Source organism: Mycobacterium shinjukuense (genome assembly GCF_010730055.1).
GTDB lineage: Bacteria > Actinomycetota > Actinomycetes > Mycobacteriales > Mycobacteriaceae > Mycobacterium > Mycobacterium shinjukuense.
Genome location: NZ_AP022575.1, coordinates 2,471,911 through 2,584,987, shown reverse-complemented (window position 1 = coordinate 2,584,987; position 113,077 = coordinate 2,471,911). Strand labels below are relative to the sequence as shown.

General features: G+C 67.1%; 102 protein-coding genes, 2 tRNA genes, 1 other RNA gene and 7 pseudogenes (2 of these 112 running past the window's edge). 64 read left to right on the top strand and 48 right to left on the bottom strand.

Annotated elements, in window-relative coordinates; genetic code table 11:
- Nucleotides 1-1,324, top strand: the 3' portion of a protein-coding gene (locus tag G6N20_RS11670) for a PPE family protein (protein ID WP_083048789.1). The gene continues 1,910 nt to the left of window position 1, outside the view; the window shows 1,324 of its 3,234 coding nt (coding positions 1,911-3,234); the start codon falls outside the window, past its left edge; it ends in the stop codon at nucleotides 1,322-1,324.
- A gap of 58 nt (nucleotides 1,325-1,382) precedes the next feature.
- Here the strand turns inward: G6N20_RS11670 and G6N20_RS20660 are convergent, their stop codons facing one another.
- Genes G6N20_RS20660 through G6N20_RS11650 form a run of 5 tightly spaced genes read right to left on the bottom strand, consistent with a single transcriptional unit; the run spans nucleotide 1,383 to nucleotide 6,042 of the window.
- Complete coding sequence (locus G6N20_RS20660) at nucleotides 1,383-1,721, bottom strand: DUF6285 domain-containing protein (RefSeq protein WP_179961468.1); 339 nt, start codon at nucleotides 1,719-1,721, stop codon at nucleotides 1,383-1,385.
- Complete coding sequence (locus G6N20_RS11665; protein ID WP_232065333.1) at nucleotides 1,718-2,686, bottom strand: phosphotransferase family protein; 969 nt, start codon at nucleotides 2,684-2,686, stop codon at nucleotides 1,718-1,720. The genes G6N20_RS20660 and G6N20_RS11665 overlap by 4 nt, the downstream gene beginning before the upstream one ends.
- A complete protein-coding gene (locus tag G6N20_RS11660) occupies nucleotides 2,683-3,933 on the bottom strand; it encodes an acyl-CoA dehydrogenase family protein (RefSeq protein ID WP_083048792.1) in 1,251 nt (416 codons plus the stop codon). The genes G6N20_RS11665 and G6N20_RS11660 overlap by 4 nt, the downstream gene beginning before the upstream one ends.
- A 1-nt stretch (nucleotide 3,934) precedes the next feature.
- A complete protein-coding gene (locus G6N20_RS11655; protein WP_083048795.1) occupies nucleotides 3,935-4,840 on the bottom strand; it encodes a hydroxymethylglutaryl-CoA lyase in 906 nt (301 codons plus the stop codon).
- Complete coding sequence (locus G6N20_RS11650) at nucleotides 4,837-6,042, bottom strand: CaiB/BaiF CoA transferase family protein (protein WP_083048798.1); 1,206 nt, start codon at nucleotides 6,040-6,042, stop codon at nucleotides 4,837-4,839. The genes G6N20_RS11655 and G6N20_RS11650 overlap by 4 nt, the downstream gene beginning before the upstream one ends.
- Nucleotides 6,043-6,264: 222 nt before the next feature.
- On the opposite strand from G6N20_RS11650, the gene G6N20_RS11645 reads away from it, so the two are divergent.
- Both G6N20_RS11645 and G6N20_RS11640 read left to right on the top strand, forming a co-directional pair.
- Nucleotides 6,265-6,885 (top strand): hypothetical protein, encoded by a 621-nt coding sequence (locus G6N20_RS11645; protein WP_083048870.1) that lies wholly within the window; start codon nucleotides 6,265-6,267, stop codon nucleotides 6,883-6,885.
- Between the two features lie 77 nt (nucleotides 6,886-6,962).
- The gene (locus G6N20_RS11640; protein ID WP_083048801.1) at nucleotides 6,963-8,378 is read left to right on the top strand and encodes a selenium-binding protein SBP56-related protein; all 1,416 of its coding nucleotides are present in this window, start codon (nucleotides 6,963-6,965) and stop codon (nucleotides 8,376-8,378) included.
- A gap of 25 nt (nucleotides 8,379-8,403) precedes the next feature.
- On the opposite strand, the gene G6N20_RS11635 is transcribed toward G6N20_RS11640, so the two are convergent.
- Both G6N20_RS11635 and G6N20_RS11630 read right to left on the bottom strand, forming a co-directional pair.
- Nucleotides 8,404-9,375 (bottom strand): NADPH:quinone oxidoreductase family protein, encoded by a 972-nt coding sequence (locus G6N20_RS11635; RefSeq protein WP_083048805.1) that lies wholly within the window; start codon nucleotides 9,373-9,375, stop codon nucleotides 8,404-8,406.
- 48 nt (nucleotides 9,376-9,423) lie between these two features.
- Entirely contained in the window at nucleotides 9,424-10,416 is a 993-nt protein-coding gene (locus G6N20_RS11630; protein ID WP_083048809.1) for an oxidoreductase, read from the bottom strand.
- A 91-nt stretch (nucleotides 10,417-10,507) separates the two neighbouring features.
- Between G6N20_RS11630 and G6N20_RS11625 the strand changes: the two genes are divergently transcribed.
- The 3 genes from G6N20_RS11625 to G6N20_RS11615 all read left to right on the top strand — a co-directional run bounded on the left by G6N20_RS11625 (nucleotide 10,508) and on the right by G6N20_RS11615 (nucleotide 12,490).
- Nucleotides 10,508-10,738 carry a type II toxin-antitoxin system Phd/YefM family antitoxin gene (locus G6N20_RS11625; protein WP_083048812.1) on the top strand — a complete coding sequence of 77 codons (231 nt, stop codon included), beginning with the start codon at nucleotides 10,508-10,510 and terminating at the stop codon, nucleotides 10,736-10,738.
- On the top strand, nucleotides 10,735-11,118 hold the full coding sequence (locus G6N20_RS11620; protein ID WP_083048814.1) for a type II toxin-antitoxin system VapC family toxin: 384 nt from the start codon (nucleotides 10,735-10,737) through the stop codon (nucleotides 11,116-11,118). The genes G6N20_RS11625 and G6N20_RS11620 overlap by 4 nt, the downstream gene beginning before the upstream one ends.
- 136 nt (nucleotides 11,119-11,254) lie before the next feature.
- Complete coding sequence (locus tag G6N20_RS11615; protein WP_083048816.1) at nucleotides 11,255-12,490, top strand: ATP-binding protein; 1,236 nt, start codon at nucleotides 11,255-11,257, stop codon at nucleotides 12,488-12,490.
- 18 nt (nucleotides 12,491-12,508) lie between these two features.
- Here G6N20_RS11615 and G6N20_RS11610 read toward each other — a convergent pair whose 3' ends face one another.
- From G6N20_RS11610 to hisN, 4 genes are all read right to left on the bottom strand, one after another.
- Entirely contained in the window at nucleotides 12,509-13,714 is a 1,206-nt protein-coding gene (locus G6N20_RS11610; RefSeq protein ID WP_083048819.1) for an acyl-CoA dehydrogenase family protein, read from the bottom strand.
- Between the two features lie 20 nt (nucleotides 13,715-13,734).
- Nucleotides 13,735-15,129: an acyl-CoA dehydrogenase family protein gene (locus G6N20_RS11605; protein WP_083048822.1), complete on the bottom strand. Its 1,395-nt coding sequence runs from the start codon at nucleotides 15,127-15,129 to the stop codon at nucleotides 13,735-13,737.
- Nucleotides 15,130-15,210: 81 nt separating this feature from the next.
- Nucleotides 15,211-16,305, bottom strand: coding sequence for an AmmeMemoRadiSam system radical SAM enzyme (gene amrS, locus G6N20_RS11600; protein ID WP_083048825.1), 1,095 nt, complete (start codon nucleotides 16,303-16,305; stop codon nucleotides 15,211-15,213).
- Between the two features lie 19 nt (nucleotides 16,306-16,324).
- Nucleotides 16,325-17,113 carry a histidinol-phosphatase gene (gene hisN / locus G6N20_RS11595; RefSeq protein WP_083048828.1) on the bottom strand — a complete coding sequence of 263 codons (789 nt, stop codon included), beginning with the start codon at nucleotides 17,111-17,113 and terminating at the stop codon, nucleotides 16,325-16,327.
- A 23-nt stretch (nucleotides 17,114-17,136) separates the two neighbouring features.
- Between hisN and G6N20_RS11590 the strand changes: the two genes are divergently transcribed.
- The 4 genes from G6N20_RS11590 (at nucleotide 17,137) to dosS (ending at nucleotide 20,898) form a co-directional block, all read left to right on the top strand.
- The gene (locus tag G6N20_RS11590; RefSeq protein WP_083048831.1) at nucleotides 17,137-17,469 is read left to right on the top strand and encodes a hypothetical protein; all 333 of its coding nucleotides are present in this window, start codon (nucleotides 17,137-17,139) and stop codon (nucleotides 17,467-17,469) included.
- Nucleotides 17,470-17,679: 210 nt separating this feature from the next.
- Complete coding sequence (locus G6N20_RS11585) at nucleotides 17,680-18,486, top strand: universal stress protein (protein WP_083048834.1); 807 nt, start codon at nucleotides 17,680-17,682, stop codon at nucleotides 18,484-18,486.
- Nucleotides 18,487-18,508: 22 nt separating this feature from the next.
- Entirely contained in the window at nucleotides 18,509-19,165 is a 657-nt protein-coding gene (gene dosR / locus G6N20_RS11580; RefSeq protein WP_083048837.1) for a hypoxia response regulator transcription factor DosR/DevR, read from the top strand.
- Complete coding sequence (dosS, locus tag G6N20_RS11575; protein WP_083048840.1) at nucleotides 19,162-20,898, top strand: hypoxia sensor histidine kinase DosS/DevS; 1,737 nt, start codon at nucleotides 19,162-19,164, stop codon at nucleotides 20,896-20,898. The genes dosR and dosS overlap by 4 nt, the downstream gene beginning before the upstream one ends.
- 21 nt (nucleotides 20,899-20,919) lie before the next feature.
- Here the strand turns inward: dosS and G6N20_RS11570 are convergent, their stop codons facing one another.
- A complete protein-coding gene (locus G6N20_RS11570) occupies nucleotides 20,920-21,906 on the bottom strand; it encodes an Acg family FMN-binding oxidoreductase (protein ID WP_083048843.1) in 987 nt (328 codons plus the stop codon).
- 199 nt (nucleotides 21,907-22,105) lie between these two features.
- Here G6N20_RS11570 and G6N20_RS11565 point away from each other — a divergent pair, with 199 nt between their 5' ends.
- The gene (locus tag G6N20_RS11565) at nucleotides 22,106-23,488 is read left to right on the top strand and encodes a WS/DGAT/MGAT family O-acyltransferase (RefSeq protein WP_083048846.1); all 1,383 of its coding nucleotides are present in this window, start codon (nucleotides 22,106-22,108) and stop codon (nucleotides 23,486-23,488) included.
- A gap of 16 nt (nucleotides 23,489-23,504) precedes the next feature.
- On the opposite strand, the gene G6N20_RS11560 is transcribed toward G6N20_RS11565, so the two are convergent.
- Complete coding sequence (locus G6N20_RS11560; protein WP_083048849.1) at nucleotides 23,505-23,933, bottom strand: pyridoxamine 5'-phosphate oxidase family protein; 429 nt, start codon at nucleotides 23,931-23,933, stop codon at nucleotides 23,505-23,507.
- Nucleotides 23,934-23,936: 3 nt separating this feature from the next.
- Nucleotides 23,937-24,911 (bottom strand): Acg family FMN-binding oxidoreductase, encoded by a 975-nt coding sequence (locus G6N20_RS11555; protein ID WP_142272055.1) that lies wholly within the window; start codon nucleotides 24,909-24,911, stop codon nucleotides 23,937-23,939.
- Between the two features lie 483 nt (nucleotides 24,912-25,394).
- On the opposite strand from G6N20_RS11555, the gene G6N20_RS11550 reads away from it, so the two are divergent.
- Both G6N20_RS11550 and G6N20_RS11545 read left to right on the top strand, forming a co-directional pair.
- Nucleotides 25,395-25,598: a hypothetical protein gene (locus G6N20_RS11550; protein ID WP_083048852.1), complete on the top strand. Its 204-nt coding sequence runs from the start codon at nucleotides 25,395-25,397 to the stop codon at nucleotides 25,596-25,598.
- A 6-nt stretch (nucleotides 25,599-25,604) separates the two neighbouring features.
- A complete protein-coding gene (locus G6N20_RS11545; protein ID WP_083048855.1) occupies nucleotides 25,605-27,185 on the top strand; it encodes an FAD-binding oxidoreductase in 1,581 nt (526 codons plus the stop codon).
- Nucleotides 27,186-27,528: 343 nt separating this feature from the next.
- Here the strand turns inward: G6N20_RS11545 and G6N20_RS11540 are convergent, their stop codons facing one another.
- Nucleotides 27,529-28,899 carry an FAD-dependent oxidoreductase gene (locus G6N20_RS11540; protein WP_083046110.1) on the bottom strand — a complete coding sequence of 457 codons (1,371 nt, stop codon included), beginning with the start codon at nucleotides 28,897-28,899 and terminating at the stop codon, nucleotides 27,529-27,531.
- Between the two features lie 102 nt (nucleotides 28,900-29,001).
- Between G6N20_RS11540 and prfB the strand changes: the two genes are divergently transcribed.
- From prfB to smpB, 6 genes are read left to right on the top strand one after another with little or no spacing between them, the layout of a single operon-like run.
- Nucleotides 29,002-30,117 (top strand): peptide chain release factor 2, encoded by a 1,116-nt coding sequence (prfB, locus tag G6N20_RS11535; protein WP_083046111.1) that lies wholly within the window; start codon nucleotides 29,002-29,004, stop codon nucleotides 30,115-30,117.
- Nucleotides 30,107-31,066: a mechanosensitive ion channel family protein gene (locus G6N20_RS11530; protein WP_083046112.1), complete on the top strand. Its 960-nt coding sequence runs from the start codon at nucleotides 30,107-30,109 to the stop codon at nucleotides 31,064-31,066. The genes prfB and G6N20_RS11530 overlap by 11 nt, the downstream gene beginning before the upstream one ends.
- On the top strand, nucleotides 31,063-31,530 hold the full coding sequence (locus G6N20_RS21245) for a hypothetical protein (RefSeq protein ID WP_083046113.1): 468 nt from the start codon (nucleotides 31,063-31,065) through the stop codon (nucleotides 31,528-31,530). The genes G6N20_RS11530 and G6N20_RS21245 overlap by 4 nt, the downstream gene beginning before the upstream one ends.
- A gap of 43 nt (nucleotides 31,531-31,573) precedes the next feature.
- The gene (gene ftsE / locus G6N20_RS11520; RefSeq protein WP_083046229.1) at nucleotides 31,574-32,263 is read left to right on the top strand and encodes a cell division ATP-binding protein FtsE; all 690 of its coding nucleotides are present in this window, start codon (nucleotides 31,574-31,576) and stop codon (nucleotides 32,261-32,263) included.
- A complete protein-coding gene (gene ftsX / locus G6N20_RS11515; RefSeq protein WP_083046114.1) occupies nucleotides 32,264-33,157 on the top strand; it encodes a permease-like cell division protein FtsX in 894 nt (297 codons plus the stop codon).
- Nucleotides 33,158-33,159: 2 nt separating this feature from the next.
- Complete coding sequence (smpB, locus tag G6N20_RS11510; RefSeq protein ID WP_083046115.1) at nucleotides 33,160-33,642, top strand: SsrA-binding protein SmpB; 483 nt, start codon at nucleotides 33,160-33,162, stop codon at nucleotides 33,640-33,642.
- Nucleotides 33,643-33,776: 134 nt separating this feature from the next.
- Here the strand turns inward: smpB and G6N20_RS11505 are convergent.
- Nucleotides 33,777-34,022, bottom strand: a pseudogene (locus G6N20_RS11505) (transposase); the annotation flags it as partial.
- 226 nt (nucleotides 34,023-34,248) lie between these two features.
- Between G6N20_RS11505 and G6N20_RS11500 the strand changes: the two are divergent.
- The 3 genes from G6N20_RS11500 to lipY all read left to right on the top strand — a co-directional run bounded on the left by G6N20_RS11500 (nucleotide 34,249) and on the right by lipY (nucleotide 37,369).
- Nucleotides 34,249-35,094, top strand: coding sequence for a maleylpyruvate isomerase family mycothiol-dependent enzyme (locus tag G6N20_RS11500; protein WP_083046116.1), 846 nt, complete (start codon nucleotides 34,249-34,251; stop codon nucleotides 35,092-35,094).
- A gap of 79 nt (nucleotides 35,095-35,173) precedes the next feature.
- Nucleotides 35,174-35,541, top strand: a transfer-messenger RNA (tmRNA) gene (gene ssrA, locus G6N20_RS11495).
- A gap of 190 nt (nucleotides 35,542-35,731) precedes the next feature.
- Nucleotides 35,732-37,369 carry a triacylglycerol lipase LipY gene (gene lipY / locus G6N20_RS11490; protein ID WP_083046117.1) on the top strand — a complete coding sequence of 546 codons (1,638 nt, stop codon included), beginning with the start codon at nucleotides 35,732-35,734 and terminating at the stop codon, nucleotides 37,367-37,369.
- 45 nt (nucleotides 37,370-37,414) lie between these two features.
- Here lipY and G6N20_RS11485 read toward each other — a convergent pair whose 3' ends face one another.
- The 4 genes from G6N20_RS11485 to G6N20_RS11470 form a co-directional block, all read right to left on the bottom strand.
- Nucleotides 37,415-37,786, bottom strand: a complete 372-nt coding sequence (locus tag G6N20_RS11485) for a thiocyanate hydrolase (RefSeq protein WP_232065332.1) — start codon at nucleotides 37,784-37,786, stop codon at nucleotides 37,415-37,417.
- 20 nt (nucleotides 37,787-37,806) lie between these two features.
- Entirely contained in the window at nucleotides 37,807-38,511 is a 705-nt protein-coding gene (scnC, locus tag G6N20_RS11480; RefSeq protein ID WP_083046118.1) for a thiocyanate hydrolase subunit gamma, read from the bottom strand.
- Between the two features lie 50 nt (nucleotides 38,512-38,561).
- On the bottom strand, nucleotides 38,562-39,401 hold the full coding sequence (locus tag G6N20_RS11475) for an SH3-like domain-containing protein (protein WP_083046119.1): 840 nt from the start codon (nucleotides 39,399-39,401) through the stop codon (nucleotides 38,562-38,564).
- Nucleotides 39,402-39,586: 185 nt separating this feature from the next.
- Nucleotides 39,587-40,723 (bottom strand): glycoside hydrolase 5 family protein, encoded by a 1,137-nt coding sequence (locus G6N20_RS11470; protein ID WP_083046120.1) that lies wholly within the window; start codon nucleotides 40,721-40,723, stop codon nucleotides 39,587-39,589.
- A gap of 329 nt (nucleotides 40,724-41,052) precedes the next feature.
- Between G6N20_RS11470 and G6N20_RS11465 the strand changes: the two genes are divergently transcribed.
- The 3 genes and pseudogenes from G6N20_RS11465 (at nucleotide 41,053) to G6N20_RS11455 (ending at nucleotide 43,770) form a co-directional block, all read left to right on the top strand.
- Complete coding sequence (locus G6N20_RS11465; protein ID WP_083046122.1) at nucleotides 41,053-42,213, top strand: acyl-CoA dehydrogenase family protein; 1,161 nt, start codon at nucleotides 41,053-41,055, stop codon at nucleotides 42,211-42,213.
- Nucleotides 42,210-42,622 (top strand): annotated as a pseudogene (locus G6N20_RS11460) (LLM class flavin-dependent oxidoreductase); the annotation flags it as partial. The gene G6N20_RS11465 and the pseudogene G6N20_RS11460, both read left to right, overlap by 4 nt.
- A 182-nt stretch (nucleotides 42,623-42,804) precedes the next feature.
- Nucleotides 42,805-43,770: a DUF808 domain-containing protein gene (locus G6N20_RS11455; RefSeq protein WP_083046123.1), complete on the top strand. Its 966-nt coding sequence runs from the start codon at nucleotides 42,805-42,807 to the stop codon at nucleotides 43,768-43,770.
- Here the strand turns inward: G6N20_RS11455 and G6N20_RS11450 are convergent.
- The 4 genes from G6N20_RS11450 to G6N20_RS11435 all read right to left on the bottom strand — a co-directional run bounded on the left by G6N20_RS11450 (nucleotide 43,715) and on the right by G6N20_RS11435 (nucleotide 47,864).
- Nucleotides 43,715-44,275, bottom strand: coding sequence for a DUF732 domain-containing protein (locus G6N20_RS11450; protein WP_083046124.1), 561 nt, complete (start codon nucleotides 44,273-44,275; stop codon nucleotides 43,715-43,717). The genes G6N20_RS11455 and G6N20_RS11450 overlap by 56 nt on opposite strands.
- A gap of 42 nt (nucleotides 44,276-44,317) precedes the next feature.
- Nucleotides 44,318-46,030, bottom strand: a complete 1,713-nt coding sequence (locus G6N20_RS11445) for a patatin-like phospholipase family protein (protein WP_083046231.1) — start codon at nucleotides 46,028-46,030, stop codon at nucleotides 44,318-44,320.
- Entirely contained in the window at nucleotides 46,030-46,917 is an 888-nt protein-coding gene (locus G6N20_RS11440; RefSeq protein WP_083046125.1) for an Rv3090 family protease, read from the bottom strand. The genes G6N20_RS11445 and G6N20_RS11440 overlap by 1 nt, the downstream gene beginning before the upstream one ends.
- 359 nt (nucleotides 46,918-47,276) lie before the next feature.
- A complete protein-coding gene (locus tag G6N20_RS11435) occupies nucleotides 47,277-47,864 on the bottom strand; it encodes a TetR/AcrR family transcriptional regulator (protein ID WP_083046126.1) in 588 nt (195 codons plus the stop codon).
- Between the two features lie 93 nt (nucleotides 47,865-47,957).
- Here G6N20_RS11435 and G6N20_RS11430 point away from each other — a divergent pair, with 93 nt between their 5' ends.
- Both G6N20_RS11430 and G6N20_RS11425 read left to right on the top strand, forming a co-directional pair.
- Nucleotides 47,958-48,767 carry an oxidoreductase gene (locus G6N20_RS11430; protein WP_083046127.1) on the top strand — a complete coding sequence of 270 codons (810 nt, stop codon included), beginning with the start codon at nucleotides 47,958-47,960 and terminating at the stop codon, nucleotides 48,765-48,767.
- 152 nt (nucleotides 48,768-48,919) lie between these two features.
- Nucleotides 48,920-49,738 carry an LLM class F420-dependent oxidoreductase gene (locus G6N20_RS11425; protein WP_083046128.1) on the top strand — a complete coding sequence of 273 codons (819 nt, stop codon included), beginning with the start codon at nucleotides 48,920-48,922 and terminating at the stop codon, nucleotides 49,736-49,738.
- On the opposite strand, the pseudogene G6N20_RS11420 reads toward G6N20_RS11425, so the two are convergent.
- The 3 genes and pseudogenes from G6N20_RS11420 to G6N20_RS11410 form a co-directional block, all read right to left on the bottom strand.
- Nucleotides 49,719-50,143, bottom strand: a pseudogene (locus G6N20_RS11420) (hydrogenase). The gene G6N20_RS11425 and the pseudogene G6N20_RS11420 overlap by 20 nt on opposite strands.
- Before the next feature lie 41 nt (nucleotides 50,144-50,184).
- Nucleotides 50,185-51,996 carry a sulfatase-like hydrolase/transferase gene (locus tag G6N20_RS11415; RefSeq protein WP_083046129.1) on the bottom strand — a complete coding sequence of 604 codons (1,812 nt, stop codon included), beginning with the start codon at nucleotides 51,994-51,996 and terminating at the stop codon, nucleotides 50,185-50,187.
- Entirely contained in the window at nucleotides 51,989-52,465 is a 477-nt protein-coding gene (locus G6N20_RS11410; RefSeq protein WP_083046130.1) for an SRPBCC family protein, read from the bottom strand. The genes G6N20_RS11415 and G6N20_RS11410 overlap by 8 nt, the downstream gene beginning before the upstream one ends.
- An 88-nt stretch (nucleotides 52,466-52,553) precedes the next feature.
- On the opposite strand from G6N20_RS11410, the gene G6N20_RS11405 reads away from it, so the two are divergent.
- Both G6N20_RS11405 and G6N20_RS11400 read left to right on the top strand, forming a co-directional pair.
- Entirely contained in the window at nucleotides 52,554-53,474 is a 921-nt protein-coding gene (locus G6N20_RS11405; RefSeq protein WP_083046131.1) for an HpcH/HpaI aldolase/citrate lyase family protein, read from the top strand.
- A 10-nt stretch (nucleotides 53,475-53,484) separates the two neighbouring features.
- Nucleotides 53,485-53,692, top strand: a pseudogene (locus G6N20_RS11400) (DUF488 domain-containing protein); the annotation flags it as partial.
- 42 nt (nucleotides 53,693-53,734) lie between these two features.
- Here G6N20_RS11400 and G6N20_RS11395 read toward each other — a convergent pair.
- The 3 genes from G6N20_RS11395 to crcB (G6N20_RS11385) are packed head-to-tail and all read right to left on the bottom strand — an operon-like array spanning nucleotide 53,735 to nucleotide 55,610.
- Entirely contained in the window at nucleotides 53,735-54,844 is a 1,110-nt protein-coding gene (locus G6N20_RS11395; protein WP_083046132.1) for a DUF190 domain-containing protein, read from the bottom strand.
- Entirely contained in the window at nucleotides 54,841-55,215 is a 375-nt protein-coding gene (crcB, locus tag G6N20_RS11390) for a fluoride efflux transporter CrcB (protein ID WP_083046133.1), read from the bottom strand. Before crcB (G6N20_RS11390) ends, G6N20_RS11395 begins: the two co-directional genes overlap by 4 nt.
- Nucleotides 55,212-55,610 (bottom strand): fluoride efflux transporter CrcB, encoded by a 399-nt coding sequence (gene crcB, locus G6N20_RS11385; RefSeq protein ID WP_083046134.1) that lies wholly within the window; start codon nucleotides 55,608-55,610, stop codon nucleotides 55,212-55,214. The genes crcB (G6N20_RS11390) and crcB (G6N20_RS11385) overlap by 4 nt, the downstream gene beginning before the upstream one ends.
- Nucleotides 55,611-55,724: 114 nt before the next feature.
- Here crcB (G6N20_RS11385) and pgm point away from each other — a divergent pair, with 114 nt between their 5' ends.
- A complete protein-coding gene (pgm, locus tag G6N20_RS11380) occupies nucleotides 55,725-57,380 on the top strand; it encodes a phosphoglucomutase (alpha-D-glucose-1,6-bisphosphate-dependent) (protein ID WP_083046232.1) in 1,656 nt (551 codons plus the stop codon).
- 81 nt (nucleotides 57,381-57,461) lie between these two features.
- Here the strand turns inward: pgm and G6N20_RS21240 are convergent, their stop codons facing one another.
- The 3 genes from G6N20_RS21240 to orn form a co-directional block, all read right to left on the bottom strand.
- Nucleotides 57,462-57,677 (bottom strand): hypothetical protein, encoded by a 216-nt coding sequence (locus tag G6N20_RS21240; RefSeq protein WP_232065331.1) that lies wholly within the window; start codon nucleotides 57,675-57,677, stop codon nucleotides 57,462-57,464.
- Nucleotides 57,678-57,936: 259 nt separating this feature from the next.
- Nucleotides 57,937-58,012, bottom strand: a tRNA-His gene (locus G6N20_RS11370).
- A gap of 44 nt (nucleotides 58,013-58,056) precedes the next feature.
- Nucleotides 58,057-58,704, bottom strand: coding sequence for an oligoribonuclease (orn, locus tag G6N20_RS11365; RefSeq protein ID WP_083046135.1), 648 nt, complete (start codon nucleotides 58,702-58,704; stop codon nucleotides 58,057-58,059).
- 112 nt (nucleotides 58,705-58,816) lie between these two features.
- Between orn and G6N20_RS11360 the strand changes: the two genes are divergently transcribed.
- Entirely contained in the window at nucleotides 58,817-60,436 is a 1,620-nt protein-coding gene (locus tag G6N20_RS11360; protein WP_163662942.1) for a helicase HerA-like domain-containing protein, read from the top strand.
- Between the two features lie 3 nt (nucleotides 60,437-60,439).
- Here the strand turns inward: G6N20_RS11360 and cmrA are convergent, their stop codons facing one another.
- Entirely contained in the window at nucleotides 60,440-61,246 is an 807-nt protein-coding gene (gene cmrA / locus G6N20_RS11355) for a mycolate reductase (protein ID WP_083046136.1), read from the bottom strand.
- A 198-nt stretch (nucleotides 61,247-61,444) separates the two neighbouring features.
- Between cmrA and G6N20_RS11350 the strand changes: the two genes are divergently transcribed.
- Nucleotides 61,445-62,779 (top strand): MFS transporter, encoded by a 1,335-nt coding sequence (locus tag G6N20_RS11350; RefSeq protein WP_083046138.1) that lies wholly within the window; start codon nucleotides 61,445-61,447, stop codon nucleotides 62,777-62,779.
- 4 nt (nucleotides 62,780-62,783) lie between these two features.
- On the opposite strand, the gene G6N20_RS11345 is transcribed toward G6N20_RS11350, so the two are convergent.
- Both G6N20_RS11345 and G6N20_RS11340 read right to left on the bottom strand, forming a co-directional pair.
- Nucleotides 62,784-63,572: an MmpS family transport accessory protein gene (locus tag G6N20_RS11345; RefSeq protein ID WP_083046139.1), complete on the bottom strand. Its 789-nt coding sequence runs from the start codon at nucleotides 63,570-63,572 to the stop codon at nucleotides 62,784-62,786.
- A gap of 267 nt (nucleotides 63,573-63,839) precedes the next feature.
- Entirely contained in the window at nucleotides 63,840-64,481 is a 642-nt protein-coding gene (locus G6N20_RS11340) for an SACE_7040 family transcriptional regulator (protein WP_083046140.1), read from the bottom strand.
- A 148-nt stretch (nucleotides 64,482-64,629) separates the two neighbouring features.
- Here G6N20_RS11340 and G6N20_RS11335 point away from each other — a divergent pair, with 148 nt between their 5' ends.
- The 11 genes from G6N20_RS11335 to G6N20_RS11285 all read left to right on the top strand — a co-directional run bounded on the left by G6N20_RS11335 (nucleotide 64,630) and on the right by G6N20_RS11285 (nucleotide 77,405).
- Nucleotides 64,630-66,198, top strand: coding sequence for an AMP-binding protein (locus tag G6N20_RS11335; protein ID WP_083046234.1), 1,569 nt, complete (start codon nucleotides 64,630-64,632; stop codon nucleotides 66,196-66,198).
- A gap of 108 nt (nucleotides 66,199-66,306) precedes the next feature.
- Nucleotides 66,307-67,053, top strand: a complete 747-nt coding sequence (locus tag G6N20_RS11330) for a CoA transferase subunit A (protein WP_083046141.1) — start codon at nucleotides 66,307-66,309, stop codon at nucleotides 67,051-67,053.
- Entirely contained in the window at nucleotides 67,050-67,706 is a 657-nt protein-coding gene (locus G6N20_RS11325) for a CoA transferase subunit B (RefSeq protein WP_083046142.1), read from the top strand. Before G6N20_RS11330 ends, G6N20_RS11325 begins: the two co-directional genes overlap by 4 nt.
- Complete coding sequence (locus G6N20_RS11320; protein WP_083046143.1) at nucleotides 67,703-69,280, top strand: carboxyl transferase domain-containing protein; 1,578 nt, start codon at nucleotides 67,703-67,705, stop codon at nucleotides 69,278-69,280. The genes G6N20_RS11325 and G6N20_RS11320 overlap by 4 nt, the downstream gene beginning before the upstream one ends.
- 1 nt (nucleotide 69,281) lies before the next feature.
- Entirely contained in the window at nucleotides 69,282-71,267 is a 1,986-nt protein-coding gene (locus G6N20_RS11315) for an acetyl/propionyl/methylcrotonyl-CoA carboxylase subunit alpha (RefSeq protein WP_083046144.1), read from the top strand.
- Nucleotides 71,242-72,426, top strand: a complete 1,185-nt coding sequence (locus G6N20_RS11310; RefSeq protein ID WP_142271844.1) for an acyl-CoA dehydrogenase family protein — start codon at nucleotides 71,242-71,244, stop codon at nucleotides 72,424-72,426. The genes G6N20_RS11315 and G6N20_RS11310 overlap by 26 nt, the downstream gene beginning before the upstream one ends.
- Nucleotides 72,423-73,007, top strand: a complete 585-nt coding sequence (locus G6N20_RS11305; protein ID WP_142271845.1) for a MaoC family dehydratase — start codon at nucleotides 72,423-72,425, stop codon at nucleotides 73,005-73,007. Before G6N20_RS11310 ends, G6N20_RS11305 begins: the two co-directional genes overlap by 4 nt.
- Nucleotides 73,004-73,825, top strand: a complete 822-nt coding sequence (locus G6N20_RS11300; RefSeq protein WP_083046145.1) for an HpcH/HpaI aldolase/citrate lyase family protein — start codon at nucleotides 73,004-73,006, stop codon at nucleotides 73,823-73,825. The genes G6N20_RS11305 and G6N20_RS11300 overlap by 4 nt, the downstream gene beginning before the upstream one ends.
- Nucleotides 73,826-74,082: 257 nt before the next feature.
- Nucleotides 74,083-75,174, top strand: coding sequence for a pyruvate dehydrogenase (acetyl-transferring) E1 component subunit alpha (pdhA, locus tag G6N20_RS11295; RefSeq protein ID WP_083046146.1), 1,092 nt, complete (start codon nucleotides 74,083-74,085; stop codon nucleotides 75,172-75,174).
- Between the two features lie 9 nt (nucleotides 75,175-75,183).
- Nucleotides 75,184-76,218, top strand: a complete 1,035-nt coding sequence (gene bkdB / locus G6N20_RS11290; RefSeq protein ID WP_083046147.1) for a 3-methyl-2-oxobutanoate dehydrogenase subunit beta — start codon at nucleotides 75,184-75,186, stop codon at nucleotides 76,216-76,218.
- A complete protein-coding gene (locus tag G6N20_RS11285) occupies nucleotides 76,215-77,405 on the top strand; it encodes a dihydrolipoamide acetyltransferase family protein (RefSeq protein ID WP_083046148.1) in 1,191 nt (396 codons plus the stop codon). The genes bkdB and G6N20_RS11285 overlap by 4 nt, the downstream gene beginning before the upstream one ends.
- Nucleotides 77,406-77,432: 27 nt before the next feature.
- On the opposite strand, the gene G6N20_RS11280 is transcribed toward G6N20_RS11285, so the two are convergent.
- The 3 genes from G6N20_RS11280 to G6N20_RS11270 all read right to left on the bottom strand — a co-directional run bounded on the left by G6N20_RS11280 (nucleotide 77,433) and on the right by G6N20_RS11270 (nucleotide 78,329).
- Complete coding sequence (locus G6N20_RS11280) at nucleotides 77,433-77,849, bottom strand: TA system VapC family ribonuclease toxin (protein ID WP_083046149.1); 417 nt, start codon at nucleotides 77,847-77,849, stop codon at nucleotides 77,433-77,435.
- Between the two features lie 6 nt (nucleotides 77,850-77,855).
- Nucleotides 77,856-78,077: an antitoxin gene (locus G6N20_RS11275; RefSeq protein ID WP_083046150.1), complete on the bottom strand. Its 222-nt coding sequence runs from the start codon at nucleotides 78,075-78,077 to the stop codon at nucleotides 77,856-77,858.
- 178 nt (nucleotides 78,078-78,255) lie between these two features.
- Nucleotides 78,256-78,329 (bottom strand) — tRNA-Arg (locus G6N20_RS11270).
- 186 nt (nucleotides 78,330-78,515) lie between these two features.
- Between G6N20_RS11270 and lipQ the strand changes: the two genes are divergently transcribed.
- The 4 genes from lipQ (at nucleotide 78,516) to G6N20_RS11250 (ending at nucleotide 85,565) form a co-directional block, all read left to right on the top strand.
- Nucleotides 78,516-79,769: an esterase LipQ gene (gene lipQ / locus G6N20_RS11265; RefSeq protein ID WP_083046151.1), complete on the top strand. Its 1,254-nt coding sequence runs from the start codon at nucleotides 78,516-78,518 to the stop codon at nucleotides 79,767-79,769.
- 185 nt (nucleotides 79,770-79,954) lie between these two features.
- The gene (locus G6N20_RS11260) at nucleotides 79,955-81,427 is read left to right on the top strand and encodes a WS/DGAT/MGAT family O-acyltransferase (protein WP_142271846.1); all 1,473 of its coding nucleotides are present in this window, start codon (nucleotides 79,955-79,957) and stop codon (nucleotides 81,425-81,427) included.
- On the top strand, nucleotides 81,424-83,202 hold the full coding sequence (locus tag G6N20_RS11255; RefSeq protein ID WP_083046153.1) for an HAD-IB family hydrolase/lysophospholipid acyltransferase family protein: 1,779 nt from the start codon (nucleotides 81,424-81,426) through the stop codon (nucleotides 83,200-83,202). Before G6N20_RS11260 ends, G6N20_RS11255 begins: the two co-directional genes overlap by 4 nt.
- Entirely contained in the window at nucleotides 83,199-85,565 is a 2,367-nt protein-coding gene (locus tag G6N20_RS11250) for a glycerol-3-phosphate 1-O-acyltransferase (RefSeq protein ID WP_083046154.1), read from the top strand. The genes G6N20_RS11255 and G6N20_RS11250 overlap by 4 nt, the downstream gene beginning before the upstream one ends.
- Here the strand turns inward: G6N20_RS11250 and G6N20_RS11245 are convergent.
- Together G6N20_RS11245 and G6N20_RS11240 are read right to left on the bottom strand one after the other, a co-directional pair.
- Entirely contained in the window at nucleotides 85,553-86,509 is a 957-nt protein-coding gene (locus G6N20_RS11245) for a sterol desaturase family protein (protein ID WP_083046155.1), read from the bottom strand. The genes G6N20_RS11250 and G6N20_RS11245 overlap by 13 nt on opposite strands.
- A gap of 63 nt (nucleotides 86,510-86,572) precedes the next feature.
- Complete coding sequence (locus tag G6N20_RS11240; protein ID WP_142271847.1) at nucleotides 86,573-86,779, bottom strand: hypothetical protein; 207 nt, start codon at nucleotides 86,777-86,779, stop codon at nucleotides 86,573-86,575.
- Nucleotides 86,780-87,043: 264 nt separating this feature from the next.
- Between G6N20_RS11240 and G6N20_RS11235 the strand changes: the two genes are divergently transcribed.
- The 5 genes from G6N20_RS11235 (at nucleotide 87,044) to G6N20_RS11215 (ending at nucleotide 95,281) form a co-directional block, all read left to right on the top strand.
- Nucleotides 87,044-87,550, top strand: coding sequence for a single-stranded DNA-binding protein (locus G6N20_RS11235; protein ID WP_083046157.1), 507 nt, complete (start codon nucleotides 87,044-87,046; stop codon nucleotides 87,548-87,550).
- A gap of 67 nt (nucleotides 87,551-87,617) precedes the next feature.
- Entirely contained in the window at nucleotides 87,618-89,294 is a 1,677-nt protein-coding gene (gene ettA, locus G6N20_RS11230; RefSeq protein WP_083046158.1) for an energy-dependent translational throttle protein EttA, read from the top strand.
- Nucleotides 89,295-89,394: 100 nt separating this feature from the next.
- Nucleotides 89,395-94,215, top strand: a complete 4,821-nt coding sequence (locus G6N20_RS11225; RefSeq protein ID WP_083046159.1) for an NAD-glutamate dehydrogenase — start codon at nucleotides 89,395-89,397, stop codon at nucleotides 94,213-94,215.
- A complete protein-coding gene (locus G6N20_RS11220; RefSeq protein WP_083046160.1) occupies nucleotides 94,212-94,628 on the top strand; it encodes an acyl-CoA thioesterase in 417 nt (138 codons plus the stop codon). Before G6N20_RS11225 ends, G6N20_RS11220 begins: the two co-directional genes overlap by 4 nt.
- The gene (locus G6N20_RS11215) at nucleotides 94,625-95,281 is read left to right on the top strand and encodes a hypothetical protein (protein WP_083046237.1); all 657 of its coding nucleotides are present in this window, start codon (nucleotides 94,625-94,627) and stop codon (nucleotides 95,279-95,281) included. The genes G6N20_RS11220 and G6N20_RS11215 overlap by 4 nt, the downstream gene beginning before the upstream one ends.
- 17 nt (nucleotides 95,282-95,298) lie before the next feature.
- Here the strand turns inward: G6N20_RS11215 and G6N20_RS11210 are convergent, their stop codons facing one another.
- The 4 genes from G6N20_RS11210 to G6N20_RS11195 are packed head-to-tail and all read right to left on the bottom strand — an operon-like array spanning nucleotide 95,299 to nucleotide 97,899.
- Nucleotides 95,299-95,598, bottom strand: coding sequence for a type II toxin-antitoxin system PemK/MazF family toxin (locus tag G6N20_RS11210; protein WP_083046161.1), 300 nt, complete (start codon nucleotides 95,596-95,598; stop codon nucleotides 95,299-95,301).
- Nucleotides 95,598-95,831 carry an antitoxin gene (locus G6N20_RS11205; protein ID WP_083046162.1) on the bottom strand — a complete coding sequence of 78 codons (234 nt, stop codon included), beginning with the start codon at nucleotides 95,829-95,831 and terminating at the stop codon, nucleotides 95,598-95,600. The genes G6N20_RS11210 and G6N20_RS11205 overlap by 1 nt, the downstream gene beginning before the upstream one ends.
- 50 nt (nucleotides 95,832-95,881) lie before the next feature.
- Nucleotides 95,882-97,507 carry a glycoside hydrolase family 13 protein gene (locus G6N20_RS11200; RefSeq protein WP_142271848.1) on the bottom strand — a complete coding sequence of 542 codons (1,626 nt, stop codon included), beginning with the start codon at nucleotides 97,505-97,507 and terminating at the stop codon, nucleotides 95,882-95,884.
- Nucleotides 97,507-97,899: a globin gene (locus G6N20_RS11195; RefSeq protein WP_083046238.1), complete on the bottom strand. Its 393-nt coding sequence runs from the start codon at nucleotides 97,897-97,899 to the stop codon at nucleotides 97,507-97,509. Before G6N20_RS11195 ends, G6N20_RS11200 begins: the two co-directional genes overlap by 1 nt.
- 131 nt (nucleotides 97,900-98,030) lie before the next feature.
- Here G6N20_RS11195 and G6N20_RS11190 point away from each other — a divergent pair, with 131 nt between their 5' ends.
- From G6N20_RS11190 to G6N20_RS11180, 3 genes are all read left to right on the top strand, one after another.
- Nucleotides 98,031-98,702: an HNH endonuclease gene (locus G6N20_RS11190; RefSeq protein WP_083046164.1), complete on the top strand. Its 672-nt coding sequence runs from the start codon at nucleotides 98,031-98,033 to the stop codon at nucleotides 98,700-98,702.
- 73 nt (nucleotides 98,703-98,775) lie between these two features.
- Entirely contained in the window at nucleotides 98,776-99,009 is a 234-nt protein-coding gene (gene ctaJ / locus G6N20_RS11185) for an aa3-type cytochrome oxidase subunit CtaJ (RefSeq protein WP_083046239.1), read from the top strand.
- The gene (locus G6N20_RS11180; RefSeq protein WP_083046165.1) at nucleotides 98,996-99,463 is read left to right on the top strand and encodes a DUF5130 domain-containing protein; all 468 of its coding nucleotides are present in this window, start codon (nucleotides 98,996-98,998) and stop codon (nucleotides 99,461-99,463) included. Before ctaJ ends, G6N20_RS11180 begins: the two co-directional genes overlap by 14 nt.
- Nucleotides 99,464-99,540: 77 nt before the next feature.
- On the opposite strand, the gene pepN is transcribed toward G6N20_RS11180, so the two are convergent.
- A complete protein-coding gene (gene pepN, locus G6N20_RS11175; RefSeq protein WP_083046240.1) occupies nucleotides 99,541-102,144 on the bottom strand; it encodes an aminopeptidase N in 2,604 nt (867 codons plus the stop codon).
- 155 nt (nucleotides 102,145-102,299) lie between these two features.
- Here pepN and G6N20_RS11170 point away from each other — a divergent pair, with 155 nt between their 5' ends.
- The gene (locus G6N20_RS11170) at nucleotides 102,300-102,923 is read left to right on the top strand and encodes an Rv2466c family mycothiol-dependent reductase (RefSeq protein ID WP_083046166.1); all 624 of its coding nucleotides are present in this window, start codon (nucleotides 102,300-102,302) and stop codon (nucleotides 102,921-102,923) included.
- A 57-nt stretch (nucleotides 102,924-102,980) separates the two neighbouring features.
- Nucleotides 102,981-103,142, top strand: a pseudogene (locus G6N20_RS11165) (DUF222 domain-containing protein); the annotation flags it as partial.
- Between the two features lie 120 nt (nucleotides 103,143-103,262).
- Here G6N20_RS11165 and G6N20_RS22430 read toward each other — a convergent pair.
- A pseudogene (locus G6N20_RS22430) lies at nucleotides 103,263-103,556 on the bottom strand (IS982 family transposase); the annotation flags it as partial.
- 159 nt (nucleotides 103,557-103,715) lie between these two features.
- Between G6N20_RS22430 and ffh the strand changes: the two are divergent.
- The 7 genes and pseudogenes from ffh (at nucleotide 103,716) to G6N20_RS11130 (ending at nucleotide 111,999) form a co-directional block, all read left to right on the top strand.
- Nucleotides 103,716-105,284 carry a signal recognition particle protein gene (ffh, locus tag G6N20_RS11160; protein ID WP_083046167.1) on the top strand — a complete coding sequence of 523 codons (1,569 nt, stop codon included), beginning with the start codon at nucleotides 103,716-103,718 and terminating at the stop codon, nucleotides 105,282-105,284.
- A 27-nt stretch (nucleotides 105,285-105,311) separates the two neighbouring features.
- Nucleotides 105,312-106,424 carry a metal-dependent hydrolase family protein gene (locus G6N20_RS11155; protein WP_142271850.1) on the top strand — a complete coding sequence of 371 codons (1,113 nt, stop codon included), beginning with the start codon at nucleotides 105,312-105,314 and terminating at the stop codon, nucleotides 106,422-106,424.
- Between the two features lie 68 nt (nucleotides 106,425-106,492).
- A complete protein-coding gene (locus G6N20_RS11150; RefSeq protein ID WP_083046168.1) occupies nucleotides 106,493-108,202 on the top strand; it encodes a serine/threonine protein kinase in 1,710 nt (569 codons plus the stop codon).
- 81 nt (nucleotides 108,203-108,283) lie between these two features.
- Nucleotides 108,284-110,080 (top strand): N-acyl-D-amino-acid deacylase family protein, encoded by a 1,797-nt coding sequence (locus G6N20_RS11145; RefSeq protein WP_083046169.1) that lies wholly within the window; start codon nucleotides 108,284-108,286, stop codon nucleotides 110,078-110,080.
- Between the two features lies 1 nt (nucleotide 110,081).
- Nucleotides 110,082-110,657, top strand: a pseudogene (locus G6N20_RS11140) (TetR/AcrR family transcriptional regulator); the annotation flags it as partial.
- Between the two features lie 113 nt (nucleotides 110,658-110,770).
- Nucleotides 110,771-111,064 carry a hypothetical protein gene (locus tag G6N20_RS11135; protein WP_083046171.1) on the top strand — a complete coding sequence of 98 codons (294 nt, stop codon included), beginning with the start codon at nucleotides 110,771-110,773 and terminating at the stop codon, nucleotides 111,062-111,064.
- Nucleotides 111,065-111,072: 8 nt separating this feature from the next.
- Nucleotides 111,073-111,999, top strand: a complete 927-nt coding sequence (locus tag G6N20_RS11130) for a LysR family transcriptional regulator (RefSeq protein WP_083046173.1) — start codon at nucleotides 111,073-111,075, stop codon at nucleotides 111,997-111,999.
- Between the two features lie 253 nt (nucleotides 112,000-112,252).
- Here G6N20_RS11130 and G6N20_RS11125 read toward each other — a convergent pair whose 3' ends face one another.
- Nucleotides 112,253-113,077 carry the 3' portion of a D-alanyl-D-alanine carboxypeptidase family protein gene (locus G6N20_RS11125; protein WP_083046174.1) on the bottom strand. The gene runs 60 nt beyond the window's last position, so the window shows 825 of its 885 coding nt (coding positions 61-885); its start codon lies beyond the right edge, outside the window — the gene reads right to left on this strand; its stop codon occupies nucleotides 112,253-112,255.

Sequence of the window (113,077 nt, the reverse complement as noted above, 5' to 3'; positions counted from 1 at the left end):
CTTCGGAAACGTGGGCCACGCCAACCTCGGCAGCTTCAACTTCGGCAGCGGAAACTTCGGCGATGGAAACGTCGGCTTCGGGAATCTCGGCGGCTACAACGTCGGCATCGGGAACATAGGCGCCGGAAACATCGGCTTCGGAAACGCGGGCCCGGACCTCACCGCGGTCTACAACAACATCGGGTTCGGCAACGCCGGCAGCTTCAACATCGGCCTGGGCAACACGGGCAGCGGAAACATCGGCTTCGGCAACACCGGTGACGGCAACATCGGTATCGGACTGACCGGCAGCAACCAGACCGGGTTCGGCGGCTGGAACTCCGGCAGCGGAAACGTCGGGTTGTTCAACTCGGGCACCGGAAACGTCGGCTTGTTCAACTCGGGCACCGGCAACTGGGGCATCGGCAACTCGGGCAACAACAACACCGGCTTGTTCAACTCCGGCCTGGGCAACACGGGTTTCGGCAACGCCGGAAGCTACAACACCGGCAACGTCAACACCGGACAGACCAACACCGGCTCCTACAACACGGGCAGCTTCAACACCGGCTCGTACAACACCGGCAACCTCAACACCGGCTTCTTCAACTCCGGAGACATGAACACCGGCATCGCCAACAGCGGGGACCTCAACACCGGAGCTTTCATCGCCGGCAATCGAAATAACGGCTTCTTCTGGAGAAGCGACGACCAGGGCCTCATCGGCGGCTCCTACACGTTTACGGTGCCCGAAATTCCGGCGAACATCACCGTGAGCGGCATGCTGAATTTGCCCATCACGGGCTTTGTGTCCGCAATTACGGTCGATGCAGTGACGGTTCCGCCATTCCCCACCGATCTGACGCTGGAATTCAAGGTTCCCCTTCCGGATCCGTTCCCAGATCCCAATGTCTCGATACCCCTCGGCAGCGTGGCCGGTATCGGCCCGATCAAGATTCCCGAAGTCACAATTACGCCAATCAGCGCCATCAACATGAACGTCGGCCCCGGACCGATCAGCGTAAGTATCGGCGCCAGCGTCGGTCCGTTCAATATCCCGGTCATCAACATTCCCTCCGCCACTGGCTTCGGAAACTCCACCGGCCAACCGTCGTCGGGATTCTTCAACAGCGGTACCGGCGGCGGATCGGGCATCGGAAACTCTGGAGGCGCCCTTTCGGGCTTTTTCAACCTCGGGCGATTCGAGTCCGGGCTGGCCAACTTCGGCGACACTATCTCCGGTTTTCAGAACACGGGCGCCGGCTTGATGTCGGGGTTCCTTTCCGGCTTCGGGAACATCGGTAGCGGACTCTCCGGGTTTTTCAACACCGGCACACGGCCGTGACCGCCGCGCCCAGACGGTGTTTGCCGACACCGTCACGTCGCGGGCATGTGGCTGACTCCTATTCGCTGTCGTATCCGGGGTGGGCAACCGCCAACCGATGCCGAACCAGGGTCCGCAGGCAGGCGATGACCTCGTCGCCGCGCGCGTCCAGATCGCCGGCGCGGATCGCGGCGGCCAGTGCGGCCTCGTCGGCGAAGCCCAGGTCGGTCAGCGCCGCCCCGACCTCGGCGTCGCCGGGGCTGAGCAGTTCGCGTTCGACCATGCGCAGTGCGTTGCCGGCGACTCGGGCGTGAAAATTGACCTGACCGGTGGTGGCCGCCCGGATCTCGCCCTCCAGGAACTCGGCGACGGCGGCCACGAGTTCAGCAGCGGTTGGGCGGCCATAAACGCCGGTCATCGGGGCGCCTCGTCCAGTAGCTCAAGCAGATCCCACTCGTTCTCGCACACCCGGCGCCCGATCGTCGCCAACTCCACCGAGCGAACCTGACCGCTCAAGTGGCGCTCCGCCTGGTACCGGCAGATGACTGCCCAACGAAGCGTGGCCAACACCAGCCACCAGCGAAACACCTCGCGGTCGACGGTCGTCCCGCCGGCGTCGGCGTAGGCCTGCAAGAATTGCTCGATACTGCCCAGACCGCCGGCGCCATGGCTGGCCGGCGCGCCGAACCGCCAGGCACGCACGCAGAACCAGGCCAGATCCTCGTATGCCTCACCGACGTGGACCAACTCCCAATCCAATACGGCGGCAAGGTCACAACCATCGACGACGAGATTTCCCATCCGGTAGTCACCGTGCACCAGCAGCCCAGGCGATGGCGGGGGCCGGTTGGCCTCGAGCCAGCGGAAGGTCCACTCGAAGGTGGCGGTGGTGTCGCCCATGGCATCCAATCGCGCCCGCCACTGTCCGATTGGGTCCTCGCGGGCCAGACCGGGGTCGCCCGCGTCGGCGCGGTGAATGGCGGCCAGCGCTCGCGCGCACTGGCGCAGGAGCCGTGCCCGGCCCGCCTCGTCGAGCCGGCGCTGGATGCGCCGGACGATGGTCTCGCCCTTGACCTCGTCGCATATCAGAAACGGATTGCCCAGTGCCACACCCGAATCGTCAGCGATCAGGATGGGTGGCACCGGTGCCCCGGCCGCCGCGGCGGCGGCCTGGACCCGGGCCTCGACCTCCATGCCGGCGTGCATGGCATCGGGTGGCCCGATGCGCAGGATCAGCGACCGACGCCCGGAATCCGTGACGGCGTCGAACGCCCACGTGCTGCGGCTGGCGCCGCCGGTGAGCGCACGCAGGTTCTCGACTGCCACCTCGGCGCGCAGGATCGGGCGCAACACCGCGGCCAGGCCCTGCTGCAGTTGGGTCACTGTGCGCCAAACTTGAACAGCCGCTGCGCGACCCGGCGGATCTGAATCTCTTCGGCGCCCTCGGTGATCCGGTACCGGCGGTGGTGGCGGTAGATGTGCTCGAACGGCTCGTGACGGCTGTAGCCGACGCCGCCGAACACCTGCATGGCGCGGTCGGCGGCCTCGCAGACCAGCCGGTTGGCGCGATAGTTGGCCTGGGAAATGGACATCGACACTTTGTCGGACACTTCCATGTGATGGTTGCCGTCCAGCTGCGAGGCCGCGTAGTACACCAGCAGGCGCACCATCTGCGCCTCGGTGTGCAGTTCCACCAGCGGCCACTGGACGGCCTGATTGACCGCGAGCGGCTTGCCGAACACCGTGCGCTCGTTGGCGTAGACGACGGCCCGGTCGATGCAGTACTGCGCGGCGCCCAGGCTGCTGGCCGCCTGGCGAATCCTGTTCTCGTGCAAGAAGGTCTGGCCAACCTCCAGGCCGCGATCGACCTCGCCGAGCACCGCGTCGGCCGGCACCCGCACGCCGTTGAGCTCGACCTCGCCGTGGTCGGTCGGCATGTTGAACGTCCACCAGTAGTACGGCACGGTGAAGCCGGGGGCATCGGTGGGCACCAGGAACGCGGTGATGCCGAGCGCCCGGCCGGGTTCGCCCGAGGTGCGGGCGAACACCAGGTCGTGGGTGGCACGGTGCACGCCGGTGTTGAACCGCTTGGCGCCGTTGATGACCCAGCCGTCGCCGTCCTTCTCGGCGCGGGTCTGAAGCCAGGTGGCGTCGGATCCGTGGTTGGGCTCGGTCAGCCCGAACGCCATCGACCGCTCGCCGGTGATCAGCGCCTCGATCCATTCCTTCTTCTGCGCCTCGGTGCCGAACCGGTCCATCATGATGACCTGGGGGAAGTTGCCGACGATGGACGACTCGTTCTGCAGGTCGTTGTGCAGCCCGAGTCCTTTGTGCGCCAGGTGTTCCCGGATGACGGCCATATCGAGGTTGGTTCCGTTGCGGCCGCCGAATTGTGACGGCAGGCCGTAGCGCAGCCAGCCGGCCTTGTCGGCGCGCCTGCGCATCTCGGTCAGCAGGTCCTCCCACTCCGGTCGCGGGATGCCGCCGTTGTCCCAGTCGGTGCGGGCATGCTCTCGACGATGGTCGAAGTATTGGATGTGTTTGCGTTCCAGCGGCGTGATCTCGGCCTCGATGAACTCGTCCATCTCGGCGAGCAGGGCCGGAAGATGTTCGGGCAGAGCGAAGTCCACGTTATCTCCTCACCTGGCGGATCCGGTCTCCCGCGCGCAACAAGGCGCTCGGCAGATCGTGGCCGACAACGGATTTCGCGACTTTGGCTGCGACGATGGCGGCCTGCAGGTCGACGTCGACGTCGAATCCGCTGTCGGTCAACAGGTACACCAGATCCTCGGTAGCGATATTGCCGGTCGCACCCGGTGCGAAGGGACAACCCCCCAGCCCGCCCACCGAGGCGTCCAGGCGGGTGACACCGGAGCTGACCGCCGCATACGCGCTGGCCAGCCCGGCGCCGCGGGTGTTGTGAAAATGCCCACCCAGCGGAATGTCGCCAATCACCGGACGCAGTTGTGCGACCAGTGAACTGACCCGCCCCGGCGTCGCGGTGCCAATGGTGTCGGCGATGGAGAACCGGTCCACACCCTGGTCGCGGGCGGCGGCGGCGATGTCGAGGACCCGCTGCGGCGGGGTGGGCCCGTCGAACGGACAGTCCCACGCGGTGGCGACGACGACCTCGACGGTGACGTCATTGTCGTGGGCGATGGCAAGGATCTCGCCGATCTGGTTGGTGGCCTCGGCGGTGGGCCGCCCGACGTTGGCGGCGCTGAACGCGTCGCTGGCCGCTACCACGTACTCGATCGACCGCAGCCGCGCCGCGATCGCCCGCCTAGCCCCGTTCGGGCTGGCCACCAGCGCGGAGAACTCGATGTCGGGGTAGCGGTGCAGCTCGGCGGCAAGTTCGGCGGCGTCGGCCATCGACGGCACTTTCGACGGCGACACGAACGCCGTGGCCTCGACCTCGCGCACTCCGGTGGCGGCCACCGCGGCCAACAGCTCCAGCTTGGCCGACAACGCGATTGGCTGCTCGATCTGCAGGCCGTCGCGTAGGGACACCTCGCGGATGTCGACGTGTCGGTTCATAGCACCTCCTGGGCGCGCAACTGGGCGAGCTCCTCGGCCGTCATGCCCAACAGCCCGATGTAGACGTCGTCGTTGTGCTGGCCCGGGCGCGCGGGACCGGCGTTGCGCACACTGCCCGGGGATTCCGACAGCACCGGCACGATCCCCGGTCCCAGCACCGGACGGCCGATGCGTTCGTCGTAGTGCTCAACGAGCATCCCGCGCGCCCGCAGTTGTCGGTCCTTGACCACGTCGGCGACCGTATTGATAGGCCCGACGATCACCCCTGCGGCATCGAGGATTTCGATGATCTCGGCGGGTGTCCGGTCGCCCGCCCAGTCGCCGATGATGGTGTCCAGCTCATCCTGATGGCGTCCGCGGGCGCGGTGGGTGGCGAAGCGCTCGTCGGTGACAAGTTCGGGCCGTCCTATCGCCTGACACAGCCGGGCGAACACGGTGTCCTGATTGGCCGCGATCACCACCCAGTGGCCATCGGCACTGCGGTAGATGTTGGACGGCGCGATGCCCTCCAGTCGGGTGCCCGACGGGCCGCGCACCACGCCGCCGACGTCATAGTCCGGGATGGTGGAGTCCTGGACGGCCAAACAGGCTTCGGTCAGCGCGACGTCGACCACCTGGCCCTGCCCGGTGACGCTGCGGCGGTACAGGGCGGCCAGCGCCCCCTGAGCGGCGAACATGCCGGCCAGGCTGTCGCCCAGCGATACCGCCAGCCGCGGTGGCGGCCCGCCCGGGAATCCGTTGAGGTAGCGCAGCCCGCTGGCCGCCTCGGCCATCGAGGCATAGCCGGCCTTGTGTGAATCCGGTCCGTTCTGGCCGTAGCCCGACACCCGAACCAGGATGATCCCCGGATTGCGTTCTCGCAGCGCCTCATAGCCCAGGTTCCACTTCTCCAGCGTGCCGGGACGGAAGTTCTCCACCACGATGTCGGACTTCTCGACGAGGTCAAGGAACAGCTCCTGGCCGCGTGGCCGGCGCAGGTCGAGCGTGATGCCCCGTTTGTTGCGGGCATGCACCGTCCAGAAGACGTGATAGCCGTCGACTTCGGCCTGCCCCCAGGTCCGCAGTGGGTCCGGGGCACCCGGTGGTTCCACCTTGATGACGTCGGCGCCCATGTCGCCGAGCAGCCGTCCGGCGAACGGGCCGGCGATCAAGGTGCCGAGTTCGAGCACCCGGATGCCCTCCAGTGGTCCGGTTGCGGTCATTCGGTCCCCTCGAGGTCACGGCCGACCAGCCAGGCGGTGCTGGTTTCGACGGGCAGCCGCAGCTTGTCGCGGTGGCGTGCAGGCGTCATCGGCCAGGTTACCGATCGCTAGCGCGGCCACAAGAGCCTCACAAGAGCCATTGCCGCGCCTTGCCGGTGGGAGGACGATGAAGTGGACGGCAGCGCCGTCGAGACGCTGCCCCGTATACAGAGGAGGCAGATGATGTACGCACGCGCTAGCACTTTCCGCGCACAGCCCTCATCGATCGATGCCGGCATTGCGCACATTCGCGACGCCGTGATGCCCGCACTCGAGCGCCTCGACGGGTACACCGGCGTATCCCTGTTGGTCGACCGGTCGTCCGGCCGATGCATTGCCACCAGCGCATGGCAGTCGGAGGAAGCGATGCGCTCGAGCGCGGAGTCGGTGCGGCCGGTTCGTGATCGTGCCGCGGAGATTTTCGGTGGCAGCGTAGCCGTCGAGGAATGGGAGATCGCTGTCTTGCACCGTGACCACCGGTCCAGTGAGGGTGCCCGTGTCCGAGCCACCTGGGTCAAAGTCGCCCCGGATCAGATCGACCGCGGCATCGATTTCTACAGGACGACGATCCTGCCCGCACTCGAGGAGCTTGACGGATTTTGCAGCGCCAGCCTGCTGATCGACCGCGCCTCCGGTCGTGGCGTAGCCGCGGCGACGTTCGACAGCGCAGACGCGATGGAGCGCAACAGAGATCGGCTGGACCAGATCAGAGCCACAGGCAGCCAGGAAGTAGCTGCCGAGGTGCTCGACGAGTGCGACTTCGAGTTGGCGATCGCGCATCTGCGGGTGCCCGAGATGGCCTGAACGCACAACAAGCGCGAAGCGGCTCCCGCTGTTAGCTGCATGCCGCCGTTATCCGACGCTTCGGCTCAGGAGGAACGATGCCTGCGACAGATCCCACGTTTTATCGCAGCCCAGGAGCGGCCGTCGCGGCGGCTCCTGAGCGGTTCGCTTATGTGGTCGCGTTCGACCCGGCCGGTCAGGCAAAGGATGCGTTGGTCGTTGTCGACTGCGACCCTAACTCCTCCACATGCGGCCACGTTGTCGGTTGGACCGAGCTGCCCACGGCGGGCAACGAATTGCACCACTTCGGGTGGAACGCCTGCTCGAGCGCGCTGTGCCACGAGGGGCATGAAGCCCATCACGGACAGCCGCTCGAGCGGCGCTACCTGCTCGTGCCGGGCTTACGCTCGTCGGCCACGTACGTTTTCGACACCAAGCCCGACCCCCGTCAGCCACAGTTGACACACACGATCGAGGCCGCCGAACTTGCCGCCAAGGCCGGATATTCACGCCCGCATACCGTGCACTGCGGACCGGGCGCCATCTTCATGTCGGCGTTGGGCGGCGCCAACGGCGACGACGGGCCCGGCGGTGTCGCGTTGATCGACCACGACACGTTCGAGGTGATAGGACCGTGGGAGCAAGACCGCGGACCGCAATTCTTCGCCTACGACGTGTGGTGGCACCTGCGGTACGACACCGTGCTGACGTCGGAGTGGGCGGTGCCATCGATGATCGAGAACGGGCTCAATCTCGAAGACCTGCTCGGGCGCAGGTTCGGACACCACTTGAACTTCTGGAGCATGTCCGAGCGGAAGCTGACCCAGCGTGTCGATCTCGGTGACCAGCACCAGATGGTGCTCGAGTTGCGCCCGGCCCACGACCCGACCAAGGCGTTCGGCTTCGCCGGAGTCGTGATCAGCGTCGAGGATCTGTCGGCGTCCGTCTGGCTGTGGCACAAGAACGGCGTTCAATGGTCGGTCGACAAGGTGATCACCGTCCCCGCCGAGCCCGCCGACCCCGAGCAGCTGCCACCCGCGCTGAAGCCGTTCGGTGCGGTGCCACCGCTGGTTTCCGACATCGACCTGTCGGTCGACGATCGCTGGCTCTACGTGTCTTGTTGGGGCACTGGTGAACTCAAGCAGTACGACGTCGGCGACCCGTTTCACCCGCGCGAGACCGCGTCCGTTCGCCTCGGGGGGATCGTGCGGCGCGAGCCGCACCCGGGCGCCCCGGGTCTGGCGCTGCGCGGCGGGCCACAGATGGTGGAGATCAGCCGCGACGGCCGCAGGGTCTATGTCACCAACTCCCTTTACGCAGCGTGGGACGAGGTCTTCTATCCGGCTGGCGTCGGGGCATGGATGGCCAAGCTCGACGCCGACGTCTCCGCAGGCGGCCTCACCGCCGATACCGGATTCTTCCCGCACGGCAAGGACTTCCAGGGACTGCGGGTGCACCAGATCCGGCTCCAAGGCGGTGACGCGTCCAGCGACTCGTACTGCTTCACCACCTGACGATCATCAGGGACGCGCATTGGTATTAGTCGCGCACGCGTAGTACGACTTTCCCTTTGGCGGTGCGATTCTCCAGCGAAGCGACCGCGGCGGCGGCCTCGTCCAGCGGGAACACCACCGGCTCGGGAGGAGCCAGCTTGCCCGAGCTGAGCAGCCGCTCGAGTTGTGCCCACTGCTGGGCCAGCGCATCGGGGTGGGTGAGGGACCATGCGCCCCAGCCAACACCGACTACGTCAATGTTGTTGAGCAGCAGCCGGTTTACCTTCACGGTGGGGATCTCGCCGCCGGTGAAGCCGATCACCAGCAGCCGTCCCCCCGCAGCGAGCGAGCGCAGCGAGTCGGTGAACCGGTCGCCGCCGACCGGGTCGACGACGATGTCGACGCCGCGGCCGTTCGTCAACGCCTTGGCGGCGTCTTTGAACCCGTCGGAGGACACCACATCGGTGGCCCCGGCGGCGGTGGCGATCGCGGCCTTCTCCTGCGTGCTGACCACCGCGATGGTGCGTGCCGCCCCGAGTGCCGGCGCCAGTCGCAACGTCGATGTGCCGATCCCGCCGGCGGCCCCGTGCACCAGCACCGTCTCGCCCGCCTGCAGCCGACCGCGAACGGTGAGCGCAAAAAGCATGGTCAGGTCGTTGAACAGCACGCCGGCGCCGGCATCGAAGCTCACGTTGTCCGGGAGCCTGAACACCCGGTCGGGCGCCAGCACGGCCACCTCGGCCATGCCGCCGATCAGCATGGTCAGGCCGACGACCCGGTCGCCGGGACGCACGTGGGCGTCGGCGGGCGCCGATCGCACCACACCGGCGATTTCTGCGCCCAGCACAAACGGCGGCTCCGGTCGGTACTGGTAGCGGCCGCGGGTGAGCAGCGCGTCGGGAAATGCCACGCCGGCGGCGTGCACGTCGACCACCACACCGTCGCCGGCGGGTTCGTCGACCTCAGCCACTTCGATCGCGTCCGGACCATCCAGCCGAGTCACCCGTGCCGCGCGCATGCCACCTCCGTCGTCAACCAGAGCCGGAGAGCCCCGGACAGCCCCAATCTAGAACCCGCCCGCAACCCGCACCACGGCCCGGCCCGTGAACCCCCCGGCGCGCACCCGATCAATAACCCCGATCACGTCTTTGACATCGACCTCGGTGATGACCGCCTGCAAATGTCGCGGCCGCAACGAATCTTCCAGGCGTGCCCACAATTCCCGTCGCGGGCCGATCGGCAGTTGCACCGAGTCCATCCCCAACAGCGCAATTCCGCGCAGGATGAACGGCATCACCGTGGTGTGCAGCGCGGCCCCGCCGGTCAGGCCGCAGGCGGCCACCGCGCCGCCGTATTTCACCGCGCTCAGCACGTCGGCCAGCGTCACTCCGCCCACGCAGTCCACCCCGGCCGCCCAGCGCGCCTTGGCCAACGGCCGAATGTCTGGATCGGCGGGCAGCCGGCCGATAACCTCCGCGGCGCCAAGCGTTTTCAGCAGTTCTGCGGCCTGGGGTTTTCCGGTTGAGGCCACCACCTGATAGCCCGCGGCCGCCAGCAGATCCACGCTGATCGAGCCGACGCCACCGGATGCGCCGGTGACGACGACGGGCCCCGCGTCGGGTGTGACGCCCCAGTCGATCAGTGCCTGCACGCTCATCGCGGCGGTGAAACCGGCCGTCCCGATCGCGGCCGCGTCACGCGGACTCAGGGCGCCCAGCGCCACCACCTGATCGGCGGGCAGCCGGGCATATTCGGCGTAGCCGCCGTGGTGACCGGTGCCGATCTGGTAGCCGTGGGCCAGGACGGCGTCGCCGACGGCGAAGTCGGGGGACTGGGACTCGACGACTTCGCCGGTCAGGTCGATGCCCGGCACCACGGGATAGTGGCGCACCACGCCACCGCCGGGTGTCAGCGCCAGCGCGTCTTTGAAGTTCACGCTGGAATACCGCACCCGAATCGTCACCTCTCCGGGCGGGAGGTCGGCCGTTCCGAGCGTCTCGACCGACGCGGTTATCCGATCGCCATCCTGGCGGGCCACCAGCGCATGAAACGTGTCCATTGTTCGACGCTAGCCTGGCCTCATAATTGCGTCCCGCGCGCATGACCCACGATGGCTAGTCAGACTAGACTAAGTCCAGTAGACTCCGCCTATGTCGACCGTCAACATCCACGATGCGAAGACCCACCTGTCGCACTTGCTCGCTCGCGTCGAGAATGGCGAGACGATCACGATCGCCCGCGCGGGCAAGCCGGTCGCCGACCTCGTCCCGCACATGCGCGCCGACATCGTCTTCGGCGGCCTAGCTGGCCGTCTCGACTACGACGTGGATCATTTCGACGACACCGACAGCGATCTCAACAAATTGTTCGGCATCGAGTGACCAGGCTTTTGCTCGATACCCACGTCGTACTGTGGCTGCTCGACGACAGCCCGCGGCTGGGCATCGAGGCGCGGGATCGGATCATGGCAGGCGCAGCCGTATACGTATCCGCCGCGAGCACGTGGGAACTCGCCATCAAGGCGGCTATCGGCAAGATCACGCTGCCCGACGACCTCAACGGCGCGATCGAACGATCCGGCTTGCGCGACCTGCCTGTTACCCGTCGTAATACGCTCGCGCCTGAGCTCATGGCACTGCCCCACAAGGATCCCTTCGACGCAATTCTGGTAGCCCAGGCGAAGGCGGAGCGGCTCACGCTGCTCACGGCCGACACGAAGCTGCTGAAGGCGCTGCCGGGCGCCGTCGACGCCCGGCTTTGACCGGTCTCGGGCGAACTCGAACTCGCTCTCGTGCCGGCGTCGGCGGATCCGCGACCAACGGCGAGGCAGTTCCGCAGCGAATTCGTGGACAAATCGGCAGCGAACTGGGGGACGAATCGGCAGCTATTCTGTCCACATGACCGTCATTGAGCGCGCGATCGCGCCGTCGGTGCTGGCCGCTCTCGCCGACACCCCGGTCGTCGTTCTCAACGGCGCGCGTCAAGTGGGTAAGACGACACTCGTTGCGCGACTTCACTATCCAGGGTCCAGTGAAGTCGTCTCCCTTGACGACGTGGCAAACCGTGATGCTGCTCGGGACGATCCCCGCGCGTTTGTATCCCGTCCCGTGGACACACTTGTGATCGATGAGGCGCAGCTCGAACCGGGCCTATTCCGGGCAATCAAGTCCGAGGTCGACCGCGATCGCAGGCCCGGCCGCTTCCTCCTCACGGGTTCGGCGCGGCTGCTCTCTGTGCCCGACATGGCCGACGCGCTGGTCGGACGGGTCGAGATCATCGAACTCTGGCCGTTCTCGCAGGGTGAGCTGGCAGGGCTCGCTGACAACTTCGTCGATCTGCTGTTCACGGCGCCACGCGAGCTGATACACGGCTCCGATATGCGGCGTGCCGATCTGATCGAGCGGATCGCCACGGGAGGGTTCCCGGACGTCGTCGCTCGCGCGCCGTTGAGGCGTCGCCGGTGGTTCGACAACTATCTCGTCACAGCGACGCAGTCGGTCATCCGCGAGCTCTCGGCGATCGAGCGACTCGCCGAAATGCCGCGTCTGCTTCGGCTCTGCGCCGCCCGGACCGGCGCCGAGCTGAATGTGAGCGCGCTGGCTAATGAGTTGTCGGTTCCGGCCCGCACCACCGACGGCTATCTCGCCTTGCTGGAAGCGGCCTTCCTCATCCATCGGGTGCCTGCTTGGTCGACCAACTTGAGCCGCAAGGTCATTCGGAGACCGAAGCTGGTTGTGGCAGACAGTGGGTTGGCCGCTCACCTGCTCGGCGCTACCGTGGCGACGTTGGATCGTCCCGGGGGTCCACTCGGCCCACTCCTGGAAACGTTCGTGGCCAACGAGATTCGCAAGCAACTCACCTGGTCGGCCGAACGGGCGAGGCTGTGGCATTTTCGTGACCGGGGCGGTGCTGAGGTCGACCTTGTGCTTGAACATCCCGACGGCCGGGTCTGCGGGATCGAAGTCAAGGCGACCAGCACGCCGCGGGCCGAAGATCTGCGTGGCCTTCGTTTTCTCGCCACCAGGCTCGGCGATCGATTCCAATTCGGCGTCCTGCTCACCGCCGCACCCGAAGCGACGCCGTTCGGCCCGAGACTTGCGGCGTTACCGATCAGCGCCCTGTGGTCTTGTTGACTGAGCAGGCGGAGTTCGCTACTTCAGCTCGGCCGACGACAGGCCCAGCAATCGGCGGGCGACCACCAGTTGCTGGATCTGCTGAGTGCCCTCGAAGATGTCCAGGATCTTGGAGTCGCGAGCCCACTTCTCCAACAAGGACTGCTCGGAATAGCCTGCGGTTCCAGCCAATTCGACGGTCTTGCAGGTGACGTCGCTGGCCATCCGGCCGGCCTTGGCCTTGCTCATCGAGGCCTCTTTGGAGTTGGGGATGTTGTTGTCGGCCTGCCATGCGGCGCGCAGCGACAGCAGGTAGCTGGCCTCCCAGTCGGCCTCCATGCGAAGGAATTCGGCCGCGGCGGCGCTCTGGGCGTGCGCCGGCCGGTCGTAGGAGATCTCCACCCCGGCACGGGTGAGGATCGTGCGGATTTCCTCCAGCGCGGCCCGGCCAATCCCGACGGCCATGGCGGCGACGATCGGGCGGGTGTTGTCGAACGTCTCCATCACCCCGGAAAAGCCCTTGCCTTCTTCGATTTCCGGGTTGCCCAGCAGGTTTTCCTTGGGAATACGGGCGTTGTCGAACCGGATCACCGCGGTGTCCGAACCCTTGATGCCAAGCTTGTGTTCGAGTCGTTCGACGGTGACGCCGGGATGCTCGCGCGGCACGATGAACGACTTGATCGCCGCGCGGCCCTTCGATTTGTCCAGGGTCGCCCACACCACGATGTGGGTGGCGCGGGATCCGGCGGTGACGAAGATCTTCTCGCCGTTGATCACGTACTCGTCGCCGTCGAGGGTGGCGGTGGTCGACACCGCCGCCGAGTCCGACCCGAACCCCGGCTCGGTGATGGCCATCGCCGCCCACACCTTGCCCAGGCGTTGCAGCTGCTCGTCGGTGGCGACCGCGGAAATGGCCGCGTTACCCAGTCCTTGATAGGGCAGGGACAGCATCATCGCGACGTCGCCCCAGCAGGCTTCCATCGTCTGGACCACCGCGGCCATGTTGGCGCCGTTGTGGTTTCCGTCTTTGTCTTCGTCGTCGTCGCCGAGCGAGTCGGCCCCGGCGAAGTTGAACGATTCGGCGGCTCCCTCGAACAGATTGATCAGGGTGTCCAGTTCGACCGGGTAGGCATGTTCCTTCAGGTCGTACTTGCGGGCTATCGGCCGCATCATCTCGGCGGCACCCTGATGGGTCTTGACGATCACCGCTTGCAGCTTGCGTGGTAGTTCCAGATTGATTGCCATGATGGGTCTTTCAGCTCGCTCTAGATGACGACAACGCCCTCGGCGACGCCGATGGCCCGCAGGTCGCGATACCAGCGCTCGACCGGGTGCTCCTTGGTGTAGCCGTGGCCGCCCAGCAGTTGCACGCCGTCCAGCCCGATCTGCATGCCCTTGTCGGAGCCGAGCCGCTTGGCCAGTGCCGCCTCCCGGGCGAACGGCAGGCCTTGCTCGGCGCGGGACGCGCCGCGCCAGGTGATCAGCCGCAGCCCGTCGAGCTCGATCGCGATGTTGGCGCACATGAACGCCACGGCTTGACGGTGCGCGATCGGCTCGCCGAAGGCATGGCGTTCTTTGACGTAGGGGATGACGTAGTCGAGCACCGCATGCGAGGTGCCGACCGCCAGCGCCGCCCAGCCCAAGCGGGCCAGCGCGATCGCCTCGGAGTAGTCGTTGTCGGTCGCTTCGTCCTCGCCCAGCCGGGCATGCAGCGGCACCGATACCCGGGAGAGCTCGACCTGGCCCAGCGCCGCGGCGCGAATCCCCATGCTCGGGTCCGCTTTGACGGTCAGGCCGTTGGTGGCGGACTCGACGATGAACAGCGCCGGCTTACCGCCCAGTTGGGCGGCGACGATGAACAGCTCGGCCTTGGTCGCGGCCGGGACCAAGGATTTGACGCCGTCGAGCCGGTATCCCGAGGGGGTGCGCACCGCGGTGGTTTGCAGCCGGGTGGGGTCGAACAAGGGTTGCGGTTCGGCGAGGGCCACGCAGGCCTGCGGAACGTTCGCACCGGCGAACTCTTTGAGGTAGGTCGCCTGTTGATCGGCGCTGCCCCAATGGGTGAGGGCGGACGCCACCCCGCCGGGCGCCAGAATCGGCAGCGCCAACCCCATGTCGCCGTAGGCCAGCGCCTCGGCAACCAGGACGTTGGTGACGCTGGAACGGTGTTCGGCGATGCCGTCGAAATCCTCGGGGATGTTGACGGCGGTGATGCCCAGCTCGGTGGCCTTGGCGATCAGGTCGGGCGGGTAGGTGGCGGCCTCGTCGGCGTCGTGAGCCGCGGGACGCAGTATCTCGTTGGCGAATTCGTCGACGGTCTCGACGATGAGCTTCTGGTCGTCATCGGGCGTCAGGTCGAAGTAGTCCCGGCCGCTGGACTTCAGCCGAGTTGGCCCACCGCGCAGGCTCTGCACGCGCTTGAACTGACGGGTGGTGGCGCCCGCGGCGGAGAACATGGTCTTGACGCCGTAACGCAGGGATCGGTTGAGCGGATCGCGCAGGTGGTACTTGTCCAGGAACTCCTGGCCGACGAACGGGGTCAAGATCGCCAATGCGACGTCGATGCCGGTTCGTTTGTGTGGCGCCATCCCGACGGCGGTGTTGCGGCCTCGTCGGTTACGGCGTGCGCGGGCGGGTTTGTCGGTGGATGTGTCGGTCATGTCGGCGGCCTCGGTCGTTGGGGCGATGCGGATAACCGTATCTTACTCCGGAGTAAGATAGCTAGGGTCGTGTTAGCTAGTTCACACTCCAACCAGGGGCAGGCGTCGCCGGCCCCAATGTCGTGCCGGGCCGTCGTAGACGCCGGCCAGCCGGTAGTCACACGCTTGGCAGCGGCCGTCATCGGTTAACGCGTAATGCCGCATCGCATACCAGTCGCGAACGACCACCGCCAACCCGCATCCTGGGCAGAACGTGCTGCCGCCGTCGGTGTCGTGGACGTTTCCGGTGTAGACGAACTGCAGGCCCGCATCGACGCCGAGCCGGCGCGCCCGGGTCAGCGTGGTCGGCGGTGTCGGCGGCGTGTCGGTCATCTTGTAGTCCGGGTGGAACGCGGTGAAGTGCAGGGGCACGTCGACGCCGAGATTGTCGCGGATCCATGCGCATTCGGCGGCGATTTCGGCGTCACTGTCGTTTCGTCCGGGAATCAGCAGGGTGGTGATCTCCAGCCACACCTTCGTCTCGTGGCGCAGGTAGACCAGCGTGTCCAGAACGTCGTGCAGGTGGCCGACGCAGACCCGACGGTAGAAGTCTTCGGTGAACGCCTTCAGGTCGACGTTGGCGGCGTCGATGTGCCGGTAGAACTCCGCGCGGGGTGCGGCACACATGTATCCGGCCGTCACCGCGACGGCCTTGATTCCCCGCTGGTGGCAGGCGTCGGCGACATCGGCGGCGTACTCCCAGAAGATCGTCGGATCATTGTAGGTGAATGCCACACTGCGGCAACCTAATTCGTCTGCGGTGCGGGCGATGTCGGCGGGGGCGGCCCGGCTGGCCAGGATGTCGATCTCACGGGATTTGGAGATGTCCCAGTTCTGGCAGAACTTGCATGCCAGGTTGCACCCCGCGGTGCCGAACGACAGCACGGCCGACCCGGGCAAGAAGTGGTTAAGCGGCTTCTTCTCGATGGGATCGACGCAGAACCCACTGCAGCGCCCGTAGCTGGTGAGCCGCACCTGGTCGTCGATCCGGCCGCGGACAAAGCACAGCCCGCGCTGGCCCTCGTGCAGCTTGCAGGCGCGCGGACAGACGTCGCACTGGATGCGCCCGTCGTCGAGGCGGTGCCAGTGCGTGGTCGCGACGGTGAACGGGTCGTCCCGGGACAGCGGCGAGGTCATGGCGTCCTCTCGCGCCAGGCTACCCGCCTTTGAGGCGAGTCAGCACCTGGTGGTGCAGCAGGCCGTTGGTCGCCACGGCGCTGCCGCCGTGCGGGCCGTCGACGCCGTCGAGGCTGGTGAGCCGCCCACCCGCCGCACGCACCAGGATGTCCAGCGCCGCCAGGTCCCACACCGACACCTCCGGTTCGGCGGCAACATCGACGGCGCCCTCGGCCACCAGGCAGTAGGACAAGAAGTCGCCATAGGCACGCACGCGCCACACGGCATCGGTCAACCCGATGAAGCGTTCGCGCAGACCCAGCCGGGCCCACCCGGACAGGCTGGAGAACGACAGGCTCGCCGAACCCAGCTCGGAGACCGAGGACACCGCCAGCCGGCGCGGCGGGGCGCCGTTCACCGAGGCGAACGCGCCCTGCCCATGCGCGGCCCACCACCGTCGCCGCAGCGCGGGCGCGCTGACCACACCCACCGTCGGGACACCGTCTTCCAGCAACGCGATCAGACTCGCCCACACCGGCACCCCACGCACGAAGTTCTTGGTGCCGTCGATCGGGTCGACGATCCACTGGCGTCCACTGAAAGTGGTTGTGCCGCCGAACTCCTCGCCCAGGATGCGGTCGCCGGGCCGCTCCCGGGCGAGCATCTCGCGTAGCTCGGATTCCACCGCCCGGTCCGCATCGGTCACCGGGGTCAGATCCGGTTTGGTGTCGATGCGCAGGTCCAACGCCCCGAACCGGGCACACGTCACCGCGTCGGCGCGGTCGGCCAGCGCCAGCGCGAGGATCAGATCGTCGCCGGCACGGCTCATGCCAACAGTCCTACCATGGCCAGGTGGGATGGGAATTGGGCGTGCTGCTGCTGCTGATCGCGGTGCTGTTGGTGTTCCTGGCTCCGCGGTTCGTCCCGCGCGGCCCGCGCGGTGCGATCGCCAGCGGCACGCTGCTGGTGACGGGAGTGAGCCCGCGTCCGGACGCCACCGGTGAGCAGTACGTCACCATCTCCGGGGTGATCAACGGACCAACCGTCAACGAGCACGCGGTGTATGCGCGGATGGCCATTGATGTCGATCGGTGGCCGGCCGCCGGCCAACTGCTTCCGGTCGTGTACTCACCGAACAATCCGGACAACTGGAAGTTCGCGCCGGAGGAGCCGCTTGCCGACTAACGGATCGGGCTCCAACAACGTTTGCGGATAACACAATTGCCGTGACGGCGGGCTCCTGCGCGGCGTTTCGGCGGCTGCGCGGTGGTTGCTCCGCGACGAGTTTCGCGCTGGTCCGTAGGGACCAATGGCTCTGAACTGGGGACCATTGCCCCTGGGCGACCGGGATTCCCGGCCAATAACGTACGGTTGACACAGGGAAGGGAGATCCCGATGAGCGACCGCTACGCAGTCCCGTCCGTCGTCGTTGGAATCGACGGGTCAAAGGCGGCAACGCATGCGGCCCTGTGGGCCATCGACGAAGCGGTGAGCCAAGACATTCCCCTGCGACTGGTGTATGTCATCGATCCGATGGACTCGTCCGGGGCCGCTGGTCACGACGGTTTGCAGGGCGCGGCCCGCGCGGCGCTGCACGACGCCTATCGGGCCGTCGAGGCCACCGGTCGCCCGGTCAAGATCGAGACCGAGATCCTGTGGGGAAGGCCGCTGACGAAGCTGATGGAGGAGTCGAGGTCGGCGGCGATGGTCTGTGTCGGTTCCATCGGACTCAACCACGCGCGCCGTGGGCAGGGTTCGGTGGCGGCGACTCTGGCGGGGTCGGCGCTGTGCCCGGTGGCCGTGATCCACCGGGGGCCCGGAGAGCCGGCGGCCCCGCACGTCAGCGCGGTCGTCGCGGAAGTGGACAATGGCATGGTGCTGCGCCACGCCTTCGAGGAGGCCAGACTGCGAGGCGTGCCCCTGCGAGCGGTGTCCGCACATGTGGCGGAGGTAGCGGCCGACGGCGCCGACGGTAACCGGTCGGCGCAGGCGCGGCTGAGTCGCCGGCTGGCCCGCTGGACGCGGCTATACCCCGATGTGACGGTTGAGCCGACCGTGGTCCGCGACAGTGTCGGCAGCTACCTGGTCGCCAACTCCGACACCGACCAGCTGTATGTCGCCGACTCGCACACCGCCGAGGACACGTGCCTGGCCTACAACGCGGGATGTTCGGTGCTGACGGTGCGGTGCGGCAACCTGTAGCGGTGGAATCGGGAGTGCTGCCTTGGTAGTAAGAGTCTTCTTGGTCGATGACCACGAAGTGGTGCGACGCGGCCTGATCGACTTGCTGGGCGCGGATCCCGAACTCAATGTTGTCGGTGAGGCAGGCTCGGTTGCCGAAGCGATGGCCAGAATCCCGGCCGCTAGACCGGATGTGGCGGTGCTCGATGTTCGCCTGCCCGATGGCAACGGGATCGAACTGTGCCGTGATCTGTTGTCCCGCATGCCCGATTTGCGGTGTCTGATTCTGACGTCGTACACCTCCGATGAGGCGATGCTGGATGCGATCCTCGCCGGCGCCAGCGGGTACGTGGTCAAAGACATCAAGGGAATGGAATTGGCCCGCGCCGTCAAAGAAGTGGGTGCCGGGCGGTCGCTGCTGGACAACCGGGCAGCGGCCGCCCTGATGTCGAAACTGCGGGGCACCACGGAGAAGCGGGACCCGCTGTCGGGCCTCACCGACCAGGAGCGGACCCTGCTGGGCCTGCTCAGCGAGGGCCTGACCAACAAGCAGATCGCCGACCGGATGTTCCTGGCCGAGAAAACGGTGAAGAACTACGTGTCGCGGTTGCTGGCCAAACTGGGCATGGAGCGCCGGACCCAAGCCGCCGTGTTCGCAACGGAGTTGAAGCGCTCCCGTTCGCCCGGTGACGGACTATGACGGCGGGCGATCCCCCGGACGAGCCAGCCGAGGCAGCCGGCGCCGACGTGGCTCCGTTGCGCCAGACACTCTCCCAGCTCCGCCTGCGCGAGCTGCTGGTCGAGGTGCAGGACCGCGTCGAGCAGATCGTCGAGGGCCGCGACCGCCTGGACGGGCTGTTGGAGGCCATGCTGGTGGTCACGTCGGGGCTGGAACTCAACGCCACGCTGCGCTCGATCGTGCACTCGGCGACCAATCTGGTCGACGCCCGCTACGGCGCGCTAGAGGTGCACGACCGGGATAACCGGGTGTTGAACTTCGTCCACGAGGGCATCGACGAGGAGACCGTGCGGCGCATCGGCCACTTCCCCGAGGGCCTAGGCGTCATCGGGCTGCTCATCGACGAGCCCAAACCGCTACGGCTGGACGATATTTCGCGACACCCCGCCTCGGTTGGCTTTCCGCCGCACCACCCACCGATGCGGACCTTCCTCGGGGTGCCGGTTCGGGTGCGCGACGAATCCTTCGGCACCCTGTACCTGACCGACAAAACCAACGGGCAACCGTTCAGCGATGACGACGAGGTGCTGGTTCAGGCGCTGGCGGCGGCCGCGGGCATCGCCATCGCCAACGCCCGGCTTTACGAGCAGGCGAAGGCACGTCAGTCGTGGATCGAGGCCACCCGCGACATCGCCACCGAATTGCTCTCCGGCACCGAACCCGCGACGGTGTTCCGGCTTGTCGCCGAGGAGGCGCTCACGCTGACCGCGGCCGATGCGGCCCTGGTGGCCGTCCCCGTCGACGATAACCTGCCGGCCGGTGACGTGGCGGAGCTGCTGGTGATCGAAACGGTCGGCGACGCTGCGGCGTCCGCCGTCGGGCGCACCGTTCCGGTGGCCGGCACCGCGCTCGGGGACGTCTTCGTCAACGGCATTCCGCGACAAGTCGACCGGATCGATCTGGACGACGTGGACGACGGGGGTCCGGCCATGCTGCTGCCACTGCGCACCGCCGACACCGTTGCCGGTGTCGTTGTCGTGCTGCGCCGAGGCGGTCCGGGACCCTTCAGCGACGAACAACTTGAGATGATGGCCGCGTTCGCCGACCAGGCCGCGCTGGCCTGGCAGCTGGCCACCACGCAGCGCCGGATGCGTGAACTCGACGTCCTCACCGACCGCGACCGCATTGCGCGTGACCTCCATGACCACGTGATTCAGCGGCTTTTCGCCGTTGGTCTGGCATTGCAGGGCACCGTGCCACGGGCCCGGGATACCGAAGTGCAGCAACGACTGTCGGAGGCCATCGACGATCTGCAGGGCGTCATCCAGGACATCCGGACGACCATTTTCGACCTGCACGGAGCATCCCAGGGCATCACCCGGCTGCGGCAACGAATCGATGCGGCGGTAGCCCAGTTCGCCGGCTCGGGGTTGCGCACCAGCGTCCAATTCGTCGGGCCATTGTCGGTGGTGGGCGGCGCGTTGGCCGATCACGCCGAGGCGGTGGTCCGCGAGGCTGTCAGCAACGCGGTGCGACACGCCGATGCCACCACGTTGACGGTGCGGGTCATGGTCGCTGACGACTTGAGCATCGAAGTCAGCGACGACGGTCGCGGCATGCCCGACGAGTTCACCGGTAGTGGCCTGACGAATCTGCGGCGGCGCGCGGCGCAAGCCGGAGGGGAATTCACGGTCGGGACCACGCCCGGCGGGGGCGGAACAGTGTTGCGCTGGTCGGCGCCGCTGGTGCAGTAACTGCCCCAGGCGAGCGGGCTGCTACCGGGCGCCGGCCGGCCACTCGACGACGTCGGCCAGTTCGCGTCGCGGTGTCGCCGGTAGTGGGTCGGCGTTGATCGGGGCCCAACCCACCCGCAGCAGCATCTGCGGGTAGCCGCTGGCGCCGAACACGTCGGCGCGGACCGCGTCGCGGGTGTCCGGTATCTCCAGGGGTTCGGTGATTGGGCAGCAGGCCAACCCCATTGCCGTCGCGGTCAGCAGGACGACGCTGGTCGCCTCACCGGCGCGCAGCCGGGACAATCGGTCGTCTTCTTCGGTGCCCAGGGCCAGGATCGCGGCGTTGTCCTCGGCGGGTGCGACACCGGCCGGCTGAGCGAGTCCGGGTCCGGCGAACACCCGTCCGGGAATCGGAGCGCTGGGGTCGGGCGGCGGCACGTTGCGGGCCGGAATCCCGGCCACCGAGCCGTACCGTCCGCTCCACGCGGTGAGCTCGCGCAGGTACTCGTCACTGCCGATGTGATCCCGGACAGCTTGTGCCACAATCGCTTTCATCCGGTCGACGGCGTCGACCTGGCGCAGCATCACACCGCAGCGAGCCGCCCGGGCGGCCATCAAGGCGATGTCGCCCCCGGCGACCGGCCAGGAACTGTAGGCCCGACGGTCGGTTCGCCGGCGCGGTATGGCCGCCGCCAACGCGATGTCGGCCTGATCGGGGGTGTGCCGCTGGGCTTCGACGGTGGCCAGGTGGCGGGGATCGTCCGGATCGGGGAAGCGATTCACCCTGGCTTGCCAGCCCATCGCCGCCAACGCGACCACGCAGTGGTGCAACGCGACACCGCAGCTGATGATCAGGTCACGTCCGTCGGGATCGGTGCTGCGCAGCTGCAATTCCGGTTCGGAGAACAGGTCCAGGCTCGCGGCGTTGACTCGCCAGCGCCACGGTTGCGTGTTGTGGATGGAGGGCGCGCGGGTTGCCAGCGTCAGGACCGTTTGAAGGGTGCCGGTGTCCGGGAAATCGGCGATCATGGCTGCCATTGTGGTCCGACCAGCCCTCCTCTCGACAACTGCGGCCATACGTCTAGCATCGGCCGACGACACCTGCCACAGCAGAGCACGAAGCCACCCGCAGACAAGGACTTTTGGCCCTGCCCCCCAACCACCCTGACGGCCGACAGTGGTACCGAGGGTTGCAGATAAACCTCGGATCGTCGGGAGGTCGTTGATGATGGACCAGTTGACGACACTCGATGCCGGGTTCCTCAAGGCGGAGGACGCCGATCAGCGAGTCAGCTTGGCGATCGGTGGCTTGGCGATCATCGAAGGCCCCGCACCCGACCAGGAAGCCCTAGTGTCGGCGTTTGCGCACCGGATACGCGCCTGCCCGCGGTTCGGGCAGCGATTGCGCCTGCACCCGCTCGACCTCGGTGCGCCCGAATGGGTGGACGATCCCGACTTTGACATCCACCGGCATGTGCGCCGGGTGGCGGTGCCGCATCCCGGCGACGACGGTGAGCTGTACCGGTTGATCGCCGACCTGATGGCGCGGCGGCTGGACCGGCATCGGCCGCTGTGGGAGCTGTGGGTCGTCGAGGGGCTCGCCGATGGCCGGTGGGCGATGCTGACCAAGGTCCACCACTGTATGGCCGATGGCATCGCGGTCACCCACATGCTGGCGGGGTTTTCCGATGACGGTGTCAGCGACGGCTCCGTCTACCGGATCCGCCCCGTCCAGGAGCCGAAAAAGCCGGCGGCCAACCCGTTGAGCGTGCTGGGCGGGCTGTGGCAGGCGTCGGCCGCCGTCATGGCCGGCGCCGTCCGCGCGGCCCAGGGGGTGGCCGAGATCGTCGCCGGCCTGATGAGCCCCGCCGAGTCGCCGCTGAACGGGCCGATCAGCGATCTGCGTCGCTACAGCGGGGCGCGTGTCCCGCTGGCCGACATCGAGAAGGTGTGCCAGGCGTTCGATGTCACCATCAATGACGTTGCCCTGGCGGCGGTTACCGAAAGCTACCGCAACCTGCTGGTCAAGTGTGGCGAGCGGCCCCGGCGTGATTCGCTGCGGACGTTGGTGCCGGTGTCGGAGCGGTCCGACGACGCGTTGCACACCACCGACAACCGGGTGTCACTGATGCTTCCCTACCTCCCAGTTGACGAAGAGAACCCGGTCCAGCGGCTGCGCACCGTGCACGCGCGACTGCGGCGGACGAAGGTGGGCGGGCAGCGTGCGGCCGGAAATGCGTTCGTGTCCATAGCCAATCGCATTCCGTTCGCGCTGACCGCGCGGGTGGTCGGGTTGCTGACTCGGCTGCCGCAGCGTGGTGTCGTGACGGTGGCGACGAATGTGCCCGGGCCACGGCAGCCGCTGCGGGTCATGGGCCGGCGGGTGGTTGCGGTATTTCCGGTTCCGCCGCTCGCCATGCAACTGAGAACCGCCGTCGCCATGCTCAGCTACGCCGACGACCTGTACTTCGGGATCCTCGCCGACTACGACGCGGTGGACGATGTCGACGAGTTGGCCCGGGGAATCGAACGCGCGGTGGCGCGGCTGGTGGCAATCAGCAAGCGGCGCAAGAATCCTCCCACCCGCGGACCGCTTTCCCTGGTGGTGTGACCACGCGCGGGGCTGGTCATGCAAAGGTGTCGGTGCGGTCTGGCTCCGGTCCGAAGGTGAAGTGCCGGCCGGTGATCTCGGACGGGATCACCCGCACATAGTGGGTTTTCAGCGTCGCGATCCACGGCCGCAGCTGAGCATCTTCGGCTTTGCGGATCTCCGCGTCGGTGTTGAGCACCCGGGCATGACCCTTGACGATCACGCTCCAGCCTTCGGTGACGTTGTGGTCGTCGGCCTCGAAGGCCACCTTGGGGTTCGTCACCGCGACAAACAGCTTGGTGCCCTCGGCGGTTCGAAACAGTACGGTGCGGTCTTGCACGACGTAGTTGACCGGGAAGATCTCGGGCTCATCGGCGATGCTGACCACCAGCCGGCCCAGCGCGACGCTACTGAGCCGCTGCCAACTCTGGTCGGCTGAAAGGACGGTAACGGGCTCGTCGTTCATGGCTCAACCTTTCTTGGAGCGAATGTCGAGCACGCTGTCCAGCGGCCGACGAGGTGTCGGAGCGGGAAGTTCTTCCATCGCCGGTGTTATCCCGACGCGGATCAGGACGTGCGGCTCGCCGCGCCGACCGATCAGGTTGCGCACGATGTCGCGGCTCTGGCGCGGCTCGATCAGATGGGTCAGCGTGCAGGTGGCCATGCCGGCCATGGTGCACTCCAGCAGGACGGTCGACAGCACTTCGCCACACCTCAATACGTCGGTCCGGGTGTCCTCAGGTGTCGACAGCACAAGGATTTTCGACCAATCCACGGTGCCCGGGCGGCGATCCTGGTGGCCGCGCACCGGGAAATCCCGACCCACGGCAACGCGGCGACGTTCGGTGTCCGATGCCAGCGCACTGGGCGGCACACCATCGGCCAACGCGAATGGCGAAGTCCACCATTGGAGTTCGGCGTGATACGACGAATCGTCGTGGCGAAGGACTTCGCTGAGCCGCGACGCCTCGACCAGTCGACCCCGTTGCTCATCGGCTAGCACATCCAGCGTCACCCCAGTGTCGTCGATCGTGTCGCGCAGGGCCGGTTCGAAGACGTCCCAGTAGGTGGGCCGGTCAAATGGAAGTCGATCGGTTCGGCGCTGCAGAATCGCCTGGGCGCGGTTTCGCTGCGCCGCGGTGACGTGGTCGACGGCGCTGAATTCGACCGTGGCGAGATGGTCGGGGTCGTTCGGGTTGGGAAAGCGAGTGATGTGTGCGTGCTGCAGTGCCGCGAGCATGGCGATACGAAGGTGGTCGAGGGCCGCGCCACAACTGAGAAGAGCCTCCCGGCCGGAATGATCTGTAGCCCGGACAATTCGGCGACGATCGACGAACAGGTGGACGGTATCGTTGTCGGCGATCCAATGCCAGGGCTGGCTGTTGTGCACCGATGGCGCCCGGCACGCGAGCAAGACCGCGTTTTTGAGAACCCCGATGTCCACGAGTCGACGCTATGGCGAGTTGACGCGCGTTGCCTAGAGCACTTGGTCCCTTTGGTCAAATGCCGTGTGTCACTGTGCTTTCAAGATCTTCAAAGGACAATCGTGTCGGAGGGTCGAAACGGACTTGGTGCTGAAGCTCGTGTTCAACCTGCTCTAATGACGGGCTGGTGGGTTTGCCGGAGTTCGCAGGTGAGGTCCGTTCGATGACCTCGTCGGTCAATCGCTTGCGGGTGCCCGCTGACTGGAGCCGGTTCCCGCGGCATTTCTAGCCGCCGTCGCACCGAGGCTGTAGTTGGCGCGCAAAAACGCGAGTGGGGGCCACGCCAGCTACAGGCTCGGTGAACCTACCCTTCCCGCGAGCAAGACTCCGCCACGTCGCGACTGCCGGTCAACCGACCCCCTGTACCGCCATCTCGGGAACCGCTGTGCGAAGACGACGAAAACAAAGGCGCCGATCGCGGCGTTGTCTGGCATCCTGAACGAATGGCAGGCAAGGAAATCGATCGGATCCGGGCGAAGAGTGCGGTCGAAGTGATCAAGCAGCACCCGGTGTTGGCGCTCTTCGCGTTGTCGCCGGCGCTGGCACTGTTGGGTGTCATCTGGTGGCTCGCCGGCGCCGGCTGGGCCATCTTTTTGGCCCTCGTGCTGGTGGTCGCCGGGGGAGCGTTCGTCGTCGTCAAACGCTGACACCCGGTGCGTTCGTGGTGGGGTTGGGGCACGGTCGAGGACGCGCTGTCCGGCCCGGAGACCAGCGCCCTGGCGGCACGGGTCGCCGCACTGCTGCCCGGCCATGACCTGATCGAGCATCAGCCGCCGGACCCGACCGCGCTCGGGTTGACGGCGCCGCGGATCACCCCGCCGGCATCACTGGCGGCGCTGTGCTCGGGCGACCCGGTGGATAGGGTCGGGCACGCGCGCGGCAAAGCGTATCGTGACGTCGCGCGCAACCTGCAGGGCCGGCTCGGAAACGTCCCCGACCTGATCGTCCGACCGCGCAGCGAGCAAAACGTGGTCGACGTGCTGGATTGGTGTACCCGACAAGGGATTCCGGTCATCCCGTACGGCGGCGGCAGCTCCGTGGTGGGCGGGGTCGAGCCGCGCTTCCCGGAGCCCGCGGTCACGCTGGACGTCGGCGCCATGGGCGCGGTGCTCGAGATCGACCGGGCCAGCCGGGCGGCACGGATCCAGGCGGGCGCCCTCGGGCCCGCCATCGAAGACCAACTACGCCCGCACGATCTGACGCTGCGCCATTTCCCGCAGTCCTTCGGGTTCTCCAGCCTGGGCGGCTGGTTGGCCACCCGCTCCGGCGGCCACTTCGCCACGCTGTACACCCACATCGACGACTTGACCGAATCGCTGCGGGTTGTCACCCCAGCCGGGGTCAGCGAGTCGCGGCGGCTGCCCGGATCCGGCGCCGGGCCATCCCCCGACCGGCTGTTCCTCGGCTCGGAAGGCACGCTGGGCATCATCACCGAGGCGTGGATTCGGGTGCAGGATCGTCCGCGCTGGCAGGTCACCGCGTCGGTGACGTTCGACGCCTGGGCCGCCGCGGTCGCCGCCACCCGGACGATCGCGCAGGCCGGGCTGTACCCGGCCAACTGCCGACTCTTGGACCCAGCCGAGGCGTTTCTGAACGCCGGCACCGCGGTCGGCGGCGGCCTGCTGGTGCTGGCTTTCGAATCCGCCGACCACCCGATCGACCCGTGGCTGGACCGGGCCATGGCGATCGCCGCCGACCACGGCGGCACCGTCGCCTCCCGGCGCGGTCGCGAGACCGCAAGCGGCACAACCGAAAACGACGCGTCACAGAATTGGCGCGCGGCGTTTCTGCGGATGCCGTACCAACGTGACGCCCTGGCTCGTCGCGCCGTCATCGCCGAGACCTTCGAAACCGCCTGCACCTGGAACGGATTCGATACCCTGCACGCCGCGGTGACCGACGCCGCGCGGACCGCGATCGACAAGGTCTGCGGGACAGGCGTGGTGACCTGCCGGTTCACCCATGTCTATCCCGACGGCCCGGCCCCGTACTACGGCATCTACGCGGGCGGGCGCTGGGGCTCGCTGGACGCGCAGTGGGACCAGATCAAGGCCGCGGTGTCCGAGGCGATCAGCACCGCCGGCGGCACCATCACCCACCACCACGCGGTGGGTCGCGACCACCGGCCCTGGTATGACCGGCAGCGGCCGGAGCCGTTCGCAGCCGCGCTGCGCGCGGCCAAAGCGGCGCTGGACCCCGCCGGGATTCTCAATCCCGGAGTGCTCATCGACTAGACAAGATGGTCGCGGCCCGCTTCGCCCGGCTCCGCCCTATAGTGGCGACCCGCTTCGCCCGGCTCCGCCCTATAGTGGCGACCCGCTTCGCGCGGCCACGGCCGCGCTTGCGATCGCCACGGCCGCGCTTGCGACCGCGACGGACTAGATGGTCGCGGCCCGCTTCGCCCGGCTCCGCCCTATAGTGGCGACCCGCTTCGCGCGGCCACGGCCGCGCTTGCGACCGCGACGGACTAGATGGTCGCGGCCCGCTTCGCCCGGCTCCGCCCTATAGTGGCGACCCGCTTCGCGCGGCCACGGCCGCGCTTGCGATCGCCACGGCCGCGCTTGCGACCGCGACGGATCAGCCGTGCCCGACGCGCAACAGCTCGGCGATGTTAGGCAGCTTGACACGGGGACGCCCCTGCGGCTCGCCGGCTGCCCGCTCGAAGGCGTCGATGACATTCCAGTGCGCCGACGTGACCAGCTTCGGCTGGCGAGATGCCAGCCAGTCGACCAATCGGTCCGCGTGGTCCTGCGGGAAGTCGGCGAGCCTCGCCGACGCCTGAGCGGCGGCCAGATCGGCCATCAAGGTGTCCACGGTGTCCTGGGCGTCCTTCTTGTTGGTGCCGATCACCCCGGTCGGTCCGCGCTTGATCCACCCCACGACGTATTCGTTGCGGCTGCCGTCGATCCGGCCGTCGGTGTTGGGGATGGTCCCGCGCCGGTCGTCGAACGGCAGCCCGGGAGTGGGCACGCCGCGGTAGCCGACCGACCGCACGATCAGCTGTGCCGGCAACTCCTCGCGCTCGCCGGTGTCCTTGGCCGACACCCACCCGCTGTCGTCGGTGACCAGTTCGTTGTGGCCCAGCACGATTCGTTCCACCTTGCCATCGCCCTTGATTTCGATCGGGGATGTCAGGAATCGAAACACGATGCGACGATGGCCCGGACGAGGCTCGCGGTGGGCGTAGTCGCGCAGCACCTTGATGTTCTGCTTGGTGGTCTTGCCCACGGCCGCCGCGTCGTCGTCGCTGATGCCCGCCAGCTGCGCGGGATCGACGATCACGTCGACGCCGTCGAGGTCTCCCAGCTCACGCAGCTCCAGCGTGGTGAACGCGGTCTGCAACGGGCCGCGCCGGCCGATAATCACCACCTCCTCGACGCTGCGGGGGCGCAACGACTCCAGCGCGTGGTCGGCGATGTCGGTGAGCGCCAGCACGTCGGGATCGGTGACCAGGATGCGCGCCACATCGAGGGCGACGTTGCCGTTACCCACGACGACCGCCCGGGCACCCGACAGATCGGGTGTCTTGTCCTCGAAGTGCGGGTGTGCGTTGTACCAGCCGACGAAATCGACCGCGGAAATGCTGCCCGGCAGATCCTCGCCGGGAATGTTCAGCGTGCGATCGGACTGCGCCCCGACGGCGTAGATCACGGCGTCATAGCGCTCGGCGAGGTCGGCGGGCTGGACGTGCTCGCCCACCACCAGGTTGCCGAAGAAGCGGAAGCGGGGGTCTTCGGCGGTCTTTTCGAATTGCTTGCTGATCGACTTGATCTTGGGGTGATCGGGAGCCACCCCGGAGCGCACCAAACCCCAGGGGGTCGGCAGCATCTCCAGCATGTCGACGGCCACGTCGATCTCGTCGGAGGTGTCGGCGGCCTTCAACAGCGACGCGGCGGCGAAGAACCCCGACGGTCCGGAGCCGACGATGGCGACATGATAGGGACGCATACTCAAGCCTTCTGTTGGGTGCCGGCTGCTCGCAAGGGGCTGTCGCGGGCGCACGTGCTGGTCACCTGATGCTAAACGCAGATGGCGGTAACGTGGGCGGCTGTGGAGCCTGACCGTCAAGCCGATATCGCCGCCCTGGACGCCACCCTGACCACGGTGGAGCGGGTGCTCGACGTCGAGGGTCTGCGCAGCCGCATCGAGAAGCTGGAGCACGAGGCCTCCGACCCCAAGCTCTGGGAGGATCAGGCCCACGCGCAGCGGGTGACCAGCGAGTTGTCTCACGCACAGGGCGAGCTGCGCCGGGTCGAGGGGTTACGGCGCCGCCTCGACGACCTGCCGGTGCTCTACGAGCTGGCCGCCGAGGAAGCGGGCCCGACCGCGGTCGACGCGCTCGCCGAGGCCGACGCCGAGCTCGAGGCGCTGCGCGCCGACATCGAGGCCGCCGAGGTGCGCACCCTGCTGTCGGGCGAATACGACGAGCGTGAGGCGCTGATCACCATCCGGTCCGGCGCCGGCGGGGTGGACGCCGCCGACTGGGCCGAGATGCTGATGCGGATGTATATCCGCTGGGCCGAGCAGCACAAATACCCCGTCGAGGTGTTCGACACCTCCTATGCCGAGGAAGCGGGCATCAAGAGCACCACCTTCGTGGTGCACGCGCCGTTTGCCTACGGCACGCTGTCGGTCGAACAGGGCACCCACCGGCTGGTGCGGATCAGCCCGTTCGACAACCAGAGCCGGCGACAGACGTCGTTCGCCGAAGTCGAGGTGCTGCCGGTGGTGGAGACCACCGACCACATCGACATCCCCGAAGGAGATATCCGCGTCGACGTCTACCGTTCCAGCGGGCCCGGCGGCCAGTCGGTGAACACCACCGACTCCGCGGTGCGGTTGACCCACCTCCCAACCGGTATCGTGGTCACTTGCCAGAACGAGAAGTCGCAGCTGCAAAACAAGGTGGCGGCGATGCGGGTGCTTCAGGCAAAGTTGTTGGAACGCAAGCGTTTAGAGGAGCGCGCCGAGCTGGATGCGTTGAAGGGCGAGGGCGGCAGCTCCTGGGGCAACCAGATGCGCTCCTACGTATTGCACCCGTATCAGATGGTCAAGGATCTGCGCACCGAGTACGAGGTGGGCAATCCCGCGGCCGTTCTGGACGGCGACATCGACGGATTCCTGGAGGCGGGGATCCGGTGGCGCAACCGAAAAGATGACGACTAACAGCACGATTCTTGGCTTAGCCGCCGCCTCGGCGACGCAGCGCTGGCACGACTTTTGGCGCGGCGAGATCGGTGAATGGATCATCACCCGGGGGCTGCGGATCGTCATGCTGCTGATCGGGGCGGTGCTGGCGGCCCGCTTCGTCAGCTGGGTGGCCCAACGGGTGACCCGCAGGCTCGACGTCGGCTTCGCCGAGAGCGACGCGTTGGTGCGCTCGGAGGCGACCAAGCATCGCCAGGCCGTGGCGTCGGTGATCTCCTGGGTGTCGATCGCGATCATCTGCGTCGTCGTCGCCGTCCAGATCACCGACATCATGAGCTTCTCGGTCGGTTCGCTGGTGGCACCGGCTGCCGTGCTGGGCGCCGCGTTGGGCTTCGGTGCCCAGCGGGTGGTCCAGGACCTGCTGGGGGGGTTCTTCATCATCATCGAGAAGCAGTACGGGTTCGGTGATCTGGTCGCGTTGACCATCGCGGGGATCTCCACCGAGGCGCGCGGCACCGTCGAGGACGTCACGCTGCGGGTGACCAGGTTGCGCTCTAGCGAGGGGGAGGTGTTCACCATCCCGAACGGCCAGATCGTCAAGTCGGTCAACCTCTCCAAGGACTGGGCACGCGCGGTCGTCGACATCCCGGTCTCGACCACCGTCGACCTCGGTCGGGTCAATGAGGTTTTGCATCAGGTGTGCGAGCATGCGCGTGACGACGCGGCGCTGGGCGAGGTGCTGCTGGACGCGCCCACGGTGATGGGCGTGGAGAACATCGCGATCGACACCGTCACCTTGCGGTTGGTGGCCCGCACACTGCCCGGCAAGCAGTTCGAGGCGGGCCGGCAATTGCGTGTGCTGGTCATCCGGGCGCTGGCCCGTGCCGGCATCATGACCGCGGCCGACGCGACGGCGGGCCTTGTCGGCGACGAGCAGACAACTCCTGGATCGGTGCGACGGCGGTGAGGCTGCCGGCCAACCTGCTGGGGAAGCGCCACCCCGATCCCGGGCGGCGCTGGCCGAGCTACGTGTTGGGTGGCCGAGTCCGCACCTCGACGTTGGCCCTGCTCGTGGCGTTTCTGGTGGTGTGGTGGGTCTACGACACCTACCGCCCCCTAGAGCCGGCGCGTGGTGGCCCCCCGCCCGTGCAGGTGGTGCCGCCGGGCTTCGTGCCGGACCCCAACTACACCTGGGTGCCGCGGACCCGGGTGCGACCGCCAACCACGGTCGCGCCGACGACGACCACCACGGAGCCGACCACCACCAGCGAACCTCCGGCGGCCACCACGACGCCCGTCCCGCCGCCGTGCCTGCTGCCGCCGCCGTTGTGTCCTGCCACCACGACGCCGGCCACACCGTCGACGTCACCGTCCCAGCTACCCCCGCCGGGACCAGGCCCATCTGCCACCCCGACGCCGCCGGCCAGCTGAATGTCGGTGCCAGCGAAACTCACCGCTACACTGGCGTGCCGTGATGATCACCCTGGACCATGTCACCAAGCAGTACAAATCGTCGGCGCGTCCGGCGTTGGATGACATCAACGTCAACATCGACAAGGGTGAGTTCGTCTTCCTGATCGGCCCGTCGGGGTCGGGCAAGTCGACGTTCATGCGGCTGCTGCTGGCAGCCGAGACGCCGACCAGCGGTGACGTCCGGGTCTCGAAGTTTCACGTGAACACGCTGCGCGGTCGCCACGTGCCGAAGCTGCGTCAGGTGATCGGCTGCGTCTTTCAGGACTTTCGGTTGCTGCAGCAAAAGACGGTGTACGACAACGTCGCCTTCGCGCTGGAGGTCATCGGCAAACGCGCCGATGTGATCAACCGGGTGGTGCCCGAGGTGCTCGAGACGGTCGGCCTGTCGGGCAAGGCCAACCGGTTGCCGCACGAGCTGTCGGGTGGTGAGCAGCAGCGCGTTGCGATCGCCCGTGCCCTGGTGAACCGGCCGCTGGTGCTGCTGGCCGACGAGCCCACCGGCAACCTCGACCCCGACACCAGTAAGGACATCATGGATTTGTTGGAGCGGATCAACCGCACCGGGACGACGGTGCTGATGGCCACGCACGACCACCACATCGTGGATTCGATGCGGCAGCGCGTGGTCGAGCTGTCGTTGGGCAGGCTGGTTCGCGACGAACAGCGCGGCGTCTACGGGATGGATCGCTAAGTGCGCTTCGGCTTCCTGCTCAACGAGGTCCTGACCGGCTTTCGTCGCAATATCACCATGACGGTCGCGATGATCCTGACCACCGCGATCTCGATCGGCCTGTTCGGCGGCGGTCTGCTGGTGGTGCGGTTGGCGGATAGCTCCCGGGCCATCTATCTCGACCGCGTCGAAACCCAGGTGTTCCTCACCGACGACGTCTCCGCCAACGACCCGAACTGCGACACCGACCCGTGCAAGGCGTTGCGGGAGAAAATCGAGGGGCGACAAGACGTCAAGGCGCTGCGGTTCCTCAACCGGCAGCAGGCATACGACGACGCCATCCGCAAGTTCCCGCAGTACAAGGATGTCGCCGGCAAGGATTCCTTCCCCGCGTCGTTCGTCGTCAAGCTGAACAACCCCGAGCAGCACAAGGACTTCGACACCGCGATGCAGGGCCAGCCCGGGGTGCTGTCGGTGCTCAATCAAAAGGACCTGATCGACCGGCTGTTCGCGGTGCTGGACGGTCTGAGCAATGCCGCGTTTGCGGTTGCGCTGGTCCAGGCGATCGGGGCAATCCTGTTGATCGCCAACATGGTTCAGGTGGCCGCATACACGCGGCGCACCGAGATCGGCATCATGCGCCTGGTCGGCGCGAGCCGCTGGTACACCCAGTTGCCGTTTCTGGTGGAGGCGATGCTGGCCGCGACCGTCGGCGTCGCCATCGCCATCGTCGGCTTGATCGTGGTGCGCGCGTTGTTCCTGGAAAACGCGCTGAACCAGTTCTATCAAGCCAATCTGATCGCCCGCGTCGACTATGCCGACATCCTCTACATTTCCCCGATCCTGCTGGCGTTGGGCGTGGCGATGGCTGGATTGACGGCGTACGTGACGTTGCGCATATACGTGCGGCGATAGCCATGGCCAACAAGGCTCCCAGCGGTAGGAAAATCATCGCCACCAATCGCAAGGCCCGGCACAACTACTCGATCGTCGAGGTGTTCGAGGCGGGCGTGGTGCTGGTCGGGACCGAGGTGAAAAGCCTGCGGGCGGGCCACGCGTCGCTGGTCGACGCGTTCGCCACGGTTGACGACGGCGAAATCTGGCTGCGCAACCTACACATCCCGGAATATCAGCACGGTAGCTGGACCAACCACGAACCGCGGCGCAACCGTAAGCTGCTGTTGCATCGCCGCCAGATCGACACCTTGATCGGCAAGATCCGCGAGGGCAACTTCGCGCTGGTGCCGTTGTCGCTGTATTTCGTCGACGGCAAGGTCAAGGTCGAGCTCGCGTTGGCACGCGGCAAGCAGGCACGCGACAAGCGCCAGGACATGGCCCGCCGCGACGCCCAGCGTGAGGTGCTGCGCGAGCTGGGGCGCCGCTCCAAGGGCATGCGCTGAGCCCTGGGTGAGCAATTCTCAACTTGGTCGGTGGTCGTCGGCGATCGTGATCGTCGATCGTCACACGCCGAACGTGCAACCAGGGCGGCATCGCCCGGCGTATCCCCGCCACCAATGCACATTCGGCGCGGCCAGCGCAGCTTGGGGATCTGCACCTCGATGTCACCGGCGGTGGTGGACACCGTCTTGGGACGATGCCCGTTGCGGTGCGTGCCGCGACCGTCAGTGCGTTCATAGCGGCCCGCGCCGATCGCCTCGGTGGCCTCGGCCGCGATCAACGCCTGCAGCCCGGCGCGGATCAACTCGGCGAACACCGCCCCGGCATCGGCAGACTTCAGCGCGTCGAGCTGGGCAAGCAAGGCAGAATGGTCCTGGGTCATCGCGTGGTGCGTACTTTCGTGAGTCACTTTTTGTCGGTAACTCACTGACCACCACGCGATGCCCCACCCCACAGCCCTCAACGACACGCCCGAGACATCCCCGGACCGGTCGACCTCAGGCCCCAAACCCCACCACGCCAGGGTCTTACCTGCCAAGGAAGGATCCCTAGAGCCGGGGCTGTGGGTCGGCTGCCACGCCCGAAGTCGGCCGGCCTAGTATCCGACCATGGCCACCCGCCCCCTCACCGAGCTCGACAAGTCCGACGTGCTGGCGGGGCTTTTCGCGGTATGGGACTCCCTCGATGCGCTGCTGGACGGATTGGCCGAGTCGGACTGGCGGGCGAGAAGTCCGCTGCCCGGTTGGGATGTCAAGGCCGTGGTGTCGCACATCGTCGGCACCGAGTCGTTCCTGACCGGCATCGGCGCTCCGGAGCCCGACATCGACGTCACGACGCTTGAACACGTGCGCAACCCCATCGGAGTGATGAACGAATGCTGGGTGCGCCATCTCAGCGGAGAATCGGGCGGTGCTCTGCTTGCGCGGTTCCGCGAGGTGACCCACACTCGGCGCGAGGCCCTGGCGAGCCTCTCGGATGACGAGTGGAACGCGCCGACCCAGACCCCGGCGGGCGCTGATAGCTACGCGCGTTTCATGCGCATCCGGGTCTTTGACTGCTGGATGCACGAGCAGGACATTCTCCAGGCTTTGCACCGGCCGTCGGCCGACCACGAGCTCGGCGGGCGCGCCGCACAACTGGCTCTCGATGAAATCTCGGCCAGCATGGGGTACGTCGTCGGCAAGCGCGCCAACGCGCCCGACGGCTCACGCGTCCTGTTCGAGCTGACCGGCCCGCTGGCCCGCGACATTCACGTCAGCGTCGACGGTCGGGCGCGGGTGGTCGACGGCTTCGCCGGGCTGGGGCCGACGGCGATGATCCGGCTGGACGGGCTGCAGTTCACCAGGCTGGCCGGCGGTCGTCCGATGAGCCCGGCCCGCAGCCAGGACATCGAGCTTGGCGGCGACAAAGACCTGGCCACACACATCGTCGGGCACCTTAACTTCGTGATCTGATCGGGAAGGTAATGGCGTTGCCGGTTGTTGATAGCGGCGTACCATTGATTATCCCGCCGAAGGTCGGCGGGCGATGCGAGGGGCTGAACGGTTTCGACTTCGCGCATCGAATCAAGGGAAGCGTGCCGGTGCAGGCAAGAGACCACCGTAAGCGTCGCTGTAACCAAATAAGCGCCGATTCACATCAGCGCGACTACGCTCTCGCTGCCTAAGCGACGGCTAGTCTGTCAGACCGGGAACGCCCTCGACCCGGACCCTGGCATCAGCTAGAGGGATCCACCGACGAGTCCGGTCGCGGGACTCATCGGGACACCAACAGCGACTGGGATCGTCATCTCGGCTCGTTCGCGTGACCGGGAGATCCGAGCAGAGGCATAGCGAACTGCGCACGGAGAAGCCTTGAGGGCATGCCGTAGGACCCGGGTTCGATTCCCGGCAGCTCCACCAAGAAATAGCTGGTCATGTCATAGGTTCGGACCGGTTTCATCGCCATCAGCATCGCCCGCTCCCAGCGCGCGCGTCCACGCCTGCCCGTTGGCTTCGATGACCGAAACGGCGGCTCCGGAAACGCTTCCTCCGAGACGGGGAGGAGGTACGTTGCTGCAAGGGGCTGCGGAACGGCTGATAAGGGGGAGCAGTGACGAGCTTTCTGGCGTGGCCGCCTGAGGTCAATTCGCTGCTGCTGCTTGATGGACCGGGTGCGGGGCCGATGCTGGCGGCGGCGGCGGCCTGGGACGGGATCGGCAGTGAGTTGAGCTCGACGGCGAGCGCATTCAGCTCGATAACCTCAGGCCTGGCGGGCCAGGCTTGGCAAGGCCCGGCGTCGGCGTCCATGACGACGGTGGCCGCCCGGTATGTGGATTGGCTGGCAGGGGCGGCCGCTGAAGCCGAACAGTCGGCTGCCCAAGCCCGGGCGGCGGCGGCCGCCTATGAGGCAGCGCTGGCAACGATCGTGCACCCCGGATTGATCACGGCCAATCGCGGGCAGCTGGTGTCGCTGGTGATGTCGAACCTGTTCGGCCAAAACGCCCCGGCGATCGCCGCTGCCGAGGCCGCCTATGAGCAGATGTGGGCTCAGGATGTCGCCGTGATGAGCGGCTATCACACCAGTGCGTCGGCAACGGTCGCGCAGTTGGGGTCGTGGGGGCAAGCGCTGGAAAATCTGCCAGGCGAATTCGCCAAAGCTGTCGACAACGGTTTCGCCGCGGTTCAGCAGGAAATTCGGCTGGCCCCCACGACGGTGGCCACCGGATTCGCCCGGGTGTCCACCACGCTGCTCACTGAGATCTTGGGGGCGCCGGCCGCCCCGGCCTTCCCGGCAACGCAGGATGGGACCTTCACCGGCACGCCCTCACTGGCAACCAGATTGGAAATCGCTGCGTTGTACCCGGTGAAACCCCTGATGGGTTTGTCCGGACTCGAAACTCAATTATCCGGGCCAGGTTCGCCACTGTTGGCGCTGATTGCCAGCGACATCCCGCCGCTGTCGTGGTTTCTCGGTAACTCCCCGCCACCGTTGTTGAACGTGCTGCTGGGACAGACCGTTCAGTACAGCACATACGACGGGATGAGCGTGGTGCAGATCACGCCGGCTCATCCGACCGGCGAATATGTGGTTGCCATTCACGGTGGCGGGTTCGTCTTACCGCCCTCATTCCTGCACTGGATCAACTACTCGGTGATGGCCCACCAGACCGGCGCGACCGTGCAAGTGCCGATTTACCCGTTGCTGCAGCAAGGAGGCACCGCCGGCACGGTGGTACCCGCAATGGCTGGCCTGATCTCCACACAAATCGCTCAACACGGGGCATCCAACGTCAGCGTGATCGGCGACTCCGCCGGCGGCAACCTCGCGCTGGCGGCCGTCCAACACCTGGTGGTCCAGGGTGAGCCCGTACCGGAGTCGATGGTTCTGCTGTCCCCGTGGCTGGACGTCGGAATGACCAATCCACACATTGCGTTCGTCGCCGATCCACTGCTCCCGGTTGGGCCCGCGCAACAGATCGGCAGGGTGTGGGCCGGCAATCTTCCGGTGAACGACTACCGGGTGAGTCCGCTGCATGGGTCACTGAGCGGACTCCCGCCGACGTATGTCTACGCGGGCAACCTGGACATCCTCGCACCCGACGTGTTTGTCCTGCAGCAAGCGGCCGCAACCCAAGGGGCCCCGATCAGCTTCGTGCTGGCCAACGGCCAAATTCACGACTGGGTTCTGCTCACGCTGGACGGTGTGCGATACCTCCCGCAGATCAACCAGCAACTCGGTATTGCCTGATCGCGTGTCCGGCAAGGCCGACCGCGCACGCGACTTCCCGCCCGGTTAGGCCTGTAGCCGGGCGCGCACGCTGGCGAGCCGTTGTTCCAGCTCGGCCTCGTCGATGACACCGCGGGCGACGAGGGAGTGAGCCAGCGAGACCAGCTGGTTCTCCGGATAGGGCAGCCTGGAATAGATGGTTGCCGACAAGACATCCTCCTCATCCCGACGCTGCTTGACGTCGGGGATGTCGAAGTTGCCTGCGGCGCGGTCGAGGGCGTCGCAAAGACCATCCAAACTGGTCTTCCAGGGCGGCAGGGGATTCTCGACGCCGTACTTGGCGGCCACGCGCGGCCAGACCTGGTCGCTTGCGGCGATGTTGCGCAATGACGCGATCGTGATCTGCTCGATCGGGCCGGAGTCCGCGGTCTCGCTCATGACGGTTCCTCGATCGGCAATCAATCGGCGGCCGGGTGGATCGCGGGACGGGTGTCGGTGATCACGTTGGTGGTGACGCCCGCCTTCGGCAGTGCGACGCCGATCAAACAGTCACGCGTGACAATCTCGGCCAGCCGGTCTTCGTCCCAGCCGTCGGTGCCCTCCGGGCGCATCGGCATCACCATGAACCGGTGTTTCTGGTTGGAATCCTCGACCCGGATAGCGACGTCATCGGGCAGATAAAGCCCGAATTCCGCGAGCACCTGACGCGGCCAACGCACCATGCGGCGGCGGTAGTTGGGAGTGCGGTACCACTCCGGAGAGTTGCCTAGAATTGGCCGGGGGTAACACGAGCACAGGGCACAGACGATCACGTGGTGCACAGTGGCGGTGTCTTCAAGGATTTGGAACGCGGTGAAGTCGCTGGGCGTGCCGAAACCGGTGGGTTCGAACCAGTCGACGCCGACCTCTTTGCTGGCGGCCAGCGCGTCGGTGAGTGCGAGCTTCTTGAATTCGGGGTCGAGCCACGCCCGCGCCACCAGGCGGGCGCCGGGAGCGGGATTGATCTGCTCTGCGAACTCGGTGAAGCGCCGGTGCTCCTCGGCGGTGAAAATACCTTTCTCGATGCACAATTCGCGCAGCGCGATCTCCAGTACTTCGAAGTCGGTGATCTCGTCGACCACGGGGGCAACCGTGCGCTCATGGTCGTGCTCGTGGTCAGTCATGTGAATCCCTCTTCGGACGGTGTCAGTTGCGGGAAGCGTGTGGGCCCGGTTCAGCCGGCTGCTTCCAGCCAGCGTTCGGGAATTTCGGTCTGCAGGGTGTCGGTTGTCGTGCCGGTGTAGCCGTGCCATAGCTGGGAGAGGTTGAACCGCACGATGTAGAACCATTCCGGCTTTGCGTCGGGACGGTCCCAGGTCTCGTCTTCGGCCGCGGGGCTCTCGTAGGCGACGGATGCTATCTCGCCCTGGGCGCCGCGGCAGTATTCCGGGGTGCGGGTATAGAAGAGGACGGGCAGCTCGCGCACTACCACGGGGTCGCCCACCGCGAATTTCGGCTTCCCGGCCTGACCGGCGTATACCTGTGGGTCACCCTTTCCGACCGCGTGCCGGTGATGCGCGTTGCGCTTAACCCGCGAACCGTCACCCTCGAATTTCGGCTTGGCCTCCAAGGTTTTTCCGTGGAGCCCACCCGCATAACGGGCCCTGACCTCGGCCATCCGTTCGGTTAGCTCACCCAGGCTGATGTGATGCTTCTCCACCAGCACACGCGCGACGGCCAACAGCCAGCGACCGTAGTACGGCAACCCCAGATAGATTGCCCGCCCCACGTCGACGTTGCCGATCCGGCGACGCTCCTCCGACAGCCAGATGCCCCGCCACGCAAGGACTTCACAGGTCACATAGGTCATGTGCTCCCAATGCTCGTACTGCTTGTTTTCGTACGTCATCGGGGCATCGGGCTCACCGCCAACGTCATGGACGGTCTTCAGATATGCGGTGAAGCGCTCGTGATCGAGCAGATCGGGAGTCGGCGCATCGGGAAGTTCGGGATAGGCCGACTTGAGTCGGGCCACCAGATCGAGGTGAGCTGCGCGCTCTGCGGCGGTAGGCATGAGACCTTAGCAAAGTTGTGTGGACGGGGGTGACGCGGGTTGCGTTGCTTCGATGGTCGGACCGAGTAATCATACGCGGCGTCAACGACATTGAGGTAGAACAGACGCTTCGCGCCAGGACACCGGTTCGGCAACGCCGTGCGCCAGGGCGCTTGGCGCGCACGGCGTCGGGATGCGGGTGCCGTTCAATCCTGGCTTTGCACGCCGGTCAGCCCCCGGATGGTTTGCATTTCGCTGTCGCGGTAGGGCCGCCCGTCGGGTTGGAGGAGGTCGCTGAACCAGACCTTCGGGGGCGCCGGGTACGGGTGATCCCACGAATCCCACGGCAGGTACGTCTGCGTCTTACCGGCCACCAAACCCCAATTGAATGCACCGACGTTGTGCCGCTTGGCAATCGGCAGGATCCCCTCAACGGTGCTGCCCCGCGACCGCGCTAGGTATTCGGTGCACAGGATCGGCCGCCCCAGCGGGGCCAGTTCGGCGATCCGGGCCTCGAAGTCCGCCGGTGGTCCGTAGCTGTGGAAGGTGATCACGTCGGCGTTGTCGAGTTGAATGCCGCTGATCGTGCTGCGGCGCCCGGGATCGCCCCAGTGTCCCTGCCAGACGCCGCTGGTCAACGGCTGACTCGGATCCACCGCACGCGCCCATCGGAACACCTGGGGCAGTAGCTCCGCGACCCGCTCGAGCTTGTCCTTCCGCTCCACCTTGCGATACACCCGCGCGGGATTGTCGGGTTCGTTCCACAGATCCCAACCCAGCACGCGATCGTCGTTGCGGAACTGACTCAACACTCCCGTGACATAGCCGTGCAGAACGGCGCCGTAGCGGCGGTCGTCGAGGCGTTCGGCGCCCGGGCTTTGCACCCAACCGGAGTTGTGCACCCCGGGTCGCGGCGCGCGCTGACGACCCGGCCTGGGTAGCGGATCCCAACAGGAGTCAAACAAGACGAAGAGCGGTTTGATGCCGTGCCGCGCGGCGACGGCGACGAACTGTGCGAGACGGCCCTGGAAGCCGTGGGCGTCTTGGGCCCACAACTGATCGTGCAGGAAGACTCGCACCGTGTTGAACCCGTGGGACCGGGCGACACCCAGCTCGGCGTCGATGCGCCGGGGGTCATATGTGCCCGGCTGAAACATCTCCAGCTGGTTGATGGCGGTTGAGGTGATGTAGTTCGCGCCGACGAGCCAACCGTGCGCTTGATACCAGCTATGGGCGCGATCAGCCGACCACCGGCCCGCCTCGGCCGAGGCACGTGGCGCTTGGGTCAGTGCCGTTCCCGCCGCCAACAGCAGCGGCAGCTTGAGTGCCGTTCGACGGTGCACGAGGTGACGATAAGTTTCGCGAGCTATCTGTTCAGCCTAGCTTCGCGACGTGTTCCGCGTTGCTTATTGATTCGCAACAATCCGAGGTTGCGAATCGTTATCGCCGGCCGGCTTCCGGGCTCGCCCGCCCAGGCCGGATTGTTTTGTGTCACAGCGCTTACGGCCATGGGCATTGAGCAGGCGTGGATCGGCGAGCTCGCCGGAGATGTGGTGGCGCGCGGCCGGCCTTGGTGAGCCGGTGCCCGCGGTGCTCGGGAAGCGGTGGGACAGATCGTCGGGATCGGCGGCGGCATGGTTCACTGAGCCGGTCACCGTTACCAGGAGCCCCGATGAATCAGCCGGACCCGATCGCCGCGCCGCCCAGCACAGCCGACAGCGACGTCGAGATCGTCGCCGCGCGGATCGCGGTTTCGGCCCACGAGTTGTCAGCGCAGATCGACCGCGACCGCCGACTTCCCGACCAGCTGGTGGCCCGGCTGCGCGAGGCCGGGCTGCTGCGCGCCACCATGCCGCGCGAGGTTGACGCGCTGGAGCTGGCGCCCGGGTCGGCGCTGCGGTGCGCCGAAGCGGTGGCCCGCGGCGACGCGTCGGCCGGATGGTGCGTGTCGATCGCGATTACCAGCGCACTGCTGGTCGCCTACCTGCCGGCGTCCAGCCGCCAGCAGATGTTCGGCGGTGGGCGGGGTGTCGCCGCGGGGGTGTGGGCGCCGCGCGGCGCGGCGAGATCGGTCGACGGCGGGGTCGTGGTGTCCGGGCGCTGGCCGTTCTGCAGCGGCATTGACCACGCCGACATGATGTTCGCCGGCTGTTTCGTCGACGAGCGGCGGGTGCCGTCCGTCGTCGCGCTGCCCAAAGACGAGCTGTCGATCCTCGACACCTGGCACACGCTGGGCCTGCGCGGCACGGGCAGCCACGACACGATTGCCGACGACGTCTTCGTGCCCGCCGACCGCGTGTTCTCGGTGTTCGACGGGCCGACCGTGGACCGGCCGCTGTATCGCTTCCCGGTGTTCGGGTTCTTCGCGTTGTCGATCGGCGCGGCCGCGCTGGGCAATGCGCGCGCCGCCATCGACGACCTCGTCGAGCTGGCCGGCATAAAGCAAGCGCTGGGGTCCACGCGCACCTTGGCGCAACGTCCGGCGACCCAGGCGACGGTGGCGACGGCCGAGTCGGCGCTGGGCGCCGCTCGCGCGCTGTTCTACGAGGCGATCGCGCAGGCCTGGCAGGCCAGCCACGATGCCGACCCGGTGCCGCTGGCGATGCGCAACAGGCTGCGTCTGGCGGCCACGCACGCGGTGCGGACCTCGGCCGACGTGGTGCGCGCCATGTATGACCTGGCGGGCGGCAGCGCGATCTACGACAGCTCACCGCTGCAGCGTCGGTTCCGTGACGCGTTCACCGCCACCGCCCACTTCCAGGTCAACGAGGCATCGCGGGAACTGCCCGGCCGCGTCCTGCTCGACCAGACCGCCGACGTGTCGACGCTGTGAGCGGCGTCGAACTCGCCGTCCCGTTCTGGCTTGACCGGCCCGGCCTGGAGGCAATCGATGTGGCGCGCGCGGCGTCGGACGCCGGCGTCGATGCGGTGTGGATCGGCGAAATGGCCACCTTCGACGCGTTCGCGTTGGCGACCGCGATTGGGCTGCGCGCGCCCGAAATGCCGCTGAAGATCGGGCCGTTGGCCGTTGGCGTTCGCGGCCCGGTGGCGCTGGCGCTCGGGGTGAGTTCGGTGGCCGCCCTGACCGGCAACCGGGTTGACATCGCGTTGGGAGCCTCCAGCCCGGCCACGTGACCGGTTGGCACGACCGGCGATGGGCGCACCACCTGTCGGTCATGCGCGAAACCATCGAATGCCTGCGGGTGATGTTGGCCGGCACCCGGGTCGACTACCTCGGCCGGACCGGTTGGGTGCCTACCGCCAAGCCGGCGCCGATTGCGTGGCGGTGGTGCCCGCCACCGCCGAAGATCCGGGGGGCCACGCGAGCCTGCGCGCGGTGACCACCGCGGTTGGCGGCCGACCGGGCTGATCGGCTCGGCTCGACGGGGCGGCCGGTAACCTCGATCGCGATGACGGGGACGCGATGAGTGCGGGTCTGTTCGGACTGCTGGACGATGTCGCGGCCCTGGCGCGGCTGGCCGCCGCCTGCGTTGACGACCTCGGCGCCGCCGCCGGTCGCGCCACCGCCAAGGCCGCCGGGGTGGTCATCGACGACACCGCGGTGACGCCGCAATACGTCCACGGGATCACCGCCGACCGCGAGCTGCCGATCATCCGACGCATCGCGATCGGCTCGCTGCGCAACAAGCTCGTGTTCATTCTGCCCGGCGCATTGCTGCTCAGTCAGTTCGTCCCGTGGCTGCTGGCCCCGATCTTGCTGCTCGGGGCCACCTACCTGTGCTATGAAGGCGCCGAGAAGTTGTGGGGCGGCATCGCCGGTCATGACACGCCCGCGGTGCCGCCGGCCACCGAGCGCCACATGGTGGCGGGGGCGATCCGGACCGACTTCATCCTGTCCGCCGAAATCATGGTGATCGCCCTCGACGAGGTGGCCGACCAGCCGTTGCTGCCGCGGCTGGTGATCCTGGCCGTCGTCGCCGTGGCCATCACCGCCGCGGTGTACGGCGTGGTGGCCGCCATCGTCAAGATGGATGACGTCGGGCTGCGCCTCACCCAGACCGCCTCCCGAGTCGGGCGGCGAGCCGGCCGGGGCCTCGTCGCGGCGATGCCCAAGCTGCTCTCGGCGATTTCAGCGATCGGGATGGTGGCGATGCTGTGGGTGGGTGGCCACATCCTGCTGGTGGGCAGCGACCGCCTCGGCTGGCACAGCCCGTACGGCTTGGTTCACCACGCCGAGGATCGGGTCGGCCACGCGTGCGGGTCCGTCGGTGACGTGCTGGCCTGGCTGGTCAACACCGGGGTGTCCGCGGGGATTGGAGTGGTCGTCGGAGCGGTGGCGGTCGCGCTGGCGCACCTGTTCCAGGCCGCTCGGACTACGGGCAGTACGCGCGGATCGAGATATCCACGTAGGCAGTGGCATCGTCACTGAGCGCGGGGTTGCTCGCCCGAAACTCCGCCACCACCTGCGCCACCGTCATCCCTTGGCGAATGTTCTGGCAGACCACCTTGCCGTTGTGGATGGCCGCCTCGGGATTGGCCACCGAGATGCCTCGGTCGTTGAGGGCCTGGATGTACTGACCGTCCTGGTCTGGTGTGGAGCTGATGGTGGCGGCCGACGCCGACGATGTCGCCGACGCGGTGGGACCGACCGGCGGCGGCGCGGCCTCAGTGGGAGTCGGTGATCTCGTGAGCGCCCAATGCCCGGCAATGATCGCCCCCGCCAACCCCAGACCCACCAGGAGCAGGGCAGCGGCTCGCCCCATCGTGGAGCGCCATGACTCCGGGGCCGCCACCGGCTCGGCCGGGAAGTCGCGGCCATCGTCGCGCGACCATGCGACCTCAACGGCATCCGTGGGTGTGGGATTGGGCACCGCAGCGGTTTCCCCGCCGTGCAGTGCGCTGGTGTCATCGGCAGCCGAACCCGGCTCGACCATGCCGTCATGGTAGCCAGCGTCGCGAAAACCGGCCGGCTCGCCTCAGGTCAGGCGACGGTCGCGCCACCGTTTGAACCGGCTTGTCGGCACCTGAATCGCGGCCATCACAGAGCTCATCGACGAGGCCACCGACGTCGCCCGAACCGCGGGGGCCGCGGCGGGGACCGGCGGGGCATTGCCCTCCCACCACGTCGGCTCCAACAGCGCCGCGGTAATCGGAATCGCCTCCTCGACGCTGTTGCGCCCCCACTCGCACGCCCGATCGATGGCTGCGACCGACGGCGCCAAGTTGATCGGCGACAGGGTCGGCTCGAATCGCACCAGATGATCGACGTAGGGCAGATTGCGCACCATCTGCAACTGGACCGCCTGGGTGATCGGGGCCAGCCACATGTGCCGCGAATCCCATTGCGGGTGCAGGCAGTCGAACGCCAGATAGCAGGCATTGCGGGTGCCGAGTTTGCCGTCGCGTATTCGCTTCCACGCCAGCTCGATCGGGACATTGCTGGCCGCGCCACCGTCGACCAGTGCGGCGATCTCCCGGTCGGCGCACAGGTCGTCGAGGATTGCGACCATGCGTGGGTCGCTCGTTTCGTGGTGCAGCACACCGGGAATGGCCGATGAGAAGGACGCCGCGTCCAGAACGTCGAAGTCAACTGCCGGGTCGTCGCCGCTGACGACGATGGGCTTGACCACCCGCAAATCGATGAACGCCGCCACCTGCCACATGCGTGCCCCGACCCGTGGCCCGATGCCGATCGGAAGGAACGGAAACGAACGTCCCTGCAGTGCCGCCAGTTCGGGGTGGCGGAACCGGAACGGCAATGCCGCATAAGGCTGCTTGCGCACACCGGCGATCACGATGTCAAACGGGATTGCCAGGTCCGACATCCGCATCCGGGCGCCATCTTCACGGCTGAGCAGGGCGCGAGCGAACTGGTCGAACCGCAGCGCAAAGACGCCGGCCAGGCCGTGCCGGCGGCGCAGCCGCTCGGGTCCGAGGATGGCGCGGTATGACACCGTCTTGGCCCACTGCACGTACTCCTCGATCGGCACCGGGAGCGCCCGGGCCACCAGGCTGCCAATGATCGACCCGAACGACGAACCCATCATGTAGTCGGGCAGCTGGCCGGCCTCGAGTAGCCGCTGCATGCCGCCGATGTAGACGAAGCCCGCCCCCCCGCCCCCGCCGAGGATCGTGACGAGCTTCTTGTAGCCCACCTCGGCATCCAGTTCGGCGGCGGAGAAGTCATTCCCGTGCCGCTGGATGAGCACTTGCCGCTGGTCGTCCTGGTCGGCGGCCAAAGCGTCCAGCACGTTGCGTGCCGCCTTGAGCGCCTCGACCGGATCCGGCTCCTCGCGCAGCGGACCGTAGAGCGCGTCGGTCACCCTGGACCGCCACGGCGCAACTTCGGGGCCCACCGAGATGTCGCCGCGCCCGCGCCTTGAGCCCGGGCCCGCGGCACCGGGTTCGAAGTCGGCGAGCCGGGCGAAGTTGAGGATGTAGCGCAGCTTGCGCAGGTCGTCGTCGCTGAGCACGTCCGGGTGGGCCAGGTGGTGCCGGACGAGGCGGTTCTCCATCTTCTGCAGCAGCAGCGCCGGCTCGGCCGCCGGCAGGTCGACGGTGTCGAGCGAGGCGTCGGTGTCCCGGGTCTCGTCATCGATCTCGTCGATCTCCTCGAACGGCTGGAGCGCGGCCTGGCGGCGGCCGAAGCGGTCACGCATCGCGTCGGCGAACGGAATCTGCCTGCCCATCAGCGTCCGGGGACCGAAACGGTGGGCAGCGCCGAGCTGCCCGGCCAGCAACCCAGCGGGCTGATCCCCTTGTTGATCGTGGCGGTAATGCAGTTTTGCACCACGACGTTGGGGTCGTTGCTGATCGAGCGGGACAGGATCTCGTTGGCCTTGGCCTGGGCCTCGGCGGTGCGCTGGGCCTCGATCGCGATCGAGGTCTGGGCGCGTTGCTGGTTGAGCTGGTTGATCTTGTCCTCGGTGCCCTGGTCGTACTGGATCGTGGGCACGTTGACGTCGAAGATGTCAACTTGGCCACCCACGTCCTGGCGCATGATGTCGGCGGCGCGCTTGGCCAGCGAGGGCAGCGGAGACACGTCGAGGTTCTGCGGGTCTAGGGGATTGAACGCGGCGAACACCTCGTTGAGCGCGACCGACAAATTCCGTTCGATCAGGTTGACCCGCACGTTGTCGAAGGTCTTGTACTGCTGGAACAGTTCGGGTGCGGCGTGCTGCTTGAGTTGCCATCGGATGCTGACGTCGGCCAGCGCGGTGGATTGATTGCCCAGCCGCACCATGATGCGCTCGTCATGGTTGCCCATTTTGACGTACTTGTCGATCTGCACCGCACCGTCCATTTGGTGGGTCATCTGCCAGGGCCACTTGCCGTGAAAACCGTTGTTCAGACTCACCCCGGTGGGGCGGCCGAAGGTGGTGACGATCGAGATTTGGCGGGTGCCCACGATGGTGAAGCAGCCCAACAGAAAAAACAGCACCGCCGCTGACAGGGCGGCAAGTGTCACCGTCTTCCCGCGGCGGCGCGTGGTGTCATTCTCGGTGAATACCCACAGCAATGCCGCGACCCCGGCAGCGATCAAGCACATAGCGAACAAGACGATCTGCCACGTCATCCCTAGACTCCTTCTGCTGCCGTTGGGTCTAGGGGAAGACTAGGCGGGCCCGGGTGCCGCAGTTGTCTCGGCTTGGCGCGACCGCTCAGGCGGCTAACTCCGCGCCGAGCGTGCACTGGCTGCGCCGAATGTGCACTGGTGGCGGGGACACGCCGGGCGATGCCGCCGTGGTTGCACGTTCGGCGTGTCACGGTCACCGATCGCCTACGCCCACTGACCAGGTTGGGAATTCATCCAAGGGTCGCTAGGCTGCCCGCCATATCGATCGACCGTGCCGCGCGGCGACCAACCCGCCGGTCCGGCCTCGATCACGGCGACGCTTCCTCGTCATCCTGGAAAGCACGGCTCCAACCCGACCCTCACTGCCCGAGCGCTTGGTCAATCAGTGTCTCGGCTGCCGTTCGAGCTTGCGGCCACGGCGATGGGTCGTCTAGCGATGTGGCCAGTGCGGCCGCACCTTCGTAGAGCACGGCCAGCTGGTTGCCCAGTAGTCGCGGGTCGACGGCGCCTGCCTGCTTGGCCAACTCAGCAAGTCCATCGATGAAGTTGCGCTTGTTTGCGCGAACGATTTGTTGAACGCCCGGCATGGCTCCGGCTGCCTCGACGGCCGCATTGTGGAAAGGACAGCCTCGCACCGGCGCGTGGCCGGCACCGGGAACGACGAAGAGGGCCAGTAGTCGCTCGCGTGGCGTTTGATGGCCACCGTGCGCCCCGAGTTGGACGAGAGCCCCGACACGTGGCTCGATGCTGCGCAGATATTCCTCCACCATTGCGCTCTTACTTGGAAAATGTTGGTAGAGAGTCCGTTTGGACACCGACGATTCGGTCGCGAGCCGTTCAACGCCGGTGGCGTTGATGCCCTCCCGGTAGAACAACTCGGCAGCGGCGTCCAGGATGCGCTGGCGCGCGCCACGGCCGCCCTTATTCGTCGCCCGCTGCTTGCCCATCACCAGAAGTATACCGAGCGGTTTACATTGGCTGTCAAGTGGGGTAGCGTTGCCCGGGGCAGAAGTACACCGTTCGGTCTACTAGGAGCAGAAATGAATCAACGATCACCCGTGGTTTTGGTTACCGGCGTTTCCTCGGGAATCGGCCTGGCCGCGGCGAATGCCTTCGCGGCAAAGGGCTTTGAGGTCTTCGGCACCAGCAGGAATCCAAACAACACGGAACCTATCCCCGGGGTGGAGATGGTACGGCTCGATGTCACCGACGCCGCGTCGGTTACCGCAGCCGTCTCAACCGTTGTCCAGCGGGCGGGTCGCATCGACGTCTTGGTCAACAATGCCGGTGTTGGGGTCATCGGTGCCGCCGAGGAGAGTTCGATCACCCAGGCGCAGCAGCTCTTCAACACCAATTTCTTCGGGCTGGTGCGTCTGACCCGTGCGGTGCTGCCGCATATGCGTGCGCAAGGCAGCGGTCGCATCATCAACATCGGCTCGGTGCTGGGATTCCTGCCGGCGCCCTATGGTGCGTTATACGCAGCCTCAAAGCATGCCGTCGAGGGGTACTCGGAATCCCTCGACCATGAAACCCGCGACTTCGGCGTGCGAGTCGCAGTCGTCGAACCCGGCTACACCAACACCTCCTTCGAGGCCAACGCGGTCGATGCCGATTCACCGATCGACAGCTACGCGACCACTCGGGAGCACGTCCGACAAGTCCTCACCGAAGCGGTGCGCCTCGGGGATGATCCAGCGGTGGTTGCCCACGTCGTGCTGAAGGCGGCGACCAGCGGTACGCCGAAGTTGCGGTATCCGGCCGGACCCCTAGCGCGTCGGCTGTCGCTGCTGCGAAAGTTCGCCCCCGCCGTGTTGCTGGACAAGGGAATTCGCAAAGCGAACAAGTTGTAGCCTAGCGGCCGTCACCCGAGGGCAGGGTGGTCAGTTGTTGCGCCTGGCATCGGTACGCTCGGCCTATGGCGAACGCGTCGTCGAGCAACGAGCCGCCCATTATGGTCCGCGGGAGGGCATCGCGTTAGTCGGAGTCAAAATTGGGAGCAAGCATGCGTTTCGGTGTCCTGACGTTCGTCACCGACGAGGGAATCGGCCCGGCGGAGCTGGCTGCCGCGCTCGAGCAGCGGGGGTTCGAGTCGCTGTTCCTCGCCGAGCACTCGCACATCCCGGTCAACACCCAGAGCCCCTATCCGGCGGGCGGCCCGATTCCGGCGAAGTACTACCGCACCTTGGATCCGTTCGTGGCGTTGACGGCGGCGGCGGTGGCAACGCAGACGCTGGTTTTGGGCACGGGTATCGCGTTGATCCCCGAGCGCGATCCCATCCACACGGCCAAACAGGTGGCCTCGCTCGATCTGGTATCGGGGGGACGGGTTGTCTTCGGTGCCGGGGTGGGCTGGTTGCGCGAAGAGGTTGCCAACCACGGAGTGGATCCCGCGGTGCGCGGCCGGGTGGCTGACGAGCGGCTGCGCGCGATGATCGAGCTCTGGACCCAGGAGCGGGCCGAGTTCCATGGGGAATTCGTCGATTTCGACCCGATCTTCTGTTGGCCGAAGCCGCTGACCAAACCATACCCGCCGCTGTATCTGGGCGGCGGCCGGGCAAGTTTTCAGCGTATCGCCCGGCTGAATGCCGGCTGGATCGCGATCAGCCCGTCACCGCACGCGCTCTCGGCTGCGCTAGCGGATCTGCGCGCCATGGCCGGCCGCGAGGTGCCGGCGACCGTCTGCCAAATGGGCGAACAGACGGCGAAAGCCGTTGCGGGCTACCGGGATCTGGGGGTGGAGCGAGTGCTGCTGGAGCTGCCGACCCTGCCGCGCGACGAGACGCTGCGCTATCTGGACCAGCTCACGGCCGAACTCGGGTAGTCACCCGTCGCAGCCCGACGAGGACGATGCCCACGCCGCCACGATCGCCACCGCAAGGGACAACAACAGAAAACTGACGAATCCGTCCTTTGCCGCCGACGCCCGGTGGTCGCCCGTCGCGATCCGCGCGAGTTTGCGGCCCGCCCCAGGCCGCGGCCAGCAGCGTCGCCAGCCAGTTCGCATACCGGGCGTACACGATGAACACCACCGCGGTCACCTCCCATGCGTTGGCAGGCTGATGTGCGACCAGAGCAGGCCCGGCAGCACCAGGAACATGCCGTTGAGGACCGCTTCCAGGTGGCTCGACAGCGCCATCCGTGGGTTCTGCAGTGCCGGGACGATGCACCCGGTGAGCAGGCCGAGCCGGAACAGGACCAATCCCAGGGTGAATAGCAGTGTCGGCATGGCAGAACTCTGTCGGCGCGGGCCGGCGTGCGGGTCTGCGATCAGCGCCCGAAGCGCCCCAACACCCGGCCGATCACGCCCTCCCGCTCCCCGGTTGGCGGCTGCCGCTCGGCGTACGGCCACGGCCGGTTGCGCTCCGGCACCGACGCTGCCCGCCGCTGTTTGAGCAGCATCCTCAAGTGCTGTCGCAGCTCGTGCAGGTCGGGGTCGGTCCACCGGTTTTCGGCCTCGGTGGGGTCGACGCTCAGGTCGTAGAGCTCCCACTGGTCGTCCACCGGATCGGTGCGATACGCCTCACCGCCGATGCCGTTGCTGGCCAGGTGGCGCACACCGGGTTCGGTCCAGGTGGCCGGGTCATCGAAGGTGCGGACCAGCTTCCACACATGCCCGGCGCCGCCCACGACGTTGGCGTCGTCGACCCGCACCACCAGCCCCTCGAAGTTGGCGGCCACGTGTGCGGGCACCCTGATGCGGAGCGGCGCGGGCGGGTTCACCGTGCGCCCCAGCTGGCGGGCAACCGCCGACGCGCCGGTGTCGCCTTCGAGCACGTTGTCGCGCGTCATGAGATATACGGCCCGATGCGCGTCGGCCGGCGCCCCGGCCACCACCGGCATCAGGTCGCGGCCGGGCAGCGGGTGCACCTCGGAGAACGACTCCGCGAGGGTTGCGCCCACGACGTCTACGTCAACACCGGCCGCGGAGAGCAGCGTCGGCACCAGGTCCACATGTGACGTCGGCGCGTCGACCGTACGCGGCTCGGTGGCGTTGTCCCCGATGCGGGCGATGACGAACGGCACCCTGGTCGCCTCGTCGTACAGGTTGAACCATTTCTGGTGCAGGCCGCCGTGCGCCCCGAGCAGCTCCCCGTGATCGGACGTGCGCACCAGCACGGCGTTGGTCGATCCGCCGTCGGTGACCGCCCGGCGCACCCGGTCGATCGGCCCGTCGACCTCGGCGTGCAGCCGGTAGTAGAGGTCGCGGTAGCGCTGGGCGTTGCGCTGGTAGCTGCGGCCGATCGCGCGCGCCGGTCCGTACCCGGAGTAGTACGCCTCCCGGAAGGCGATCTGTGCGGCCGGTTTTGTTGACAGGTCCTCACCGGCGGTGGGCGCCGCCGGTACGTGCGGCGGGTCCAGCGGGCCGGGCCGCAGCGGGCTGCGGCGCACCCAGGCCGGGAACAGCACGATGTCGTGCGGGTTGACGAAGCTGGCCACCAGCAGAAACGGTCGCAGCGCCGCGGGGTCACCGGCTCGACGCCGCGCGTACCGGTCGTTCAGCCACGCGACGACGCGGTCGGCGATCAGCGGGTCGCGCCGATATCCGCTGTTGGCCAAACCCGCCCCGTGCGGTTCGGGGCCCACCCATCCGGCGAAGCCGTAGGGCTTGAGCGGGTCGGCGTCCAGGTAGCGCCGCACCGCGGCCGGGTCGATGACGCCGTCGTCATCGTTGGTGGCCAGCGATCCGCCGGTCGCCGGGTCGAGCAGGTCGGCGTGCGAGATGTGCCATTTGCCGTCGTAGTGGGTGTCATACCCCGCCGCGCGGAACCAGTTGCCCAGGGTCGGCACCTCCCCGGCGCGCAGCCAGCGCATCCGCGAATCGTCGAATCGCTTGCCGATGCCGTCGGTCTGGGTGACCCCGTGCAGGTCCGGGTACTGGCCGGTGAAAATCGTCGGGCGGCTGGGCACACACGCCAGCGACCCGGTGTAATGCCGCGTGAAGTTGACCCCGTGCCGGTCGAACCAGCCGCGGCCGGTCAGGGTGCGCTGCCGCCAGGCAAGCACCTCGGCCGACTCGTAGGGTGGCACGGCGCGTTCCTCGTCGGTCATCAGGACGACGATGTCGGGGCGGTCAGGCATGGGCATTCTCCAATCGGTGTGCCAGTCCGGCGAGCATGGCGTCGGACCGGTGGGCCAGCACGCGCAGCGCGACCCATGCGGCCATTCGAGCGGGCGGGCCGGCGCCGATCTCGACCATGCTGGTCAACGTCACTAGGGTCACCGCGCCCGCGGCACCCGCTGGGCGCAGCGTCCACCGGTTGGCGGCCTTGCCCAACCGGGCGGGCAGGCCCTCGATGGCGTAGGCCAGCGTGACGGGCGGATCGAACTCGGTGATGCGCTCCACCAGCGCGGTGCGGCCCACCTGGACGCGGCGGGTGGTGCCCACCGGTGTGCCGTCGGGGCCGTGATTGAGCACGCAGGAATGGTCGACGCCGCCGGCCCACGAGGCCAGCGCGCCGAAGTCGGCAAGGATGTCCCAGACGGCCTGCGGCTCGGCCGGCACCGTCCGGCTGCGGCTGATGTCTGCCACTCCGCCATCCAACATCATCACCAAAGGCAGGTGGCCGTGACGGTCGGGTTAGGTCGCCGCTACGGTTTAGGAATACCAGCACCACCGACGGAGACAGACCACCTCAATGTATGACCAGGTCAACATCGCCGATGCGGCGGATCCCACCGACGTCGGCTCACGCCTCGATCCGGTTCTCGCCCGGAGTTGGCTCTTGGTCAACGGGGCGCATCCCGACCGGTTCGAGGCCGCCACGCGCTCTCGCGCCGACATCGTCGTTCTTGACATCGAGGACGCGGTGGCTCCCAAGGACAAGAACACCGCCCGCGACAACGTCATCCGGTGGCTGGGCGCTGGCAACGCGGACTGGGTTCGCATCAACGGTTTTGGCACCCCCTGGTGGGCCGACGATATCGCCACGCTGGCCGGTAGCTCGGTGGGTGGGGTGATGCTGGCGATGGTGGAGTCGGTGGACCACGTCACCGAGACCGCCAGGCGGCTGCCTAACGTGCCGATCGTGGCGCTGGTGGAAACGGCCCGGGGTCTGGAACGCGTTACCGAGATCGCCGCCGCCAAGGGCACCTTCCGGCTGGCGTTCGGCATCGGAGACTTCCGCCGGGACACCGGCTTCGGCGAAGATCCGGGCACCCTGGCCTACGCGCGGTCGCGCTTCACCATCGCTTCCCGGGCGGCCAACCTGCCCAGCGCGATCGATGGGCCGACCATCGGCTCCAACGCGCTCAAGCTCATCGAGGCCACGGCGGTGTCCCTCGAGTTCGGGATGACCGGCAAGATCTGCCTTTCGCCGGACCAGTGCGCCGTGGTGAATGAGGGACTGTCCCCCTCACAGGACGAAATCTGCTGGGCGAAAGAGTTTTTCGCCGAGTTCGAACGCGACGGGGGAGAAATCCGCAACGGGTCGGATCTGCCACGCATCGCCCGGGCCACCAAGATCCTGGATTTGGCCCGGTCCTACGGCATCGAAGTGTCCGACTTCGAGGACGAGCCGGTGCACATGCCCGCTCCGACAGACACCTATCACTACTGAGGCACTATTCATGAGTGCCAGCCGGATCCGGGTCGCTCGGGTCTATGACGATGTCGATCCTCTGGTGCCGGGAGGTCGCGCCGTCCCAAGAGCTGCGCGAGTGGTACCACCACGAGCCCGAACGGTTCGACGAATTCGTGTCGCGATACCAGGCTGAACTGGCCGGCAACCCGGCGTTCGACGAACCGCGCACGCTGACCCGGCGCGGCGTCATCACCCTTGGTCACCGCCACCCGCGTGGACGCCCGACGTGCTGGCCGTCAGTAGTCGTACTGCGCCAGCGTGGCTTCGCCGGTCCGTTGGGGTCCAGCCGGCGACCCGGTGACCGACATCGCCGCCGGGACCATCTCACTGGTTACCAGCCCGTGGCGGGTCGTCAGCTCGTCGACGACGGCGAAACTACGCGCGATGGCCTCGGGTGTATCGACGATGATGGTGGTCGCCGGCACCCTACGGACGAGTTGAAACAGCTTGTCCCCGTGCGGTTGATGATCACCATGAAAGCCCCAAATGCCGCGCAGCACGGTCGCGCCGCGCGCCGTCTCGGACTGCAACAGCCGATCGACCAGCGCGCGGTGGATCGGCTGCCCCTGATGGCGGGTTGCTTCGGCGGTGTGCACCATGAGCTTCTGCCACAGGGCGCGCCCGTGGCTATCGGTCGGCGGCAGCTCTTGTGGGCGGGCGAACAGCTCGCCGTCGCGTTTGCACAGCCGCACCCGTTCGACGGTCAGCAGCGGGTTGGGCAGCGTGGCGGCGAGTTCGGTCGCGGCGGTGCGAACCTGCGCCGCCGTCCCGATGGCGATGATCATCTGCGGGACGTTGACGTTGCGGCCGAAGAAACGGGCCCGGTAGCGCTCGCCATGGGCGGTCCCGTCGACTCCGAGAAGCACTGTGGCACCGGCGAATCCGTGACGGTGGCACAGCTCGCAGACGGCGTAGTAGGCCGGCTTGCCGGCCATCCGCACCTGGCGGCCGACGTAGACCGTGAGTTTGACCGCGTCGCCCGTCCGGTCGTCGACGTCGTTGAGCGCGTCGGCGCCGATGTCCCGGGTGACCAGGCGCGCCCGTTCCAACGTCACCAGCCCGCGGTCGACCAGCCCGGTCGCCTCGTCGACCAGGGAGCGAATCTTCGACTCGACGTCGACGGCGGCGATGGTCACCGGTGGATCCTCGGACAAGCTCAGCGACTCGTCGGAGCGCAGCACGTGTTTGCTGCCGAAACCGGTGGTGCCGCGCAACATCACGCTGGTCGCGATGTCGTGGGCGCCGAACAGATCCAGCATCGCGTCGGCGAGAAACCCCCGGGCTCGTCCGCCCGCGCGTTGCCGCTCGCCGAAGTACGCGGTCAACTTCAGGCAGGGCTGGTTCATAGCTGCTCCGCGATCCATTGCCCGAGTAGCGCCGCGGCCAGACCGAGCAGCACGCTGACGGCGATGTTGGCGAACGCCGCCGGCAGTTGACGCTCTTCGGTGAGGCGCTGGGTTTCCAGCATCCAGGTGGAAAACGTGGTGTAGGCGCCGACGAACGCGGTGCCGGCCAGCAAGGTCACGTCCTTGGACAGCAGCAGGCCGCCGAGAAACCCTAGCAGCGCGGCGCCGCTGATGTTCACCGTCAGCGTGCCGTACGGAAACGCGCGCGCCATCCGGCGGGCGACCGTGCGATCGACCAGAAAGCGCGCCACCGACCCGATGCCGCCGATGAGCATGACGCCCACCCAGACGAGCGCCGTTGCCGCCGTCATCCGCGCACTCGGACCCGACGCACCAAGACCGTGGCCAGATGGACCGCCAGCAGGCCCAACGCGATGCTGATCACGGTGTAGCAGGTGGCCAAGGCCCAATGGCCGTGTTCGATCATCTTGAGCGTCTCGACCTGCATCGTCGAAAAGGTGGTCAGCCCGCCGCACAATCCGGTGCCCAGCAGCGGGCGTCGATAACTCGACACCGGCAACCGCTCCAACAATCGGGTGGTGAAGTAACCCACCAGAACCGCACCCACGATGTTGACGGTGAACGTCGGCCACGGCCACCGCGCCGGGTCGGGGACGGCGAGGGTGGCCAGCGCCGCTCGGGCCAGGGCGCCCACCGCTCCGCCGGCGAAAATCGCCGCCAATTCCCGGTAATCGTGGTTTGCCACTGGTGAATTCCCTCCGGTCTGCCGTTGGCGCGCCTTCGCAGCGTAATGCCTGGGTTGGACCGACGTGTCACCGAGGAAGCCCGCGGCAGCCACTACGGGGCAGAATGGGTAGCCATGGTGGCCCACCCGCGAGCCGGCCAGCCGGCCCAGCCCGAGGACCTGGTCGATCTGTGCCACCTGGTCACGGCGTACTACACGCGGCAACCCGACCCCGACGACGTGGCCCAGCAGGTGGTCTTCGGCACGTCGGGGCATCGCGGCTCGGCGCTGAACGGAGCGTTCAACGAAGCCCATATTCTGGCCATCACCCAGGCCATCGTCGAGTACCGCGCGGCGCGGGGCATCACCGGTCCGTTGTTCATCGGCCGGGATACGCATGGGCTTTCGGAGCCGGCATGGGTGTCGGCGCTGGAGGTGCTGGCCGCCAATGAAGTGCTGGCGGTGGTGGACTCCCGCGACCGCTACACTCCGACACCGGCGATCAGCCACGCCATCGGGACCTACAACCGCGGGCGCAGCGCGGCGCTGGCCGACGGGATCGTGGTGACCCCGTCGCACAACCCGCCGTGCGATGGTGGCTTCAAATACAACCCGCCCAACGGCGGCCCGGCAGGCAGCGACGCGACCAACGCGATAGCCAAGCGCGCCAACGAGATTCTGCGTGCCGGCTCCGCGGTGAAACGGGTATCGCTGGCCCGCGCACTGCAGACTGCGCACCGCCACGACTACCTGGCCAGCTATGTCGACGACCTGCCGAACGTGGTCGACGTGGCCGCCATCCGCGAGGCCGGGGTGGCCATCGGTGCCGACCCGCTGGGCGGGGCCAGCGTCGACTACTGGGGAGAGATCGCCCAGCGCCATGGTCTGGAGCTGACGGTGGTCAATCCCTTGGTGGATGCGACGTGGCGGTTCATGACGCTGGACACCGACGGCAAGATCCGGATGGACTGCAGCTCGCCCGACGCGATGGCCGGGCTCATCCGAACGATGTTCGGCAACCGCGACCGCTACCAGATCGCCACCGGCAACGACGCCGACGCCGACCGGCACGGCATCGTCACCCCCGACGAGGGCCTGATGAACCCGAATCACTATCTGGCGGTGGCCATCGACTACCTCTACACCCACCGGCCGTCCTGGCCGGTGGCCTTGGCCGTCGGCAAGACCGCGGTCAGCTCCTCGATCATCGACCGGGTTGTCGCCGGCATCGGACGCCGGCTCATCGAGGTCCCGGTGGGGTTCAAATGGTTCGTCGACGGCCTGATTGGCGGCACGATCGGCTTCGGCGGCGAGGAGTCGGCCGGGGCCTCGTTTCTGCGGCGCGACGGAGCGGTGTGGACCACCGACAAGGACGGCATCATCATGGCGTTGCTGGCCGCCGAGATCCTGGCCGTCACCGGCGCCACACCGTCGCAGCGGTATCGGGCGCTGGCCGGCCACTACGGCACGCCGTCGTACGCGCGGATCGATGCGCCCGCCGACCGTGCGCAGAAAGCCCGGTTGGCCACGCTGTCGGCCGAGCAGGTCACCGCCACCGAGCTGGCGGGGGAGCCGATCACCGCAAAGCTGACCGCCGCGTCGGGCAACGGTGCGCCGCTGGGCGGGCTCAAGGTGACCACGCCCAACGCGTGGTTTGCCGCCCGACCGTCGGGCACTGAGGACGTCTACAAGATCTACGCGGAGTCGTTTCTGGGGCCAGAGCACCTGGCCCAGGTGCAGCAGACCGCCCGCGAGGTGGTCTGTCGAGTGATCGGGTGCGGGCCCGGTTGACCTGAGTCGAGGTGCCTCACGTAATTGTGAGCGCGAAGGGTGGGCTGATGCCTCACGCATGCTGAGTGCGTGGGGCTTGCGTCACTTCGCCTTGGCCAATCGGTTGGTTGACGGGACCGATGCTTGCAGGTCGATGTGGCGGGCGGCGGCGAGGGCCTGGGTCTTGGCCTTGGCCAGGTCCAGCAGCCGCATTTGGATGGTGTGGATCTGGCGGGTCAGGCCGGCCTGGTTGATCCCCTCGATTCGAGCAGCCCCGCCCTGTGTACATGTGCCGGCCACATGAAAGCTGTTGGGCATCAAGGACGCCGGATGCCTGCAGGCGCTGCCACCGGGTGGCCGGCTGGTCATAGACACGCTTGCGGCGACCGGTCGCGGTGGTGGTAGTCGACGGGCTTTTGGTCGGGGTGAAGAAATTCAGGCGCGGCGACACCGGCACCAATACACGGTGGCGCGCTGCGGCATGTGCCCTCGAGGCAAGGTCAACATCGCCTGGATGTGTGCTGCGCTGTTGGCCGCTGACATCGCCGCGAGGTCGCACCAACGCCATCCCGGCCTGTGGGGTGAGTGACGGGACTCGAACCCGCGACACCCAGGATCACAACCTGGTGCTCTACCAACTGAACTACACTCACCATGGCCGCCGGCCCCGTGGGGTCAACGAGCGGCGACGTCGATATTAGCCGCTCGGGGGCGCCTCGGCCGAATCGACATCTTCCGGCGCGCCGGCCCCGTCCGAAAGTTCGGCGACGATCGCCGCGATGTCGCTGGTAGAGGGCCCTGGTAGCGGCACGAATGCGGTGCGCCGATAGTACTGCAGTTCACGGATGGATTCGTGGATGTCGGCCAGCGCCCGGTGGGTAAGCCCCTTGGCCGGCTGGCCGAAGTAGATCCTGGGGTACCAGCGTCGGCAGAGTTCCTTGATCGAGCTGACGTCGATCATCCGGTAGTGCAGAAACGAGTCCAGTGTGGGCATGTCGCGGGCGATGAACGCGCGATCGGTGGCGATCGAGTTGCCCGCCAGCGGGGCCGTCTTGGGTTGCTTGACGTGCTCGTTGATGTAGTCGAGCACCATAGTCTCGGCGGTCGCTAGGTCGACCGTCGACGCCTTCACCTCGTCGATCAGCCCGGAACGCGCGTGCATCTCGGCGACCACGTCGATCATCGACGACAGGACGGCGTCGTCGGCGTGGATCACCACGTCGACTCCGTCGCCGAGAATGTTCAGATCGGCGTCGGTGACCAGGGCTGCGATCTCGATCAGCTGGTCGCAGCGCACGTCGAGGCCGGTCATCTCGCAGTCGATCCAGACCAGTTCGTCACGCACAGCGCTCAAGCGTAGGCCCACGTCAGCCGTCGCCACTGCCACACCCTGGCAAGTAGTGTGATGCGGTGCCGGTACGGCACGGGTGGCCACCCGGGAAGGGGGACGCGGCACGATGAGCACCGAATCGGCTGAGAGTGGGCGTGGCGGGCCCGCGCAACGGATCTCGGCCGGCTACGCCGTCGACGGCCAGGCTTTGGAGCTGGGCACGGTCGTCGTCGACGGCCAGCCCGACCCGACCGCGCGGATCCGCATTCCATTGGCCACCATCAACCGCCATGGCCTGGTGGCCGGGGCCACCGGAACCGGCAAGACCAAGACGCTGCAGCTGATCGCCGAGCAGCTCAGCGCGGCCGGTGTGGCGGTGCTGATGGCCGACGTGAAGGGCGATTTGTCCGGTTTGGCCCGCCCGGGGGAACCCAACGTCAAGACCGCCGCGCGCGCGACGGACACCGGCGACGATTGGTCGCCGACGGCGTTCCCGGTGGAGTTCCTGTCGCTGGGTACCGGTGGGGTTGGGGTTCCGGTGCGGGCAACCATTTCCAGCTTCGGCCCGATTCTGCTGGCAAAGGTGTTGGGGCTCAACGCTACTCAGGAATCGACGCTGGGGTTGATCTTCCACTGGGCAGATCAGCGGGGACTTCCGCTGCTGGATTTGCAGGATCTGCGTGCGGTCATCAGCTATCTGATCGGTGACGAGGGCAAAGCCGAGCTGAAATCCCTTGGGGCGGTGTCTGCTACCACGGCAGGCGTCATCCTGAGGGCCTTGGTCAACCTGGAAGCCGAGGGCGCTGACACGTTCTTCGGCGAGCCGGAACTCAAACCCGAGCACCTGCTGCGTGTCGATGGCGACGGCCGCGGCATCATCTCGCTGCTGGAGTTCAGCGGCGGCCAATCCCTGCGCCCGGTGATGTTCTCCACCTTTCTGATGTGGGTGCTGGCGGACCTGTTCACGTTCCTACCCGAGGTGGGCGACCTGGACAAACCCAAGCTGGTGTTCTTCTTCGACGAGGCGCACCTGTTGTTCACCGACGCCTCCAAGGCTTTCCTCGAACAGGTCGAGCAGACCGTCAAGCTGATTCGCTCCAAGGGCGTGGGGGTGTTCTTCTGCACCCAGTTGCCCACGGATCTGCCCAACGACGTCCTTTCCCAGCTGGGCGCCCGCATTCAACATGCGCTGCGGGCATTTACCCCCGATGACCAAAGGGCGCTCGGCAGGACCGTCCGCACCTATCCGAAAACCGATGTCTACGACCTGGGGTCCGCGCTGACGTCGCTCGGCATTGGCGAGGCCGTCGTCACCGTGCTCTCGGAGAAGGGTGCGCCGACACCGGTCGCCTGGACCCGCATGAGGGTGCCACGGTCGCTGATGGGTGCGATCGGCGCCGAGGCGATTGGCGCTGCGGCCCAGGCAAGCTCGTTGCAGGCCGTATATGGCCAGACCATCGACCGCCCATCCGCCCACGAGATACTGAGCGCCAAACTCGCGCCGGCGCAGGAGGCCCCGGCCCCGGAGGCCCCGGCCCCGGAGGCCCCGGCCCCGAGGGGGCAGTACGATCCGCTGCCCTGGCCGGACGATTTTGAAGTTCCGCCGATGCCCGCTCCGGCGGAGCCCCAGGGCCCCCGGGTGTGGGAGGAGATACTCAAGAATCCGACGGTCAAGAGCGTCCTTAACACCACCGCACGCGAGATCACCCGCAGCATCTTCGGCACCGGGCGCCGCCGCCGGAAGTGATGCCTAGCCGCTCCCAAGCTTCTTGTAAAAAGCACCCACGATTGGCGCCACGATGGCGCGCGGAGCGTATTGGCTGGCCACCGACATCGCCTTTGACGTCAGACCCGGAACGACGCGCATCTTGTTGCGCTCCAAGGCATTCAGCGATACCCGAGCGGTGTGCTCCGTGGAAATCCACAGGAAGTCCGGCACCAGCTTCTCGACCAGTGACGCTTCGGAGGCATCCGGTAGCTCGGTGCGAACCGGGCCCGGGGCCAGCAGCGTGACGTGCACGCCGGAGCCGCGTAGCTCACCGCGCAGAGATTCACTGAAGGTGTTCACGAAGGCCTTGGTGGCGGCATAGGTGGCGTTGTAGGGAATCGGTGAATTGCCTGCTGCCGAACCAGAAATCAATATGCCGCCGGCCTTGCGCTCGATCATGCCCGGCAACACCGCCAACGTAAGGTCGTGCACCGCCACGGCATTCAGCTGCACCTGCGCCTTTTCGCCGGCCGGATCGAGCGATGCGATCGGGCCGAATGTCGCGGTACCCGCGTTGGCGCACAGGATCGAGATGGGCCGGGCGGCCAGCTCGTCGGCCAGTTTCGATCGTTCTTGCGGATCGGCCAGATCGGCCGGTCGCACGTCGACCGTGACGCGGTACTTGTCGGCCAGCCGGGCAGCCAACTCGGTCAACACGTCCTCGCGCCGCGCGGTGACGATCAGGTGGTGCCCGCGTGCGGCCAGTTCGGTGGCCAGCGCCGCGCCGATGTTCTGCGAAGCCCCGGTGACAACGGCACGTGCATCGGGGCTGGGCGCGGGTATCGGCATGCGCCAATCGTAGACACGGCGCGATCGCAAGCGCGGCGTAGCCGGGCGCAGCGGGTCGCTACCAATGCACATGCGTGGCGATCGCAAGCGCGGCGTAGCCGGGCGCAGCGGGTCGCTACCAATGCACATGCGTGGCGATCGCAAGCGCGGCGTAGCCGGGCGCAGCGGGTCGCTACCAATGCACATAGAGTGCCGGGCATGAACAACCCGGGTTCAGGTGCGGGCCTCCTGCCGCAGTTCCGGGTGGTGGCCTGGGCGTTGTGGGATGGCGGTTCCACCGGTCTCAACGCCATCGTGACGACGTTCGTGTTCTCCGTCTATCTGACCAGCACCGTGGGGGAGGGAATGCCCGGCGGCAGCTCACCGGCGAGTTGGTTGGGTCGTGCGGGGGCCGTGGCCGGGTTGACCATCGGGGTGTTGGCCCCGGTCGTCGGCGTGTGGGTGGAATCCCCGCACCGTCGTCGCGGAGCCCTGGCCGTGCTGACCGTCACCGCGGTTGTGCTGACTTGCGCGATGTTCCTGATCCGCGACGACCCCCGCTACCTGTGGGCCGGGCTGGTGCTGCTGGCGGCCACGGCGGCATGCAGCGAACTGGCCAGCGTCCCGTACAACGCGATGCTGCGCCAACTTTCCACCCCGCAGACCGCGGGCCGGATCTCCGGCCTCGGGTGGGCGTCGGGGTATGTCGGCAGCGTCGTGTTGCTGCTGGTGGTCTATCTGGGTTTCATCTCAGGCACCGGCCCCGAACGTGGGCTGCTGCACCTGCCCGCGGCGGACGGCCTCAATGTGCGGGCGGCGATGTTGATGGCAGCGGGATGGCTGGCGATGTTGGCGATGCCGTTGCTGTTGCTGGCACACCGGCTACCCGATCGTGGGGAGGTGGCCCAGCCGCCGACCAGCATGCTGGGCGGTTATCGCAAGCTGTGGGCGGAGATCACCGCGGAGTGGCGACGCGACCGCAACCTGGTCTATTTCCTGGTGGCCAGTGCGGTCTTCCGCGACGGGCTGGCGGCGATCTTCGCCTTCGGTGCGGTGCTGGGCGTCAACGCATTCGACCTCACCCAGGCCGACGTCCTGATATTTGGTGTGGCCGGAAGCGTGGTGGCGGCGCTGGGCGCCGCGCTGGGCGGGTTTGTCGACCACCGGATCGGATCCAAACCGGTCATCGTCGGGTCCCTGGCGGCGATCATCACCTCGGCGCTCACGTTGATGACGCTGTCGGGCCCGAAGGCGTATTGGGTGTGCGGACTGCTGCTGTGTCTGTTCATCGGCCCGTCGCAGTCGTCGGCACGCGCGCTGTTGCTGCACATGGCTCAGCACGGCAAGGAGGGGGTGGCCTTCGGTCTCTACACGATGACCGGCCGCGCGGTGTCGTTCGTGGCGCCCTGGTTGTTCTCCGTCTTCGTCGACGTGTTCCACGCGGTCCGCGCCGGCCTGGGCGGGATATGCCTGGTGCTGACCGCAGGCCTGCTGCTCATGCTGCGAGTACGGGTTCCGCGGCACGGTGGCGCGGTGGCAGTCGATACGCCTTAGGCCTTTAGTTTTCGGGGACGTCGCAGAACGTCAAGCCCATTCCGGTGCGCTGGCGTACCTGAACCCCGGCCACGGTGATCGAGCAGGTGACGTTGTGGCCGATATTGACGATGGTGACGTTCGCCGGGTGAGCGGCCGTCGTCGGCAGGCTGACTGCTTTGCTCCACGGCAGCGACACGTTGAACTCGGTTTGGATGACACCGCCGGTATCCAGGTAGGTGACGCTGATCGCGCGGCCCTCGCCGGTCACGGTGTAGACAACGGTCTGCAAGGCGCCGGCGACGGTGGTCTCGGTGGTGGTCCCCGAGCCGCTCGTCGTGGGCGCCGGCGCGGCGCTGGGTGCGGGCGATGTCCTGGTGGTCAGGGTCGGGAGTGTCGAACTCGGTGCGGGCATCGGGGGCAGCGGCTCGAGCGCGGTCTGGTTTTTCGCCGAACCGTTGGCGACGACCAGCGCAATGACCAACCCGACAACCAGCAACACCGCGGCGCCGGCGGCGACCCACAACCAGCGCGGCGCTCCCGAGGCGTGCGGCGGCGGAGCCAGCCCGTCGGGAGGAAATTCGCCGGGCGGCGTCTGGTCCTGCTGCCAGTACTGCGGTAGCCATTGGGTCGGGTTCGGCGCGTTCGGGTCCCGTGCCCACGGCGGAAGATAACCGCTGTAGGTGGGTGCGTAGGGTGCTTGGCCGGCATAGGCCGGGTCGGTGGGCGGCGGATTCTGCGAACCGTGCGGTCCCGACGGTCCTGTACCCGACGGTTGGGGATCAAACCGTTGGGGTCGACGTGGATCGTTCATGTCCACCTCATGGGTTGCAGGGTACCGTCGCCGGGCCATCGGGCGGATGTCTGCCCCGACGACCTCCGCCCGCGGAAATCTTCAACAAGTGTTGACATCAGCGGGCTGGCCCGCGCAGTTTCCTCAACAAGCGCTGACGAACCGTCTACTTCAACGCGCGGCCATGCAGGAGCGGGGTGGGGGCCATGAAATTTGGCGTTGCTGTGTCGATCAGATGCGCCTTTCGCCCAATATGTCATTCCTGCATTTCCGGGCAGATCGGCAGGTCTACTCACCGGCGGCCATGAGCGCGGCGATCGTCATCGCTCTCATGACGGCGCGGGAACGCGCCATGCGCGCCGGCTTGGTATCGGCCGATTTCATGCTGTGCGGGGTGGAGTTCAACAGCCCGAACGCCGCATGCGCCATCAGGCGCGCGTCAGCCTCGGCCAGATCGGGTTTCAGCTCGCGCAGCACGCCGACCCACACCTCCACATACTGCCGCTGTGCCCTGCGCACCTGCCGCTCGGCGGCCGCGGGCAAATGCGCAAGGTCACGGTCTTGGATCCGGATGAGATCCGGCTCGCCCAGCGCAAAGTCGAGGTGAAAATCGATCAAGCCGGCCAGGGCCGTCGCGGCGTCAGAGCTGCGGGCCGTCACCTGGCGGGCACCGGCAAGTAGCCGGGCGCTGATCCCCACCAGCAGCTCGACCAGCAGCGACTCCTTGTTGGGGAAGTGCCGGTAGATCGCTGGGCCGCTGACGCCGGCCGCGGCGCCGATGTCCTCCAGCCGCACCGCCAGAAATCCACGTTCGGCAAAGAGCCGTTCGGCGGCCGACAGAAGTTGCAGCCGCCGGTTGGACTTCAACTGGCTGCGACGATTTGGGGCCTCCGGCTGGCCCAACCGGCCGTACGAGTCGGACACTGTCATGACGGCCTCCGTACCCAACTCGTCCTGGACACTTCGGTTAACCGTCACTAACGTAGCACGAGTTATTGACTGTTAACTCCGTACGGGCGGAGAAGCTGTGGCAGACCTTTCCTATGACCGCGGTCCGACAACACCCGGCCTGCTCGAGATGACGATCGGCGCCAACTTGGCGGTCACCGCCGGCGCATACCCACAGCGGGACGCACTCGTCGACGTCGCGGCGGGGCGGCGGTGGAGTTACGCCGAACTGCTGGCGGACGTGCGCCATTTGGCGACGGGGTTGATCCGGGCGGGGATCGGCGCGGGCGATCGGGTGGGGATCTGGGCGCCGAACCGGTGGGAGTGGGTCCTTGTCCAATACGCGACCGCGGAGATCGGCGCGATCTTGGTGACTATCAACCCCGCCTATCGAGCCCGCGAATTGGAATACGCGCTCCGGCAATCCGGCGTCGTGATGGTGATCGCCGCACAAGGTTTCAAGGATGCGGACTACGCGACGATGCTGACCGAGGTGGCGCCGAATTGCCCGGACCTAGAACATACGGTGTTGCTGGGCAGCGATCGCTGGGAAGCGCTGGTCGGCGCGGATACCGACCTGCCGGCATTGCGGAAGATAGCGGCGTCGCTGGACAGCCGCGATCCTGTCAATATCCAATACACCTCCGGCACAACGGGATATCCCAAGGGCGTCACGCTGAGCCACCGCAACATCCTCAACAACGGCTACCTGGTAGGTGAGCTGCTCGGATACACCGCACACGATCGGATCTGCATCCCGGTGCCGTTCTATCACTGCTTCGGCATGGTGATGGGCAATCTGGCTGCCACCAGCCACGGTGCCTGCATGGTGATTCCGGCGGCCGGCTTCGATCCCGCCGCCACCCTGCGGGCGGTGCAGACGCAGCGATGTACCAGCCTCTACGGGGTGCCGACGATGTTCATCGCCGAACTCGGTCTGCCGGATTTCGCCGACTACCAGCTGAGCAGCCTGCGCACCGGGATCATGGCGGGCTCGCCGTGCCCGGTCGAGGTGATGCGCCAGGTGATCGAGCGCATGCACATGCCCGAGGTGTCGATCTGCTACGGCATGACCGAGACATCACCCGTTGCCACCCAGACACGCACCGACGATTCGCTTCAGCAACGCGTGGGCACGGTCGGCCGGGTGGGCCCGCATCTGGAGATCAAGGTGGTGGACCCGGCCACCGGTCAGACCGTGGCGCGCGGAGTGCCCGGAGAGTTCTGCACGCGCGGCTATTCGGTGATGGCCGGCTATTGGAATGACCCGGCCAAGACCGCGGAGGTGGTCGACGCCGAGGGCTGGATGCACACCGGAGATCTGGCCGCGATGGACACCTACGGGTACGTGCGGATCACCGGTCGGATCAAGGACATCGTCGTTCGCGGTGGTGAGAACATTTCGCCCCGCGAGATCGAGGAATTCCTGCACACCCATCCCGATATCGTGGACGGCCACGTCATCGGGGTGCCCGATGAACGCTACGGCGAGGAGCTCATGGCGGTGGTCAAACTGCGCGACGGGGCACCGGAGCTGACCGTTGAGCGGTTGCGCGACTTCTGTACAGGCCGGATCGCCACGTTCAAGATCCCGCGGTATCTGTGGATCGTCGACGAGTTCCCGATGACCGTGACGGGCAAGGTGCGCAAGGTGGAGATGCGCCGACAGGCGATGGAGCACCTGCGCGGCCAGGCCTGAGCGCTGCGTGCTGCCGCCGTCTCTGGACGCGTCCGGCGGGCGGTGGTATTGTCACCTCCGGTTAATGGCCATTAACTGAAAGCCCGACGGCGAGGAGACTCTGCGGTAATGGACAAGGTGGTGGCCACCGCTGCGGAGGCGGTTGCGGACATAACCGACGGGTCGTCCCTGGCGGTCGGGGGGTTCGGGCTGTGCGGCATCCCCGACGCGCTGATCGCCGCGTTGGCCGAAAGCGGGGTGAGTGATCTGGTGACGGTGTCCAACAACTGCGGTATCGACGGCGTGGGCCTTGGAGTATTGTTGGACCGCAAGCGCATTCGCCGGACCATCTCTTCTTACGTGGGCGAGAACAAAGAGTTTGCTCGCCAGTTCCTCTCCGGCGAACTCGAGGTGGAACTGACCCCGCAGGGCACCTTGGCCGAGCGGCTGCGCGCCGGCGGCATGGGCATACCGGCCTTCTATACCCCGGCCGGGGTAGGTACCCAGATCGCCGACGGAGGATTGCCGTGGCGGTACGACGCCTCCGGTGCGGTCGCGGAGATGTCGCCCCCCAAGGAGACCCGCGAGTTCGACGGGGTCACCTACGTTCTCGAACGGGCGATTCGCACGGACTTCGCCCTGGTGCATGCCTGGAAGGGTGACCGGCACGGCAACCTGGTGTACCGGCATGCGGCCGGCAACTTCAATCCCGAGTGCGCGGCCGCCGGGCGGATCACCATCGCCGAGGTGGAACACCTTGTCGAGCCCGGGGAGATCGACCCGGCCGCGGTGCACACCCCTGGCGTGTTCGTGCAGCGGCTGGTGCATGTGCCCAATCCCGCCAAGCGGATCGAGAAAGAAACGGTGCGCCAATGAGCGGCATCGGCTGGAGCAGGGAAGACATGGCCGCGCGGGTGGCGGCCGAGTTCAAGGACGGCCAATACGTCAACCTCGGCATCGGCATGCCCACCCTGATTCCCAACCACATACCGGAGGGCGTGCATGTCGTCTTGCATTCGGAGAATGGGATCCTCGGTGTCGGCCCCTACCCTCGGCGTGAGGACGTGGATGCCGACCTGATCAATGCGGGCAAGGAGACGGTCACCACGCTGCCGGGTGCCGCGTTCTTCAGTTCGTCGACCTCGTTCGGAATCATTCGCGGCGGCCATCTCGACGTCGCGGTGCTTGGGGCCATGCAGGTTTCGGCTTCCGGTGATCTGGCCAACTGGATGATCCCGGGCAAGATGGTCAAAGGCATGGGCGGCGCGATGGATCTGGTGCACGGTGCCCGCAAGGTGATCGTGATGATGGAGCACACCGCCAAGGACGGCAGCCCGAAGATCCTCGAACGCTGCACCCTGCCGCTGACCGGCGTGGGCTGTGTCGACCGCATTGTCACCGAGCTCGCGGTCATCGACGTCTGCATCGACGGCCTGCGCCTGATCGAGACCGCCCCCGGCGTATCGGTCGACGAGGTCGTCGCGAAAACCGAACCGCCGCTTGTGCTTGAGGACGTGGCGAGTCGGTGAACACTATCGCGCCCTCGTTCGCCGACGAGCATCGCCGGCTGGTGGCGGAGTTGAACGCCAAGCTGGCGGTCGCGGCCCTGGGCGGCAATGAACGGGCCCGGGAGCGACACGTCAGCCGCGGCAAGCTGCTACCCCGCGAACGGGTGGACCGCCTGCTCGACCCGGGCAGCCCGTTTTTGGAGCTCGCCCCGCTGGCCGCCGGTGGCATGTACGACGACGAATCCCCGGGTGCGGGCATTATCACCGGGATCGGCCGGGTGTCCGGTCGCGAGTGCGTGATCGTCGCCAACGACGCGACCGTCAAGGGCGGCACCTACTACCCGATGACGGTCAAGAAGCACCTGCGCGCCCAGGAGGTTGCGCTGCAGAATCGGCTGCCGTGCATCTACCTGGTGGACTCCGGCGGTGCCTTCCTGCCGCGCCAGGACGAAGTGTTCCCGGACCGCGAGCACTTCGGGCGCATCTTCTACAACCAGGCGACGATGAGCGCCAGGGGTATCCCGCAGGTGGCGGCCGTGCTCGGCTCGTGCACGGCGGGCGGGGCCTACGTGCCGGCGATGAGCGACGAGGCCGTCATCGTCCGCGAGCAGGGCACGATCTTCCTCGGCGGTCCGCCCCTGGTGAAGGCGGCCACCGGCGAGATCGTCACGGCCGAAGAACTGGGCGGTGGCGACCTGCACTCGCGAATATCCGGCGTCACCGATCACCTCGCCGCCGATGACGAGGACGCGCTGCGCATCGTCCGCGCGATCGCGGCCACCTTCGGCCCGCGCGAGCCCGCCCAGTGGGAGGTGGGCCCGTCGGTCGAACCCAAACACGCCCAGACCGAGCTCTACGACATCGTGCCCCCGGATCCCCGGGTCCCCTATGACGTCCACGAGGTGATCGTCCGGATGGTCGACGGCAGCGAATTCAGCGAATTCAAAGCCAAATACGGCACGACCTTGGTGACCGCGTTCGCCCGCATCCACGGCCACCCCGTCGGGATCGTCGCCAACAACGGGGTGTTGTTCGGCGAATCCGCGCTCAAGGGAGCACATTTCATCGAGCTGTGCGACAAGCGAAAGATCCCGCTGCTGTTCCTGCAGAACATCGCCGGCTTCATGGTCGGCCGTGACTACGAGGCCGGCGGCATTGCCAAGCACGGCGCCAAGATGGTCACCGCGGTGGCGTGTGCCCGCGTGCCGAAGCTGACCGTCGTGATCGGCGGATCCTATGGCGCGGGCAACTATTCGATGTGCGGCCGGGCGTACTCGCCCCGCTTCCTGTGGATGTGGCCCAACGCGCGCATCTCGGTGATGGGTGGCGAGCAGGCGGCGTCGGTGCTGGCGACCGTGCGCGGCGAGCAGCTGGCAGCGGCTGGCACACCCTGGTCGGCCGACGAGGAGGAATCGTTCAAGGCGCCCATCCGTGCGCAGTACGAGGACCAGGGCAACCCCTACTACTCGACCGCGCGGCTGTGGGACGATGGCATCATCGACCCCGCCGATACCAGAATGGTTGTCGGACTTGCTCTGTCGGTGTGCGCCCACGCCCCGATGGAGCAGGTCGGCTACGGCGTTTTCCGGATGTGAGATGTTTGGCACCGTACTAGTGGCCAACCGCGGCGAGATCGCGGTGCGGGTGATCAAGACGTTGCACAGGATGGGCATCCGGTCGGTCGCCGTCTACAGCGATCCCGATGCTGGTGCGCGGCACGTCCTGGAGGCCGACACCGCCGTGCGGCTGGGTCCCGCCGCCGCGCATGACAGCTACCTCGATATCACCCGCGTGCTCGACGCCGCACACCGCACTGGGTCCCAGGCGATCCATCCGGGCTACGGTTTTCTGTCCGAGAACGCCGAATTCGCGGCGGCGTGTGACCGTGCCGGGGTGGTGTTTCTGGGCCCGCCGGTGCGCGCGATTGAGGTGATGGGCGACAAGATCACCGCCAAGAACGCGGTCGCCGCCTTCGATGTGCCGGTGGTGCCGGGCGTGGCCCGGCCCGGGCTGACGGACGACGAGCTCGTCGCCGCGGCCGACCGGATCGGCTATCCGGTGCTGATCAAGCCGTCGGCCGGGGGTGGCGGCAAGGGCATGCGGCTGGTGGAAGACCCGGCGCGGCTGCGCGACGCGCTGACCAGCGCTCGCCGCGAGGCGGCGTCCTCATTCGGTGACGACACGTTGTTTGTGGAGCGGTTTGTGATGCGGCCCAGGCACATCGAGGTGCAGGTGCTCGCCGACGCCCACGGCAACGTGGTGCACCTGGGTGAGCGTGAGTGCAGCCTGCAGCGGCGCCACCAGAAGGTCATCGAGGAGGCGCCGTCGCCGCTGCTGGACTCGCGGACCCGTGCCCGGATCGGGTCGGCGGCCTGCGACACCGCTCGCAGCGTGGACTATGTCGGGGCCGGCACCGTGGAGTTCATCGTGTCCGCGCAGCGCCCCGACGAGTTCTTCTTCATGGAGATGAACACCCGGCTGCAAGTGGAACATCCGGTCACCGAGGCGATCACCGGCCTGGATCTCGTCGAGTGGCAGCTGCGGATAGCGGCCGGCGAGAAGCTGGCGTTCGCCCAGGACGACATCGAACCGCGCGGGCACGCGATCGAAGCCCGGGTGTACGCCGAGGACCCAGCACGGGGGTTTCTGCCCACGGGCGGCCCGGTGCTGGCGGTGGTCGAGCCGTCGGGGGCCGGGGTGCGGGTGGATTCGTCGCTGTTGGCGGGCACCGTGGTCGGCAGCGACTACGACCCGATGCTGAGCAAGGTGATCGCGCACGGCGACGACCGTGCGCAGGCGCTGCAGCGGCTCGATCACGCGCTGGCGCACACCGCCGTCCTGGGCGTGCAAACCAACGTCGAATTCCTGCGCTTTCTGCTGGCCGACGAGCGGGTGCGCGCCGGTGATTTGGACACCGGGTTGCTGGACGAACGGCTGGCCGCCTTCGCGCCGGTCCCCGCGCCCGACGACGTGCTGGCCGCGGGCGGCCTCTACCGGCAATGGGCCCTGGCCCGTCGGGCCGGTGGCAATCTCTGGGCGGTGCCGACCGGATGGCGTGTCGGTGGCGGTGCGGCCCCGGTGCGTACCGCGATGCGCACTCCGCTGCGCACCGACACGGTATCGGTGTGGGGGCCGCCGGATGCGGCCAGGGTGCAGGTTGGCGGCGGAGAGATCTGTTCTGCGAGTGTGCAAGTCAAGCAAGGCACGATGAGTGTCACACTGGGCGGGGTGCGTCGTGACTATCGGTGGGCGGAGGCCGACCGGCATCTGTGGATCGCCGACGAACGGGGAACCTGGCACCTACGTGAGGCCGAGGAGCACAAGATTCACCGCGCGGTAAGCGAGCGACAGGCGGAGATCCTCAGCCCGATGCCCGGCAGCATCATCGCCGTTCGGGTGGCCTCCGGCGCCGAGGTCTCCGAGGGCGACGTGGTGATGGTCGTCGAGGCGATGAAGATGGAACACCCGTTGGCCGCGCCGGTTTCGGGACGACTGGAGGTCTTGGTGTCGGTGGGCGATCAGGTCAAGGTCGACCAGGTGCTGGCCAGGATCAAGGATGAAAAGGATCATGACAACGATTAACGCGGGGACGTTACCCAAGGAATACCAGGATCTTCGCGACACGGTGGCCGACTTCGCGCGTACCGTGGTCGCCCCGGTGTCGGCCAAACACGATGAGGAGCACAGCTTTCCGTATGACGTCGTTGCCAAGATGGGCGAGATGGGGCTGTTTGGCCTGCCGTTCCCCGAGGAGTACGGTGGCATGGGCGGCGACTATTTCGCGCTGGCCCTGGCGCTGGAGGAGCTGGGCAAGGTCGACCAATCGGTGGCGATCACGCTGGAGGCCGCGGTGGGCCTGGGCGCGATGCCGATATACCGCTTCGGGACCGAGGAGCAGAAGCAAAAGTGGCTGCCCGACTTGACGTCCGGCCGGGCGCTGGCCGCGTTCGGCCTGACCGAACCCGGGGCTGGCTCGGACGCCGGCAGCACCCGCACCACCGCGCGGCTCGAGGGTGGCGAGTGGATCATCAACGGCAGCAAGCAATTCATCACCAACTCCGGCACCGATATCACATCACTGGTCACAATCACCGCGGTCACCGGAACCACTGGAAACGCGGCCGACGGCACGAAAGAGATCTCGACGATCATCGTGCCCAGCGGCACACCCGGATTCATCGTCGAATCGGTGTACAACAAGGTCGGTTGGAACGCGTCGGACACCCACCCGCTGACCTTCACCGACGCCCGTGTTCCGGAACAGAACCTGCTGGGCGGCCGCGGAACCGGGTACGCGAACTTCTTGTCCATCCTGGACGAGGGCCGGATCGCCATCGCCGCGCTGGCCACCGGGGCGGCGCAGGGCTGTGTGGACGAGAGCGTCAAATATGCCAAGCAGCGTCAGTCGTTCGGCCGGCCGATCGGCTCCTATCAGGCGATCAGCTTCAAGATTGCGCGGATGGAGGCACGCGCACACGCCGCCCGCATGACCTATTACGATGCGGCCGCAAAAATGCTGGCGGGCAAGCCCTTCAAGAAGGAGGCTGCGATCGCGAAGATGATCTCCTCGGAGGCGGCGATGGACAATGCCCGGGACGCCACCCAGATCCACGGCGGATACGGCTTCATGAACGAGTACCCGGTGGCGCGTCATTACCGCGATAGCAAGGTGCTCGAAATCGGTGAGGGCACCACCGAGGTGCAACTGATGCTCATCGCGCGATCGTTGGGGCTCTCATGACCGGCGACGTGACCGGCCCGACCGGCCACCGTGAATCCGGCGACGCTGAATCGGCGTGTCGTGACGCAGGATTCACAGTCGGCAAAAAGATTCTTCAAAGAGGTTTGTGGTTTGAGGAGTTCGAGGTCGGCACGACCTACCTGCACCGGCCCGGCCGCACGGTCACCGAGGCCGACAACGTGTTGTTCACCACGCTGACGATGAATACCCAGGCACTGCATCTGGACGCGGCCTGGGCCGCGCGGCAGCCGGGCTTTCGCGGCGAGCGGCTGGTGAACTCGATGTTTACCCTCTCGACCCTGGTCGGGCTTTCGGTTGCCCAGCTGACGCTGGGCACCATCGTGGCCAACCTGGGCTTCTCCGAGGTGTCGTTCCCCAAGCCGGTGTTCCACGGCGACACGCTGTATGCCGAGACCGTGTGCACCGCCAAGCGGGAGTCCAAAAGCCGCCCCGGCGAGGGCGTCGTCACCCTCGAGCACACCGCCCGCAACCAGCACGGCGAGGTGGTTGCGCGCGCGGTGCGGACGACGTTGGTGCAGAAACGCCCGGCCCGCGAAGCAGGCGCGGGGGACACCCGATGAACCTGCGCGCCGCGGGTCCGGGGTGGCTGTTCTGCCCGGCCGACCGACCCGAGCGGTTCGCCAAGGCGGCCGCCGCCGCGGACGTGGTGATCCTCGACCTGGAAGACGGTGTGGCTGTTGGCGAGAAGTCCGCGGCGCGCCGGGCGCTGCGCGATAGCCCGTTGGATCCCAAGCGGACCGTGGTGCGGATCAACGCGGCCGGCACCGATGCGCAGGCCCGCGACCTGGAGGCGCTGGCCGATACCGCGTACCCGACGGTGATGCTGCCCAAAGCCGAGTCGGCCGCGCAGGTGGCAGCGCTGGCGCCGCGCGATGTCATCGCGCTGGTGGAGACCGCGCGCGGCGCGTTGTTCGCCGGTGACATTGCGGCCGCCGATTCCACCGTGGGGATGATGTGGGGCGCCGAGGACCTGGTGGCGGGCCTGGGCGGCGGCTCCAGCCGACGGGCCGACGGTGCCTATCGGGACGTGGCCCGCCACGTGCGGTCGACGGTCTTGCTGGCGGCGTCCGCGTTCGGCCGGCTCGCGCTCGATGCCGTGCACCTCGACATCGGCGACATCGAGGGGCTGGAGGCGGAGGCGATCGACGCCGCGATGGTGGGTTTCGACGCGACCGTGTGCATCCACCCGAGCCAAATCCCGGTGGTGCGCAAGGCCTATCGACCCAGCGATGAGAAGCTGGCTTGGGCGCGACGGGTTTTGGCCGCGGCGCGCGGCGAACGTGGGGTGTTCGCGTTCGACGGGCAGATGGTCGACGCCCCGGTGCTCAGGCACGCCGAGACGATGTTGCGACGGGCTGGGGAAGCCACCCCCGGGTGACGGTTGCTGGTGAGCGGCGGGTACCGCCGGCGGTGGACGCGCCGAAGCCACCCGCGTGGCCAACCGCGGTGGCTGCCACACGGCATCGAGGGTTTTGCTATCAGCGCCGCGTCTTCGGATTTGAGGGCATAATGGCGAGTGCGCCAGTGTTCCGGCGAGCGGAGCCTATCGCGGGGGCTGGCGATCGACTTCGGCTCGCAGCGGGTCTCGGCCGGGGATTTTGCTGTGGCCCGCCGCGCCGACCCTGAGGAGGCGGTATGGCGGAGAGTTCTCCAAAGCCGATGGCTGTTGCCCTAGAGCCGGTGCAACTGGTCGCTTCGGATGGGACGGCGACGGCCGAACGCCGTTACAGCCGCGATCTTCCCGCGGAGACGTTGTGCTGGCTCTACGAGACGATGGTGGTCACCCGCGACCTGGACACCGAGTTCATCAACCTGCAGCGCCAGGGTCAGCTGGCGCTGTTCACGCCCTGTCGCGGCCAGGAGGCGGCCCAGGTCGGCGCGGCGGCATGTCTGCGCAACACCGACTGGATTTTTCCGCAATACCGGGAATTGGGCGTCTATCTGGTGCGCGGAATCCCACCGGGCCACGTGGCTGCGGCCTGGCGCGGGACCTGGCATGGCGGCTTGGAATTCACCAAGAAGTGTTGTGCCCCTATGTCGGTACCGGTTGGCACCCACACCTTGCATGCGGTTGGCGCGGCGATGGCCGCACAACGCCTGGGCGAGGACTCGGTGACGGTGGCATTCTTCGGCGACGGCGCCAGCAGCGAGGGTGACGTGCACGAGGCGCTGAACTTTGCCGGGGTGTTTCGCGTGCCGTGCGTGTTCTACGTGCAGAACAACCAGTACGCGATTTCGGTGCCGGTGCGTAAGCAGACCGCCGCACCCTCCATCGCGCACAAGGCGATCGGCTACGGGATGCCCGGTGTCCGGGTGGACGGTAACGATGTGCTGGCGTGCTACGCGGTGATGGCCGAAGCCGTGGCCCGGGCTCGATCCGGCGGCGGCCCGACGTTGATCGAGGCGGTCACCTACCGCCTCGGCCCGCACACCACCGCCGATGATCCCGCCCGGTATCGAAGTCAGCAGGAAGTGGACCATTGGCTCGCCCTGGATCCGATCCCGCGCTACCGGGCCTACTTGCAAGGCCAGGGCCTGTGGTCGCAGCGCTTGCAGGAGCGGGTTGCCGCCCGGTCACAGCGAATGTGTGCCGAACTGCGCGACGCCGTGTTCGGCGCGCCGGACATCGACATCGACGAGGTGTTCACCACGGTATATGCCGAAATCACGCCCGGACTGGAAGCGCAGCGCCGACAGTTGCGGGCGGAACTGGCCCGGACCGACTAGGAAGGCGCCATGACCCAGATCGCCCATCGCCCGGCCCCACTGTCGGTGGCCACGCCAACCGGCGCCCGTCCGTTGACCATGGTGCAGGCGCTCAACCGCGCATTGCACGACGCGATGGCCGCCGACGACCGAGTCCTGGTGTTCGGTGAGGACGTCGCGGTCGCGGGTGGGGTGTTCCGGGTAACCGAGGGCCTGGCCGAAACGTTCGGCGAGGATCGGTGTTTCGACACGCCGCTGGCCGAGTCGGCAGTGATCGGGATCGCGGTGGGGCTGGCGTTGCGCGGCTTGGTGCCGGTTCCCGAAATCCAATTCGACGGGTTTACCTACCCCGCTTTCGACCAAGTGGTCAGTCACCTCGCCAAGTACCGGACACGTACCCGCGGCGAGGTCAACATGCCGGTAACCGTGCGGATCCCGTCGTTCGGCGGTATCGGCGCGGCCGAATGCCATTCGGACTCGACCGAGTCCTACTGGGCACACACCCCGGGGTTGAAGGTGGTCGTCCCGTCGACCCCGAGTGACGCATATTGGTTGCTGCGGCACGCAATCGCCTGCCCGGACCCGGTGATGTTTCTGGAGCCCAAGCGGCGCTATCACGGTCGCGGACTGGTCGACACCAACCAGCCCGAACCCCCGATCGGGCAAGCGATAATACGCCGGCCCGGCACCGACGTGACCGTCATCACCTACGGCAACCTGGTGAGTACCGCACTGTCCACCGCGGACGACGCTGAACAGCAACATGGCTGGAGCATGGAGATCATCGACCTGAGGTCGCTGGTGCCACTGGATTTCGACACCATCGCCGCCTCCATCCACCGGACCGGGCGGTGCGTGGTGCTGCACGAGGGCCCCCGCAGCTTGGGGTACGGCGCCGGACTCGCGGCCCGCATCCAGGAAGAGATGTTCTACGAGCTGGAGGCACCGGTGTTGCGCGCCTGCGGTTTCGACACCCCGTATCCGCCGGCGCGGTTGGAGGGACTGTGGCTACCGGGCCCCGACCGGCTGCTGGATTGCGTCGAGCGTGCTCTTGGACAGCCATGATCGAGGATCGCGTGAAGTCCTTCCAGGTCCCCGACCTCGGCGAGGGACTCGAAGAGGTGACGGTGACGTGCTGGAACGTCGGCGTGGGTGACGATGTCGAGCTGAACCAGACGTTGTGTTCGGTGGAGACCGCCAAAGCCCAGGTCGAGATCCCCAGCCCGTATGCCGGTCGGATCGTCGAAATCGGCGGCGCCGAAGGCGATGTGCTCAAAGTCGGTGCGGTGCTGGTGCGCATCGACACCGAGCCGACGACAGCGGTGGCGCAAGCGGAGACGGCGCCGGCGACGGATGGTGACGCCGCGGTACCCACGCTGGTCGGCTACGGCGCGGATTCGGGCATCGACAGCGGCCGACGTGCGAGCCGCCCGCTTGCCGCGCCTCCGGTGCGCAAGCTGGCCAAGGAGCTGATGGTTGACCTGGCGGCGTTGTCACGGGGATCCGGCACCGGCGGGGTGATCACCCGAGCGGACGTGCTGGCGGCCGCACATGGCGCCGACACCGAGGTACGGCCCGTGGGCGGCGTGCACGCCCGGATGGCCGAGAAAATGACACTGTCCCACAAGGAAATTCCAGCCGCGACGGTCAGCGTGGAAGTCGTTTGCGGCCAGCTGTTGGGGCTGCGCGACCGGCTCCGCGTGGCGGTACCGGAGATCACGCCGTTTGTGCTGACGTTGCGTCTTGTAGTAATTGCGTTGAAGCACAACGAGATTCTCAACTCGACCTGGGTCGAAACGGGACAGGGACCACGGGTACACGTCCATCGTGGCGTGCATCTGGGCTTTGGCGTGGCCACCGACCGTGGGCTGTTGGTTCCGGTCATCGCCGATGCCCAGAACAAGACGACCCGTGAACTAGCTTGCTGTACAGCTGAGTTGATCACCCGTGCACGCAACGGCAGCCTGGCGCCGGCGCAACTGCGCGGCTCGACGTTCACCGTGACGAATTTCGGCGCGCTGGGCGTCGACGACGGCGTGCCGGTGATCAACCATCCCGAAGCGGCGATCCTGGGGATGGGCGCGATCAAGCCGCGCCCGGCAGCGGTTGGCGACGAGGTTGTCGTGCGGCCGACGATGACGCTGACCTGTGTTTTCGACCACCGTGTCGCCGACGGCGCCCAAGCGGCTCGGTTCATGTGTGAGCTGCGCGATCTGATCGAGTCGCCCGAGACCGCGCTGCTAGACGTGTAGCTCATCGGCTGGCGCGACGCGTGTGGGTCAGAGGGTGCTCAGCAGCTCCACATCGTGTCCTTGGGCCAGGGCCGACACGGCGGTGTCGAACGTGACCAGCCGGACGCCTCTGCGGCGGGCCAGCGTCAGCAGATGCGCGTCGGTCACCTGGCGGTGACCGACGATCACCGGAACGTCGTCATCGACCAGCGATACGTCATCAGCCAGGAAGCGGTGACCTTCCAGGGCGCGCAGCGCTGTCAGCACCCGTCGGGCGTCGGCGATCCCGATCGCGTTGGGAAGCACTTTCGGGTTGCTTGACACGCGCACGAAGCCGCTTTCGGTAACCGGACAGGTCGCCCAGCCTTGCGCGGCGTTGGCGGCGAACCACTCACGGATCCGCGCGTGGTGGATGTGCGAGTCCCAGGCCAGCGCGACCAACGCGTTGACGTCGAGCAGCGCCACCGGGCGTCAGTCCTCGTCGAGCGCGCGGCGGACCATGTCGGGTGTGATCGGCGGGGTCCCGGGCGGCACGCGGATCACGGGTAGCCCGTCGTCGGCTTCGACACGACCCGGCGTAAGACCTCGGCGCGCGAGCTCGGAGATCACCGCACCGAGTGATCGGCGCTCGGCGAAGGCGATTTCGCGAGCTGCGGCGATGACATCGTCGGCGATGTCCAGCGTCGTTCGCACGATCTTGATGCTACCGCATCAACGCATCACCGGGCCCGGATTGCCGGCGGCCGGCGGTGCTGACGGGCCGGACCTGCCCTGCCCTCGCCACACGCCATGCTGTGCGGAAAGGCGACATGCCGCGGCGGCGGCCGGTTGACGTCACACCCGTCACACCCATCACAACTGTCACGTTGGGTGCCCCCGGCACGACTCGAACGTGCGACCTAGGGATTAGAAGGCCCTTGCTCTATCCACCTGAGCTACGGAGGCAATGTGCAGGTCAGTCTATCTAACGATGCCTGTGGATCGATTGCGGCGACGCAACGCGCGCGAAAGGTCTTCCGCTGCGCCGAATATCGGTTATTGTGTGAGCCTCGACACACGTACAACATCGGCTGGCAATCAGCCGTTAACCGCAACGACGCGTGTGCCTGACGTCGAGGGGTGGACTCTGTGATGTTCATAGCCAGCGTGACAGCGCGCTGTTCGCGCGTCGGCGCCCAGGCGCTGCACCAGGGAGCGCAATTGGCGGCCGATGTCAGGGACACCTACCGGGCCGGAGCCCTGTTGCTGCGTGGCTCACCATTCGCCGTTGGATGGGTCGCCGGTTGGCTGGCCACGGAATTTCATCCACAGGTCCTGACCGGGCAGGCGTTGTCGCGGGTATCCCCGCCCGTGATCAACCGGGTCGCGACCACGTGGGCGGCGCAGCGCGCGGACCGCACCCTCACCGCCGCCCTCGAAGAGTCGTTTGGGCCAGACTTCCGCGACCTGGTGTGCCACCCGACCGGGGATCCCTGCGGGGGTGCGCGCCGGGGCGGGCTGCTGCCGGCCGGGCCCCACCGCCGGTACGCGGCGCGCACGTCCGACATCTCCTACGGTCCGGGTGGTCGCGAGAATCTGCTCGACATCTGGCGGCGCCCCGATTTGGCACCCGGGCGCCGGGCGCCGGTGTTGATTCAGGTTCCGGGCGGGGCGTGGGCGGTCAACGGCAAGCGCCCGCAGGCTTACACGTTGATGAGCCGGATGGTGGAGCTCGGCTGGATCTGTGTCTCGATCAACTACAGCAAGAGCCCGCGCGCCAAGTTCCCGGCGCACGTCATCGACGTGAAGAGGGCGATCGCCTGGGTCCGCGAGAACATCTGCGACTACGGCGGCGATCCCGACTTCATCGCGATCACCGGCGGGTCAGCGGGAGCGCACCTGGCTTCCCTGGCCGCTTTGACCCCCAACGATCCCCAGTTCCAGCCCGGGTTCGAAGGCGCCGACACCACGGTCCAGGCGGCGGTGCCCTACTACGGCGTCTATGACTTCACCGATTTCGAGAACATGCACGAGATGATGCTGCCGTTCCTCGAGCAGTTCGTGATGAAGGCCCGGTATGCCGAGGAGCCCGACCGATTCCGGGTGGCGTCGCCGATTTCGCATGTGCACCGCGACGCGCCGCCGTTCTTCGTGCTGCACGGCGACAAGGACCCGATGGCGCCGAGCGCGCAGGCGCGGGCCTTCTGCGCCGCGCTGCGCGAGGCGGGGGCTCCGACGGTGGCCTACGCCGAACTCGCCAACGCCCATCACGCATTTGACATCACGCCGACGGTCCGATCCCGCCTGGCCGCCAATGCCGTCGCCGACTTCCTGGGCATCGTCTACGGTCGGCGGGCAACCTTTCTGCTGGATTCGCTGGCGCTGTCGGCGTCCCCGGCCAGCTGAATCGGCCGGCGTCACAAAGTTTTGTCGCCGCTGCGGTGGCAGCGGTGCACTGCGCTGGCTCTCACTTTCACCGCCGCGTCAACCGGACTAGCGTTGTGTTGGCATGCTGGTGGGCGTTGGCGGTCTGAAGCAGGAGGCTTGATCGGCGGTGACAGGGTTGGCGCGCGCTGCACGGGGTCATGACCATGGCTGAGTTCGTCGAGGCGACGCGGTTGTCCGATGAGCTTGGACCGGTCGACTATTTGATGCACCGCGGCGAGGCAAATCCGCGGACCCGTTCGGGGATCATGGCGCTCGAAGTCCTGGACACCACACCCGACTGGGAGCGTTTCCGGACTCGATTCGACAACGCGTCCCGGCGGGTGTTGCGGTTGCGGCAGAAGGTCGTCGTGCCGACGTTGCCGACGGCGGCGCCGCGCTGGGTGGTGGATCCCGACTTCAACCTGGACTTCCATGTGCGCCGACTGCGTGTCGCCGAACCCGGCACCCTGCGTGAAGTATTCGATCTCGCCGAGGTGATGCTGTCCTCACCGTTGGACATATCCCGACCCTTATGGACGGCCACCCTGGTCGAGGGACTGGCCGACGGCAAGGCTGCGACGCTGCTGCACCTCAGCCACGCCGTCACCGACGCGGTGGGCGGTGTCGAGATGTTCGCCGAGATCTATGACCTGGAGCGGGACCCACCACCTCGGCCGATGCCCCCGCAACCGATTCCGGAGGATCTGTCCCCCAACGACTTGATGCGGCAGGGCATCAACCACCTGCCGATGGCGATACTCGGTGGCGTCTTGGGCGCGGTGTCCGGGGCGGTGTCGGTGGCCGGGCGCGCGGTGTTGGACCCCGTGTCCGCGATGTCCGGAATCGTCGGCTACGCCATGTCGGGCGTGCGGGTGATCAACCGCGCCGCCGAACCGTCGCCGCTGTTGCGTCGGCGCAGCCTGACCACCCGCACCGAGGCAATCGACATCCGGCTGTCCGACCTGCACAAGGCCGCCAAGGCCGGTGGCGGGTCGATTAACGACGCGTACCTGGCGGGGCTGTGTGGCGCGCTGCGGCGCTACCATGAAGCACTCGGCGTCCCGATCAGCACGCTGCCGATGGCGGTGCCAGTGAACGTGCGGGCCGAGGCCGATGGCTCGGGGGGCAACCGGTTCACCGGTGTCAACCTGGCCGCGCCGGTGGGCACGGTCGACCCGGTGGACCGCATGAGAAAGATCCGGGCGCAGATGACGCAGCGCCGTGACGAGCCCGCGATGAACATCATCGGGTCCCTTGCCCCGGTGCTGAGCATCTTGCCCACGGCGGTGCTGGAGGGGATCAGCGGCTCGGTGATCGGTTCTGATGTGCAGGCCAGCAACGTCCCGGTCTATCCGGGCGATACTTACATCGCCGGTGCAAAAATATTGCGGCAGTATGGCATTGGCCCCTTGCCGGGTGTGGCGATGATGGTGGTGCTGATTTCCCGCGGCGGATGGTGCACCATCACGGTGCGCTACGACAGGGCATCGGTGCGACACGACGAGCTGTTCGCTCGTTACCTGCTCGAGGGTTTCGACGAGATCCTCGCGCTGGCAGGTGATCCGGCGCCGCGTGCGGTGCCGGCCTCGTTCGCCGCCCCGGCGGCTTCATCGCCTCGATCGGTGTCGGGCTCGTGAGCGTCGCTGAAGAACCGGGCAAGGGAAGGCAGACGCGGGATTTGCGGTTGCCCGGTTCGGTGGCCGAGATCATGGCCAGCCCACCAGGGCCGAACGTGGGCGCATTTTTCGACCTGGATGGAACGTTGGTGGCGGGCTTCACCGCGGTCATCCTCACCCAGGAGCGACTGCGGCGACGCGACATGGGTGTGGGGGAGTTGCTCAGCATGGTTCAGGCGGGTCTGAACCATACCCTGGGGCGTATCGAGTTCGAAGAGCTCATCGGTAAGGCCGCCGCGGCGCTGGCCGGGCGACTGTTGAGCGACCTGGAGGAGATCGGCGAGCGGCTGTTCGCCCAGCGGATCGAGTCCCGGATCTACCCGGAGATGCGGGAACTGGTGCGGGCTCACGTCGCTCGCGGTCACACGGTGGTGCTCAGCTCGTCGGCGCTGACCATCCAGGTCAACCCGGTGGCGCGCTTCCTGGGGATCAACAACATGCTCACCAACAAGTTCGAGACCAACGACGACGGGATACTCACCGGGGGCGTGCTAAAGCCGATCTTGTGGGGGCCCGGCAAGGCCGCTGCGGTACAACGCTTCGCGGCCGAGCACGACATCGATCTCAAGGACAGCTACTTCTACGCCGACGGCGACGAGGACGTCGCCCTGATGTATCTGGTCGGCAACCCGCGGCCGACCAATCCCGAAGGCAAGATGGCCGCCGTCGCCAAGCGCCGGGGCTGGCCGATCCTGAAATTCAACAGCCGCGGCGGCGTGGGCATCCAACGGCAGCTGCGAACACTTGCCGGCTTCGGTTCGATGGTCCCGGTGGCCGCCGGCGCGGTGGGGATCGGTTTGCTCACCGGCAGCCGCCGGCGTGGGGTGAATTTCTTTACCTCGACCTCGTCACAGTTGTTGCTGGCGACCTGTGGCGTGCGCCTGGACGTCATCGGGCGGGAGAACCTGACCGCACAGCGTCCAGCCGTGTTTATCTTCAACCACCGCAACCAGGTTGACCCGGTCATCGCCGCCGCGCTGGTGAAGGACAACTGGATCGCCGTGGGCAAGAAGGAACTGGAACGCGACCCGATCATGGGCACGATGGGCAAGTTGCTGGACGGGGTGTTCATCGATCGGGACGATCCGGTCGCCGCGGTGGAGACGCTGCACACCGTCGAAGAGCGCGCCCGAAACGGGCTGTCCATCTTGATCGCTCCCGAAGGCACCCGGCTGGACACCACCGAAGTCGGGCCGTTCAAGAAGGGTCCGTTCCGGATCGCCATGGCGGCGGGAATTCCCATCGTGCCCATCGTGATCCGCAACGCGGAGATCATCGCCTCGCGGAACTCCACCACGTTGAATCCGGGCACGGTCGACGTCGCGGTGTTCCCGCCGATCCCGGTCGATGACTGGACCCTGGACACGTTGCCGGAACGCATCGCCGAGGTCCGCCAGCTGTACCTGGACACCCTGGCGGATTGGCCGGTCGACGAGCTGCCCCATCTCGGTCTGTACGACCGGGCAAAGAAATCGGCGCCCAAGAAGGGCGGACGAAGCCGGGCGGCCAAGGCCACCGCGAGGAGGACCACCACCACGCCCGCGAGGAAGACCACCCCGAAGACGGCCACCGCCAAGGGCGGGCAAGCGGTGGCCAAGGCGCCCACGAAACGCCCGGCAAAGGTAAAGCCCAACCAGTCCAAGGCTGCGCTCAAAGATGTTGTGGCGCAACAGCCTAGCTGCGACCCCACCGTCCAGAACGAATCGTCGAGTTCAAGGCCTCGAGGACGGCCGTGACCGAACCGGTGGCCGATACCAGCGCGGTCCTCACCGCTGAAGACACGCTGGTGCTGGCTGCGATGGAGTCACCGGTCGAAATGGAATTGGTCATGGCGTGGCTGGGCCGGCAGCGTGCCCGCCATCCGGCGGCGAAGTTCGACATCTTGCGGCTGCCGCCCCGTAACGCCCCGCCCTTGGCGCTGACAGCGCTTGTCGAGCAGCTCGAGTCCGACTCCCACACCGACCGTTCCATCGTGCCGGTGCGGGTGTTCTGGCAGCCGCGGCCGGATCGCGGCAGGGTGGCCAAGGTGGCCGGGTTACTGCCCGGCCGGGATCCCTACCACCCCAACCGACGTCAGCAGCGTCGAATCCTGCACACCGATCCGCGGCGGGCGCGGGTGTTGGCCGGCGAGTCGGCCAAGGTTTCCGAGCTGCGCCAGCTATGGCGCGATACCACCATCAGCGAGAACAAGCGCGATTTCGCCCAATTCGTCACCCGCCGGGCGATCCTGGCGTTGGCCCGCGCCGAGTACCGGATCCTCGGACCGCAATACAAGTCTCCCCGGCTGGTGAAGCCAGAGATGTTGGCGTCCGCGCGGTTTCGGGCTGGCCTAAAACAGATACCGGGTGCCACGGTGGAAGAAGCCGGCAAGATGCTCGACGAACTCGCCACCGGCTGGAGCCAGGTGTCGGTTGACCTGATTTCCGTGCTCGGCAGGTTGATCAGCCGAGGATTTGACCCCGAATTCGATTACGACAAATATCAGGTCGCGGCGATGCGCGCCGCCCTGGAATCTCACCCGGCAGTCCTGTTGTTCTCCCACCGCTCCTATATCGACGGCGCGGTGGTGCCGGTGGCCATGCAGGACAATCGGTTGCCGCCGGTGCACATGTTCGGTGGCATCAACTTGTCATTCGGTGTGATGGGACCCCTGATGCGGCGCGCGGGGATGATCTTCATCCGGCGCAATATCGGCGAGGACCCGCTGTACAAATACGTGCTCAAAGAGTACGTGGGCTACATCGTCGAGAAACGGTTCAACCTGAGTTGGTCCATCGAGGGCACTCGGTCGCGCACCGGCAAGATGTTGCCGCCCAAGCTCGGCCTGCTGAGCTACGTGGCCGACGCCTATCTGGAAGGTCGCTGCGACGACATCCTGCTGCAAGGGGTTTCGATCTGCTTCGACCAGCTGCACGAGATCGCTGAATACGCCGCCTACGCGCGCGGTGCCGAGAAAACACCCGAGGGCTTCAGCTGGCTCTACAACTTCATCAAGGCCCAGGGTGAGCGCAACTACGGCAAGATCTACGTCCGCTTCCCCGAAGCGGTCTCGATGCGGCAGTATCTCGGTGCGCCGCACGGTCCGATGGTCCATGATCAGGCCGCGAAACGGCTCGCGCTGCAGAAGATGTCGTTTGAAGTCGCGTGGCGGATATTGCAGTCGACGCCGGTGACGGCGACCGGTCTGGTGTCTGCGTTGTTGCTCGCCACCCGTGGGGTAGCGCTGACGCTCGACCAGCTGCACCACACGTTGCAGGACTCACTGGACTACCTCGAGCGCAAACAGTCCCCGATATCGACAAGCGCGTTACGCCTGCGCTCGCGCGACGGTGTGCGGTCAGCGGTGGACGCGCTGTCCAACGGCCACCCGGTCACTCGGGTGGACAGCGGCCGGGAGCCGGTGTGGTACATAGCTGCCGACGATGAGCTCGCCGCGGCGTTCTACCGGAACTCGGTGATTCACGCGTTCCTGGAGACCTCGATCGTCGAACTTGCGCTCGCGCACGCCAGGCACGCCGACGGCGACCGGGTGGCCGCGTTCTGGGACCAGGCGATGCGATTGCGCGATCTGCTGAAATTCGATTTCTATTTCGCCGACTCGGCGTCATTTCGGGCCAACATCGCCGAAGAGATGGCGTGGCACCACGATTGGCAGGTCCATCTTGCGGCTGGGGGCGACCAGATCGACGCGATGCTGCGCGCCAAGCGACCGTTGATGTCGGATGCGATGTTGCGAGTGTTTTTCGAGGCCTATGAGATCGTCGCCGACGTGTTGCGGGATGCGCCGGCGCATATCGGCCGCAAGGAACTCACCGACTTGGCGCTTGGGGTTGGCCGTCAGTATGTGGCGCAGAACCGGGTTCGCAGCAGCGAATCCGTGTCGACGTTGCTGTTCGCCACCGCGCGCCAGGTCGCCGAAGATCAGAACCTGATCGCGCCGGCGCCAGATCTCACCGAACGCCGGATCGCCTTCCGCCGGGAGTTGCGCAATATTCTGCGCGATTTCGATTATGTCGAGCAGATCGCCCGCAACCAGTTCTTCGCCCGTGAGTTCAACGCGCGTCGGCTACGGCCGCAAGACCAAGCTCAGGTGCGCTGAAAGGCCCGTCCACCAAGCATCTGGTGGCTCGCCATTGCCTGGTGCTCGTCGTTGCGCACACCCGCCTGGGGACTGCCGCTGTCGGTTGACTCGGACGCGGGCGCCACCTCGGCCCATTCCGGCGGGCCCAGCAGGTAGCCGAGGCGTGCCCGCCACGTCCGTGACCGGCGAATGTCACCCAGCATCGTCACGAACTCGTGGTAGTTGAGCTTGATCGGATTGTGGGTGTCAATGTTCTTTGTCAACCCGAAACTGACGGGTTCGCGCTCCTCGGCGTAGCTGCCGAAGAGCCGGTCCCACACGATGAGGATGCCCCCATAGTTTTTGTTGAGGTACGGGTTGTTGGCTCCGTGATGCACGCGATGGTGGGAGGGCGTGTTGAACAGGTACTCGATCGGCCTGGGCAGTCGGTCGATGCGCTCTGTGTGGACCGGAAATTGGTAGAAGATCACGATGGTATGGCAGGAGAAGATCATCCAGACGGGGAACCCGACCAGCGCCAGCGGCACATATACCGCCGACGACAGGAACAACCACCCAGGGACCAGCCAGGGGGTGCGTACCCCCGTCGACAGATTGAAGTACCGGCTGGAGTGGTGCACGCTATGGGCGGCCCAGAACAGTCGGATGCGATGCGCCATCCGGTGTTTGACGTAGTAGGCCAGGTCGGTCAGCACCAGTGCCGACAACCACACCCACCACCGCGACGCGGGCAGGTGAACCGGTGTCAGCGCACCCGCGATCAGCACGACCGGCACCGCGGTGAACTGGCCCACCGGCCGGGTGATGAGGGCGAGGGTGTAGACCGACAAACTGGCTGCGGTGTCGCGAGCCGAAAAGCCCGCCCGGGGCTGGGCGCGCTCCGTGCCCAGGCGGTAGCTGAGGAACTCGATCCCCATCAGCACCATCAGGCCGATCAACAATATTGGGAAGGCACGTTCCATTGGTCACCCACTAGCGCGAAACCCGCTCCCGGCGGTCTGAACGAATCGTCTTGACGCAATCGGTTAGCCGGTGATGGGCGCTGGCGTCACGATCGCAGCGGTCAACGCCGATACCGGTGCCAGCTCACCCGAGCAGCCGGGATTCGGAACAGGTGTAGCGACCAACTGGCAACCCGTTGCCAGCAGCGCAAACGCCGCGATGAGCAGTACGCCGACCAGCCAACCCGCCAGCCCCCATACGTTCAGAATCTTCGTCGGCTGCACGCTCATCGATGGCACCTTTCTCTTGCTGGTGTTTCGCCGGTTTCCACACCACGATCACTGGATGCTATCGCCGGTGGCCCGCCGAGTTGGCACGTTTCTGATCAAGAGTCGGTTTCGGCGGGTCGAGTCTGCTCCGACTTATCCACAGTCATGGCCTTACCCACAAGTTGCTGGTGCGGCGACCGGCTCGTCGGGCAGTTGTCGGTGCCGTCGAGGTGAATTGCGGCCAGCAACAAAGACTGGCGCAGCAACTACGAAAGGACTGCACACATGTTTGAAACGCCGCTGACCGTCGTCGGTCATATCGTCAACGACCCCCAACGCCGAAAGGTGGGGGACCAAGAGGTGATCAAGTTCCGGGTAGCCAGCAATTCGCGTCGACGCACCGCCGACGGCGGATGGGAGTCGGGAAACTCGTTGTTCGTCACCGTCAACTGCTGGGGCAGGCTGGTCACCGGTGTGGGCGCGGCGTTGGCCAAGGGCGCGCCGGTGATCGCGGTGGGCCACGTGTACACCAGCGAGTACGAGGACCGCGATGGCAATCGCCGTTCGTCGCTGGAGTTGCGGGCGACGGCGGTAGGGCCGGATTTGTCGCGGGTGTTCGTGCGCATCGAGAAACCGGCCTACACCGGCCCGAGCGGCGATGAGGTCGCCGCCGGCGCAACCACCGCGGTCGCTGGTGCCGACGAGGACTGCGGGTCCGGGGTCGACCGGGTTCTCGATGCCGCCGCCGGTGAGGTCGTTGCCGGCGAGCACGCGTTGCCGCTCTCGGCCTAGCCCCGTTGGGCGGTGCCTAGGATGGGCCGCGGGGCATTCCGGGAAACCAGAAAGGCGATATCGCGGCATGGCTGAGTTCATCTACACGATGAAGAAGGTCCGCAAGGCGCACGGCGACAAGGTGATCCTCGACGACGTCACGTTGAGCTTCTTTCCCGGCGCCAAGATCGGTGTCGTCGGCCCGAATGGGGCCGGTAAGTCGAGCGTCTTGCGGATCATGGCCGGCCTGGACAAGCCGAACAATGGCGACGCGTTCCTGGCCACCGGCGCCACCGTCGGCATCCTGCAACAGGAGCCGCCGCTGAACGAAGGGAAAACGGTCCGTGGCAACGTGGAAGAGGGCCTGGGCGACATCAAGGTCAAGCTCGACCGGTTCAACGAGATCGCCGAGTTGATGGCCACCGACTACTCCGACGAGTTGATGGAGGAGATGGGCCGGCTGCAAGAGGAACTCGACCACGCCGACGCCTGGGACCTCGACTCCCAGTTGGAGCAGGCGATGGATGCGTTGCGTTGCCCACCGCCCGAGGAGCCGGTCACCAACCTCTCCGGAGGCGAACGTCGCCGTGTCGCGCTCTGCAAGCTGTTGCTGTCCAAACCCGACCTGCTGCTGCTCGACGAGCCGACCAACCACCTGGACGCGGAAAGCGTGCAGTGGCTCGAACAGCATCTGGCTAGCTATCGCGGCGCGATCCTGGCGGTCACCCACGACCGCTATTTCCTGGACAACGTCGCCGAGTGGATCCTGGAGTTGGATCGCGGCCGCGCGTATCCCTACGAAGGCAACTACTCGACGTATCTGGAGAAGAAGGCCGAGCGGCTGGCGGTGCAGGGCCGCAAGGACGCCAAGCTGCGGAAACGGCTGCAGGACGAGCTTGCATGGGTCCGATCCGGGCCCAAGGCACGCCAGGCCAAGAGCAAGGCGCGGCTGCAGCGCTATGAGGAAATGGCGGCCGAGGCGGAACAGACCCGCAAGCTCGACTTCGAGGAGATCCAGATCCCGGTCGGTCCCCGACTGGGCTCCGTGGTGGTCGAGGTGTCTCACCTCGACAAGGGCTTCAACGGACGCACCCTGATCAAGGATCTGTCCTTCACCCTGCCCCGCAACGGTATCGTCGGTGTCATCGGACCCAACGGGGTCGGCAAGACCACGCTGTTCAAGACCATCGTCGGGCTGGAGGAGCCCGACAGCGGCACCGTCAAGATCGGCGAGACCGTCAAGCTGAGCTATGTGGACCAGGCCCGCGCCGGGATCGACCCGACACGGACCGTATGGGAGGTCGTTTCCGACGGGCTGGACTACATCCAGGTCGGGCAGACCGAAGTGCCGTCGCGGGCCTACGTGTCGGCGTTTGGGTTCAAGGGGCCCGACCAGCAGAAGCCCGCTGGCGTGTTGTCCGGCGGCGAACGCAACCGGCTGAACCTGGCGCTCACGCTCAAGCAGGGCGGCAACCTGATCCTGCTGGACGAGCCGACCAACGACCTCGACGTGGAGACCCTGGGATCGCTGGAGAACGCGCTGGTGAACTTCCCCGGCTGTGCGGTGGTGATTTCGCACGATCGCTGGTTCCTCGACCGGACGTGCACACACATCCTGGCGTGGGAAGGCGACGAGGACAACGAGGCCAAATGGTTTTGGTTCGAGGGCAACTTCGGCGCCTACGAGGAGAACAAGGTGGAACGGCTCGGCGTCGAAGCCGCCCGCCCGCACCGCGTGACCCACCGCAAGCTGACTCGCGACTAATGTCAGCTGGCAGCGCCCCTCGACGATGCGGCCGCCACCGCCGCCGCACAGCGGGGCGAGCCGGGCTAGTGGTACCTGCCGTGAGTTGGGAGCAATCGGCATGACGATCGATCGCGGAGCCAAGCAGGATGTTCAGGCGTGGACCACGTTCACCGACACCGAGGGTATTCCCGGCTGGGTCTGCAAGGCGTACGCGGACAGCTGGCGTGGACCGCGCGACGACGAAACACCAGATTCGGCGGCGTCGCTGATAACGCCGGCGCTGCTGGGTGCACATTGTCGACTTGGTCAGCACCGTCCCGCCGGCGAAAGCCGCGTGGCGGTCTATTCGGCAGACGATCCCGCGGGTTTCGGGCCGGCGCTGCAGGTGGTCGCCGAACACGGCAACATGCTGATGGATTCCGTCACGGTGCTGCTGCACCGGCTGGGGGTTGGCTACACCGCGATGATGACCCCGGTCTTCGAGGTGAGGCGCGGCTCGACCGGAGACCTGTTGCGCGTCGAACCGAAAGCGGACGACAGGTCGCCATACGCCGGCGAGGCCTGGATACACGTCCAGCTGTCGCCCTCGGTTGATCGCAAAGCCCTCGCCGAGGTGGAACGGCTGCTGCCCAAGGTCCTGGCGGATGTGCAGCGGGTCGCCACCGACGCGGCGGCGATGATCACCACACTGAGCGAGCTGGCCGAGGTCGTCGACAGCGACCCCGAAGGCCACTACCGCGCTCCGGACCGCCAGGAGGTTGCGGCCCTGCTGCGCTGGTTAGGGGATGGGAACTTCCTGCTGCTGGGCTACCAGCCCTGCCGGGTGGACGACGGGCAGGTCATCGGCGAGGGCTCCAGCGGCCTGGGCGTGCTGCGCGGCCGTACCGGTTCCCGTCCCCGGCTCACCGACGACAGCAAACTGCTGGTGCTGGCCCAAGCGCGCGTTGGCAGCTACCTCCGGTACGGCGCGTACCCGTATGCGATCGCGATCCGCGAATACGTGGACGGTGACAGCGTTGTCGAGCACCGCTTCGTCGGGCTCTTCACGGTCGCTGCCATGAACGCCGACGTCCTGGAAATCCCCACGGTTTCGCCCCGGGTTCGCGAAGCGCTCGCCCTGGCCGGCAGCGACCCTAGCCACCCGGGCCAGCTCCTGCTCGACGTCATCCAGACCGTTCCGCGCCCGGAGCTGTTCACCCTCAGCGCCGAACGGCTGTTGACCATGGCCAAAGCCGTGCTGGATCTGGGATCGCAACGACGCGCACTGTTGTTCCTGCGCGCGGACCGGCTGCAATTTTTCGTTTCTTGCCTGGTCTATGTGCCCCGCGATCGCTACACCACCGCGGTGCGTTTGCAGATCGAGGACATCCTGGTCCGTGAATTCGGTGGTACCCGACTGGAATTCACCGCCCGCGTCAGTGAATCACCTTGGGCACTCATGCATTTCATGGTTCGCTTGCCCGAAGATTCCGCGCCTGGTTCGGTCGACGTCTCCGAAGCCAACCGGGTCCGAATTCAAGCTTTGCTGAGCGAAGCCGCGCGAACCTGGTCCGACCGGCTGATCAGCGCCGCGGGCACCGGCTCCGTCGGGTATGCCGACGCCGAGCACTACGCGACGGCGTTCTCCGAGGCCTATAAGCAGGTGGTAACCCCCACCGATGCCATCAACGACATCGCCAGTATCAACCAGCTGAGCGACGATTCTGTCAAGCTGGTGCTCTCCGAACGCGACGAGGGCAGGGTCGCCAAGTTGACCTGGTATCTCGGTGGCCGGAGCGCATCGTTGAGCCAGTTGCTCCCGATGCTGCAAAGCATGGGCGTGGTGGTGCTCGAGGAGCGCCCGTTCACCGTGACCCGCCCCGACGGATTGCCGGTGTCGATCTACCAGTTCAAGATCTCGCCGCACCCCACAATTGCGCTACCGCCGGCCGGTCCCGAGCGGGACGCGACCGCAACCCGATTCGCCGACGCGCTGACCGCGATCTGGCAGGGACGCGTCGAGATCGACCGGTTCAACGAGCTGGTGCTGCGCGCGGGGCTGACCTGGCAGCAGGTGGTGTTGCTGCGCGCCTACGCGAAGTATTTGCGGCAGGCGAATTTTCCCTACAGCCAGTCCTACATCGAATCGGTGCTCAACGAGCATGCGTCCACCGCGCGGTCACTGGTTGCCTTGTTCGAGGCGCTTTTCGATCCCAGGCCCACGGGTTCACCGGCGCGGCGCGATGCGCAAGCGGCCGCGGCCGCGGTTGCTGCCGACATCGACGCGCTGGTGAGCCTGGACACCGACCGCATCCTGAGGGCATTCGCGTCACTGGTGCAAGCCACCTTGCGGACCAACTATTTTGTGACCCGCGACGGTTCGGCCCGCAGCAAGGACGCGCTCGCACTGAAACTCAATGCCCAGCTGATCGACGAGCTGCCGTTGCCACGACCCAAGTTTGAGATCTTCGTGTACTCACCGCGGGTCGAAGGTGTGCACCTGAGATTCGGTCCGGTCGCGCGTGGCGGCCTGCGCTGGTCGGACCGCCGCGACGATTTCCGCACCGAGATCCTCGGTCTGGTCAAGGCGCAAGCGGTGAAGAACGCCGTCATCGTGCCGGTGGGGGCCAAGGGCGGGTTCGTCGTCAAGCGGCCGCCGCTGCCCACCGGCGACGCGCTCGCCGACCGCGACGCCGCCCGCGCCGAAGGCGTCGCCTGCTACCAACTGTTCATCTCCGGGTTGCTTGACGTCACCGACAACGTCGACCATGCGACCGGCAAAGTCAACCCGCCGCCGGAGGTGGTCCGGCGGGACGGCGACGACGCCTACCTGGTGGTGGCCGCGGACAAAGGCACCGCCACGTTCTCCGACATCGCCAACGACGTCGCCCAGTCCTACGGGTTCTGGCTGGGCGATGCGTTCGCGTCCGGCGGGTCGGTGGGCTACGACCACAAGGCCATGGGCATCACCGCCAGGGGCGCGTGGGAGGCCGTCAAACGACACTTCCGGGAGATCGGGGTGGACACCCAGACGCAGGATTTCACCGTCGTGGGTATTGGCGACATGAGCGGCGACGTGTTCGGCAACGGCATGCTGTTGAGCACGCACATCAGGCTGATCGCCGCCTTCGATCACCGGCATGTCTTCCTGGACCCAAACCCCGATGCCGCGGTTTCCTGGGCGGAACGCCGCCGGATGTTCGACCTGCCGCGGTCCAGCTGGGACGACTACGACAAGTCGCTGATCAGCGAGGGCGGCGGGGTGTACAGCCGCGAGCAGAAGGCCATCCCGATCAGCGCGCAGGTCCGTGCCGCGCTCGGCATCGACACTGACGTCGCGGAACTGGCCCCGCCCAACCTGATTCGGGCGATTCTGCAGGCGCCGGTGGATCTGCTGTTCAACGGCGGCATCGGCACCTACATCAAGGCCGAATCGGAGTCCGATGCCGACGTCGGTGACCGTGCCAACGATCCGGTGCGGGTCAACGCGAATCAGGTGCGCGCCAAGGTCATCGGCGAAGGCGGCAATCTCGGGGTGACCGCCTTGGGCCGGGTCGAATTCGATCTGTCGGGGGGTCGGATCAACACCGACGCGATGGACAACTCGGCCGGCGTGGACTGCTCCGACCACGAGGTCAACATCAAGATCCTGATCGACTCGCTGGTCACCGCCGGCAAGGTCAAGGCGGAGGAACGCAAGCAGCTGCTGGAGTCGATGACCGACGAGGTCGCCCGGCTGGTGCTCACCGACAATGAGGACCAGAACGACTTGATGGGTACCAGCCGTGCCAACGCGGCCAGCCTGTTGCCGGTGCATGCCGATCAGATCAAGTACCTGGTGGCCGCCCGCGGGATCAACCGGGAATTGGAAGCGCTGCCGTCGGAGAAGGAGATTGCCCGCCGCTCCGAGGCGGGCATCGGGCTCACCTCACCCGAGCTGGCCACGTTGATGGCGCACGTCAAGCTGGCGCTCAAAGAGGAAGTGTTGAAAACCGAGCTGCCCGACCAAGACGTCTTCGCATCCAGGCTCCCCCAATACTTCCCGAAGCCGCTGCGGGACCGGTTCACCCCGGAGATCCGCGCCCACCAGCTGCGTCGCGAGATCGTGACCACCATGCTGATCAACGATCTGGTGGACACGGCCGGCATCACCTACGCCTTCCGCATCACCGAGGATGTCGGCGTGGCGCCGATCGACGCGGTGCGCACCTACGTCGCCACCGATGCCATCTTCGGGGTCAACCACATCTGGCGGCGGATCCGTGCGGCCAACCTTCCCGTGGCCCTGTCGGACCGGCTGACGCTGGACACCCGCCGGCTGATCGACCGCGCCGGACGCTGGCTGCTCAACTACCGTCCCCAGCCGTTGGCCGTCGGCGCCGAGGTCAACCGCTTCGCCGCGAAGGTGAAGGCCATGACGCCGCGCATGTCGGAGTGGTTGCGCGGGGACGACAAGGCGATCGTGGAAAAGGAAGCCGCGGAATTCGTGTCATTGGGTGCACCCGAAGACCTGGCCTACCGGGTCGCGGTCGGCCTGTATCGCTACAGCCTGCTCGACATCATCGACATCGCTGACATCACCGAGATCGACACCGCCGAAGTCGCCGACACCTATTTCGCCCTGATGGACCGGCTGGGCACCGATAGCCTGCTGACGGCGGTGTCGCAGCTGCCCCGGAACGACCGCTGGCAAGCGTTGGCGCGGTTGGCGATTCGTGATGACATCTACGCGTCGCTGCGGTCACTGTGCTTGGACGTGCTGGCCGTGGGGGAGCCCGATGAGAGCGGCGAACAGAAGATCGCCGAGTGGGAACACATCAGTGCCTCCCGGGTGGAGCGGGCACGTCGAACGCTCGACGAGATCCGCGCAAGCGGAGCCAAGGATCTGGCCACGCTGTCGGTGGCGGCGCGCCAGATCCGCCGGATGACGCGCACCAGCGGACGGGGATCTTCGGGGTGAGCGTCGGGTTCGTCGTGCCGGTGCCGGTGCGCTGGTCTGACATCGACATGTACCAGCACATCAACCACGCGACCATGGTCACCATCCTGGAAGAGGCACGTGTCCCGTTTCTCAGGGACGCGTTCGGCGCCGACATCACCACGGTCGGGCTGCTGATCGCCGATGTCCGCGTCACCTACAAGGGTCAGCTGCGGCTGTCCGATTCGCCGCTGCAGGTGACGATCTGGGTGAAGCGGCTGCGGGCGGTCGATTTCACGCTGGGCTACCAGGTGCGGTCGGTCAACGCGGAGCCGGAATCGCGGCCGGCCGTGATCGCCGAGTCGCAGCTGGCCGCATTCCATATCGAGGAGCAGCGGCTGCTGCGCCTGTCGGCACACCATCGGGAGTACCTTCAGCGGTGGCTCCGGCAATAGCGGGGGGAGCCGAGCGCGGACTGTGGCTGAGCGACCCGGCCGAGCGAGCGGATCTGGCCACGTTCGTGCGGCATGCGAAGCGGCTCGACGATGCCGCGGTGATCCGGCTCCGCGCGCGATCGTCGGGTTTGGTGGCGGCCTGGGTGGCAACGGGATTCGACGTGCTGGCCAGCCGGGTGGTGGCGGGCACGGTGCGGCCCGAGGACTTGTCCGTCGGCGCGGACGGATTGGCCGACGGTCTGGCCGCGATGGACACGTCGGGCTACGTCGATCCCGGCTACCCGATGGACTCGGCGTGGCGGGGCGCGTTGCCCCCAGACTCCGGATTCGCTCACGTCGATGACGTGCCGGCCCGGGTGATGCTGGAGCTGGCGCAGCGCGGAGCGCGATTGGCCAAGGAGCACGGCAGCTCCCACGGCCCGCCGGTGTCGCTGCTCGACCAGGAGGTCATCCAGGTCAGCTCGGCCGACGTGGCAGTCGGGCTACCCATGCGCTGCGTGTTCGCTTTGACCGCAATGGGTTTCCTGCCGCAGTCACCGATCGGCGCCGGCGAAATGATCCGGATCCGGGTTCGGCCGGCGTGGTTGCGTCTGGACGCCCGGTTCGGCTCGGTGTACCGGCGGCGCGGCGATCCGGCGCTGGTGCTGCGGTGAACGGTTTTGTGGCCGCGCTACTCGAGGTCGAATGCCGCGCGGATCGCTTGCGAGAGGGCCGGTTCCTGATCGGGTAGCAGATAGCCGAGCTGGCGTCCCAACGCACTGGTTGGAATGGTAGCGATGTTGTCGCAGCTGATTACCGAAGTCTGCTGCAGCCCATTGGCTGGACCGACAATGACCTCGGTGGACAGACCGCGAATGGTGCCGGTGATGGGTGCCACGGTTACCCGGGCGAGGTGAGGTCTGACGAGTTCGCGGGTCAGGATCACGACGGGCCGGGTCTTGTCGAGATGAGCCAGCTGGATGGGCCGCATCAATCGATGTCAACGGCTAGCTTCGCGACGTGTTCGGCGAGTTTGTCGAGGTCGCGATCGGGTTCGGTGACGGCGAGAATCGCGGCGTCGCGGGCGGCGATTTGGCGGCGCCGTTCGCGTTCGAGGGCTCGCAATACGACCGCGGCGCGGCTGGGTGCCCGGTCCTCGCTGACCTCGCGATCGATGAAGGCGACGACATCCTCGGGTAGCCGCACGGCGATCTGAAGGCTCATACCAAAACGGTACCATCTTGGGATGCAGTGTCTCGTTTGCCCTGGGATGTCTAGGTGGCCAGCCAGGCCGCGGAGTCGGGCGGCAATTGGCCGTCCACCGACGCTGTGCTGGCAAGGATGAGTTCGCCGTCCGGCAGCGCCAGCGGGCGCTTACCGGCGTTGAGTGCGCACACCAGCCCGCCGGGACGGCGGAATATCACGGCGGTGCGCGGCGCGGTGAGCCACTCGATGTCGTCGCCGTCAAATTCGGCACGCCCGCTGCGCAATTGGAGGGCGCGCCGAAAAAACGACAAGGTCGAGCCACCATCGGCGCGCTGCTTTTCGACGGTCAGCCCCGCCCAATCCGCCGGCATCGGCAACCAGGTTTCGGCACTGGTCGAGAACCCGAACGGCGGGCCCTCGCCCGACCACGGGATCGGAACCCGGCACCGGTCGCGGCCGCGTTCGGTATACCCCGAGCGTTTCCATGTCGGGTCCTGCAGCACCTCGTCGGGCAGGTCCACATCCGGCAAGCCCAGCTCCTGCCCGTTGTAGAGGAACACCGCGCCCGGCAGGCCCAGCATCACCATCGCCATGGCCCGCGCCCGGCGCAGCCCGAGCTCGCCGCCGCCGTACCGGGTGACCTCCCGGCCCACATCGTGGTTGGCCAGTGTCCAGGTCGGGGTGGCGCCGGCCAGCGCCGCGGCCCGCAGCGAGTTGTGCACCGCGTCGTGAATGGCGGTGGCGCTGAATTCGGCCCGTGCCAGCCGGAAATTAAATCCCAGGTGCAGTTCGTCGGGCCGCACGTACTCGGCCCAACGGGCGTTGTCGCGCACCCACACCTCGCCGATGGTGACCGCACCGGGATAGTCGTCGACGACCGCGCGGATGTCGCGGTGGATCGCGTGCACCTGCGGCCGGTTGAAGCGTGGGTCATCATCGGTGTGGCGCAACACCCCGGTTGCGCCGCGGGCATCCGGCAGGCCCGGCGGCTTGGCCATCCCGTGCGCCACGTCGATGCGGAAGCCGTCCACGCCGCGTTCCAGCCAGAACCGCAGCGTCTTTTCGAAGTCGTCGAAAACTTCGGGATGGTCCCAGTTCAGATCGGGCTGTTCGGTGTCGAATAGGTGCAGATACCACTGGCCAAGGGTGCCGTCCGGTTCCACCACTCGTGTCCAGGCCGGCCCGCCGAACACCGACTCCCAGTTGTTCGGTGGCAGCGCCCCTCCGGTGCCGCGGCCGTCACGAAAAAAATAGCGATCCCGTGCCGCGCCGCCGGGACCATCGATGAGCGCCGCCTGAAACCACGGATGCGCCGAACTGGTGTGGTTGGGCACCACGTCCATGGTGACCTTGATCCCCCGCCGGTGCGCCGCGGCGATCAGCCGATCGAACGCCGACATCCCCCCGAACAGTGGGTCGATGTCGCGGGGGTTGGCGACGTCGTAGCCATGGTCGGCCATCGGCGAGACGGTGACGGGGTTGATCCAGATGGCGTCAACACCGAGCGCTTCCAGGTACCGCAGCCGGCCCGTGATTCCGTCGAGGTCGCCGACCCCGTCACCGTTGCTGTCGGCGAATGACCTCGGATACACCTGATAGAAAACCGCATCCGACCACCACGGCTCCGGTCGACGAGCGCGTGCGCGAGGGGAGCCGGGGCCCATCGGCCACGGCTCACTGCGCTGGGCGGGCATCACAACGAGTTAACCAGCGAGTGGGCCGCCATTTCCAGGTAGTCGAGCAGCTGGCGACGGTGCTCGTCGTCGAGGATTTGCGAGTCGATGGACGCCACCGCGGTGTGCATGCAGCGCAACCAGGCGTCGCGCTCCAGGGGCGTGATCCGAAACGGTGCGTGTCGCATCCGCAGCCTCGGATGGCCACGCTGTTCGGAGTAGGTTCGCGGGCCGCCCCAATACTGCTCGAGGAACATCCGCAAGCGCTCCTCGGCATCCGACAGATCTTCTTCGGGGTACAGCTGACGCAGTATCTCGTCCTCGGCGACCTGCGCGTAAAACCGTGACACGATCGCGTCGAAGGTCTTGGCGCCGCCGATAGCGTCGTAGAACGTCTCTGGCTTCTGCTCCATCCCCTCCATTGTGGTCCAATTGTTGCCGCAGCGTGGTCAGCCCCGCTGTGCACCCGGCCGGACCAGGCAAGCAACGGCGATTTGGCGTGCGGTCGGCAGCAAATCATGGTGGACTGTTGCGCGGAGGTTTTATGGCACAGCGCAAGAAGCGCGGCGGCCACCACAGTTTCGGTGCCGCGGCAGGCGGTACGGGACCCGCGTCATGCCTGCACGGTGTTGTCCACTCCCACCGACCCGCCCCGGGTGTCGACACCCATCCGCCCAACCGCCACGAATTCGCCTCGATCTGGAATCGCAAACGGGTGCTGCTGCTGAATTCCACCTATGAGCCGCTGACCGCGCTGCCGATGCGGCGAGCGATCGTCATGGTGGTCTGCGGTAAGGCCGACGTCGTGCACGACGACCCGACCGGGCCGGTCATCCACTCGGCGACCAGCTCGATCGTGGTGCCGTCGGTGATCCAGCTGCGGTCCTATGTCCGGGTTCCCTACCGGGCCCGGGTGCCGATGACCCGCGCCGCGCTGATGCACCGCGACCGGTTCTGCTGTGCTTATTGCGGCGGCAGGGCCGATACCGTCGACCACGTGGTGCCGCGAAGCCGCGGCGGTGACCACTCCTGGGAGAACTGCGTGGCGTGCTGCTCGACGTGCAACCACCGCAAGGGCGACAAGCTGCTCACCGAACTGGGCTGGGCGCTGCGCCGCGCGCCGCTGGCGCCCACCGGACAGCACTGGCGACTGCTGTCCACGGTCAACGAACTCGATCCGGCGTGGGCCCGCTATCTCGGCGAAGGCGCGGCCTAGGGTTGTTTGCCCAATCGGGTCCTGGGTGCACCGATAGCACCTCCGGTGGGATACGGTTTGGGTCGTGACCGCGTTGGAGATTCACCTGTTCTTTGTCGGAATCCCGTTGTTGCTGGTGGTCGTGTTGGGGTTGGCGATCTTTACCCGCAAGGGTCCGCACCCGGCGACCTACCAATTATCGGAGAAGTGGACGCATCCACCGATCCTGTGGGCCGCCACCGACGAGGTGGTGGGCGACTCCCACGGCTCCCATGGCGGGCATGACGCGCAGTTCACCGTGGGAGGTGGCGCCAGTGGCACTTGGTGACGTCGCAACGATTGAGCCTACCGAGCTCCCGAAAGGCTGGGCGCTGACCTCCAGTGGACGCCTCTCCGGCGTCACCGAGCCCGGGGAACTGTCGGTGCACTACCCGTTCCCGATCAAAGACCTCGTCGCCCTGGACGACGCGTTGACATACAGCTCGCGGGCGTCTAACGCGAGGTTCGCCGTCTACCTCGGCGACCTGGGCGGTGACACCGCAGCTAAGGCCCGAGAGATCCTTGCCAAGGTGCCGACGCCGGATCACGCGGTGCTGATAGCGGTCTCACCCAACCAGTGCGCCATCGAGGTGGTCTACGGCTCGAAGCTGCGAGGTCGCGGCGCCGAGTCGGCCGCTCCGCTCGGGGTCGCGGCCGCGTCGTCGGCGTTCGAGCAGGGTGAGCTGATCGGCGGGTTGATCAGCGCGATCCGTGTCCTCAGCGCGGGAATCTCACCGGCCTAGGTTCCTGACCGCGAGGGTCCGCAACCGCACGCCCGAGGCGGCGTGTCGCCGTACCGACATGGACGCTCGGGGACCACTTAAGTCTCGGCGTCGAACCGACGGGCCTTAAGCGCCCGCTGCACCCCGGCTTGGCCCTCCAGCACGAGTCGGCGCAGCGGCGGGGGCACCGCCGACTCCGGGGCGGCCAAGAAGGCGTCGGCGGCCGCGATGCCCTCCTCGCTGATATCCCAGGAGGGGTACAGGCCCACCACCACCGACTGGGCGACTTCGCTGGACCGGCGCGCCCAGACTCCCGGGATCGCCTCGAAGTAGCGCGCGGTAAAAGGCTTGAGCAGCTCACCCTGCCCCGGCGCGGCAATGCCGGCGATGATCGCGCGCCCGACGGCATTGGCCAGGGTGTCGTCCTCGACCACCGTCGTAAACGCCTTGTCCTTGACCGCGAATTGCGGACGTGCCGCGCTGGCCTGGGCGCCGTGCCGCTGGCCGGCCGCGGTCGGGTCCCGTCGTACCTCGGCGTCGATCCTTGGGGTGTCGGGCCCGTCGGCGTCGACGGCCCCGGCGGTCGCCAGCGCGGTCACGATGCGCCAGCGCAGGTCGGTGTCGACCGTCAGGCCTGCCAATCCCAGCTCGGCCGGGTCACCGTCGAGCAGCGCCGCCAACGTGTCGACGTGCCGCGGCGACAACACCGACGAACACAGCGTGTTGACGAAGGCGAGCTGGCGATCCGATCCGGGCCGGGCGTCGCGCGCCAATTCCAGCAGCCGGTCGGCATACCGCGGCCAGCCGTGCTCGCGGGCCCAGCCGGGCTCGGCATAAGACCCCAGCGCCGTCTGCGCCTGCAGCAGCAACCGCTGCAACACCGCGACTTCGGTTTCGGCATGCACCCCGGCCGACACCAAGGCCACGAAGTCGCGCGCGCGCAGTTCGGCTTCGCGGGTCATCTCCCAGGCCGCCGACCACACCAGCGTGCGCGGCAGCGGGTCGGCGATGTCGGCGATGCGGTCCAACGCGGTCTGCAGCGACCGCTCGTCCAGCCGCAGGGAGCAATAGGTGAGGTCGTCATCGTTGACCAGGATCAGTTTGCCGCGTGAAACACCAACCAGTGCAGGCACTTCGGTGACCGACCCGTCGACGTCGAGTTCCTCGCGGTGCACCCGAACCAGCTTGCCGGACCCGCCGGAAACATCGTCGTCGTAGATTCCGACCGCCAGCCGATGCACCCGGGTCTCACCCGCACCTGGCGCCGCCCCGCTCTGGGTGACCGCGAACCGGGTGAACCTGCCGTCCGCATCAACCTCGAAATCCGGTCGCAACGTGTTGAGCCCGGTCGTTTTCAGCCACTGCTGGCCCCAATTCGACAGGTCGCGGCCGGACGCCTTCTCCAGCGCGGCGATCAGATCGTCGAACGTGGCGTTGCCGAAGGCGTGGGTGCGGAAGTAGTCACGCAGCCCGGCCAGGAAGTGTTCCAGTCCGACGTAGGCGACCAGCTGCTTGAGCACCGAGGCGCCCTTGGCGTAGGTGATGCCGTCGAAGTTCACCTCGACGGCGGCCAGGTCGGGGATGTCGGCGGCGATTGGGTGCGTCGACGGCAACTGGTCCTGGCGGTAGGCCCACGACTTTTCGACGGTGGCAAACGTGGTCCAGGCCTGCGTGTACTCGGTGGCCTCGCTTTGGCACAGCACCGACGCGAAGGTTGCGAACGATTCGTTCAGCCACAGGTCGTCCCACCAGGTCATGGTGACCAGGTCGCCGAACCACATGTGGGCCATCTCGTGCAGCACCGTTTCGGCCCGCCGCTCGTAGGAGGCCCGGGTGACCTTGCTGCGGAAGACGTAGTCTTCGAGAAACGTCACCGCACCGGCGTTCTCCATGGCGCCGGCGTTGAACTCGGGGACGAACAGCTGGTCGTACTTGCCGAACACGTACGGCATGCCAAAGTGCTTGTGGTAGAAGGCAAATCCCTGCTTGGTTTCGGTGAACAACCGCTCGGCGTCCAGGTGGTCGGCCAGCGAGGCCCGGCAGTAGATGCCCAGCGGGATGTCGCCGTGGTCGTCGCTGTAGGTGTCGTTCCACGCCGCGTACGGTCCGGCGATCAACGCCACCAAATAGGTGCTCATCCGTGGGGTGGTGGCGAAGGTATGCACGCTGTTCCCATCGCTGGCCACGACGGCCAGCGGCGCGCCGTTGGAGACCACCTTCCAGTGCGTGGGCGCGGTCACCCGCACGTCGAAGGTGGCCTTGAGGTCGGGTTGGTCGAAGCAGGCGAACATGCGCTTGGCGTCGGCGGTTTCGAATTGCGAGTACAGGTAGACCTCGCCGTCCACCGGGTCGACGAAGCGATGCAGGCCCTCGCCGGTATTGGAGTAGCGGCAGTCAGCGTCAACCACGACGAGGTTTCGGGCGGCCAGTCCGCGCAGCGGGATCCCGGTCGATTCGTCATACCCCGAGACGTCCAGGTCGCGGCCGTTGAGGGTGGCGCTGCGCACGGTGTGGGCGGCGATGTCGATGACCGTGTCGGCCCCGGGGAGCGCGTCGAACACCACGGTGGTGAGCGACCGGAATGTGTGTTCGCCGGGAGCGCCGTTACCGTCGGTCACGTCGAGATTGATCTGGTAGTTGTCGACGGTGATCAGGGCTGCGCGTTCGATCGCCTGGTCGCGAGTCAGGTTTGGAAGTGCCACGCGCTCCAACATATCGGCCGCGGCGCGGGTAGCGAGGACCATGGCGGCGGTCGTCAACCGCAGGGGGCCGATATTCGGGCGATCGTCGTCGCGACGGGAACAATCCGGGCGCGGCCGCAGTTGCGGTGTGTGACCGTCAACGAGAGGACCCACAGATGCCCGCAACGGCCTCCGAAAAGTCTGTCGCCGATTTCTGGTTCGATCCGCTGTGTCCGTGGTGCTGGATCACCTCACGCTGGATTCTTGAGGTGGAGAAGGTTCGCGACATCGAGGTCAACTTTCACGTGATGAGCCTGGCGATACTCAACGAAAACCGCGAAGACCTGCCCGAGCAATACCGCGAAGGCCTGGCCAAGGCCTGGGGACCGGTGCGGGTGGCGATCGCGGCCGAACAGGCCCACGGTCCCGGCGTGCTGGACCCGCTGTACACCGCGATGGGCACCCGGATACACAACGAGGGCAACATGGACCTCGACGAGGTCATCGAGCTGTCCCTGGCCGACGCCGGACTGCCCGCAGAGCTGGCCGCGGCCGCAACCAGCAACGCCTATGACGACGCGCTGCGCAAGAGCCACCACGCCGGAATGGACGCGGTCGGAGACGACGTCGGTACGCCCACCATCCACGTCAACGGCGTGGCGTTCTTCGGCCCGGTGCTGTCCAAGATTCCGCGCGGCGAGCAGGCCGGCAAACTCTGGGACGCCTCGGTGACCTTCGCGGCCTATCCGCACTTCTTCGAGCTCAAGCGGACCCGCACGGAACCTCCCGAATTCGACTAAGCCTGGATCCGTGGATGGCCCGGTGTCTTGATCGGCGTGAACACCGAAAACGTCTGTGCGGAGGCCACGCTGGCCAAGGAGGGCACCCAGTTTCGGCCCGAACAGCTGGTCGGGCTGGCCGACAAACTCGCCGATTGTCTGAACCCCGACGGGAATTACAGCGATGAGGACCGGGCCCGCCGGCGCGGCATCACCCTGGGCAAACAACAGGCGGCGGGCACTTTGTATGCCGACGGTACCGGGTACACGTGGGGCAGATGAGGAAGGTGTGACGCCTGGAGCGGCCTGTCAGAACGCCGAGACCCCCGAGGACCTTATGGGCAAGACCACTTAGCGGAGTCAGTGGTCGTCGGCGATCAGCGATCGTTTCGCGTCTGCGTTGATGGTCCAGTTGCGCCAGTGGCGGCGGCGAGCGCCAGTAAAGGCGCCGCGATGCGGGGGTGGACACCGGTGGCGGTGCGGCCACCGTGACGCTTGAGTCCGAGCTGGTCTTTGCAGTGTCGTAGACGGCTTGGATCCATTGACCCATGCCGGCGAGGTTGGCACAGCGGCGCTTGTTTTCGTCCTTGCGGTCGGGCGCACCAGCAGCGGGTTCAGTTCTTCGGCGCAGTAGCGCTGCAACTCGGCGCCGGACGGGGCATCGAGGTTCGTCGTCACCAGCGTCCATCGATGCCCTCCAGCCACATCCGCCACAAGCCCACACGCCAAGTGGACTCCTACCGTCGGTCCAACAATCGGCAACCGACCCCAAGAGCCCGTCCGGTGCGCCACAGTTGGGTCTAGGCTGGCGGCGTGTTTGAATCGCTGTCCGACCGGTTGACCGGCGCCCTACAGGGGCTGCGTGGCAAGGGCCGACTGACCGACGCCGATATCGATGCCACCACCCGCGAGATCCGGCTGGCGCTGTTGGAGGCCGACGTCTCCCTGCCGGTGGTCCGGGAATTTGTCCACCGGATCAAGCAACGCGCCCGGGGCGCCGAGGTGTCCGGTGCCCTCAACCCGGCACAACAGGTCGTCAAGATCGTCAACGAGGAACTCATCGGCATCCTCGGCGGCCAGACCCGCGAATTGGTGTTCGCCAAGACCCCTCCGACCGTGGTGATGCTCGCGGGCCTGCAGGGATCCGGGAAGACGACGCTGGCCGGGAAATTGGCTGCGCGCCTGCGCAATCAGGGGCACACACCCCTGCTGGTGGCCTGCGACTTGCAACGCCCGGCCGCGGTGAACCAGCTGCAGGTCGTCGGCGAGCGTGCCGGAGTGCCGGTGTTCGCGCCGCATCCGGGTGCGTCGCCGGAGTTCGGTCGCGGTGACCCGGTCGCCGTCGCCGCGGCCGGGCTGGCCGAGGCCCGGGCCAAGCACTTCGACGTCGTCATCGTCGACACCGCCGGACGACTGGGCATCGACGAGGAGTTGATGGCCGAGGCCGCGGCCATCCGTGACGCCATCAAACCCGACGAGGTGCTGTTCGTCTTGGACGCCATGATCGGCCAGGACGCCGTCACCACCGCGAGGGCGTTCGGCGAAGGCGTCGGATTCACCGGTGTGGTGCTGACCAAGCTCGACGGCGACGCCCGCGGTGGGGCCGCGCTATCGGTCCGCGAGGTGGCCGGCGTGCCCATCCTCTTCGCCTCCACCGGGGAGAAGCTGGAGGACTTCGACGTCTTCCACCCGGACCGGATGGCCAGCCGCATCCTGGGCATGGGTGATGTGCTGAGCCTGATCGAGCAGGCCGAGCAGGTCTTCGACGCCCAGCGGGCCGAGGAGGCGGCCGCCAAGATCGGCGCCGGCGAGTTGACGCTGGAGGATTTCCTCGAGCAGATGCTTGCCGTGCGCAAGATGGGCCCGATCGGCAACTTGCTGGGTATGCTGCCCGGCGCGGCTCAGATGAAGGACGCGCTGGCCGAGGTCGACGACAAGCAACTCGACCGCATCCAGGCCATCATCCGCGGAATGACGCCCGAAGAACGGGCCGACCCCAAGATCATCAACGCGTCGCGGCGGCTGCGTATCGCTAACGGCTCGGGCGTGACCGTGTCCGAGGTCAACCAGCTCGTCGACCGCTTCTTCGAGGCACGCAAGATGATGTCATCGATGCTCGGCGGCATGGGCATACCGGGCATGGGGCGCAAGTCCGCGACACGAAAGTCCAAGGGGGGCAAAGGCAAGAAGGGCAAGAAGGGGGCACGGGGCCCGACGCCGCCGAAGGTCAAGAGCCCGTTCGGGATGTCGGGCATGCCCGACATCCCGGGCATGCCGGCCGGCTTCCCCGACCTGTCGCGGATGCCCGAGGGTCTCAACGAGCTTCCCCCCGGGCTGGCCGACTTCGACCTGTCCAAGCTGAAGTTCCCGGGCAAGAAGTAGTGGCGATGACGAGCGCGGCGGGGCCGGGTGAAGCGGATCGCCACCGTCGGACGTAGCCCCGTCGTGCGCCTGCACGTGCGAGGTGTGCGCCTGCCCGACGAGACCGCCATCGAATTGTGGATCGTCGACGGCCGCATCAGCACGGAGCCGGTCGCCCATGCCGACACCGTCTTTGACGGCGGCTGGATCCTGCCCGGGCTGGTCGACGCGCACTGCCACGTCGGGCTGGGCCAGCATGGCGCCGTCGAACTCGACGAGGCGATCGCGCAGGCCGAGACCGAACGTGACGTCGGCGCGCTGCTATTGCGGGACTGCGGCTCCCCGACCGACACCCGCAGCCTCGACGCCCGTGCCGACCTGCCCCGCATTATCAGGGCCGGCCGGCACCTGGCCAGACCCAAGCGCTACGTGGCCGGTTTCGCCAGTGAGCTCGAAGACGAGTCGCAGCTGCCGGCCGCGGTGGCCGAGCAGGCGCGCCGCGGCGACGGCTGGGTCAAACTGGTCGGCGACTGGATCGACCGCCAAATCGGCGACCTGGCCCCACTGTGGTCCGATGACGTGCTCAAGGCCGCCATCGATGCCGCACATGCGTGCGGGGCCCGGGTCACCGCGCACGTCTTCGGCGAGGACGCGTTGCCCGGCCTGATCAACGCCGGCATCGACTGCATCGAGCACGGCACCGGGCTCACCGACGACACCATTGAGCTGATGCTCGACCACGGCACCGCACTGGTCCCCACCCTGATCAACCTGGAAAACTTCCCCGGGATCGCCGACGCCGCGGTGCGCTACCCTGCCTACGCCGCGCACCTGCGCAACCTCTACGCCCGCGGCTATGCGCGCATCGCGGCGGCCCGGGAGGCGGGCGTGCCGGTGTATGCCGGCACGGACGCCGGCAGCACGATCGAGCATGGGCGGATCGCCGACGAGGTGGAGGCCCTCACGCGCATCGGGATGAGCGTCACCCACGCGCTGGGCGCGGCGTGTTGGGATGCGCGTCGCTGGCTGGGTCGCCCGGGTCTGGACCATGGCGCGTCGGCCGATCTGTTGTGCTACCGCGAGGACCCGCGGCAGGGTCCCAAGGTGCTGAACCGCCCCGATCTGGTGATCCTGCGCGGCAACACGTTTCGGCCCTGGTAGCCCGGCCCAGTGGCGCTCTCGGTGACGGCAGCCGAGCGCAGTCTGCCCATGGTGGTTACGATCGCGAGATGGCGTTGGCCAGCGGCGCGACCTTTGCCGGTTACCCGGTCGTGCGGATGCTGGGTGCCGGCGCGACCGGTGAGGTCTACCTGGTCCAGGACCCGCGGTCGCCGCCATGGGCAGCCCTGAAAATCCTGACCCCGGCGCTGTCGGCGGACGACGAATTCCGCCGGCGCTTTCACCGCGAGACCCCGATCGCTGCACAGCTCTACCACCCGCACATCGTGGAGGTGCGCGAGCGCGGCGAGGTCGATGGGCGACTGTGGATCGCGACGGACTACATCGACGGAATCACCGCCGCGCAACTGATGCGGCAGCGGTTTCCGGCGGTCCTACCCGTCGGCGAGGCACTGGCGATTCTGGCTGCCGCCGCCAGCGCCCTCGACCATGCGCACCGGCGCGGACTGCTGCATCGCGCGGTCAAGCCCGCCAACATCCTGCTGACAAGCATCGGCGAACCGCGGATTCTGTTGACCGACTTCGGAATAGCGCCCGCGGCCGGTGGCGGCAAGGGCGCGGCCGCCTATCTCGCGCCCGAGCAGTTGATGGGCGATGAGGTCGACGCGCGTGCCGACCAGTACGCGCTGGCGGCCACCGTCGTGCACCTGCTGACCGGTGCGGCGCCGGCTGACCGGTCCCGGCCCGCCACGCTCAGCGACGCGCGTCCGGACCTGGCGCGTCTGGACGCGGTGTTCGCCAAGGCGCTGGCCCAACAACGCGAGCACCGGTTCGGCAGCTGCCGCGAGTTCGCCGACGTGGTCAGCGCACGTGCCGGCCCGGGGTTCGGTGAACGCAGCCCCCAGGTCGTGGGGCCGCCGACCCAGGGGGTCACCGAGGTGGTCGACTACCCGGCCTACGGCTGGCCCGACGCCGACAACGCTGAGCGGCAACCCGCCGCCCCGGTGCAGTCGGCACCCGCGAAGTCGCGCGGCACGTCGCTGCAGTCCGTGGCCGGGTTGGCACGGCGCTTGGCGGACTCCACGGCGACCGTGAAACCACAAAGGCGTGCGCCGCGCCGCATCGTGGTCGGCGCCGCCGGCGTGGCCCTGATCGTCGCCCTGGTCGCCGTCAGTTTCGTGATAGGGCGCAAGACCAGCACGACGTCCACGCCGGTTGCCGGCCCGCCGACAACCGCGTCGGCTGCCCCAAGCACCCCAACCGGCGGCGCCCCGGCCACCGCGCCGGTGTCGCTTGACGGGACCTACCGCATCGAGGTCCAACGCTCCAAGCAGACCTACGACTACACCCCCAGCCCGCAGCCGCCGGACGTGAACACCTGGTGGGCGATCCGGTCGTCGTGCACACCGACGGGTTGCCAGGCGGTCGCGACGTTGCTCGACGACAACGACCACACTCGAGCCAAATCACCGACCGTTCGTCCGCTCGTGCTGCAGTTCGGTGACGGCCAGTGGACCTCTCGCCCGGAAACGGTGCCGTTCCCGTGCATCGGGCCCAACGGCTCGGCAAGCACCCAGTCCACGACGCAGCTGCTGTCGCTGCGTCCACAACCGCAGGGCGACCTCGTCGGTGAAATGGTCGTCACCGTCCATAGCGATGAGTGCGGCCAACAGGGAGCCGTGATCCGGATCCCGGCGGTGGCCAGCCGCAGCGGGGATCTGCCGCCGAGGGTCACCGTGCCGGACCCGGCGACGCTTCCGCCGGCCCTCACCGAGGCGCCGCCGACGCCGACCACCACGGCGTCAGGCCCCGGCCGCTGACCCCCAACCGACCCCCAGAAAAAGATTGCGAGCGGTCGCTATCTATGCTAGCGTTGGCGCCGCTCACGACTGGAGGAAACCGTGATCTACGACGTGATCATTCGCGACGGCCTGTGGTTCGACGGCACGGGTGCCGCTCCGCAGACCCGGACACTGGGCATTCGCGACGGAGTACTGGCCGCGGTGGCCGCACCCGGTGAGCAGCCGCTGGACGAGGCCGGCTGCCCGGAGGTGATCGATGCGGCGGGCAAGTGGATCGTGCCCGGCTTCATCGATGTGCACACCCACTACGACGCCGAGGTGCTGCTCGACCCCGGTCTGCGGGAATCGGTGCGCCACGGCGTCACCACGGTGCTGCTGGGCAACTGCTCGCTGTCGACGGTGTACGCCAACTCCGAAGACGCCGCCGACCTGTTCAGCCGGGTCGAGGCGGTGCCGCGCAACTTCGTCCTGGGTGCGCTGGAAACCAGCCAGACCTGGTCGACGGCCGCGGAATACGTCCAGGCGATCGACGCCCTGCCGCTCGGACCGAATGTCTGCTCGTTGCTGGGTCACTCGGACCTGCGGACTGCCGTGCTGGGCCTGCAGCGCGCCACCGACGCCACGGTCCGGCCCACCGAGGCCGAGCTGAAGCGGATGGCCACACTGCTGGACGCGGCGCTCGACGCCGGGATGCTGGGCATGTCCGGGATGGACGCCGCGATCGACAAACTCGACGGCGAGCGCTTCCGGTCGCGCGCGTTGCCGTCTACCTTCGCGACCTGGCGGGAACGGCGCAGGCTGATCAACGTGCTGCGCGCGCGTGGCCGGATTCTGCAGAGCGCACCCGACGTCGACAACCCGGCCTCGGCACTGCTGTTCTTTGTGGCCAGCAGCCGGATGTTCAACCGGCGCAAGGGAGTCCGGATGAGCATGCTGGTCTCTGCCGACGCCAAGTCGATGCCTTTCGCCGTGCACGTGCTCGGGCGGGGCACCCGCGTGCTCAACAAGCTGCTGGGCTCGAGCGTGCGATTCCAGCACCTGCCGGTCCCGTTCGAGTTGTACTCCGATGGCATCGACCTGCCCGTCTTCGAGGAGTTCGGCGCCGGTACCGCGGCTCTGCATCTGCGTGACCAACTGCGGCGCAACCAGCTGCTGGCCGACACGACCTACCGTCGCCAGTTCCGGCGCGAATTTGACCGCCTCAAGCTCGGACCGTCGTTGTGGCACCGCGACTTCCACGACGCGGTGATCGTCGAATGCCCGGATGAATCGTTGATCGGCAAGAGCTTCGGGGCCATCGCCGACGAACGCGGGCTGCACCCGCTCGACGCGTTCCTGGATGTGCTCGTGGACAACGGCGAGCGTAACGTCCGCTGGACCACCACCGTCGCCAACCACCGGCCCAAGCAGCTGAACAAGCTGGCCGCCGAACCCAGTGTCCACATGGGCTTTTCCGACGCCGGCGCGCACCTGCGCAACATGGCCTTCTACAACTTCCCGTTGCGGCTGCTCAAACGAACGCGCGACGCCGAGCGGGCCGGCAAGCCGTTCCTGTCCGTCGAGCGTGCGGTGCACCGCTTGACCGGCGAGCTGGCCGAGTGGTTCGGCATCAACGCGGGCACGTTGCGGCTGGGCGACCGCGCCGACTTCGTGGTGATCGACCCGGCCCACCTTGACGAGTCGGTGGATGGCTACCACGAAGAGGCGGTGCCCTTCTACGGCGGCCTGCGTCGCATGGTCAATCGCAACGATGCGACGGTGGTCGCGACGGGTGTGGGCGGCGCGGTGGTGTTCCGCAGCGGTCGGTTCCGCGACGGCTATGGCCAGACCGTGAAGTCGGGCCGGTACCTGCGCGCCGGCGAGCGCGAACGGCGCGCCCTGAGCCTCAGCGTCTGACATGGCCAGGACCCAGCAGCAACGCCGGGAAGCTACCGTCGCCCGGCTGCTGCAGGCCAGCATCGACACCATCCTCGAGGTCGGCTACGCCCGGGCGTCAGCTGCCGTCATCACCAAACGCGCTGGGATGTCCGTCGGCGCCCTGTTCCGGCACTTCGAAACGATGGGTGATTTCATGGCGGCCACGGCATCGGAGGTGTTGCGCCGTCAGCTGGAGACGTTCACCAAGCGAGTCGCCGAAATACCGGCCGACCGGCCGGCGCTAGAGGCGGTGCTGACGATTCAGCGGGATATCACCAGCAGCCCTACCAACGCGGTCCTGTACGAACTGATGATCGCTGGCCGCACCGACGAGAAGCTCAACGCCCACCTGCAAGACGTGTTCGGGCAGTACACGGCAAAGATCCACGATACCGCACGCGCACTGCGCGGGGCCGAGGCCTTCTCGGAGGAGACGTTTCCGGTTCTGGTGGCTTTGTTGACCAACGTGTTCGATGGAGCGGCCCTGGTGCGGGGGTTGCTGCCGGACTGGGATATCGAGGATCGACGGATCCAGCTGCTGGCGGCGTTAATCACCACGGCATGGGCGCATCTGGACGGATTGTCCGCCCAGGCCGCCCAGTCAAGGCCTTCACCCCACGCTCGACGCGAGTCGGGTAGCCGGCAGCGAAAGCCACCAAGGGGAGCATCATGACCATGCGCGAGTATGGGGTGACCGCCGCCTCCTCGGACGCCGTTGGCTCGGTCGGGACGCTGTCGGCGTTCCTGTGCGCGCTGTACGCCCTGTTCATGGGCACGGCCCAGGAGCCCGGCTGGCGCCACGGCGTCTTGGCAACCGTCATGCTCGGCAAAGGCGCGTCCCACATCTATCTCGAAGCGGCCGCGGGCGTGACGTTGTTCGTCTTGGCCGGCCGCCATCTCGACGTGGCCCGACAACGGGCACGAGTTCATGGGCATCGAACTGATGCGTGCAGGGGAGTTTGAGGGTCACCATGGAGCTTTATCAGCTGCGCTACTTCCAAACGGTCGCCGACGTTGGCACCTTGCGCGATGCCGCCGAGCGGCTGGCGGTGTCGCAATCGGCGGTGAGTCGGGCCATCGCGATGCTTGAATCCGAGATCGGGGTTGAGCTGTTTACCCGGCGTGGCCGGGCCAACGAACTCAACCGGTTCGGGCTGGCGTTCTTGCGCTCGGCAAGGGCGGTGCAGCGCAGCCTCGAGGCAGCCGTGTCTGACGTGCGCCAACTCGCGGGGGCCGACGCCGGCACGGTGGCCCTGGGATTTCCGAGCTCCTTGGGCGTGGCCACGGTCCCCCGGCTGATCCGACGTCATCATGACCGCTACCCCGCGGCCCGATTCGAACTGCGGCAACGGGTCGGTGCCGCGCTGGTTAACGATCTGGTAGCGGGGGGCATCGACATCTGCCTCACCAACCCCATGACATTCGACGAATCAGCCAACGTGCAGTGGCACCCGTTGTTCATCCAACCCCTCTACGCCGTGGTCGATCGAGCTCACCCGCTGGCCCGCCGGGAGGTGATCGGCTTCGAAGAGCTTGCCGGCCAACCCATCGTGGCCCTGGACCGGGATCACACGGTACGCAGGATCTTCGATGACGCCTGCCACCGTTATGGCATCTCTCCCACGATCGCCTTCGAGGGCACCGACATCACCACGCTGCGCGGGCTGATCGCCGCGCGGTTGGGGGTCGGTGTGCTGCCCAAGGCGGCCGAGCCAACGCCGAACATTGTGGAGATCGCTTTCGACGACCAGCGATTGGTTCGTCCCATTGCGATCGGGTGGATGGCCAATCGGTATCTGCCGCCGTCGGCCGCCGCGTTCCGTGACACCGTGATCACCTCGTGTGGACTGCCGGAGCAGGATGTGCGGGGCATCGCGGGGTCATCGACCGTTGCCTGACGACACGGGCGGGCCGGTGACCTGTCCGGTGAGGCTTGCTGCCGCCACCCTGATCGGAAGTGGGGGCGGGCGCTGCGTATGAGCCCGCGACGTCGCTCAGCCTTCGCCACCGCGGGCTGCGATGGCGCTCGCTGCAGTGCGGTCGCCGTGCCCAACGAAGCCGCACCGCCGACACCCGAACTCCCCTTGGCAGCGGCGATTCCTTTTGTCCACCGAGCGCCGCAGGCGCCGCACGCCGCGACGCGTGACCCGCTTACAGCGAGCCGATGCCGGCCTGCGGATTGACCGCGAAACCCCAATCCAACAGGCTCGCGGCCTGATCCCAATATGTCGGCCCGCCCTCTTTGACCAGCCCGTACATCATCGCGATCACCAACCGCCGGCCACCGCGGGCGGCAGCGCCGACGAACGTTTTCCGCGCGGCCTGGGTAAAACCCGTCTTACCGCCGATCGCCCCCGGGTACCGGTGCAGCAGCTCGTCTTGATTGACGATCGGCTGGTCACCGTTGTCGCTCGGGAACATCGCCGACGGCTCGGCGGTGATCCGCGCGAACACCGGATTGGCCATCGCTGCCCGGAAGATGACCGCCAAGTCATGTGCCGTCGACCACCCCGAGCCGCCGGGACCGTCCAGCCCGGACGGGGTCGCCGCGTGGGTGTTGGCCGCCCCCAGCGTCGCGGCCTTCGCGTTCATTTTGTCCACGGCGACGTCCTGGCCGCCCAGCATGTGCGCGAGGGTGTTGGCGGCGTCGTTGCCCGACACCAGCAGCAGGCCGTCGAGCAGTTGGCGCGCGGTGTAGCTGCGGCCCGGTTTGACACCCACGCAGTTGCACTCGACCTGGGTGTCGGCGGCGTCGGCGACGACCGTGGAGTTCAAGTCCAGCTCGTCGAGGACCACCAGCGCCAACAGCACCTTGATGGTGCTCGCGGGCGGATGAGCCACGTTCTGGTCGCGCCCGGCCAGCACCTGACCGCTGTCGAGATCGGCCACGATCCAGCTCTGGGCCGGACCGTCGGGGATCGGTGCTGAACCGGCCGGCTGTACATCGGTGTCGGCCCATGCGGTGGCCGCGCCGGC

Excerpts from the sequence above, each read along its gene's own strand:
- G6N20_RS11315 (WP_083046144.1), top strand. The coding sequence starts at position 69,282 with ATGTTTGGCACCGTACTAGTGGCCAACCGCGGCGAGATCGCGGTGCGG.
- G6N20_RS11530 (WP_083046112.1), top strand. The coding sequence starts at position 30,107 with ATGACGACTAACAGCACGATTCTTGGCTTAGCCGCCGCCTCGGCGACG.
- G6N20_RS11605 (WP_083048822.1), bottom strand. The coding sequence starts at position 15,129 with ATGACCGACACATCCACCGACAAACCCGCCCGCGCACGCCGTAACCGA.
- G6N20_RS20660 (WP_179961468.1), bottom strand. The coding sequence starts at position 1,721 with ATGACCGGCGTTTATGGCCGCCCAACCGCTGCTGAACTCGTGGCCGCC.
- G6N20_RS11235 (WP_083046157.1), top strand. The coding sequence starts at position 87,044 with ATGTTTGAAACGCCGCTGACCGTCGTCGGTCATATCGTCAACGACCCC.
- G6N20_RS11650 (WP_083048798.1), bottom strand. The coding sequence starts at position 6,042 with ATGACCGCAACCGGACCACTGGAGGGCATCCGGGTGCTCGAACTCGGC.
- G6N20_RS11500 (WP_083046116.1), top strand. The coding sequence starts at position 34,249 with ATGGCCACCCGCCCCCTCACCGAGCTCGACAAGTCCGACGTGCTGGCG.
- G6N20_RS11405 (WP_083046131.1), top strand. The coding sequence starts at position 52,554 with ATGTATGACCAGGTCAACATCGCCGATGCGGCGGATCCCACCGACGTC.
- G6N20_RS11570 (WP_083048843.1), bottom strand. The coding sequence starts at position 21,906 with ATGATCGCCGATTTCCCGGACACCGGCACCCTTCAAACGGTCCTGACG.
- G6N20_RS11335 (WP_083046234.1), top strand. The coding sequence starts at position 64,630 with ATGACGATCGGCGCCAACTTGGCGGTCACCGCCGGCGCATACCCACAG.
- crcB (WP_083046133.1), bottom strand. The coding sequence starts at position 55,215 with ATGACGGCGGCAACGGCGCTCGTCTGGGTGGGCGTCATGCTCATCGGC.
- G6N20_RS11325 (WP_083046142.1), top strand. The coding sequence starts at position 67,050 with ATGAGCGGCATCGGCTGGAGCAGGGAAGACATGGCCGCGCGGGTGGCG.
- G6N20_RS11425 (WP_083046128.1), top strand. The coding sequence starts at position 48,920 with ATGCGTTTCGGTGTCCTGACGTTCGTCACCGACGAGGGAATCGGCCCG.
- G6N20_RS11285 (WP_083046148.1), top strand. The coding sequence starts at position 76,215 with ATGATCGAGGATCGCGTGAAGTCCTTCCAGGTCCCCGACCTCGGCGAG.
- G6N20_RS11560 (WP_083048849.1), bottom strand. The coding sequence starts at position 23,933 with ATGAACGACGAGCCCGTTACCGTCCTTTCAGCCGACCAGAGTTGGCAG.
- G6N20_RS11610 (WP_083048819.1), bottom strand. The coding sequence starts at position 13,714 with ATGGCAATCAATCTGGAACTACCACGCAAGCTGCAAGCGGTGATCGTC.
- G6N20_RS11330 (WP_083046141.1), top strand. The coding sequence starts at position 66,307 with ATGGACAAGGTGGTGGCCACCGCTGCGGAGGCGGTTGCGGACATAACC.
- G6N20_RS11395 (WP_083046132.1), bottom strand. The coding sequence starts at position 54,844 with ATGAACCAGCCCTGCCTGAAGTTGACCGCGTACTTCGGCGAGCGGCAA.
- G6N20_RS11410 (WP_083046130.1), bottom strand. The coding sequence starts at position 52,465 with ATGATGTTGGATGGCGGAGTGGCAGACATCAGCCGCAGCCGGACGGTG.
- G6N20_RS11640 (WP_083048801.1), top strand. The coding sequence starts at position 6,963 with ATGCCTGCGACAGATCCCACGTTTTATCGCAGCCCAGGAGCGGCCGTC.
- G6N20_RS11300 (WP_083046145.1), top strand. The coding sequence starts at position 73,004 with ATGAACCTGCGCGCCGCGGGTCCGGGGTGGCTGTTCTGCCCGGCCGAC.
- G6N20_RS11205 (WP_083046162.1), bottom strand. The coding sequence starts at position 95,831 with ATGAGCCTTCAGATCGCCGTGCGGCTACCCGAGGATGTCGTCGCCTTC.
- G6N20_RS11260 (WP_142271846.1), top strand. The coding sequence starts at position 79,955 with ATGGCTGAGTTCGTCGAGGCGACGCGGTTGTCCGATGAGCTTGGACCG.
- ettA (WP_083046158.1), top strand. The coding sequence starts at position 87,618 with ATGGCTGAGTTCATCTACACGATGAAGAAGGTCCGCAAGGCGCACGGC.
- G6N20_RS11225 (WP_083046159.1), top strand. The coding sequence starts at position 89,395 with ATGACGATCGATCGCGGAGCCAAGCAGGATGTTCAGGCGTGGACCACG.
- G6N20_RS11170 (WP_083046166.1), top strand. The coding sequence starts at position 102,300 with ATGCCCGCAACGGCCTCCGAAAAGTCTGTCGCCGATTTCTGGTTCGAT.
- G6N20_RS11135 (WP_083046171.1), top strand. The coding sequence starts at position 110,771 with ATGACCATGCGCGAGTATGGGGTGACCGCCGCCTCCTCGGACGCCGTT.
- G6N20_RS11585 (WP_083048834.1), top strand. The coding sequence starts at position 17,680 with ATGAGCGACCGCTACGCAGTCCCGTCCGTCGTCGTTGGAATCGACGGG.
- G6N20_RS11465 (WP_083046122.1), top strand. The coding sequence starts at position 41,053 with ATGAATCAGCCGGACCCGATCGCCGCGCCGCCCAGCACAGCCGACAGC.
- G6N20_RS11655 (WP_083048795.1), bottom strand. The coding sequence starts at position 4,840 with ATGAACCGACACGTCGACATCCGCGAGGTGTCCCTACGCGACGGCCTG.
- G6N20_RS11450 (WP_083046124.1), bottom strand. The coding sequence starts at position 44,275 with ATGGTCGAGCCGGGTTCGGCTGCCGATGACACCAGCGCACTGCACGGC.
- dosS (WP_083048840.1), top strand. The coding sequence starts at position 19,162 with ATGACGGCGGGCGATCCCCCGGACGAGCCAGCCGAGGCAGCCGGCGCC.
- G6N20_RS11415 (WP_083046129.1), bottom strand. The coding sequence starts at position 51,996 with ATGCCTGACCGCCCCGACATCGTCGTCCTGATGACCGACGAGGAACGC.
- G6N20_RS11345 (WP_083046139.1), bottom strand. The coding sequence starts at position 63,572 with ATGAACGATCCACGTCGACCCCAACGGTTTGATCCCCAACCGTCGGGT.
- bkdB (WP_083046147.1), top strand. The coding sequence starts at position 75,184 with ATGACCCAGATCGCCCATCGCCCGGCCCCACTGTCGGTGGCCACGCCA.
- G6N20_RS11565 (WP_083048846.1), top strand. The coding sequence starts at position 22,106 with ATGGACCAGTTGACGACACTCGATGCCGGGTTCCTCAAGGCGGAGGAC.
- G6N20_RS11350 (WP_083046138.1), top strand. The coding sequence starts at position 61,445 with ATGAACAACCCGGGTTCAGGTGCGGGCCTCCTGCCGCAGTTCCGGGTG.
- cmrA (WP_083046136.1), bottom strand. The coding sequence starts at position 61,246 with ATGCCGATACCCGCGCCCAGCCCCGATGCACGTGCCGTTGTCACCGGG.
- G6N20_RS11305 (WP_142271845.1), top strand. The coding sequence starts at position 72,423 with ATGACCGGCGACGTGACCGGCCCGACCGGCCACCGTGAATCCGGCGAC.
- lipQ (WP_083046151.1), top strand. The coding sequence starts at position 78,516 with ATGTTCATAGCCAGCGTGACAGCGCGCTGTTCGCGCGTCGGCGCCCAG.
- G6N20_RS11210 (WP_083046161.1), bottom strand. The coding sequence starts at position 95,598 with ATGCGGCCCATCCAGCTGGCTCATCTCGACAAGACCCGGCCCGTCGTG.
- pdhA (WP_083046146.1), top strand. The coding sequence starts at position 74,083 with ATGGCGGAGAGTTCTCCAAAGCCGATGGCTGTTGCCCTAGAGCCGGTG.
- amrS (WP_083048825.1), bottom strand. The coding sequence starts at position 16,305 with ATGACCTCGCCGCTGTCCCGGGACGACCCGTTCACCGTCGCGACCACG.
- G6N20_RS11360 (WP_163662942.1), top strand. The coding sequence starts at position 58,817 with ATGAGCACCGAATCGGCTGAGAGTGGGCGTGGCGGGCCCGCGCAACGG.
- G6N20_RS11245 (WP_083046155.1), bottom strand. The coding sequence starts at position 86,509 with ATGGAACGTGCCTTCCCAATATTGTTGATCGGCCTGATGGTGCTGATG.
- G6N20_RS11630 (WP_083048809.1), bottom strand. The coding sequence starts at position 10,416 with ATGGACACGTTTCATGCGCTGGTGGCCCGCCAGGATGGCGATCGGATA.
- G6N20_RS11195 (WP_083046238.1), bottom strand. The coding sequence starts at position 97,899 with ATGGAGCAGAAGCCAGAGACGTTCTACGACGCTATCGGCGGCGCCAAG.
- smpB (WP_083046115.1), top strand. The coding sequence starts at position 33,160 with ATGGCCAACAAGGCTCCCAGCGGTAGGAAAATCATCGCCACCAATCGC.
- G6N20_RS11340 (WP_083046140.1), bottom strand. The coding sequence starts at position 64,481 with ATGACAGTGTCCGACTCGTACGGCCGGTTGGGCCAGCCGGAGGCCCCA.
- G6N20_RS11645 (WP_083048870.1), top strand. The coding sequence starts at position 6,265 with ATGTACGCACGCGCTAGCACTTTCCGCGCACAGCCCTCATCGATCGAT.
- ftsE (WP_083046229.1), top strand. The coding sequence starts at position 31,574 with ATGATCACCCTGGACCATGTCACCAAGCAGTACAAATCGTCGGCGCGT.
- G6N20_RS11445 (WP_083046231.1), bottom strand. The coding sequence starts at position 46,030 with ATGGGCAGGCAGATTCCGTTCGCCGACGCGATGCGTGACCGCTTCGGC.
- G6N20_RS11540 (WP_083046110.1), bottom strand. The coding sequence starts at position 28,899 with ATGCGTCCCTATCATGTCGCCATCGTCGGCTCCGGACCGTCGGGGTTC.
- G6N20_RS11475 (WP_083046119.1), bottom strand. The coding sequence starts at position 39,401 with ATGCCTACCGCCGCAGAGCGCGCAGCTCACCTCGATCTGGTGGCCCGA.
- G6N20_RS11240 (WP_142271847.1), bottom strand. The coding sequence starts at position 86,779 with ATGAGCGTGCAGCCGACGAAGATTCTGAACGTATGGGGGCTGGCGGGT.
- G6N20_RS11130 (WP_083046173.1), top strand. The coding sequence starts at position 111,073 with ATGGAGCTTTATCAGCTGCGCTACTTCCAAACGGTCGCCGACGTTGGC.
- hisN (WP_083048828.1), bottom strand. The coding sequence starts at position 17,113 with ATGAGCCGTGCCGGCGACGATCTGATCCTCGCGCTGGCGCTGGCCGAC.
- G6N20_RS11150 (WP_083046168.1), top strand. The coding sequence starts at position 106,493 with ATGGCGTTGGCCAGCGGCGCGACCTTTGCCGGTTACCCGGTCGTGCGG.
- G6N20_RS11635 (WP_083048805.1), bottom strand. The coding sequence starts at position 9,375 with ATGCGCGCGGCACGGGTGACTCGGCTGGATGGTCCGGACGCGATCGAA.
- G6N20_RS11200 (WP_142271848.1), bottom strand. The coding sequence starts at position 97,507 with ATGCCCGCCCAGCGCAGTGAGCCGTGGCCGATGGGCCCCGGCTCCCCT.
- G6N20_RS11625 (WP_083048812.1), top strand. The coding sequence starts at position 10,508 with ATGTCGACCGTCAACATCCACGATGCGAAGACCCACCTGTCGCACTTG.
- G6N20_RS21240 (WP_232065331.1), bottom strand. The coding sequence starts at position 57,677 with ATGCCCAACAGCTTTCATGTGGCCGGCACATGTACACAGGGCGGGGCT.
- G6N20_RS11190 (WP_083046164.1), top strand. The coding sequence starts at position 98,031 with ATGGCACAGCGCAAGAAGCGCGGCGGCCACCACAGTTTCGGTGCCGCG.
- pgm (WP_083046232.1), top strand. The coding sequence starts at position 55,725 with ATGGTGGCCCACCCGCGAGCCGGCCAGCCGGCCCAGCCCGAGGACCTG.
- scnC (WP_083046118.1), bottom strand. The coding sequence starts at position 38,511 with ATGACTGACCACGAGCACGACCATGAGCGCACGGTTGCCCCCGTGGTC.
- G6N20_RS11615 (WP_083048816.1), top strand. The coding sequence starts at position 11,255 with ATGACCGTCATTGAGCGCGCGATCGCGCCGTCGGTGCTGGCCGCTCTC.
- G6N20_RS11455 (WP_083046123.1), top strand. The coding sequence starts at position 42,805 with ATGAGTGCGGGTCTGTTCGGACTGCTGGACGATGTCGCGGCCCTGGCG.
- G6N20_RS11550 (WP_083048852.1), top strand. The coding sequence starts at position 25,395 with ATGGCAGGCAAGGAAATCGATCGGATCCGGGCGAAGAGTGCGGTCGAA.
- G6N20_RS11430 (WP_083046127.1), top strand. The coding sequence starts at position 47,958 with ATGAATCAACGATCACCCGTGGTTTTGGTTACCGGCGTTTCCTCGGGA.
- G6N20_RS11440 (WP_083046125.1), bottom strand. The coding sequence starts at position 46,917 with ATGACGTGGCAGATCGTCTTGTTCGCTATGTGCTTGATCGCTGCCGGG.
- G6N20_RS11435 (WP_083046126.1), bottom strand. The coding sequence starts at position 47,864 with ATGGGCAAGCAGCGGGCGACGAATAAGGGCGGCCGTGGCGCGCGCCAG.
- G6N20_RS11310 (WP_142271844.1), top strand. The coding sequence starts at position 71,242 with ATGAAAAGGATCATGACAACGATTAACGCGGGGACGTTACCCAAGGAA.
- G6N20_RS11485 (WP_232065332.1), bottom strand. The coding sequence starts at position 37,786 with ATGAGCGAGACCGCGGACTCCGGCCCGATCGAGCAGATCACGATCGCG.